Annotated in this window: 122 protein-coding genes, 2 tRNA genes and 3 pseudogenes (1 of these 127 running past the window's edge); 26 read left to right on the forward strand and 101 right to left on the reverse strand. The window is 25.7% G+C overall.

Features of this window, described 5'->3' with window-relative positions:
* Positions 1 to 121 (reverse strand): annotated as a pseudogene (locus BN7997_RS16460) (IS982 family transposase); the annotation flags it as partial.
* 233 nt (positions 122 to 354) lie between these two features.
* Here BN7997_RS16460 and BN7997_RS11130 point away from each other — a divergent pair.
* Complete coding sequence (locus BN7997_RS11130) at positions 355 to 819, forward strand: DUF4358 domain-containing protein (protein WP_071120853.1); 465 nt, start codon at positions 355 to 357, stop codon at positions 817 to 819.
* A 388-nt stretch (positions 820 to 1,207) separates the two neighbouring features.
* Here the strand turns inward: BN7997_RS11130 and BN7997_RS11135 are convergent, their stop codons facing one another.
* From BN7997_RS11135 to BN7997_RS11145, 3 genes are all read right to left on the reverse strand, one after another.
* Positions 1,208 to 2,149, reverse strand: a complete 942-nt coding sequence (locus BN7997_RS11135) for an IS982 family transposase (RefSeq protein ID WP_071121412.1) — start codon at positions 2,147 to 2,149, stop codon at positions 1,208 to 1,210.
* A 437-nt stretch (positions 2,150 to 2,586) separates the two neighbouring features.
* Positions 2,587 to 3,180, reverse strand: coding sequence for a rubrerythrin (rbr, locus tag BN7997_RS11140; protein WP_071120854.1), 594 nt, complete (start codon positions 3,178 to 3,180; stop codon positions 2,587 to 2,589).
* Positions 3,181 to 3,558: 378 nt separating this feature from the next.
* Positions 3,559 to 4,836: a DUF389 domain-containing protein gene (locus BN7997_RS11145; protein WP_083335100.1), complete on the reverse strand. Its 1,278-nt coding sequence runs from the start codon at positions 4,834 to 4,836 to the stop codon at positions 3,559 to 3,561.
* A gap of 827 nt (positions 4,837 to 5,663) precedes the next feature.
* On the opposite strand from BN7997_RS11145, the gene BN7997_RS11155 reads away from it, so the two are divergent.
* Entirely contained in the window at positions 5,664 to 6,605 is a 942-nt protein-coding gene (locus BN7997_RS11155) for an IS982 family transposase (protein ID WP_071119283.1), read from the forward strand.
* A gap of 252 nt (positions 6,606 to 6,857) precedes the next feature.
* On the opposite strand, the gene BN7997_RS11160 is transcribed toward BN7997_RS11155, so the two are convergent.
* The 14 genes from BN7997_RS11160 to BN7997_RS15110 all read right to left on the reverse strand — a co-directional run bounded on the left by BN7997_RS11160 (position 6,858) and on the right by BN7997_RS15110 (position 21,302).
* On the reverse strand, positions 6,858 to 7,304 hold the full coding sequence (locus BN7997_RS11160; RefSeq protein ID WP_071120856.1) for a hypothetical protein: 447 nt from the start codon (positions 7,302 to 7,304) through the stop codon (positions 6,858 to 6,860).
* Positions 7,304 to 8,668, reverse strand: coding sequence for a rhodanese-like domain-containing protein (locus BN7997_RS11165; protein ID WP_071120857.1), 1,365 nt, complete (start codon positions 8,666 to 8,668; stop codon positions 7,304 to 7,306). Before BN7997_RS11165 ends, BN7997_RS11160 begins: the two co-directional genes overlap by 1 nt.
* 286 nt (positions 8,669 to 8,954) lie before the next feature.
* Complete coding sequence (locus BN7997_RS11170; protein WP_071120858.1) at positions 8,955 to 9,635, reverse strand: Type 1 glutamine amidotransferase-like domain-containing protein; 681 nt, start codon at positions 9,633 to 9,635, stop codon at positions 8,955 to 8,957.
* Between the two features lie 71 nt (positions 9,636 to 9,706).
* Positions 9,707 to 10,897, reverse strand: a complete 1,191-nt coding sequence (locus tag BN7997_RS11175; protein WP_071120859.1) for an ATP-grasp domain-containing protein — start codon at positions 10,895 to 10,897, stop codon at positions 9,707 to 9,709.
* Positions 10,898 to 11,033: 136 nt separating this feature from the next.
* On the reverse strand, positions 11,034 to 11,786 hold the full coding sequence (locus BN7997_RS11180; protein WP_071120860.1) for an esterase family protein: 753 nt from the start codon (positions 11,784 to 11,786) through the stop codon (positions 11,034 to 11,036).
* A gap of 376 nt (positions 11,787 to 12,162) precedes the next feature.
* Positions 12,163 to 13,476, reverse strand: a complete 1,314-nt coding sequence (locus tag BN7997_RS11185) for an amidohydrolase (RefSeq protein ID WP_071120861.1) — start codon at positions 13,474 to 13,476, stop codon at positions 12,163 to 12,165.
* A gap of 104 nt (positions 13,477 to 13,580) precedes the next feature.
* A complete protein-coding gene (locus tag BN7997_RS11190; RefSeq protein ID WP_071120862.1) occupies positions 13,581 to 14,627 on the reverse strand; it encodes an ABC transporter substrate-binding protein in 1,047 nt (348 codons plus the stop codon).
* 18 nt (positions 14,628 to 14,645) lie between these two features.
* The gene (locus BN7997_RS11195) at positions 14,646 to 15,677 is read right to left on the reverse strand and encodes an ABC transporter ATP-binding protein (RefSeq protein WP_071120863.1); all 1,032 of its coding nucleotides are present in this window, start codon (positions 15,675 to 15,677) and stop codon (positions 14,646 to 14,648) included.
* Positions 15,678 to 15,706: 29 nt separating this feature from the next.
* Positions 15,707 to 16,489, reverse strand: a complete 783-nt coding sequence (locus BN7997_RS11200; RefSeq protein ID WP_071120864.1) for an ABC transporter permease — start codon at positions 16,487 to 16,489, stop codon at positions 15,707 to 15,709.
* A 1-nt stretch (position 16,490) separates the two neighbouring features.
* Complete coding sequence (locus BN7997_RS11205) at positions 16,491 to 17,321, reverse strand: ABC transporter permease (protein WP_071120865.1); 831 nt, start codon at positions 17,319 to 17,321, stop codon at positions 16,491 to 16,493.
* Positions 17,322 to 17,787: 466 nt separating this feature from the next.
* Complete coding sequence (locus BN7997_RS11210; RefSeq protein WP_071120866.1) at positions 17,788 to 17,967, reverse strand: hypothetical protein; 180 nt, start codon at positions 17,965 to 17,967, stop codon at positions 17,788 to 17,790.
* Positions 17,968 to 18,203: 236 nt separating this feature from the next.
* A protein-coding gene (locus BN7997_RS15295) for an IS3 family transposase (RefSeq protein ID WP_408638337.1) occupies positions 18,204 to 19,534 on the reverse strand; the annotation gives its coding sequence in 2 pieces (ribosomal slippage) (positions 18,204 to 19,147 and positions 19,147 to 19,534; 1,332 coding nt in all).
* Between the two features lie 123 nt (positions 19,535 to 19,657).
* Positions 19,658 to 20,122 carry a hypothetical protein gene (locus tag BN7997_RS11225; protein ID WP_071120867.1) on the reverse strand — a complete coding sequence of 155 codons (465 nt, stop codon included), beginning with the start codon at positions 20,120 to 20,122 and terminating at the stop codon, positions 19,658 to 19,660.
* A 328-nt stretch (positions 20,123 to 20,450) separates the two neighbouring features.
* Positions 20,451 to 21,302: a L,D-transpeptidase family protein gene (locus BN7997_RS15110; protein ID WP_074010977.1), complete on the reverse strand. Its 852-nt coding sequence runs from the start codon at positions 21,300 to 21,302 to the stop codon at positions 20,451 to 20,453.
* 315 nt (positions 21,303 to 21,617) lie between these two features.
* Here BN7997_RS15110 and BN7997_RS11235 point away from each other — a divergent pair, with 315 nt between their 5' ends.
* Both BN7997_RS11235 and BN7997_RS11240 read left to right on the forward strand, forming a co-directional pair.
* Positions 21,618 to 23,369, forward strand: a complete 1,752-nt coding sequence (locus BN7997_RS11235; RefSeq protein ID WP_071120868.1) for a right-handed parallel beta-helix repeat-containing protein — start codon at positions 21,618 to 21,620, stop codon at positions 23,367 to 23,369.
* Positions 23,370 to 23,491: 122 nt separating this feature from the next.
* The gene (locus tag BN7997_RS11240; RefSeq protein WP_071120869.1) at positions 23,492 to 24,313 is read left to right on the forward strand and encodes a YitT family protein; all 822 of its coding nucleotides are present in this window, start codon (positions 23,492 to 23,494) and stop codon (positions 24,311 to 24,313) included.
* A 403-nt stretch (positions 24,314 to 24,716) separates the two neighbouring features.
* On the opposite strand, the gene BN7997_RS11245 is transcribed toward BN7997_RS11240, so the two are convergent.
* The 3 genes from BN7997_RS11245 to BN7997_RS11255 all read right to left on the reverse strand — a co-directional run bounded on the left by BN7997_RS11245 (position 24,717) and on the right by BN7997_RS11255 (position 26,882).
* Complete coding sequence (locus tag BN7997_RS11245) at positions 24,717 to 25,118, reverse strand: lasso peptide biosynthesis B2 protein (protein WP_242873412.1); 402 nt, start codon at positions 25,116 to 25,118, stop codon at positions 24,717 to 24,719.
* 31 nt (positions 25,119 to 25,149) lie between these two features.
* Positions 25,150 to 25,425: a lasso peptide biosynthesis PqqD family chaperone gene (locus BN7997_RS11250; RefSeq protein ID WP_071120871.1), complete on the reverse strand. Its 276-nt coding sequence runs from the start codon at positions 25,423 to 25,425 to the stop codon at positions 25,150 to 25,152.
* Positions 25,426 to 25,703: 278 nt separating this feature from the next.
* A complete protein-coding gene (locus tag BN7997_RS11255) occupies positions 25,704 to 26,882 on the reverse strand; it encodes a cation diffusion facilitator family transporter (RefSeq protein ID WP_071120872.1) in 1,179 nt (392 codons plus the stop codon).
* Positions 26,883 to 27,068: 186 nt separating this feature from the next.
* On the opposite strand from BN7997_RS11255, the gene BN7997_RS11260 reads away from it, so the two are divergent.
* On the forward strand, positions 27,069 to 27,269 hold the full coding sequence (locus BN7997_RS11260) for a hypothetical protein (protein WP_071120873.1): 201 nt from the start codon (positions 27,069 to 27,071) through the stop codon (positions 27,267 to 27,269).
* A gap of 193 nt (positions 27,270 to 27,462) precedes the next feature.
* On the opposite strand, the gene BN7997_RS11265 is transcribed toward BN7997_RS11260, so the two are convergent.
* Entirely contained in the window at positions 27,463 to 28,449 is a 987-nt protein-coding gene (locus BN7997_RS11265) for a GIY-YIG nuclease family protein (RefSeq protein ID WP_071120874.1), read from the reverse strand.
* 489 nt (positions 28,450 to 28,938) lie between these two features.
* Here BN7997_RS11265 and BN7997_RS11270 point away from each other — a divergent pair, with 489 nt between their 5' ends.
* Positions 28,939 to 29,997, forward strand: coding sequence for a hypothetical protein (locus BN7997_RS11270; RefSeq protein ID WP_071120875.1), 1,059 nt, complete (start codon positions 28,939 to 28,941; stop codon positions 29,995 to 29,997).
* Positions 29,998 to 30,252: 255 nt separating this feature from the next.
* Here the strand turns inward: BN7997_RS11270 and BN7997_RS11275 are convergent, their stop codons facing one another.
* The 10 genes from BN7997_RS11275 to BN7997_RS16415 all read right to left on the reverse strand — a co-directional run bounded on the left by BN7997_RS11275 (position 30,253) and on the right by BN7997_RS16415 (position 35,272).
* The gene (locus tag BN7997_RS11275; RefSeq protein WP_071121415.1) at positions 30,253 to 31,194 is read right to left on the reverse strand and encodes an IS982 family transposase; all 942 of its coding nucleotides are present in this window, start codon (positions 31,192 to 31,194) and stop codon (positions 30,253 to 30,255) included.
* Positions 31,195 to 31,395: 201 nt separating this feature from the next.
* Positions 31,396 to 31,632, reverse strand: coding sequence for a hypothetical protein (locus BN7997_RS11280; RefSeq protein ID WP_071120876.1), 237 nt, complete (start codon positions 31,630 to 31,632; stop codon positions 31,396 to 31,398).
* A 24-nt stretch (positions 31,633 to 31,656) separates the two neighbouring features.
* Positions 31,657 to 31,920, reverse strand: coding sequence for a hypothetical protein (locus BN7997_RS11285; protein ID WP_071120877.1), 264 nt, complete (start codon positions 31,918 to 31,920; stop codon positions 31,657 to 31,659).
* Positions 31,907 to 32,233 carry a hypothetical protein gene (locus tag BN7997_RS11290; RefSeq protein ID WP_071120878.1) on the reverse strand — a complete coding sequence of 109 codons (327 nt, stop codon included), beginning with the start codon at positions 32,231 to 32,233 and terminating at the stop codon, positions 31,907 to 31,909. The genes BN7997_RS11285 and BN7997_RS11290 overlap by 14 nt, the downstream gene beginning before the upstream one ends.
* A gap of 45 nt (positions 32,234 to 32,278) precedes the next feature.
* A complete protein-coding gene (locus BN7997_RS11295; protein ID WP_207645587.1) occupies positions 32,279 to 32,485 on the reverse strand; it encodes a hypothetical protein in 207 nt (68 codons plus the stop codon).
* A gap of 118 nt (positions 32,486 to 32,603) precedes the next feature.
* Entirely contained in the window at positions 32,604 to 33,053 is a 450-nt protein-coding gene (locus BN7997_RS11300) for a hypothetical protein (protein ID WP_071120880.1), read from the reverse strand.
* A gap of 127 nt (positions 33,054 to 33,180) precedes the next feature.
* Positions 33,181 to 33,552 (reverse strand): hypothetical protein, encoded by a 372-nt coding sequence (locus BN7997_RS11305; RefSeq protein ID WP_071120881.1) that lies wholly within the window; start codon positions 33,550 to 33,552, stop codon positions 33,181 to 33,183.
* A 73-nt stretch (positions 33,553 to 33,625) separates the two neighbouring features.
* On the reverse strand, positions 33,626 to 34,330 hold the full coding sequence (locus BN7997_RS11310) for a DUF4367 domain-containing protein (RefSeq protein ID WP_071120882.1): 705 nt from the start codon (positions 34,328 to 34,330) through the stop codon (positions 33,626 to 33,628).
* On the reverse strand, positions 34,323 to 34,865 hold the full coding sequence (locus BN7997_RS11315; RefSeq protein WP_071120883.1) for an RNA polymerase sigma factor: 543 nt from the start codon (positions 34,863 to 34,865) through the stop codon (positions 34,323 to 34,325). The genes BN7997_RS11310 and BN7997_RS11315 overlap by 8 nt, the downstream gene beginning before the upstream one ends.
* A 329-nt stretch (positions 34,866 to 35,194) precedes the next feature.
* Positions 35,195 to 35,272: a hypothetical protein gene (locus tag BN7997_RS16415; protein WP_408638352.1), complete on the reverse strand. Its 78-nt coding sequence runs from the start codon at positions 35,270 to 35,272 to the stop codon at positions 35,195 to 35,197.
* A 378-nt stretch (positions 35,273 to 35,650) separates the two neighbouring features.
* Here BN7997_RS16415 and BN7997_RS11320 point away from each other — a divergent pair, with 378 nt between their 5' ends.
* From BN7997_RS11320 to BN7997_RS11330, 3 genes are all read left to right on the forward strand, one after another.
* Positions 35,651 to 36,157, forward strand: coding sequence for a thioredoxin family protein (locus BN7997_RS11320; RefSeq protein WP_071120884.1), 507 nt, complete (start codon positions 35,651 to 35,653; stop codon positions 36,155 to 36,157).
* Positions 36,158 to 36,277: 120 nt separating this feature from the next.
* On the forward strand, positions 36,278 to 37,474 hold the full coding sequence (gene gltS / locus BN7997_RS11325; RefSeq protein ID WP_071120885.1) for a sodium/glutamate symporter: 1,197 nt from the start codon (positions 36,278 to 36,280) through the stop codon (positions 37,472 to 37,474).
* Positions 37,475 to 37,555: 81 nt separating this feature from the next.
* Positions 37,556 to 37,861, forward strand: a complete 306-nt coding sequence (locus BN7997_RS11330) for a DUF1540 domain-containing protein (RefSeq protein ID WP_071120886.1) — start codon at positions 37,556 to 37,558, stop codon at positions 37,859 to 37,861.
* Between the two features lie 404 nt (positions 37,862 to 38,265).
* Here the strand turns inward: BN7997_RS11330 and BN7997_RS11335 are convergent, their stop codons facing one another.
* Positions 38,266 to 39,618, reverse strand: a complete 1,353-nt coding sequence (locus BN7997_RS11335; protein ID WP_071120887.1) for a dicarboxylate/amino acid:cation symporter — start codon at positions 39,616 to 39,618, stop codon at positions 38,266 to 38,268.
* Positions 39,619 to 39,859: 241 nt separating this feature from the next.
* On the reverse strand, positions 39,860 to 40,279 hold the full coding sequence (locus BN7997_RS11340; RefSeq protein WP_071120888.1) for a lecithin retinol acyltransferase family protein: 420 nt from the start codon (positions 40,277 to 40,279) through the stop codon (positions 39,860 to 39,862).
* A 150-nt stretch (positions 40,280 to 40,429) separates the two neighbouring features.
* Here BN7997_RS11340 and BN7997_RS11345 point away from each other — a divergent pair, with 150 nt between their 5' ends.
* The 5 genes and pseudogenes from BN7997_RS11345 (at position 40,430) to BN7997_RS15300 (ending at position 45,049) form a co-directional block, all read left to right on the forward strand.
* Positions 40,430 to 40,711 (forward strand): hypothetical protein, encoded by a 282-nt coding sequence (locus BN7997_RS11345; RefSeq protein ID WP_071120889.1) that lies wholly within the window; start codon positions 40,430 to 40,432, stop codon positions 40,709 to 40,711.
* A 246-nt stretch (positions 40,712 to 40,957) separates the two neighbouring features.
* On the forward strand, positions 40,958 to 41,641 hold the full coding sequence (locus tag BN7997_RS11350; protein WP_071120890.1) for a YjjG family noncanonical pyrimidine nucleotidase: 684 nt from the start codon (positions 40,958 to 40,960) through the stop codon (positions 41,639 to 41,641).
* 211 nt (positions 41,642 to 41,852) lie between these two features.
* Positions 41,853 to 42,650 carry an FYVE zinc finger domain-containing protein gene (locus BN7997_RS11355; RefSeq protein WP_071120891.1) on the forward strand — a complete coding sequence of 266 codons (798 nt, stop codon included), beginning with the start codon at positions 41,853 to 41,855 and terminating at the stop codon, positions 42,648 to 42,650.
* Positions 42,651 to 42,877: 227 nt separating this feature from the next.
* Positions 42,878 to 43,614 (forward strand): annotated as a pseudogene (locus tag BN7997_RS16075) (HTH domain-containing protein); the annotation flags it as partial.
* 104 nt (positions 43,615 to 43,718) lie between these two features.
* A protein-coding gene (locus tag BN7997_RS15300) for an IS3 family transposase (RefSeq protein ID WP_408638337.1) occupies positions 43,719 to 45,049 on the forward strand; the annotation gives its coding sequence in 2 pieces (ribosomal slippage) (positions 43,719 to 44,106 and positions 44,106 to 45,049; 1,332 coding nt in all).
* Positions 45,050 to 45,152: 103 nt separating this feature from the next.
* Here BN7997_RS15300 and BN7997_RS11380 read toward each other — a convergent pair.
* The 10 genes from BN7997_RS11380 to BN7997_RS15830 form a co-directional block, all read right to left on the reverse strand.
* Positions 45,153 to 45,353, reverse strand: a complete 201-nt coding sequence (locus tag BN7997_RS11380) for a hypothetical protein (protein ID WP_242873413.1) — start codon at positions 45,351 to 45,353, stop codon at positions 45,153 to 45,155.
* Between the two features lie 48 nt (positions 45,354 to 45,401).
* Positions 45,402 to 47,225, reverse strand: a complete 1,824-nt coding sequence (locus BN7997_RS11385) for a glycoside hydrolase family 13 protein (protein ID WP_071120894.1) — start codon at positions 47,223 to 47,225, stop codon at positions 45,402 to 45,404.
* A 225-nt stretch (positions 47,226 to 47,450) separates the two neighbouring features.
* Positions 47,451 to 47,993, reverse strand: a complete 543-nt coding sequence (locus BN7997_RS11390; protein WP_071120895.1) for a biotin transporter BioY — start codon at positions 47,991 to 47,993, stop codon at positions 47,451 to 47,453.
* A gap of 433 nt (positions 47,994 to 48,426) precedes the next feature.
* Positions 48,427 to 49,605, reverse strand: a complete 1,179-nt coding sequence (locus tag BN7997_RS11395) for an SAM-dependent methyltransferase (protein WP_071120896.1) — start codon at positions 49,603 to 49,605, stop codon at positions 48,427 to 48,429.
* Between the two features lie 162 nt (positions 49,606 to 49,767).
* Positions 49,768 to 51,093, reverse strand: coding sequence for an IS3 family transposase (locus tag BN7997_RS11400; protein ID WP_071120897.1), 1,326 nt, complete (start codon positions 51,091 to 51,093; stop codon positions 49,768 to 49,770).
* Between the two features lie 241 nt (positions 51,094 to 51,334).
* Positions 51,335 to 52,135: an NAD(+)/NADH kinase gene (locus tag BN7997_RS11405; protein WP_071120898.1), complete on the reverse strand. Its 801-nt coding sequence runs from the start codon at positions 52,133 to 52,135 to the stop codon at positions 51,335 to 51,337.
* 227 nt (positions 52,136 to 52,362) lie between these two features.
* On the reverse strand, positions 52,363 to 53,316 hold the full coding sequence (locus tag BN7997_RS11410; protein ID WP_071120899.1) for a serine/threonine-protein kinase: 954 nt from the start codon (positions 53,314 to 53,316) through the stop codon (positions 52,363 to 52,365).
* Between the two features lie 121 nt (positions 53,317 to 53,437).
* Positions 53,438 to 54,742, reverse strand: coding sequence for a VanW family protein (locus BN7997_RS11415; protein WP_083335102.1), 1,305 nt, complete (start codon positions 54,740 to 54,742; stop codon positions 53,438 to 53,440).
* 97 nt (positions 54,743 to 54,839) lie between these two features.
* Entirely contained in the window at positions 54,840 to 55,478 is a 639-nt protein-coding gene (locus BN7997_RS11420; RefSeq protein WP_071120900.1) for an endonuclease/exonuclease/phosphatase family protein, read from the reverse strand.
* A 56-nt stretch (positions 55,479 to 55,534) separates the two neighbouring features.
* Positions 55,535 to 55,705: a hypothetical protein gene (locus BN7997_RS15830; protein ID WP_195906822.1), complete on the reverse strand. Its 171-nt coding sequence runs from the start codon at positions 55,703 to 55,705 to the stop codon at positions 55,535 to 55,537.
* A 251-nt stretch (positions 55,706 to 55,956) separates the two neighbouring features.
* Here BN7997_RS15830 and BN7997_RS11425 point away from each other — a divergent pair, with 251 nt between their 5' ends.
* Positions 55,957 to 56,490, forward strand: a complete 534-nt coding sequence (locus tag BN7997_RS11425; protein ID WP_071120901.1) for a hypothetical protein — start codon at positions 55,957 to 55,959, stop codon at positions 56,488 to 56,490.
* A 136-nt stretch (positions 56,491 to 56,626) separates the two neighbouring features.
* Here the strand turns inward: BN7997_RS11425 and BN7997_RS15625 are convergent, their stop codons facing one another.
* The 9 genes and pseudogenes from BN7997_RS15625 to trxA all read right to left on the reverse strand — a co-directional run.
* Positions 56,627 to 56,803, reverse strand: a complete 177-nt coding sequence (locus BN7997_RS15625; protein ID WP_154665251.1) for a hypothetical protein — start codon at positions 56,801 to 56,803, stop codon at positions 56,627 to 56,629.
* 399 nt (positions 56,804 to 57,202) lie between these two features.
* Entirely contained in the window at positions 57,203 to 60,328 is a 3,126-nt protein-coding gene (locus BN7997_RS11430; RefSeq protein WP_071120902.1) for an AAA family ATPase, read from the reverse strand.
* Complete coding sequence (locus tag BN7997_RS11435; protein WP_071120903.1) at positions 60,328 to 61,527, reverse strand: exonuclease SbcCD subunit D; 1,200 nt, start codon at positions 61,525 to 61,527, stop codon at positions 60,328 to 60,330. The genes BN7997_RS11430 and BN7997_RS11435 overlap by 1 nt, the downstream gene beginning before the upstream one ends.
* 339 nt (positions 61,528 to 61,866) lie before the next feature.
* The gene (locus BN7997_RS11440; RefSeq protein ID WP_071120904.1) at positions 61,867 to 62,052 is read right to left on the reverse strand and encodes a DUF1858 domain-containing protein; all 186 of its coding nucleotides are present in this window, start codon (positions 62,050 to 62,052) and stop codon (positions 61,867 to 61,869) included.
* Between the two features lies 1 nt (position 62,053).
* The gene (locus BN7997_RS11445) at positions 62,054 to 62,731 is read right to left on the reverse strand and encodes a nitrite/sulfite reductase domain-containing protein (RefSeq protein ID WP_071120905.1); all 678 of its coding nucleotides are present in this window, start codon (positions 62,729 to 62,731) and stop codon (positions 62,054 to 62,056) included.
* Positions 62,732 to 62,736: 5 nt separating this feature from the next.
* Positions 62,737 to 63,381, reverse strand: a complete 645-nt coding sequence (locus BN7997_RS11450; protein WP_071120906.1) for a hypothetical protein — start codon at positions 63,379 to 63,381, stop codon at positions 62,737 to 62,739.
* Positions 63,382 to 63,669: 288 nt separating this feature from the next.
* Positions 63,670 to 64,137 carry a hypothetical protein gene (locus BN7997_RS11455; RefSeq protein ID WP_071120907.1) on the reverse strand — a complete coding sequence of 156 codons (468 nt, stop codon included), beginning with the start codon at positions 64,135 to 64,137 and terminating at the stop codon, positions 63,670 to 63,672.
* Between the two features lie 306 nt (positions 64,138 to 64,443).
* On the reverse strand, positions 64,444 to 64,698 hold the full coding sequence (locus tag BN7997_RS11460) for a hypothetical protein (RefSeq protein ID WP_071120908.1): 255 nt from the start codon (positions 64,696 to 64,698) through the stop codon (positions 64,444 to 64,446).
* 269 nt (positions 64,699 to 64,967) lie between these two features.
* A pseudogene (gene trxA, locus BN7997_RS11465) lies at positions 64,968 to 65,303 on the reverse strand (thioredoxin); the annotation flags it as partial.
* Between the two features lie 211 nt (positions 65,304 to 65,514).
* On the opposite strand from trxA, the gene BN7997_RS11470 reads away from it, so the two are divergent.
* Positions 65,515 to 66,207: a biliverdin-producing heme oxygenase gene (locus tag BN7997_RS11470; RefSeq protein ID WP_071120910.1), complete on the forward strand. Its 693-nt coding sequence runs from the start codon at positions 65,515 to 65,517 to the stop codon at positions 66,205 to 66,207.
* A gap of 89 nt (positions 66,208 to 66,296) precedes the next feature.
* Here BN7997_RS11470 and BN7997_RS11475 read toward each other — a convergent pair.
* The 3 genes from BN7997_RS11475 to BN7997_RS11485 all read right to left on the reverse strand — a co-directional run bounded on the left by BN7997_RS11475 (position 66,297) and on the right by BN7997_RS11485 (position 67,557).
* Positions 66,297 to 66,372 (reverse strand) — tRNA-Phe (locus BN7997_RS11475).
* A 3-nt stretch (positions 66,373 to 66,375) separates the two neighbouring features.
* Positions 66,376 to 66,464, reverse strand: a tRNA-Ser gene (locus BN7997_RS11480).
* A gap of 118 nt (positions 66,465 to 66,582) precedes the next feature.
* Entirely contained in the window at positions 66,583 to 67,557 is a 975-nt protein-coding gene (locus tag BN7997_RS11485; protein WP_071119190.1) for an IS30 family transposase, read from the reverse strand.
* A gap of 225 nt (positions 67,558 to 67,782) precedes the next feature.
* Between BN7997_RS11485 and BN7997_RS11490 the strand changes: the two genes are divergently transcribed.
* The gene (locus BN7997_RS11490) at positions 67,783 to 68,142 is read left to right on the forward strand and encodes an EamA family transporter (RefSeq protein WP_278335272.1); all 360 of its coding nucleotides are present in this window, start codon (positions 67,783 to 67,785) and stop codon (positions 68,140 to 68,142) included.
* A gap of 161 nt (positions 68,143 to 68,303) precedes the next feature.
* Here BN7997_RS11490 and hydF read toward each other — a convergent pair whose 3' ends face one another.
* The 3 genes from hydF to hydE are packed head-to-tail and all read right to left on the reverse strand — an operon-like array spanning position 68,304 to position 71,948.
* Positions 68,304 to 69,491 carry a [FeFe] hydrogenase H-cluster maturation GTPase HydF gene (hydF, locus tag BN7997_RS11495; RefSeq protein WP_071120912.1) on the reverse strand — a complete coding sequence of 396 codons (1,188 nt, stop codon included), beginning with the start codon at positions 69,489 to 69,491 and terminating at the stop codon, positions 68,304 to 68,306.
* Positions 69,492 to 69,500: 9 nt separating this feature from the next.
* Positions 69,501 to 70,877, reverse strand: a complete 1,377-nt coding sequence (gene hydG / locus BN7997_RS11500) for a [FeFe] hydrogenase H-cluster radical SAM maturase HydG (protein ID WP_071120913.1) — start codon at positions 70,875 to 70,877, stop codon at positions 69,501 to 69,503.
* Between the two features lie 15 nt (positions 70,878 to 70,892).
* Positions 70,893 to 71,948, reverse strand: coding sequence for a [FeFe] hydrogenase H-cluster radical SAM maturase HydE (gene hydE, locus BN7997_RS11505; protein WP_071120914.1), 1,056 nt, complete (start codon positions 71,946 to 71,948; stop codon positions 70,893 to 70,895).
* A gap of 465 nt (positions 71,949 to 72,413) precedes the next feature.
* Between hydE and BN7997_RS11510 the strand changes: the two genes are divergently transcribed.
* Positions 72,414 to 73,742: a C39 family peptidase gene (locus BN7997_RS11510; RefSeq protein ID WP_071120915.1), complete on the forward strand. Its 1,329-nt coding sequence runs from the start codon at positions 72,414 to 72,416 to the stop codon at positions 73,740 to 73,742.
* A gap of 25 nt (positions 73,743 to 73,767) precedes the next feature.
* Here BN7997_RS11510 and BN7997_RS11515 read toward each other — a convergent pair whose 3' ends face one another.
* The 5 genes from BN7997_RS11515 to surE all read right to left on the reverse strand — a co-directional run bounded on the left by BN7997_RS11515 (position 73,768) and on the right by surE (position 77,020).
* Positions 73,768 to 74,880, reverse strand: a complete 1,113-nt coding sequence (locus BN7997_RS11515) for a geranylgeranyl reductase family protein (protein ID WP_071120916.1) — start codon at positions 74,878 to 74,880, stop codon at positions 73,768 to 73,770.
* A gap of 162 nt (positions 74,881 to 75,042) precedes the next feature.
* Positions 75,043 to 75,198, reverse strand: coding sequence for a hypothetical protein (locus BN7997_RS15630; RefSeq protein WP_154665252.1), 156 nt, complete (start codon positions 75,196 to 75,198; stop codon positions 75,043 to 75,045).
* Positions 75,191 to 75,511, reverse strand: a complete 321-nt coding sequence (locus BN7997_RS11520) for a heavy metal-binding domain-containing protein (RefSeq protein WP_071120917.1) — start codon at positions 75,509 to 75,511, stop codon at positions 75,191 to 75,193. Before BN7997_RS11520 ends, BN7997_RS15630 begins: the two co-directional genes overlap by 8 nt.
* 210 nt (positions 75,512 to 75,721) lie before the next feature.
* Complete coding sequence (locus BN7997_RS11525; RefSeq protein ID WP_071120918.1) at positions 75,722 to 76,165, reverse strand: hypothetical protein; 444 nt, start codon at positions 76,163 to 76,165, stop codon at positions 75,722 to 75,724.
* A gap of 99 nt (positions 76,166 to 76,264) precedes the next feature.
* On the reverse strand, positions 76,265 to 77,020 hold the full coding sequence (surE, locus tag BN7997_RS11530) for a 5'/3'-nucleotidase SurE (protein WP_071120919.1): 756 nt from the start codon (positions 77,018 to 77,020) through the stop codon (positions 76,265 to 76,267).
* Positions 77,021 to 77,353: 333 nt separating this feature from the next.
* Here surE and BN7997_RS15905 point away from each other — a divergent pair, with 333 nt between their 5' ends.
* The gene (locus BN7997_RS15905; protein ID WP_207645588.1) at positions 77,354 to 77,581 is read left to right on the forward strand and encodes a hypothetical protein; all 228 of its coding nucleotides are present in this window, start codon (positions 77,354 to 77,356) and stop codon (positions 77,579 to 77,581) included.
* A gap of 162 nt (positions 77,582 to 77,743) precedes the next feature.
* On the opposite strand, the gene BN7997_RS11540 is transcribed toward BN7997_RS15905, so the two are convergent.
* Entirely contained in the window at positions 77,744 to 78,001 is a 258-nt protein-coding gene (locus BN7997_RS11540; protein ID WP_071120921.1) for a hypothetical protein, read from the reverse strand.
* A 247-nt stretch (positions 78,002 to 78,248) separates the two neighbouring features.
* Here BN7997_RS11540 and BN7997_RS11545 point away from each other — a divergent pair, with 247 nt between their 5' ends.
* Positions 78,249 to 79,115, forward strand: coding sequence for an aldose 1-epimerase family protein (locus tag BN7997_RS11545; protein WP_071120922.1), 867 nt, complete (start codon positions 78,249 to 78,251; stop codon positions 79,113 to 79,115).
* 18 nt (positions 79,116 to 79,133) lie between these two features.
* On the opposite strand, the gene BN7997_RS11550 is transcribed toward BN7997_RS11545, so the two are convergent.
* The 14 genes from BN7997_RS11550 to BN7997_RS11615 form a co-directional block, all read right to left on the reverse strand.
* On the reverse strand, positions 79,134 to 82,337 hold the full coding sequence (locus tag BN7997_RS11550; protein WP_071120923.1) for a ligand-binding sensor domain-containing protein: 3,204 nt from the start codon (positions 82,335 to 82,337) through the stop codon (positions 79,134 to 79,136).
* A 143-nt stretch (positions 82,338 to 82,480) separates the two neighbouring features.
* Positions 82,481 to 82,714, reverse strand: a complete 234-nt coding sequence (locus tag BN7997_RS11555; RefSeq protein ID WP_071120924.1) for a YgjV family protein — start codon at positions 82,712 to 82,714, stop codon at positions 82,481 to 82,483.
* Between the two features lie 180 nt (positions 82,715 to 82,894).
* Positions 82,895 to 83,437 carry a hypothetical protein gene (locus BN7997_RS11560; protein ID WP_071120925.1) on the reverse strand — a complete coding sequence of 181 codons (543 nt, stop codon included), beginning with the start codon at positions 83,435 to 83,437 and terminating at the stop codon, positions 82,895 to 82,897.
* A gap of 226 nt (positions 83,438 to 83,663) precedes the next feature.
* A complete protein-coding gene (locus BN7997_RS11565) occupies positions 83,664 to 84,506 on the reverse strand; it encodes an NADase-type glycan-binding domain-containing protein (protein ID WP_071120926.1) in 843 nt (280 codons plus the stop codon).
* 115 nt (positions 84,507 to 84,621) lie between these two features.
* The gene (locus tag BN7997_RS11570) at positions 84,622 to 86,739 is read right to left on the reverse strand and encodes a DNA topoisomerase III (RefSeq protein WP_071120927.1); all 2,118 of its coding nucleotides are present in this window, start codon (positions 86,737 to 86,739) and stop codon (positions 84,622 to 84,624) included.
* Positions 86,740 to 87,101: 362 nt separating this feature from the next.
* Complete coding sequence (locus tag BN7997_RS11575) at positions 87,102 to 87,494, reverse strand: hypothetical protein (protein WP_071120928.1); 393 nt, start codon at positions 87,492 to 87,494, stop codon at positions 87,102 to 87,104.
* A gap of 430 nt (positions 87,495 to 87,924) precedes the next feature.
* A complete protein-coding gene (locus BN7997_RS11580; RefSeq protein ID WP_071120929.1) occupies positions 87,925 to 88,761 on the reverse strand; it encodes a sulfurtransferase in 837 nt (278 codons plus the stop codon).
* Between the two features lie 382 nt (positions 88,762 to 89,143).
* A complete protein-coding gene (locus tag BN7997_RS11585; protein ID WP_071120930.1) occupies positions 89,144 to 89,515 on the reverse strand; it encodes a NifB/NifX family molybdenum-iron cluster-binding protein in 372 nt (123 codons plus the stop codon).
* Complete coding sequence (locus BN7997_RS11590; protein ID WP_071120931.1) at positions 89,515 to 89,874, reverse strand: ArsR/SmtB family transcription factor; 360 nt, start codon at positions 89,872 to 89,874, stop codon at positions 89,515 to 89,517. Before BN7997_RS11590 ends, BN7997_RS11585 begins: the two co-directional genes overlap by 1 nt.
* Before the next feature lie 78 nt (positions 89,875 to 89,952).
* The gene (locus BN7997_RS11595; RefSeq protein WP_071120932.1) at positions 89,953 to 90,429 is read right to left on the reverse strand and encodes a flavodoxin family protein; all 477 of its coding nucleotides are present in this window, start codon (positions 90,427 to 90,429) and stop codon (positions 89,953 to 89,955) included.
* A 163-nt stretch (positions 90,430 to 90,592) separates the two neighbouring features.
* Positions 90,593 to 90,784, reverse strand: a complete 192-nt coding sequence (locus tag BN7997_RS11600; RefSeq protein ID WP_071120933.1) for a hypothetical protein — start codon at positions 90,782 to 90,784, stop codon at positions 90,593 to 90,595.
* A 113-nt stretch (positions 90,785 to 90,897) separates the two neighbouring features.
* Positions 90,898 to 91,197 carry a DUF898 family protein gene (locus BN7997_RS11605; RefSeq protein WP_071120934.1) on the reverse strand — a complete coding sequence of 100 codons (300 nt, stop codon included), beginning with the start codon at positions 91,195 to 91,197 and terminating at the stop codon, positions 90,898 to 90,900.
* 184 nt (positions 91,198 to 91,381) lie between these two features.
* Positions 91,382 to 91,984, reverse strand: a complete 603-nt coding sequence (locus tag BN7997_RS11610; protein ID WP_071120935.1) for a DUF975 family protein — start codon at positions 91,982 to 91,984, stop codon at positions 91,382 to 91,384.
* Between the two features lie 371 nt (positions 91,985 to 92,355).
* Complete coding sequence (locus tag BN7997_RS11615; protein ID WP_071120936.1) at positions 92,356 to 92,721, reverse strand: putative periplasmic lipoprotein; 366 nt, start codon at positions 92,719 to 92,721, stop codon at positions 92,356 to 92,358.
* Positions 92,722 to 92,963: 242 nt separating this feature from the next.
* On the opposite strand from BN7997_RS11615, the gene BN7997_RS11620 reads away from it, so the two are divergent.
* Positions 92,964 to 93,626 (forward strand): PepSY domain-containing protein, encoded by a 663-nt coding sequence (locus tag BN7997_RS11620; protein ID WP_071120937.1) that lies wholly within the window; start codon positions 92,964 to 92,966, stop codon positions 93,624 to 93,626.
* Positions 93,627 to 93,697: 71 nt separating this feature from the next.
* Here the strand turns inward: BN7997_RS11620 and BN7997_RS11625 are convergent, their stop codons facing one another.
* The 13 genes from BN7997_RS11625 to BN7997_RS11685 all read right to left on the reverse strand — a co-directional run bounded on the left by BN7997_RS11625 (position 93,698) and on the right by BN7997_RS11685 (position 103,188).
* On the reverse strand, positions 93,698 to 94,708 hold the full coding sequence (locus BN7997_RS11625) for a LacI family DNA-binding transcriptional regulator (protein ID WP_071120938.1): 1,011 nt from the start codon (positions 94,706 to 94,708) through the stop codon (positions 93,698 to 93,700).
* A gap of 202 nt (positions 94,709 to 94,910) precedes the next feature.
* Positions 94,911 to 95,108 (reverse strand): hypothetical protein, encoded by a 198-nt coding sequence (locus tag BN7997_RS11630; protein ID WP_071120939.1) that lies wholly within the window; start codon positions 95,106 to 95,108, stop codon positions 94,911 to 94,913.
* 98 nt (positions 95,109 to 95,206) lie between these two features.
* Complete coding sequence (kduD, locus tag BN7997_RS11635; protein ID WP_071120940.1) at positions 95,207 to 95,980, reverse strand: 2-dehydro-3-deoxy-D-gluconate 5-dehydrogenase KduD; 774 nt, start codon at positions 95,978 to 95,980, stop codon at positions 95,207 to 95,209.
* 19 nt (positions 95,981 to 95,999) lie between these two features.
* Positions 96,000 to 96,422 carry a PTS sugar transporter subunit IIA gene (locus tag BN7997_RS11640; RefSeq protein WP_071120941.1) on the reverse strand — a complete coding sequence of 141 codons (423 nt, stop codon included), beginning with the start codon at positions 96,420 to 96,422 and terminating at the stop codon, positions 96,000 to 96,002.
* Positions 96,423 to 96,515: 93 nt separating this feature from the next.
* On the reverse strand, positions 96,516 to 97,352 hold the full coding sequence (locus BN7997_RS11645; protein WP_071121418.1) for a PTS system mannose/fructose/sorbose family transporter subunit IID: 837 nt from the start codon (positions 97,350 to 97,352) through the stop codon (positions 96,516 to 96,518).
* Positions 97,342 to 98,130, reverse strand: a complete 789-nt coding sequence (locus tag BN7997_RS11650; protein ID WP_071120942.1) for a PTS mannose/fructose/sorbose/N-acetylgalactosamine transporter subunit IIC — start codon at positions 98,128 to 98,130, stop codon at positions 97,342 to 97,344. The genes BN7997_RS11645 and BN7997_RS11650 overlap by 11 nt, the downstream gene beginning before the upstream one ends.
* A 22-nt stretch (positions 98,131 to 98,152) precedes the next feature.
* Positions 98,153 to 98,650 carry a PTS sugar transporter subunit IIB gene (locus BN7997_RS11655; RefSeq protein ID WP_071120943.1) on the reverse strand — a complete coding sequence of 166 codons (498 nt, stop codon included), beginning with the start codon at positions 98,648 to 98,650 and terminating at the stop codon, positions 98,153 to 98,155.
* A 24-nt stretch (positions 98,651 to 98,674) separates the two neighbouring features.
* Positions 98,675 to 99,898 (reverse strand): glycoside hydrolase family 88 protein, encoded by a 1,224-nt coding sequence (locus BN7997_RS11660; protein WP_071120944.1) that lies wholly within the window; start codon positions 99,896 to 99,898, stop codon positions 98,675 to 98,677.
* Positions 99,899 to 99,919: 21 nt separating this feature from the next.
* On the reverse strand, positions 99,920 to 100,750 hold the full coding sequence (gene kduI / locus BN7997_RS11665) for a 5-dehydro-4-deoxy-D-glucuronate isomerase (RefSeq protein WP_071120945.1): 831 nt from the start codon (positions 100,748 to 100,750) through the stop codon (positions 99,920 to 99,922).
* 273 nt (positions 100,751 to 101,023) lie between these two features.
* Positions 101,024 to 101,383, reverse strand: coding sequence for a hypothetical protein (locus BN7997_RS11670; RefSeq protein WP_071120946.1), 360 nt, complete (start codon positions 101,381 to 101,383; stop codon positions 101,024 to 101,026).
* Between the two features lie 50 nt (positions 101,384 to 101,433).
* Complete coding sequence (locus BN7997_RS11675; RefSeq protein WP_071120947.1) at positions 101,434 to 102,297, reverse strand: YitT family protein; 864 nt, start codon at positions 102,295 to 102,297, stop codon at positions 101,434 to 101,436.
* 159 nt (positions 102,298 to 102,456) lie between these two features.
* On the reverse strand, positions 102,457 to 102,705 hold the full coding sequence (locus tag BN7997_RS11680) for a DUF1294 domain-containing protein (RefSeq protein WP_071120948.1): 249 nt from the start codon (positions 102,703 to 102,705) through the stop codon (positions 102,457 to 102,459).
* A 9-nt stretch (positions 102,706 to 102,714) separates the two neighbouring features.
* Positions 102,715 to 103,188 carry a hypothetical protein gene (locus BN7997_RS11685; protein ID WP_071120949.1) on the reverse strand — a complete coding sequence of 158 codons (474 nt, stop codon included), beginning with the start codon at positions 103,186 to 103,188 and terminating at the stop codon, positions 102,715 to 102,717.
* Positions 103,189 to 103,534: 346 nt separating this feature from the next.
* Here BN7997_RS11685 and BN7997_RS11690 point away from each other — a divergent pair, with 346 nt between their 5' ends.
* Positions 103,535 to 104,740: a MalY/PatB family protein gene (locus BN7997_RS11690; protein ID WP_071120950.1), complete on the forward strand. Its 1,206-nt coding sequence runs from the start codon at positions 103,535 to 103,537 to the stop codon at positions 104,738 to 104,740.
* 130 nt (positions 104,741 to 104,870) lie between these two features.
* Here BN7997_RS11690 and BN7997_RS11695 read toward each other — a convergent pair whose 3' ends face one another.
* The 4 genes from BN7997_RS11695 to BN7997_RS11710 all read right to left on the reverse strand — a co-directional run bounded on the left by BN7997_RS11695 (position 104,871) and on the right by BN7997_RS11710 (position 108,170).
* Positions 104,871 to 105,644 carry a DUF3226 domain-containing protein gene (locus BN7997_RS11695; RefSeq protein ID WP_071120951.1) on the reverse strand — a complete coding sequence of 258 codons (774 nt, stop codon included), beginning with the start codon at positions 105,642 to 105,644 and terminating at the stop codon, positions 104,871 to 104,873.
* Complete coding sequence (locus BN7997_RS11700) at positions 105,644 to 106,669, reverse strand: AAA family ATPase (RefSeq protein ID WP_071120952.1); 1,026 nt, start codon at positions 106,667 to 106,669, stop codon at positions 105,644 to 105,646. Before BN7997_RS11700 ends, BN7997_RS11695 begins: the two co-directional genes overlap by 1 nt.
* 69 nt (positions 106,670 to 106,738) lie before the next feature.
* The gene (locus BN7997_RS11705; RefSeq protein ID WP_074010978.1) at positions 106,739 to 107,281 is read right to left on the reverse strand and encodes a VanZ family protein; all 543 of its coding nucleotides are present in this window, start codon (positions 107,279 to 107,281) and stop codon (positions 106,739 to 106,741) included.
* Positions 107,282 to 107,453: 172 nt separating this feature from the next.
* Positions 107,454 to 108,170, reverse strand: a complete 717-nt coding sequence (locus BN7997_RS11710; protein ID WP_071120954.1) for a glucosaminidase domain-containing protein — start codon at positions 108,168 to 108,170, stop codon at positions 107,454 to 107,456.
* Between the two features lie 343 nt (positions 108,171 to 108,513).
* Between BN7997_RS11710 and BN7997_RS11715 the strand changes: the two genes are divergently transcribed.
* A complete protein-coding gene (locus BN7997_RS11715) occupies positions 108,514 to 108,726 on the forward strand; it encodes a hypothetical protein (protein WP_071120955.1) in 213 nt (70 codons plus the stop codon).
* Positions 108,727 to 108,793: 67 nt separating this feature from the next.
* Here BN7997_RS11715 and BN7997_RS11720 read toward each other — a convergent pair whose 3' ends face one another.
* Complete coding sequence (locus tag BN7997_RS11720; protein ID WP_071120956.1) at positions 108,794 to 109,606, reverse strand: Mrp/NBP35 family ATP-binding protein; 813 nt, start codon at positions 109,604 to 109,606, stop codon at positions 108,794 to 108,796.
* A 248-nt stretch (positions 109,607 to 109,854) separates the two neighbouring features.
* Between BN7997_RS11720 and BN7997_RS11725 the strand changes: the two genes are divergently transcribed.
* Positions 109,855 to 110,373 (forward strand): ECF transporter S component, encoded by a 519-nt coding sequence (locus tag BN7997_RS11725; protein ID WP_071120957.1) that lies wholly within the window; start codon positions 109,855 to 109,857, stop codon positions 110,371 to 110,373.
* Positions 110,374 to 110,525: 152 nt separating this feature from the next.
* Here the strand turns inward: BN7997_RS11725 and BN7997_RS11730 are convergent, their stop codons facing one another.
* The 4 genes from BN7997_RS11730 to codB form a co-directional block, all read right to left on the reverse strand.
* Positions 110,526 to 111,500 (reverse strand): IS30 family transposase, encoded by a 975-nt coding sequence (locus BN7997_RS11730; RefSeq protein ID WP_071119190.1) that lies wholly within the window; start codon positions 111,498 to 111,500, stop codon positions 110,526 to 110,528.
* Between the two features lie 140 nt (positions 111,501 to 111,640).
* Positions 111,641 to 112,354, reverse strand: coding sequence for a polymer-forming cytoskeletal protein (locus tag BN7997_RS11735; RefSeq protein ID WP_071120958.1), 714 nt, complete (start codon positions 112,352 to 112,354; stop codon positions 111,641 to 111,643).
* A gap of 139 nt (positions 112,355 to 112,493) precedes the next feature.
* On the reverse strand, positions 112,494 to 112,682 hold the full coding sequence (locus tag BN7997_RS11740; RefSeq protein ID WP_071120959.1) for a hypothetical protein: 189 nt from the start codon (positions 112,680 to 112,682) through the stop codon (positions 112,494 to 112,496).
* Between the two features lie 124 nt (positions 112,683 to 112,806).
* Positions 112,807 to 113,814: a cytosine permease gene (gene codB, locus BN7997_RS11745; protein ID WP_330385879.1), complete on the reverse strand. Its 1,008-nt coding sequence runs from the start codon at positions 113,812 to 113,814 to the stop codon at positions 112,807 to 112,809.
* A 502-nt stretch (positions 113,815 to 114,316) separates the two neighbouring features.
* On the opposite strand from codB, the gene BN7997_RS11750 reads away from it, so the two are divergent.
* Both BN7997_RS11750 and BN7997_RS11755 read left to right on the forward strand, forming a co-directional pair.
* On the forward strand, positions 114,317 to 114,706 hold the full coding sequence (locus BN7997_RS11750) for a GntR family transcriptional regulator (protein ID WP_071120960.1): 390 nt from the start codon (positions 114,317 to 114,319) through the stop codon (positions 114,704 to 114,706).
* On the forward strand, positions 114,699 to 115,343 hold the 5' portion of the coding sequence (locus BN7997_RS11755) for a DUF5808 domain-containing protein (protein ID WP_071120961.1). 450 nt of this gene lie beyond the right edge of the window; the window shows 645 of its 1,095 coding nt (coding positions 1-645); its start codon is at positions 114,699 to 114,701; its stop codon lies beyond the right edge, outside the window. Before BN7997_RS11750 ends, BN7997_RS11755 begins: the two co-directional genes overlap by 8 nt.

Below are 115,343 nucleotides of genomic sequence, written 5' to 3' on the forward strand. Positions count from 1 at the left end.
TATTTCTAATACTTATAGGTATGATATCATTATATATATCATCGACTATTGTAAAAATTATAGTAAATAAATCCGTTAAATTTTCTACTTTCTGGATATAATAATTATTAAGCTCCAACACTGTAGTAACCCTCCTTTAGATTGGTGATAATCTTAGGGTACTATATTTGTTGGAGTTTTATTATTGTAAAATTTAACTAGCACAATGGATTATTTATGAAATATATATCTAAATAACTAGAAATAAGTTTTAATAATAATTAAGATATTGTTTCTTTTTTGAAGTTGATTTTTATTGTAGAAAATAGTAAAATTTATATAATTATTACAAATAAATATATTTTGGAGGATACAATGAAAAAATTAATAGCTTTATTATCATTAGTTTTAACATTAGGACTTGTTGGATGTTCATCTAAGTCTGAAGTTAAAGATATACCAGTTTCTGATATAAAATCAGCAATAAATAATGAAACACTTTTACCTATTCAACCTATATCTGATATAGATGCAAAAGAATTTTATGTATTTGAAAATGTTAAAGATGATATAAAAGAAGGCTTTGTTTTACGAGCTATGATAAATGTAAAATTACAAGATGTATTCGTAGTTAAAACAGATAATGTTGAAAAAGTAAAAAAAGCAATAGAAGAGTATAAAACTAACAATTTAAGACGTTTCTCTGATGGATACGGAGGAGAAGAAAATGCAACTGCTGTTGCTGATTCTATACTTGAAAGTGTTGGTGATTATGTCTATTTTATAGCTACTAATAATGCTAAGGATATAGAATCAAAAATATTAGAAATGATCAAATAGTACTTATTAAAATTATATGAGTATATTAATATTTTTTATATTGATATACTCTTTTTCAATATACTAATATATTACGAAATATATATTTATATATATTTTTCAATAAAATAATTATTTTTGAGCAATATATATCCATATCAAAAATAAGGATATATCGTTAGTGACATTAAATATTTTACTGACACATAGCTTAATCAAAATGAATTTTTTATAAATTTAAAGGTGGTGATATATTGGTATTTAGTAGCATAACATTTTTATTTTACTTTCTACCACTTGTTTTATTTTGTTACTATTTAATCTGTTGTGCTAGTTAAAATTATTTTCCAAATAAAGTAAATTGATTTTTTCAAAAACAATCTCCCATAAAGATTAGTATTTGTAAATATTAACCAAATACTAATCTTTTTATCTTAGCCATAGAATCATCATTTTTCATCAATTTATTTATTAGAAATGAAATATTATGAGCTAAAACTTTTATTGAGGTTCTAGTTATAAATCCTAGCATTGATTTACTTTTAACCTTATTTAAATTTAATTGTTCTGTTAATTGAGAAAAACTAGTTTCTATCCTTCTTCTAACTTTAAATAATAGTTGTCTTACTTCTTTTGGATAGTTATCTCTACTATTTGCCCTTTTTAAGAATAGCAAATCTATATCTCTTTCACCTTTTAATTCAGGCGTTAGCCTTTTGTTAATGTATCCTTTATCTCCGATTATAGAGATAGATCTATATTTATCGCATAAATCCCATACCGCATTTCTATCATCTATGTTTGCTGGAGTTATAACATAATCAGTTAAAAATCCATCTACAGTAGTAAGTGCATGAAATTTAAATCCGAAATAAGTTTCTTTTTTAGAAGCGCATATTCCATAGGAGGCTTCGCCTTTGAAACATTTACTAAAATGAGCTCTTCCAAACTCACATACAGGAATAGGCATACTATCTATAACTCTTATATTGTTAGAGTAAAGTTGCATAAATTCAGATATATATCCTCTTATTTTAGATATTACTAAATGTAAATTTCTTTTAGTTCTATTAAATCTAGTTCTATCTCCTAATCTTGGAAATAGTTCTTTATATTCTCTTTTTAATAAACTAAAAAATGATTTCTCTGAGTCAATAGTTAAAAGTTCTCCAACTATACTAATAGTAATTATCTCACTATCTGAAAGTTTGCTATCCTTAATATTACGTCTATTCATTATACCAATAGGTATAATTTCATTGTATATATCATCTATAATTACAAAAATATTTGTAAACAAATCTGTTAAATTTTCTAACTCCTGGATATAATAATTATTAAGCTCCAACATCATATAGTAAACCTCCTTTAAATTAGTATTGATAATCTTAGGTTGCTATATTTGTTGGAGTTTTATTATTGAAAAAATTAACTAGCACAACGAGTTAATTAAAAATAATACATAACCCACATATATTAGAACTAAAACTTTAACTTCTAAATTACTTAGTAGATAATGATATATGAAACTATTAACCATCTAACACCATTATTTAAAAACAAATTAGATATAAAAATATCCGTTCTACTTCTACACCTAATACATATTGAAACATCGGTATTGAAGTTACCCCTCCTAATTCAAGCTAATAACTAAGTTTACACTCTATTAAATCTTTATATTTAAACTTCATATAAATTTAAAGTCACTTATTTATTAATCACTTCTATATACTCCTTAATTACCTCATAAAAATACCCCGTCGTATTTTACGACAGGGTTTATTTTTAATTTCCAAAAGGAGAGTTAGAATATAATATAAAATAACCTTGAGGATGTTGACATACTGGACAAACTTTCGGAGCTTCTAATCCAGTATGAACATGCCCACAATTTAAACAAATCCATTGTTCTTCTTTATCGCTCTTAAATAAAGTTCCATCTTCTATCTTTTGAGCAAAATTTCCAAATCTATCTCCATGTATTTTTTCTATTTGAGCTATTTTATCAAAACTATTAGCTACAGCTAAAAAGCCTTCTTCTCTAGCAGTATTTGCAAAGCTCTTATAAACTTCTTCCCATTCTTCATATTCATCATGTTGGGCTGCCCTTAATGTTTGTGCTATATTATCAAATATTTCTACTGGATATCCACCATCTATATGTATAGTTCCTCCAGATAATTCCTTAAGATGATTGTAAAATACCTTTGCATGAGCTCTTTCTTGGTCTGCAGTATATAAAAAAGCTTGCTCTATTAAAGCTAACTTTTCACCTTTTGCTTGCGATGCACCAAAAGTATACCTATTTCTAGCTTGACTTTCTCCAGCAAAAGCTTTCATTAAATTTATTCTAGTTTTACTATCTCTTAATTGATTCATACCTACCTCCTAATGTATATACCCTAATACATATTTTTTAAATACATTTATTTTATTTAATTTAAAAAATGAGTCATTACACTAGTCATATATAAATAAAAATGTATTATACTAATTATATTAGTTATAGATGATAATAATGATAGTTTATTTATAAGATATTTTTTGTTTTATTTAACTTCAATTTATTAAAAAATCATTTTATTATCTATTTAGTTAATTATAAATATAATTCCTATTACAACAATACTTATAATATATGTAACTTTACCTGATTAAATACCCTTACTATATGTGTAGAGCAATTTCTAATTCTAACTAAATCCTTATCTATTATTCCTAATAAAAGTTCTAGTGATTTGGTAAATTTAAATTATGCTATATAGAATTCTCTATATAAACTTTTGCATCATCCGAATTTAACCTTACTCTAAACCAATTTTCAATATTATCAATATTTCTATTAATATTTTCACTATCACTATATATTATGATTACTGGTATATTTTTATCTTTATCTGTTTCTCCATCTACATAACCCATATACATATTTTTAATTTCCGGATATATAGATTTTAACTCATTAAATATAGCATTTTCGTTAACATTATTTTGATTCTTTTCAATGTCACTTGTATTATCAGTAGCAAAGGAATTTAAATTATTCTTTATATCATTTATATATTTTTCTAAGTTTGATATATCACTTCCATCTTGCTTTATTATTAATCTTTTACCTTCTAATCCATAGTAAGAAAGATTTTTGTTTAAAGTTTTCAAATCACTATCTGTTATAATATCTCCTACAGTAACTAAGGTTATAGTATTTTTATTTATACTTTTGCTTAATACATATTGTCTAGATAATTCTTTAGATATAAAATCATTTAAGTTTTTTTCATCTATAGTTTCTCTAATCATTAAAATAGCGGATATCATGCTCGGTATCATAACAATAATTGATGATATAAATATAAATTTTCTAACTCTATGTTGTTTTTCATAATCTACACTTTTTTTATGAGGTATGTTTAGTGCTTTCGTAACTATGAATGTTGATATAGCTATAAAGAAACAATTTATAAAAAATAAATATCCTGCACCTAAAAATATATTTGGTTGCTTTGTTGCTAATCCATATCCAACAGTACATAATGGTGGCATAAGAGCTGTTGCTATAGCAACTCCTGGTATTACATTACTTGTTTTAGTACGAGTTAAACCTATCATGCCAGCTATCCCACCAGTAAAAGCAATTATTACATCCCATATAGTAGGGCTTGTTCTTGCTAAAATCTCACTCCCCGCAGTAGTTATCGGTGTTATACTAAAGTATAAAGTAGATGTTAGTACACTTATTAAAATAGAAATTCCTAATATTCTAAATCCGTCCTTTAATAACTTAACATCATAAGTTCCTACCCCGTAACCTATTCCTATAATACTTCCCATAAGGGGTGATATTAGCATAGCCCCTATAATTACTGCTACTGAATTCATATTAAGACCTATAGAAGCAATAATTATTGCACACATTAGTATTATAAAATTAGAACCATGTACATTCATTCCTTCTAAAATATTTTCATATATCTCTTCTCCACTAGCTTGATTTTTGGTAAATTCATATTTAAAGCTATTTATACTAAACTTCACAAATTTATCCTCCTATACTACTATTTTCTTTAATAGCTTTTAACATATTATTAAAATTATGCATATCACTGTAAATGAAGTTTCATCCATTTAAATCTGTATTTTATAATTGACTCAAATATATAAAATTTAAATTTTATATAAATTTATGCTAGTATAATATTATAAAAATATTAATATCTATTAAATCATATCAATATAAAGGTATACCATTTTTTTACTGGGATAAGATATACATATATAAATTTATAGGAGAGTATTTATGGAGATTTTTATCACAATTATAATTTTTATGTTTTTAGCTTTGTTTTTAGCTAAGGCTTTAAAGAGATTTATTGTATTATCTTTGTTTATAACTTTATCAGGTATATTATATATACGTGTTAATTTAACATTTTTAGTTAGTATTATTTTAGCTGTAATTATATTAAAAGGATGTAAAGATACCTTATTTAATCTGAAAATGACTACTATGTGTATATTTAAACCTAGATATAAATTTAAAGAAAGGTTTCTCGGTAAGATGGTTAATGTTTTATTTGAACTTAATTTTACTATATTTGTTTGTATTTCTTATTTAACCTTAATTAATTATGTACCTTATCTTTTTGAAATTGATAATAAATTTATTGCTATAGCTTTTATAACTATATATCTTATACAATTTATAAAGAAAGTTATTTTTTCGAAGGGCTATTATTCAAATATATTTTTAACTTAGATTATATTAAATAACTCGTTGTGCTAGTTAATTTTTACAATAATAAAACTCCAACAAATATAGCACCCTAAGATTAGTAGCATTAATCTAAAGGAGGGTTACTATAATGTTGGAGCTTAATAATTATTATATCCAAGAAATTGAAAATTTAACTGATTTATTTACTATAATTTATACAATAGTTGATGATGTGTACAACGATATTATTCCTATAAGCATTAGAAATAGACGTAATATTAAGGAGTGTAAGCTTTCAGATAGTGAAATAATCACTATAAGTATAGTTGGAGAACTTCTGACTATTGACTCAGAAAAAGCATTCTTTAGTTTATTGAGCAGAGAATATATAAAACTATTTCCTAAATTAGGAGATAGAACTAGATTTAATAGAACTAAACGAAATCTACATGCTGTAATTAAAGAAATACGAGAATATATTTCAGAATATATTCAAGCGTATTCTAATAATATAAGAATTATAGACAGCATGCCTATTCCTGTATGTGAGTTTGGTAGAGCTCATTTTAGCAAGTGCTTTAAAGGCGAAGCCTCTTATGGTAGATGTCCATCAAAGAAACAAACATATTTTGGATTTAAGTTTCATGCACTTACTACAGTAGACGGTTTCTTAACTGACTATGTTATAACTCCAGCCAACATAGATGATAGAAATACAGTGTGGGATTTATGTGATAAATATAATTCTATTTCTATTATAGGTGATAAAGGATATGTCAATAAAAGGCTAACGCCTGAGTTAAAAGGTGAAAGAGATATAAATTTATTATTCTTAAAAAGAGGTAATAGCAAAGATAACTATCCAAAAGAAATAAGACAACTAATATTTAAAATCAGAAGAAGGATAGAAACCAGCTTTTCTCAATTAACAGAGCAATTAAATTTAAATAAAGTTAAAAGTAAATCAATGCTAGGATTTATAACTAGAACTTCGATAAAAGTTTTAGCTCATAATATTTCATTTTTAATAAATAAACTTATGGGAAATTATGATTCTATAGCTAAAATAAAAAGGTTAGTATTTGGTTAAAATTTACAAATACCAACCTATAATAAGGTATTATTTTTTGCGAAAAGCAATTTACTTTATTTGGAAAAATTTTAACTAGCACAACAGATTAAATAATATAAATCATATCGTCGTGTTTTACGACTTTTGTTGATCATTTTTAATTATATCAAGACATAGCACTTATTCACCATAATTTATATTTTCTCGATTTTTTAACAATATAAATTTAAATATAAAAATACCCCGTCATATTTTTTGACGGGGTTATTTTTATTGCTTAAACTTTTTATCTATAAGCCAAGTTACGAATAATACTAAAACCTGTATCATAAGTACTAATGCAAAAGCCATAATAAAATAATGATACGCTAGCATATTTATAAAATAACTGCTGCTCATAACTATATACAATATTAAACTAATTAATAAAGTCAATATAGATTGAATTTTAAAAAATCTATTTCTTTTACTTCTTAATGCCATAATAGCTAAAACTAAAAATATAGCTATGAAAATAATCAAAATAGTCTTTTGAGTATTTATATTGCTTTGTGAAAAAATACCATTTTCAAACTGATATCTTCTATAATAAACATGATGCATAACACCAGCTTTTTTATTAGTTAAATACTCAACTACAAAAGTTCCTATAACTATTCCAACTTGAATTATAAGAGTTAATATATATAATATCTTAACCCATAATTTATTTTTCATTATTTAGGTTCCCCTGTTTCTGTAGGATTAGAAGTATCATTACTCCATCCAATCCATCCATCACTGTATAATGAAGTATTATCAAATCCCATAACATTAGCATAAGTTAAAACTTCTGCAGCTCTCCATCCACTACCACACATAAACATTAAATGCTTATTAGTATCAATTCCTGCATCTTTCCATAAAGCTTTTATTTCATCTGCATTTCTCATAGTGTTGTCTATATTTCTATAGTCCTCTAAAGTTGTAGCACTAGTTCCTGCATAACCATATACAGCTCCTGGGATACGTCCTTTTTTATCGTGGTAGCTATATCCACTAATTTTACCTATATACTCATCCCAACTACGGTTATCTACTAATACATTATTTGAATCTTTTAACATTTCTTTTAATTCAGCTTGTGTATCTATTAAATCAGGATTTGCTGGTATTGTTGCTCCAAAATCATTTCCAGCTACTGGCTTATTACTCTTTGTTTCAAGTTCATATCCAGCGCTTGTCCAAGCGTTATTTCCACCATTTAATACCCTTACATCATTTATACCTATGTAACGAAGTACTACTGCAACTCTGTATGAAGCCATTACATCAGGACCTGTTACTATTACAGTATCATCCTTTGTAAATCCATAATCATTAGCAAACTTAGCTAACTCTTCATCACTTGCTAACATCCATTGTGGAGGTGGTTCTACTGTATCTGTATTTATATGAACACTAGTTGGAACATGTCCCTTAGAATATGCCTCTGATTCTTCTCCCCAACTTGCTTCAACTATTTTTATATTTTTTGAGTTTTCAAATGTTTCTGGTTTCTTACCATCTAAAATATCATTAACTATAGTTGCTGGTACTATCATTTCATAATTTTCATAGCTTTCCATTGGTAAACTTTCATCCTTAGCCCAATCAGCTACATTATATGTATATAAGTTTTTATAACCTTTTTCACTTAAATAGTTTGCAACTTCTTTTGCATCTTTTCCATTTGCGTCATATAACACTATGTTTTTATCTTTTTCTATACCTTTAGTTTCTAATGCCTTATCTAAAGTTTTTTCTTTGTCCTTAGAATCAACAGTTAGCCAGTTAGCTGAAAAATCTACTGCACCTTTTATATGCCCTCCTCTTTCAACTTCATCTAACTTCCATCCATTAAAAGCATCATTTATACGAGTATCTACTACAACCCAAGAATCATCTGATAACTTATCTTGTAATTCTTTTGTAGCTATAGTTTTTACTTCTATATCTGCTACTTTTTGATTTTCCTTTTCATTACTGCATCCTGCAAATAGAGCCATAGTTAAAACTAATGCAGACAGTAATGAAGCTTTTTTACTTAACTTCTTTATCATTTAACTCTCCTTTATGTTTATATATAATTGCATTTTGACTTTATAATTATATTTTAAATTTCAATATATGTATAATAGATTTTTTCTATAATATATTTTTTATTTATAGCTATTATCTATTTTAGTGTATTAGTTTTCTTATTATAACTTTAATATTATTATATGTATTTCTTATATTTATTATAATATTCTCATTATATATAATTAATTATATTAAGAATTAGATGTTTAAACTTAAGTAAAGTATTATAAAAATACCCTGTCGTATTTACCGACAGGGTATTTTTTAGTAGTAATGCTCTGGTACATCCCATTTTTGAGCATTACCTAATATATAAGCTTTTCCATCAATAACTAAAACTGCACCCTCATTAGTTATTGAGTAAACAGGCTTTTTCTTTTCTCTAATAAACCTTAATATACTTATATTTTGTAATTCTGTATTTTCAAAATGAACTTCTATATCAAAATCCTTAATTATATTTAATCCTATATAATATGAGTATCTCTCATAATCAGAGTCTTTAGTAATATGGTACTCTCTTATTTGAACCATTGCACCAGCACTAGTCCCAATCATAATTCCATTAAAATTTTCAAGTTCATGAACTAAATCATACTTTTGAAATTTTGCCATCATTTTATCTGGATAACCACCTGTAAAAAATAAAATATCACTATTTCTAATTTTTAATTTCATTAAATCTATACTATCTACAAATTGATTTATCCATTTAATATTATTTTCATTAATACCATAAGATAGAAATGGTGAAACTATATCTTTATAATGAGTTCCATATTCACTACTAAAAGCTCTATTCCAATCCTTTTCATCCTTTAGCCAATTATCATCATACGAAAATGGAATGATTAATACATTATGATTATCTTTTATTATATTTTTTAATATGCTATAGCACCAATTTTCATCAAAGTTGTTTAAACTAAGCAATAAGTTAACCATTGTATGCCTCCTGATTATAGTAAATCTCTAATATTATATACTATAACCTATAATTAAGTTCTCTATAATTGTTATATTTTTTCTGTAACAAGATTCATAATATTAAATAAATCATTTTCATCCTTACTTCTAGCTAACAATACTCTATCACCCATAGCTTCTGATAATACCTTTGGCACATTTACATCTACTAAAATTTTATCATTGTATTTATTCTTTACATAATCAATAGAGTTTTTATATTTTACTCCATCTCTTCTGCTTACATATCCTACAGAATATTTTCTATCTATATCAACGAAAGACTTATCATGAATTAGCATATCTGCCCAAATAGAATATACATCTACATCATAAGTATAATTTATAATATCAGGCATATATGCCCCTGGTGCTCTCATATTTACCTCAAGACCAACTAAATCTCCTTTTTTACCTAGACCTTCTTTATCTTCATCTAATCTAAAAAATTCAAAGTGAAAAAATCTACTTCTAGTATCAAAAGCTTTAACAGCTTTCTTTCCGATAGTTTCTATATCTCTATTTTTAATAGGTTGACAGTAAAATCTAGCTTCTTGCTTTTCATTTACACAATCCATTATAGAGCTTAGCATAACATGACTTGATGCTATTAAAACATTCTTATTTGAATCGGCTATACCATCAAATGTTTCAACATGACCTTTTATAAACTCTTCTATTATGTATACTACACTTTCATCTCTTTCATTAAAAAATCTACGAATATCATCTTCGTTATTTAACTTATATGTAGAGTTTGCTCCAACACCATTATCTGGCTTAGCTATTATAGGATATCCAACTTTGTTAGCAAAATCGATACATGATTCTAATGTTTTTACATAATCATATCTAGCAACAGGTATATTAGCTTTTTTATATACAGCCTTCATTTTTGATTTATATTTCATTGGAGACATATTCTCTATCTTAGTTCCTGTATTTACATTAAATTTGCTACGAAGAGTAGCCTCCATTTCTAGCCAATATTCATTTTGAGACTCTATCCAATCAATTTTTCCATATTTATTTTCATAGAACTTACATGCATTCTCAACTTCTTCAAAATTTTCAAGATTAGATACTTTATAATACTCAGTTACTGCATTCTTAGCCTCATTACTAATTAAGTTATAATCTTCATCGCCTATTCCTAATACATTAACTCCTCTTTCCTTTAGCCTTGAGCAAAAGTTGTGAAAATATAATGGAAAGTGTGGTGAAATAAATACAACATTCATTAAATTATCCCCCTTAAATTTATAATATTTTATTTAAAATTTATATTAGTAAAATAATACTTTAGAGTCTATTTTAATATCCTATTGTTGCTATCATAACTTAAAATAATATTTTATTAAATTTTATATATTATATCTATAATATTTTTTCTAGAAAATATGGTAACTGCACTCTCCACCAATCCCAATCATGGTTTACATCAGTTCCCCAGAAATCAACCCAAGCACCTATATTTTTATGCTCTAATATTTTTTTTAATTTATTTGTGCTATAAATCATTTCATCTTCCCATGCACCTTGACCACAACATATTACAATCTTATTTTTTCTATACTTGTCAACAAATTCATGATCATATGGCATACCCTCTATGTATTTAATAGGTGCATTTTTATAAACTAAATCATCACAATAGTCATAAAAAACAAAATCACTATCATAATAGCCACTAAGACCAATACATCCATCAAATATATCTGGTCTTCTAAACATAAAATTAACCGCATGAGTTGCTCCCATAGAGCACCCTGTAGTTAAAATTCCATTAGCATAGTATCCGTTACTATTTTTATTAATCTCAAATATTCTTGGAACCAACTCATCTACAATATAGTAATACCATTGTTCATGCATATATATTCTATGTCTTTTATCACCAAAAATATCAGACCAGCTTTCTTTATCTATACTGTCACAACAAAACAATTGAACTTTACCAGAGTTTATTAAATGTTCTATACTGTATACCATATTAAAGTTTTCAAAATCATAAAATCTACCATTTTGTGCTGGAAAAACTAAAATAGGTTTACCCCCATGTCCATATACTTTAAATTCCATATCTCTATTTAAGCAATGGCTGTATTCTTTAAAATACTCTATTTTCATCCAGTCCCCCCTAAACTATTTTTTAAATATAGGAAATTATAGCACAATACACTTATAAAAATTCTTATTTTTAAAATAAAATATTAATTTTATTTAAAAATTTTTTTATATGATAGATTGTAAATATAAGTGCAACTAGATATCTTTTCAATAGCGTATATATGTATATTCATAGTTTTACACAAATATACTTATGATATAATTTCATTGTACATAAAAAAGACATAAAAAAAGAATTATAACTTATATTTTTATAAGTATAATTCTCTTTTTTATTAAAACATGTTGTTGACTTATTGCTTAACTGATATCGTTTTTTTAGGATATTAAAAGTCCTAAGAAATATTTACCCACATATTATCTTTTTTAATCAATTTTATAGATTTTTAGCTAATTTATTTACTTTATCCTTTAATCCTAATAAATCCTTTCTTATTTTTGAAAAATCTCCACTTACTAATTCCTTATTTCTTACAACGATTTTACCATCTACTATTACTGTATGTACATTTGAAGGATTTGAAGAATAAACTATAGTAGCATAATAATCGTATATAGGTTGCATATTTACAGATTTTGTTTCAATTAAAACTAAATCTGCCTTTTTATCAACTTCTATAGATCCAACAATCTTATCTAATCCTAAAACTCTAGCACCACCCATTGTTGCCATCTCAACTATTTCATCTGATGGAAGAAGTGTCCTATCATTATTAAATAACTTATGTATCTTCCCAACTTGAGACATTTGACTTATTATATCTAATGTATTTGAACTCATTGGTCCATCTGTTCCAAGCCCTATATCTATACCATTTTCTTTCATCTTTAATATTGGACAAACTCCCTTTGCTCCTTTAGAGTTTGCAGATATATTATGAGATACTTTTGCATTTTTCTTTCTTAATATATTTATATCTTCATCATCAACTAAAATTGTATGAGCAGATATAAAATTATGATCTAAAATACCTAATTTATCTAAATATCCAACTGGAGTTAAATTATATTTCTCTTTACACATAGAAACTTCATAATCCATTTCAGCTACATGCATAGTAAAAGGAATATTGTATTTTTTAGATAAGTTATATGCTGATTTTAATGATTCATCACTATTAGTATAAATTGCATGTGGTGCTATTCCTGGAGTTATTAAATCGTCATCTTTCCATTTTTTGATAAAGTCTTTAGCATAATAAATTCCTCCATAAGGCTTTTCTGAGTCAGGAGATGGAAAATCAACTACAGTTTCACATACAATACCTCTCATATTCAGTTCTTTAGCTGCTTTTGCAACTTCATCTTCAAAGTAGTACATATCACAAAATGTAGTTACTCCTCCTAATAACATTTCAGATACTGCATATTTTGCTCCTATATAAGTTAATTCTTTATCCACTAACTTTTGTTCTAAAGGAAATAAGTATCTTTTTAATCTATCCTTATAATCATCTGCTAAGCTTCTAAATGGAATCATTGATGCATGGGTATGACAATTTATCATACCTGGCATTAATATAGCATCTTCACCATCTATTAAATTTACATCTTCATCAAATTCTTTTTCACATCCAACATAAACTATCTTATCATCTTTATATATAACCATACCATTTTCTATGATATCTTTATTTTGATTCATAGTAAGTATATTTACATTTTTTATCACTGTAGATTTACTATTCATATTTTCCTCCATTATTTAAAAAGGCTATTCAAAATTACTTTTGATATAGCCCTAATCTCTAACCTTTAAATTCTTTATTATTAATTTTATTTAATATTTATCCCTTAGTTCATTACTCTATTCCACTTGTTTATCCAATCATTCATTAAAGGATTTACAACTTTATAATCTATAGTTTTAGCATTTTTAACAATATCTCCGTAAGCTAAGTTTTTCGCATCCTCTTCATTTAATTTTACATCTGTGTTTATTGGAGCATCATTTAATGCTTTTGCAGCTCTTTCTTGTACTTCATCACTTAATACATAGTTTATGAATTCATAAGCTAAATCTTTATTTTTAGAGTTTGCATTTATATTTATAGTATTGAAGTTTAAGTAAGTTCCTGATTCAGGTATAACATTTATAACTTCTGGCTTAGCCTTTTGTATAGTTTCAAATGCAAAATCTGATGCTATAGCGGCTACTATTTCTCCACTTGAGAACATGTTAGCTAAATCGGATGACTTGCTATAAGTTTTTACAACATTTGGCTTTAATTTTTCTAATTCTTTAAATGCAGCTTCTCCGTTATCTTCAGTTATATCAACACCAGCTTTAGTTGCCGCTATATCAACTACTGCTGCCCCATTTGTAGTAGTTATATCTGGTATTGCTATTTTACCTTTTAATTCTGGCTTCCATAAATCTTCCCAAGAGTTTATTTCTATATTGCTAGTTGGGTCAACTACTATACCTATACTGTTTAAAGTGTAAGCTGGTCCATATCCATTTTCTACTGTATACTTAGCTTTTTCATTTATTTTTTGTGCATTTGGTATTTTAGAGTAATCTAATTTTTCAAATATACCTGCTTCTATTCCTTGCTCTGAGAATGATTCAGCTAAATAAGTTATATCTATATTTGAGTTTGGATTATTCTTCATTTTAGTTAATCTATCAGAGTTGTTTCCAACTTCTAAGACTACTTCTACTCCATGTTCTTCAGCAAAAGGTTCAAATATTTCTTTTTTTAATACATCTTCATTTAGTCCCCAAGTTGAAATTATAAGCTTGTCTGACCCTGCTGAGTTATCTTTTGCTTTACATCCTACTAAAAGTGATGCTGATAAAACTCCTGTTAATACTAATGATAAAATTTTCTTGTTCATCTGTCATTTACCTCCACTTTATAATATAACAATTTTATTTGATGGTAATTGAAGTTTTACTTTATTACCTTTTTCATAAACTACGCTATTTTCGCTATTTACTATTAAATTTCCTATAGATGTTTTTACATCATATTGATATGCCTTTCCTAAGAAAGTTCTTATCTCAACTGTTCCATCTATTGTATTTTCACTATCTTCATTTACTATTTTTATATCATCAGGCCTTATAGTAGCTTTAACTATATCCTTATCCTTAGCTCTATCAACCTTAAATTCTATATTATTTTCACTAGAATAAGTATTTTTAGAAGTTTTCTTTAAATCTATAAAGTTTTCAAATCCAACGAATCTTGCAACGAATTCAGTTGCTGGGTTTGAGTATATATTTTCTGGCGTATCAAATTGTTCTATAACACCTTTATTTAGTACTGCTACCTTATCAGATATTGAGAAACACTCCTCTTGATCATGAGTAACAAATAAAGTTGTTATACCTAATTTTTGTTGAAGTTTTCTTATTTCAACTCTCATTTTAAGTCTTAACTTTGCATCTAAGTTACTAAGTGGTTCATCAAGTAATAATAAGCTTGGCTCTATAACTAATGCTCTAGCTATAGCAACTCTTTGTCTCTGTCCACCTGATAATTCCTTAGGATATCTCTTTGCTAAATGAGACATATCAACAACTTCTAACATCTCACTTACCTTTTTCTTTATTTCTTCTTTAGCAACCTTTTTCATCTTAAGACCAAATGCCACGTTTTCTTCAACTGTTAAGTGTGGGAATAGAGCATAACTTTGGAAAACTAAACCGAAATTTCTATTATGTACTGGTATTTTCGTATAATCCTTGTCTCCTAAGTAAAAATGACCTGCTGTTGGCTCTATAAATCCTGCAACAACTCTTAATGTAGTAGTTTTACCACATCCACTTGGACCTAAAAGTGAAACAAGTTCTCCCTTTTTTATATTTAAGTTTAAATTCTCAAGTATATTAGTTTTTTTATCATATGATACGTTTATATTTTGTAATTTTATTAAATCCATTTTATATTCCTCCAAGGTTTTGCTTAAACTTATGCCGAAAAATTGCTAAGTCCTAATGTCTTTTCTAAAATGTACATTATACCTATAGTTAAAATCATTAATATTACAGATAAAGCTGATACTGTTGGATCATAATTATACTCAACATAGTTCATCATTGTTATAGGTAATGTACTTACACCTGGTCCTGTTAAAAACATTGAAACTGGTACGTTATTAAATGAGTTTATAAATGCTAGCATAAATGCTGCCATAACTCCCGATGTTATATTTGGAAGTACAACTTTGAAAAATGTTTGCGATTTTTTACATCCTAAACTCATTGCAGCTTCTTCTATTGCATAGTCAAATACTTCTAAACTAGATCCTACAACCCTTATAATATAAGGAATAATTACTAAAGTATGTCCTATAAGTAAACTTGAAGTTACTGTAAGGTTTAACTTTACTAATAAGAATTGGAATAACGAGAATCCAACTACTATTGCAGGTATCATAAGCGGTGAGAAGAAAAAGTTCTTAAGTAAACTTTTTCCCTTAAAATCAAATCTACTTAATCCATAAGCTGCTGGCATACCTATAATTAAGGCTATTACAGTAGCTATAGTAGATATTCCTAAACTTGTAATCATACTATTCATAAAAGATTCTGAAGTAAATACATTCATAAACCACTGTAAGCTAAATCCTTTTGGTGGGAATGCTATATAGTTTTCAGTTCCTATACTAGTCATTGCTATTATAACTAGTGGTGCAAATAAGAATATATATACTAAAACAACAAACGCTGTTAGAAATTTACTTTTCTTCATTTTAAGAAACACCTCTCTTGTCTAGTCTTGATGCTAAGAAGTTTATTGTTTTTACAACTATTAATGTAACTACTATCATTATAGTTGCAACTACTGCTGCACCTTGCCAATCACCTAATGTCATAGTCTTTTGATATATAAGTGTTGCTAGTACAGTATTTTTATTTCCACCTAATAATTGTGGGGTTGTATATGCAGTTAATGCACCTGTAAATACTAATACTGTTCCAACTATTAACCCAGGTAAACTTAGTGGGAATATAACCTTGAAAAATGCAACTATTTTATTAGCACCTAAGCTTTCTGCTGCTTCTAATAGATCATTTTCAACATTTTCCATTACTCCAACAAGTGAGATAATCATAAGCGGTAAGAATATATACACAGTACCAACTATTATGGCACCTTCAGTGTATAAAAGTGATAATGGCTCTGTGATTAAATTTAACTTCATAAGTAAAGTGTTTATGACACCATTTTTTCCTAATATACTCATCCATGCAAATGAACGAACAACTGAGTTAGTTAAGATAGGAAATACCGTTAAAGCTATAAATAATCCTCTTAATTTTTTAGATGTTCTCGATATGTAATAAGATACTGGCACTCCGATTAACATACATATTATTGATGATATTAATGATACCTTTATAGTTCTACATAATATACTCATCATATATTCGTCTTTAAAAAAATCCGTGTATGCACTAAACATTCCATTAGATGCATCAGTGAATGTAGGTAATATCGTTTCTAATAATGGAATTATCATAAAGTATGATATAAGTACGATACATGGTAAAAATAATATGTACTGATATTTCTTATTCATTATGTCGTTCCCCTTTCTAGTCATAATATACGAATATTTTTTTATATTCATTAGTTTTACATACGTATTTTATCAGTATTTACAGAACATTGTCAATATTATTTTAAATATCATTCTACATTTTCTGTATTTTTTATAAATAAAACCATATAATCGTTCATTTTTTAAAATTGGATTTTATTTTCTATTTAATTTCTAATTATATCTCTTTATATAAAATAAAGCCGTTGATTAAATAATCAACGGCTCTCATTTATGTAACAATTTATATTTTGATATTTATCATATATATCTTTTTTACATTTATAAATATTTTATCTATAATTTCATCTACTTCACCCAAAGCATTTAGTACTTTATCATTGGTAGCATAGCCTTATACTTCTTTTATAGCTAATAATAATTTTTATTAAATACTGTGCTTGAATCGTTTTTTAAACCTTTATTTTAAATAAGTAAAAAATTATTATTTACATTGTTCTATAAAATCTTCTTCTGATGATGCTGTTATTAAATCATCTCCAACATAAGCTGTAAATTCAGATCCACATTCACCTATACAAGTATCCTCTATTTCTCTGCCTAATAAAGCAGCTTTTAAATCTTCTACGCTCATTCCTGAACACATTGAACATACTTTTATCATAATTAATCCTCCTACTAGTTGTCTAAATCTTTTGTTATTTATTATATACACCATTTTTTTAATATTTAAACAATAATAATATACTTTTAATTCAACATATTTTATTTAATCCTATATTTTTATTTTAAAATATCTTAGTATCTGTAGTATTTTCTTAAATATACTTAACCAAAAAATAAAGGGCTATAAAATGTAAAGTGTACCCTTTGTCAAGGACAATTTAAAAAAAGGTATTTCTAAGAAACAAGATGATTTCTGTACTGAACAGGAGTCATCTTGCTTAAATTCCATTGATATCTATAATTATTATAGTAATCCATATAATCATCTATTTCTTTTATCACTTCTTCTAATGTACTACATTTGCTAAGAATAACTTCATCTTTAAAATGCCCAAAGAATGATTCTTGTGGAGCATTGTCCCAGCAATTGCCTCTCCTTGACATAGATTGTTTTAAACCTAATTGCTGTACTTGCTTTTGAAATTTAGGACTCGTGTAATGAACACCTTGATCTGAGTGTAAAATAGCTTCGCTATGGAGTTTTAAATTCACATTTGACTTAAGTTTTTCTAGTGTATTTAAAACAATATCTAACCGTAGGTTATCTGAGACATAATGAGCTAATATTTCATTTGTAGAGGAGTCTTTTATTGTAGACAAGTATGCTTTTTTTCCATTTTTATAACTTAAATATGTAATATCTGTTAATAGCACTTTATATGGTATATCTTGCTTAAATTCTCTGTTTATGAAATTAGAAACAATAGTATGCTCTTTACTTGCTTTCATCATACGTCTGTAAGGATTCGCTTTTCTATACGGGCAAACTATTCCATATTTTTTCATGATTCTCCTAATACGCTTTAAATTATATATTATATTAAATCTATCTTTTAAAACCATTTTTATTTGTCTTGCACCTTTTTTACGTCCTTTAAAGTTAAAAGCTTTTAATACATTTTCTTTTGATAAAATATCTTTATCTTCTCTTGATTTTCTTAAATCCTTGCTTTCTGATGAGAAGTATTTATAATACCCAGAACGTGATACACCTGCAACTTTACATAAATAACTTATCATATTTTTAAGTTTATATTTTTTTATTGTAGACTTAATAATCTCATATTTTTCACAAGAAAATAAACTTACTTCTTCTTTAACACTCTCCTTTCTATCATATCTAACTTTTTTAGTAATTCATTTTCAGCTTGAAGTAACTTCATTTTAGCTTCTAGTTTTTTGTATTTTTCTTCTATTGAAAGATCTTTCTCAATAGGTCTTCCAGTATTGTATTTGCGAGTATCTGTAAGTTTTATAGCTCCGCCATTTTTAAAGGCCGTACGCCATCTGCTAGCAGAAGATTTAATCCTTTGCATGCCTATAATATCGATATTGAAGCCACACTCTTCAAATATTATTCTAGGAAGTTTACCATTGATACTTTCATTTATAAATATTTTTTTAAATTCATCGGTATAGGTAATACCTTTCGAACTTACTTTCTTAATGTATTTGTTTTGTTTTAATATTATTATTTCCTGTTCTGTAAATAATTTTTTACTCATTAAAATTTTCTCCGATCTAATTATTATTTATTTAATTATATACAAAAATACCCTATAGAGTAGACCTTTTTATTAGTTGTCTACTCTATAGGGTACATTTTAATGCCCTATTATTTTAAATATTTAAATTAATTTTTCTATAAATGAAATTATTAAAAGTATAAATACAAATATAATTAATATCCACATAATTAATAAAGATGAAGGGATTAATAATCTTTGCTTTTCACCATTTTCAATGTTTTCATACTTATCTTTAACATTAAAGTAAAAATATTTACCATGCATTCCTAAAAATACAGGAGTAAGTAAACAAAGTATAAGACCTATTGGTGGTGACCATACTAGTGCTCCAACTAATATTATTGCTGTTAATAATACAATAAGTACCTTTTTATAAACCATCCAATTTATTCCTAAAACAATCAACGACCATAAATATTTTCCACTATTCTTAAATGTCATTCTATCTTTAGAACTTCTCATTTCATCAATTTTTTTTATATACTTTTCACTATTCTTTTGTGCATATTCATATATATTATGTCTAGCTTTATTGGTATTATCTTCGTGATTGTTCCTGTTCATGTCTTCCCTCCCTAATCACTTTTAATATATAATATAATTTTTTTGTGTAAATAGTGCTTGTATTTAATATTTTTTACTTACATTAAATCGTACATTACTAAGTATTTTTCTATGCTATAGGTAGTTACATTATTTTAAATTATAAATTTTAATTCTATAACCCTTTTATAATACTTAATTTCCAATATTTAAGTTTTTATATATTTAAGTATCTAGTAAAAAATAAAATCCTCACCTAAAAGTATATAGACTTTAAGTGAGGATTTATATTCTTATAATATATTAAATTCAATCTCATATATTTATTATAATCTTTATGTTGTTATCTTTAATGTATTATTACAGTTGTAGTATCTAATATATTTTCATATATCCATTTTGCATTATTTTTTTCTAATCTTATACATCCATGACTAAGTTCTTCTCCTAGCCTTGCATCTTTTATATATTTTCCAGTTGCATCATATAGTATAGAGTGATAGTAATAACCATCCTTTATTCTCGTTGCATATTTTACTAAATACTCATCAGTTCCAAATGATGGCTTTCTACCATTTATATAAAATCTCCCTTTTATAGTTGGTGTTGCAGGTTTTCCTACTGTAGATTGCCACTTATAAATTAGAGTCCATACTCCATTGTCCTTTTTAAAAATATAAGTATATTTATTTTTTAAATCAGTAACTATTAAATTATTAGTTGGGCTTTCTATATTATTTTCATTGATAAATCTAATCATATCTGTATAGAAATACGTATAATCTAAATCATTTGGTCTGTTACCATCATCAGATAAATAATAATTAAATACATATCCTATCATGTCGTTATATGCTACTTTACTCCAATCTCCATCTACCTGTAAAACTTCAATTCTTGCCTTTTGCGGTATTATAGTTAAACTTTTAGAGTCTGTAGATTTTTCTTCTCTTAAATTTAGATTTGTCCATGGATACTTACTTGTTGATAAATAGTATTTATATGCATACCCTTCTAGAGAGTTATACTTTACCTTTATCCATTCTTCATCCTCAAACTCAACTTCTACTTTTGTTCCTTTTGGTATTGTAGCTATTATATTTCCACCTGTAGATTTTTCTAATCTTAAATTTAAATTTACTAGAGTGTACTTATATATTATTTCTCTATATTTTTTTATACTAAATTTACTTAACTTCACATATACCTACCTTCTTTTTGTTTATTTTACAGTATTTTATGAAATTCTACGTATATCTGTGATTATAATTATCCTATGTACATACTAATTATAATTTAAATTTATTAATACTTATTAATATATTTAAACATATCACACACTCTATAAATCAACATAATATATATATGAGTCTTCTATTTTAAACTTCAGAATTCTATTTAATATATACTAATCTTTGTATCATCTAAATAATTATCACAATCTTTAGTTAAGCCCTTTATCGATTTATTGATAAAGAATTTAACTTATACAAAATATATCTAAGGAGGTAACTTCATGAATGGAACAGATGATATACTAGCTCTTTTTTTCAATAATAGTAATCTTCCTTTTGACTTTAAAGATATTAATAAAAAAAATTTAGATGATACCATATACTTAACCGAAAATGGATTTAGCGAGCCCATAGGAATATATGACTGCCAAACTAGAACTGCTAAGCTTACTAAGCCAATTATTAATAAAAGCTTGGTTATAGATATAGATAATGTTACTTTAAACGGAAACAATTATTCTATCGGAAATGGCTCTTTAGATATTGCAGTACTTATCTCTAAAAATTCAAAGAATATAAGTATCGAATATTTAAAATTAAATTCATATAATATAGATGTTTTTATTGAGCCATCATGTGAAGATATAAAATTTAATTATTGTATATTTAAAGGTATGAATTTAGGTATTTGTGCATTTTTATCAAAAAATTTATCTATAGAATATAACAAATATTTAAATAGTACCGGAATAATGTTATATGGTTGTAAAGATACACTTATAAAATCTAATCATCTCTCATCTAATGAAAAAGGAATCTATCTATTTGAAGATAACAATAATTGTAATATAATAGATAATCTATTTTTAGACTGTATCGAGGGAATTTCTATAGAATCTAAAAATAGTTTTAATATAATAAGTAACAATAAATTTAAAAATGAAAATAATATTTTACAACAATATTGTATATCTATGTTAACTTGTAACCATTATAATAAGATAACTAAAAATCTTATTATATTTTCACATAAATCTATAAGTTATGAGGTAGGCTCTATCACTTCAAAGTTCATTGGAATATACATTGAAGGCGATAAAAATACATTTAATACTATATCTAAAAATAAAATAGTATTTAAAAATAACAAATATAATTTTAATAATACCTTTCCTAATATACTTATAACTGGTATTAGTTGTTACGGAAATAATAGTGATTTAGAAATAAGTGACAATGAAATAGAAATTACTCAAAATGAATTTGCTATGACAAAAGGAAGTTCCCAATCAGTATATTTATTTAATATTTATATATCAAATCATAGTAACTGTGCTATAAAAAATAATATTTGCAATATAAATGAAAACAGTGCTAACCTAAGCTTAACAGATAGTTTATTTGAACTTAGCAATTTAGTACTTGATACAAATAATAAATCTATAAAAATATTTTGCAACGAATTTGAAATCTATAAAAATAGTTATATAAATAATGACTCTATATTTAAAGCTTTTAACTTAATCCTAGTTGATAGTAATTCTGATTCAGATATAAAAGATAATATATTCAAAGTAAAATCCAATAATCATGGATTTATAGCTAGTATAAATTTATGGACTGAAAACTATGGAAATAAAATTTCATATAATAAATTTATTGATATAGAAGGTGTTTCAATTATATTAGATAGTGAAAATATAGGAAATATTATAATATACAATACTATAAACTGTAATGACTTTGCAGTTGTATTAAATGATGGAAATAATTCTAATATTATAAAAGCAAACAGTTTGTCTACTATTGCATCTTCAAATATATTGTTAGTTCTTAATAATATGAATAATTTAATAACTGAAAATTATATAGAAAATGAATTTTTAGGAATATTCTTAGTAATTAATAATAACAATTTTAATTCTATTAGCTTTAATGAATTTTGTAAAACTTCTCAAGATATTTCAATCCCTAAAAACTCCTATAACTATGTATTTGATAATACAAAATATTTTATAGAAGATAATGAATAATAGAGTTTCATAAATAGTATTACCATGTATTATCTAAACTAAATTAGTAAATACTCTAATATAAAGTCTTATGATAAGGAAGTGATACTATTAAAAATAATTCTATTTCATATATATTTGACATGATAATATTATGCCTTGGATGTTTTATAATGGCCGTTGGTCTTAATATGTTTTTAGAGCCCTATACAATTGCTTCAGGTGGGTTAACTGGTCTTGCTATAGTCTTTAAAAGTTTATTTAATACTCCACTTTGGCTTATAAATTTAGCTTTTAATATACCCTTATTTATAATTGGTATTAAAATTTTAGGAAAAAGAGACGCTATAAAGACTCTGATAGGTATTTTACTACTCACTTTTTTCTTAAAAGTAACAGAAGACTTAACAACTTACAACACAACAAGTGATGTTTTATTATCTGCTATAGCAGGTGGTATAGTAGTTGGTATTAGCCTTGGTATGTTATTTAGAGTAGATGCATCAACTGGTGGGTCTGAACTTGCTTGTCTTATTTTAAATAAAATATTTCCATTTATAAGTATCTCTACATTTTTATTTATAATAGATGGCATTGTTATTATTCTTGCAGGTATTGTATCTAAAAATATAGAAACTGCCTTATACGCTACTATTTCACTTTATATAACTATAAAAATCTCTGATACTATTGTTGAAGGATTTGATTTTTCAAAATCTTTCATAATAGTTACCGATAAGTTTGATGAATTATCTAAAGCTATTATGAAGGATTTAGAAAGAGGAGTTACATTTTTAGAAGGACGTGGTGGATATACTAACATAAAAAAAGATGTTTTATTGGTTGTAGTTTCTAGACGTGAAGAAGTTCATTTAAAAAAATTAGTTAATGAGATTGACCCTATGGCATTTATTATAATTAATGATGCTCATGAGGTTTTAGGTGAAGGATTTAGTAAAAAATAAATAAATAATTGTATGAAGTCTATTCTAATCCTTTTACAACTAATTCTAAAATAAGAGACTGTAAGTATGTTCTTGTAAATATAAACTTACCTACAGTCTTTTTTGAATGTAAAATTAATAATTTTTGTATAATATTTATACTAAACTTTTATAGATAATGAAATGAAAGATTAAACAGAAATAAAAAATATTATTTACACAAATCTATACACATTCTCTAACTTTATAAAAAATTCGCTTCGCTCATGTCGCCAACGACTTCGTCCGTTGCTTGAGCCACTGCGTGGGCGAAGCATTTCAAAATCTTTTTTACGCTCAAAACCAGTTTATTGATATTACTTACATTCAGAAGTTATCCGCATTTTTTTAAATATTATAATATCCTTAAGCGTAAAAAATACCTTTACTCATTAGAAAATTTAGCAACTGTAGCATATCCAGCCCCGTTTCCACCTGTTATATACATCTTTCCACATCTAATCCAGGCATGTGCCTTCATTTCATTATTTAATTTATTTACTCCAAGATAAATAGTAGTTGATATATTTCGTTTTTTTAACATCTTTTGAACAGTCAAAGCTTGAACCAAGCATAAACTCTCCCATGGAGTGTATTTACTTATAGTTGTTACTATCCATCTTACTTTGTTACAAATCCTATATTCACTTAAATCAACATCTTCTTTTGATTCCTTATTATATGTACCCATTTCTTCTTTTAACTTATTAAAAGGCTTTTTAAGTATTTTAAATCTCATTATACCTGTTAAAAAAAAAGCTTCTAAAAATAGAAGCTTATCTTCCATACTAATCTTAAATAAAAATGTTTTTGTTTTTCTAATTAGACGATAAAAGGCCTGCATTGTCTAATCCTTCTATAAACTCCATTACACTTTTTTCACAAGTTTCTCTGTCTACATCATATTCTGATAATAATGTATTTACTACTTCAGATATTTTAACAGGTGATTGTATTTCTTCCCATATTCTACTTCCCACACTATTTAATGCAAAGTATTGTCCCTTTTCTAAGTCCATCATTACCTTATCTCCATCTATATCTGTTGTATCTATATCTTCTCTATAAGATACTATTGAATCTAAATTTAGCATATCCTATGCCTCCTTAGTATACATTTATTTTATGCTTAAATAATACTTTCTTTTTCACATTTATTAAATTACTCTAAAGTAGTATTTTGCTAATTTGTATAGGTTAGTAACTTATTTAGTATGTATATGTTCTTTGTATCAAATTAGCGAAGAGGATAATATATAAGTTGTAACGACATTTAAGCATGGAGTGAAACTTATATATTATCCTGGAGCGAGCCATCTGTTAAAACTTACAAAAAAAGTATGAGTTTTACCTCATACCGTTAATCAAAATTTTAATGATAGTCCCTATCTATTGTTATTATACAATTGTATTCTGGATGTACATCCTTTATTGCATTAATTATATCTTCCTTTAATTCATCTTCAGTCATAATTTTAACCATCTTGTCATTATCAACTACAACATCAAATATTATACTTTGATGTTCTCCATGACCAACAATCCTAAAATCGTGCATTGATTTTATAACTGGATTGTACTTTATTATTTTTTCTACTTCACTTCTTGTATATGCTACTTCCTCAGTTTCAACACATATAGGATCCATATGTATTACTAAGTGAGTTTTAAACTTTTCTGATATTTCTCTTTCAGCTGTATCTATTATATCGTGTATTGTCATTATATCTATATCTGCTGGTATTTCTGCATGAACAGATGCTATCGACTTTCCAACTCCATAGTTATGAATTATTAAATCATGTACTCCTTGTATATGCTCATATGAAAGTATAGCTTGGTTTATTCCTTGTACTAGTTCAGGGTCCGGTGCTTCCCCAAGTAATGGGCTTATAGTTTCTTTTACTAATGAATATCCTGCATAAAGTATTGCTACTGATACTATTATACCTGCATATCCGTCTATTGGAATACTTGTAAATTTAGCTGCTAAAAATGATATTAAAACAGTACTTGATGTAAATACATCTCCCATTGCATCAACTGATGCCGCCTTTAATGCAGATGAGTTTATTTTACTTCCCATAAACTTATTAAATCTACTTAGCCATACTTTAACAAGTATTGATATGAAAAGTAATATAAATGGTATTATTTCAAATGTTATAGGTACAGGATTTAATATTCTATCTATTGATGATTTTACAAATTGAATCCCTACAAGCATTACCATAAATGCAACTATAAGTGCCGATATATATTCAAGTCTACCGTGTCCAAAAGGATGTTCCTTATCAGGTGGTATACTTGCTAATTTAAATCCAACTATTGTTATAACTGACGATGCCATATCTGATAAGTTATTAAATGCATCTGCCATTATAGCTATACTTGATGTTAATAAACCTACTGATAATTTTACTCCAAATAATATAAAGTTTGCTATTATTCCAACCATTCCAGCCAGATACCCATATTTATTTCTTACATCTTCATTTTCAATATTTTCATTATCTTTTATAAATGTTTTTACTAATAAATTTGAAAACATATTCTCTCCTCCCTACTTTATTATCTATTATTTCTTTATATGTAGTTATTTATATATGGATATTTTTTCTTCACTAATACTATCATATAATTACTTTTTTTGGAATATTCCTAGTATTTTTAATGTCAAAGTTATGCATAAATTCATATATTATAATAAGACATATCATGCTAAGGAGCTGATATTATGTATGAATTAGCTATTTCCCTTTTAAACCAATATGTAGAAGTATACACTTATTTAACTAAAGATAAGTTATATGGAGAAATTATATCTGCTACTCCTTATGAAATAATATTACTTCGAAGACATATAGATAAAGCATCTAATAAAAACTACACTTTATATATACCCTTAAATTCTATAATTTATATAAAAAAATTATAAAATCATTTTGTCCAATATCTTATCTAAAATTTTTTTAACATTTAATAATAAATAACTAAAAGCCACAGTAATTTTACTGTAGCTTTTTTATGACAAGTTAGTATTCTATTTATAAAAATCCTCATATAATTACTAATATAAAAAACTTTATAAATCAGATTAAGTAAGCTTTAATACTAACTAGTTTTTTATCCTATATATATTTATAGTTTATATCTTTATTACTTTTGATATAAGAATATAATATGTTAGCAAAATCTATATAGTATTTATCTACTACTTCCTCAGCAATATTTTCCTCATTTCTTAATATTTGTTCTTTTATTGTATATATTAGATTATCAAGTTCAAAATCCTCTACCTTTATTAATTCTGATTTTAATAATTTTGCACCTTTTATAACGTATATTTTTATATTTTCATCATCTAAGTTTATCCATGCAAGTATTGGTTTATTTTCATTTGCATTATTAATTATATCTTGTTTGTGAGATAAGCTTTTTAATAAAACTATATCATTATTTATATCTTTTGCTTTTTCAAAGTTGAGTTTACTTATCTCATCTTGCATTTTTTTATTTAATATATTTATTAAGTTTTTATTTGAATTATTCAAATCTTTTATTATTGTGTCTATTATAATATTATAATCTTCTTTTGATACAATTTCTCTACATGGTCCTATGCATTTATTTAAATCGTACTTTATGCATTTATTCATTATTTTACAAGTTCTAGTTTTATATTCTCTAGATATTATACTTACTATTTCATCTAACTTTTTATCCATAGTATATGGTCCAAAGTATAAACTATCATCTTCTATTTCTTTTGATACTTCTATATATGGATACTTTATATTTTTATTTATTTTTATATATGAATAGTTTTCATGATTTTTCAAAAGTTGATTATACATTGGTCTAATTTTTTTAATCATTTCACATTCAAGAATTAGTGCGTCTAACTCGGTATCTGTTAGTATTACATCTAAATCCTCAATATTTTTTACCATTCTCTTTACTTTTCTTGAGTGATTTTTAGAGTTTACAAAATAACTTTTTACTCTTTCTTTAAGCTTTTTTGATTTACCTACATATATAACATCTCCGTATTTATCTTTCATCATATAAATTCCAGGAGTTTTAGGTAAGTTATCTATTTTTTCTTTTAAGTTCATAGTTTCATTCCTTTAGTCCTTTTTCTTTTGATATTAATATATTATCTTCTTATTTTAATTAACTTCGCTTTAATAATACTTAAGATTATTTTACATAATTTAATTTATACTTTTATTTTTCTTTTGATTGTTTTGTTATATAAGCGTCTACTTTAAATTTATTATACCATCTATTATCTATAATAAAAAATTCGCTTCTCTCATTTCGCCAACGATATATTCTTGCTTTTACTACGGATACATCCGTTGCTCAAAATTGATTTAGGTAAAATATTTTAATAATTCTTATCTCTTTAATATATTTAATTCTATTTTTTATGACAGCTTTTGATTCCCCAAATTTTCAACTATAAATATATAAGTTTTACATATTTATTTTTTTGCTATTTTTTTATTAATATCACCATATTTTATAAGGATTTCTTGTTGAATGATTTTAAAAGGTATTTTAATTTATAGGTTAAATTTTATTATGTAAGGAGTGATATTGTGAATATAAAAAGATTTATTATTTTAAATATATTATCAATATTCATACTTACAGGATGCAAAAACACTAAAGATATAAATTACAATTCAGACATTAAAGTTAATGGTCCTTCATTAAAAATTTCATTAATTCAAACTGCTTATGAAATATATACTACAAACATAGAAAACTTAAGTAATAATTCTACTTATGAAGATTTATATAATAATACTTCAAGGGATGCAAAAAAACATTATAAATGGCTAACAAAAACTTATAATTCTATGGATGATGATATGAAGTTTAAACTAAAAAATATATTTGACTCTAATTCATCTTGGAGCTATACAAACTCTGTTATTAATTTAGATGATAATGCTAGTGTATCTGATATAGTGGATACTTTAATTTCTAGTAAAAATTTAAGTTTATCTTCTGATTTGCAAAATGATATAGATGTTTTTTTTAATTATTTTTATAATGATTATTTCAAATCTTATTTTAATAAAGAAAAACCATCTTTAAATAAAAAGGCTTCTAAGTTAAATGAATTATTGTCTTCAAATGATGTAGATGTAAAAAAATTCATTGAAAATGTATGTGGAGTAACTTTAAGTAACGATTACGTTTGTACTTTTTACTACAGTTTAAACCCTATATCTTCTCAAAGTTTTGAGTTTGATAATAATATAGTATCTACTATTCAACCTAATACATCAGTTAAAGACCTTCTTAGAGTTCCTTTTCATAAATATTCACATTCTTTATTTGATTCTTTTACTGATACTCCTGAGTTTTTAGATATTTGTAATGAATTAGAATCTGATGATGAATTAGTTTCTGTATATAATGAATATGGTCGTGATGCTTATCATTTTAATGAGTGGTGTGAGGAAAATTTAATTGAAGGATTTTCTAAATATTTAGATTACAGGTATTCTCAGTATGAATATGATTTTAGTAATTTTGTTTATGATTTAGATTTTTATAATTATTTAAGAAAGATTAATTTTAATCCTGATAAAGTCAATTTAAAAGATGTTTGTATAGACTTTTATACTCTTTGTCTAGAGTCTTAATTAAAATTATCTTTATTAAAATGTTATAAATAAGTAATAAAAATACTCCCTTTATGGTAGACAGTTTTATTATTTTAACTATATACCCAAAGGGAGCTTATCATTATCTTATTATCTAGCTATTTTTGTTGCTTTAATTATTAATACATTAAATTTACTAACTTAATCTGTTGTGCTAGTTAAAATTATTTTCCAAATAAAGTAAATTGCTTTTTTCAAAAAACAATATCCAATAAAGATTAGTATTTGTAAATATTAACCAAATACTAATCTTTTTATCTTAGCCATAGAATCATCATTTTTCATCAATTTATTTATTAGAAATGAAATATTATGAGCTAAAACTTTTATTGAGGTTCTAGTTATAAATCCTAGCATCGATTTACTTTTAACCTTATTTAAATTTAATTGTTCTGTTAATTGAGAAAAACTAGTTTCTATCCTTCTTCTAACTTTAAATAATAGTTGTCTTACTTCTTTTGGATAGTTATCTCTACTATTTGCCCTTTTTAAGAATAGCAAATCTATATCTCTTTCACCTTTTAATTCAGGCGTTAGCCTTTTGTTAATGTATCCTTTATCTCCGATTATAGAGATAGATCTATATTTATCGCATAAATCCCATACCGCATTTCTATCATCTATGTTTGCTGGAGTTATAACATAATCAGTTAAAAATCCATCTACAGTAGTAAGTGCATGAAATTTAAATCCGAAATAAGTTTCTTTTTTAGAAGCGCATATTCCATAGGAGGCTTCGCCTTTGAAACATTTACTAAAATGAGCTCTTCCAAACTCACATACAGGAATAGGCATACTATCTATAACTCTTATATTGTTAGAGTAAAGTTGCATAAATTCAGATATATATCCTCTTATTTTAGATATTACTAAATGTAAATTTCTTTTAGTTCTATTAAATCTAGTTCTATCTCCTAATCTTGGAAATAGTTCTTTATATTCTCTTTTTAATAAACTAAAAAATGATTTCTCTGAGTCAATAGTTAAAAGTTCTCCAACTATACTAATAGTAATTATCTCACTATCTGAAAGTTTGCTATCCTTAATATTACGTCTATTCCTTATACCAATAGGTATAATTTCATTGTATATATCATCTATAATTACAAAAATATTTGTAAATAAATCTGTTAAATTTTCTAACTCCTGGATATAATAATTATTAAGCTCCAACATCATATAGTAAACCTCTTTTAAATTAGTATTGATAATCTTAGGTTGCTATATTTGTTGGAGTTTTATTATTGAAAAAATTAACTAGCACAACGAGTTAATTTAAAATATAGTATGTTTATTCTTTATACTACATTATATCTCAAACATTCCATTTTATAATTTCCCCTAAATTACATTATCCATAAATAACCTATTATTATTTTAATTTTTATTATCGAGTTTCTCTATAAGATAGTTAATTTTTTGAATAATTATACTTGTACAAAATACAATTATTCCACTTAACAATACTAAACCCATATATGAAAACATATGATATGATAGTGTATAACTATCACCACCGTATGTTATAAACATACCAAAAGGTTCAAGTATATATGATGTAGTTATATAAAAGATTACAGCTGTACTAACTCCATATATTAAAGATTTTTTCATTCTTTACTCCTTTCTTATTATCTTTTAAATCATAGTTATTGCAAATATACAAAAGATAATTGCAACTATCCATATAATACATGATTCTTTTATTATTTGACATATACTTTTATTTAATTTATTATATTTTAATAAATTAATTTGTTTTAATATCGCAGTTAAAAATACCGTAATTGTTATAATAAAATCTATTGTACTTGTTAATAATTCTGTGTCTAGCACATTAATTGTAGAAATTATTAATGTAATAACACATGAAATAAATATTAGTTTTTTAGCTTTTTCCATTTATAATTATATTGTAATAACTTCCACAATTACGAACATTTATAAGATAAGCAAGAACATCAGGTGCTACTGATGCTGCTGTTACTGCCGAAATGCCAACTTTAAAAGGATAAAATTTATCTTCTGTTCCATATAACTCTTTTATATATGTTTCAACATTTTTAAAATACTCTATATTCTCTTGAATTTCTATATGACTATTTACATAGGTATTTTCCATAGCCGAAACATTATTCATAATAGGTGTGACAACCATTACTCCAACTAACACTAATGCAATACTTTTCCTTACTCTTTTTTTTTTTAAACTCAATTTAATCTCCCTCTCTTGATAACTGGCTAATTTATTTTATTATTCTTAGTTATTTTCATTCTTGTATAAAACAATATCTTTCAATAAACTGATTGTAAAAAATAATAATACACAAATTCCACATAAAGAAATCCCTAGTAATAAATCCTGTACAATACCACTTACAAGTATAGATATTGAATTTAAATTCTCTCCGTTGTTTATTCTCAAAAATAGTTGATTAACAGATTTTGTTACGTTACTATTATTCATAAAAATAAGTGAAAAACCAGCAATAGTACCTAGAATATTTCTTTTAATATTACTCATAATCTTAACCTCTCTATATACTATAATACTTAATTTTAAATCAACTTCATGAGTGTTAAATTTATCTATTATTTATATAGCTATCTAATAACTCTTTTTGAGTATTTAAGTCTTTAATCTCAAATTTAGAAGTAAAACCAGGTTTGTATCCACCAATTGATGTCCCATCTATTAGGGAGTTCACTAGCTCAATTTCATTTAATTTGTTGTATTTTATAAATACTAATTTATCATTATTATCAGTTGATATTACTAACTCTTCATCATCAACACTATATATATAACTATTTAAATCATTCTCATTTCCTTCTTCATAAGAAGAAAAAGATAAACCTACAATGTTTTCTATAATCTCTTTAGTAATTTTTTGATTTGTGTAATCATTGTTAATTTCTATGTATTTAGTTAATAAATCACTATACTTTGAATCACTGCTACAGCCTACAGAAGAAAATATTACTATTAAAACTAATATAGCAACATTTATTATTTTTTTAATTCTTTTATTCATTTGTTTTCCCCCTATTTAGTAAAATTTATATGAACTAATAATATTAGTTTCAATCTATACCCCTGCTAATAATTCACAGTATTACTATATATAGCAATACTCTCAGAATCTATCCCCTTGTAAGCTTTCACTGTTGAAAATATTCTATAACTATTCCCTTTTGAAACTGATATCGTTTTATTGAGCCTACAAGAAGTCGTGCTACTTGTTTCTGTCCATGCCTGTACAGTTTCCCATGATCCATTAACTTTTTTTGTAGCCTTGATGTTATTAATGTTTTACTAACTCCTGGATTAGCAGTCATACTAGCAGTTAAAGTTGCTACACCACCACTTATACTTAGGTTGCTACTTGCCTTATCTATATGAGTATACCTTGCTTCATTTTGTATTTCTAAATTTGTCTCATATTCATTTGCAAATATTGGAGTAGATAATAAAACATTAAATGCTAATACTGATACCCCTAAACTACTGATTATCTTTCCTTTTATACACATAAAAACCTCCCAAAAATTTCTTTACATTAAGTAAACGAAATTTTTAGGAGGTTTTGTTTCATTATTTATCAAATTAATTTATATTTTTTGCAATTTTTATTAATTCAGACTTAATATCTAAATATTTATCTTTATTTATATAGTCTAATTTTAAATCATATAATATATTTTCATCTTGCCATACTAACCGACTTTTATTTTCTTTTTCAATATAATCTGCATAAAAATTGTTTATTTGAACTTTATTTATTTTTGCATTCTCTATATCCATATATAAATTACTATTTTCAATTAATAAGTAATTAAATGTTATATAATCTTCTCCATCTGAATAGATTAGCGATATATCATTATCATACTCAGCTCTATCAATCTCTTCAAAACCATTTGGGAGATAATTAATGCTTTTCTTCTCTAAAAAATTTACTTTTTTATTGTCATTTTCATCTATTTTAAATTTATATATCGTAAATTTTTCATAAACTTCTTTAACCATATCAAATAATTTTACTCTTAAAGCCTCAACACTCATTGTTATTGTAAATAAACTAATTAAAAATGCTATAAATACTACAGCTATTTTTTTTGTATATAAGCATATTTTATTAAGAAACAAACCCCTTTTTTCTTTCTTAATTATTTTTTTTATTTTCTTTTCAAATTCTTTAGGATATTCATAATCTATATCTTCTTCATCTGGGATTTGTTCTAATATAAAATTTTCAGCATTAGCACAATGCTGAAAAAGCAAATCATCAGTAATTTCATATTTATCCATGTACTTTCTCCATTTCATCTAATATGATTTTCAATTTTTCCTTCCCTCTTTTTATTCTAGTCCTTACTGTAGAAGGACTTATATCTAATATATCTGCAATTTTATCATCATGAACTCCATGAGAGTATTTTAAAAAAAATACTTGCTTATATCGCTCTGGTAACTTTAATATAGCTACTTCTACTTTATTAGGTAAAATATCAGTATCATATACTTCTTGTTCAAAACTTAATATTTCATTTTCTAGCTTTTGAACTTTATTTTTTTCCATTTGTAGCTTTCTGTATATGTCTATCGAAGAGTTCTTTACTATAGTAACGATAAATCCTTTCGTTTTGTTGCATTTTACATCTTCTATTTTATCAATATGTTTAATTATTTTTAAAAAGCTATTTTGAACAGCATCATGTGAGTAATGTTCATCTTTTAATATGCTATTTGCAACATAATACATTATTTTTTTATAATTATTAAAGATAGCCTCAAACTTGATCTTATCTTCTTCTGTCTCAATTAAACTTAAGTATAAAAACATTAATTTACACCTCCTATAAATAAAAAAGAAGACTCTCCTATTTATAAAAAACCAATAAGGAGTTGATATATAAAAGTCAGGAATAAGTAGTCAAATTTGTATCATCCCTGGCTTTTTCTCATTTAATTTTCGATTTCTTTAATTAAATTCTAACATAAATTTATGTTTTAATATATAAAATTTAATTTTGAATACCATTTTGAGATTTTTATTGACTTTCTCAACAATTTCAAAAAATTTTGGAAGAAATAGATTTAATGCAATTAGTGGCTAATTTAGTATTTCTTGATATAGTGACTCTAGGCTTTTTATTAAATGATGAATATGCATTAAGTGCATATTTTATTATAAGTTCCACCTATCCAACAAGTTGAAAATCCAAGTGACGCAACCTCTAAAGCTATCATTTTTCCAAAATACCCTAATTTTACTTTATAGTTTTCTATATTTTTATCTTCTACTAATACACAAATTTATCATCTCTATTATAGATGTTATTTTACTACTTTCTATATCTTTATTATTATATGTTCTTCTTGATACTCTTTTATCCATTCTTTCTTAGATCTCATACTTCCTTACTTCTAATTTTTAATATAAATTTAATTATATTATATTTGTATCAGGTATATTAAAATATTTATACATATACGGTTAACATTTTTTACTTATTATACTCATTACTAATTATATAATTTTGTTTGTATTATAAAGTAAAATTTACATACTCTATATTATTATTTATGGTAGTATATATATATAAATAATAATTTTGGAGGTTTGTTATGGTTGAAATGAGTCTTAAAGAACTATTTGAAATTGGTCAAAGCTTTGAAAGTTCTGTCGGAGAAGGAACTAAAGGGGAAAGAGCTAGAATTTTCAAAAATAATTCTAGATTAAATTTAACTGATGAAATGATATCATTTATAGAAAGTATAGACTATGAAGTGAATTTCTTAGTTTCAGGTGAAATATGGTGTCCTGACTTTCAATTAAATGCTACAGTTTTAAAAAGGTTTTTAGATCTTAACCCTAACTTTAATATGTCAGTTATAACTATGGCTCGCGGTAAAAAGTTTATGGCTCCTGCTTTAGGTATTGATAAAGAATCTTTTAAAGGTCCTAGTATCGCTGTTTTAGATAAGGATTTCAATGTTTTAGGATTATTTGAAGAAAGACCACAAGTTGTTCGTGATATGCCTAGTTTTGATGATATAAAACTTGAATACTATAAGGGTAAATACCTTTTAGATACTGTTAATGATTTCATAAAAATATTAAAAAAATTATAAATTTAAAATTCGCTTCACCAGCACACTAATCAAGGGAAGCGAATTTTATATGCATTATTTTATAGCTTATCTAATATATTTTTATATGTACAAGTTAAAATATGTAAGGTAGGTGGTATTTTGCATTCTTTAAATTTTGATATTACCTCGACTTTGATTTTATCTATAATTTTATTTATTGTAGGTAATTTTATAAAAAATAAAGTCAATATATTCAATAGATTTTGTATTCCTTCACCAGTTATTGGTGGATTATTATTTTGTCTATTAACTCTTCTTTTAAAGTTTTTTAACATCTGTGATATTTCTATGGATACTTCTTTAATGGATTATTTAATATGTTTTTTCTTTACCACAGTTGGAATTTCAATGAGTATGTCTTTAGTTAAAAAAGGTGGAAAAGCACTTATAAAATATTGGATTTTGTGCGGAGTTTTATCATATTGCCAAAATATAATTGCTCTTATCTTATCTAAAGTTATAGGTATAAATCCATTACTTGGACTTATGTGTGGTACGATTTCAATGGAAGGTGGACATGGTTCTTCTGCTGCCTATGGTGCTACTATAGAAAATTTAGGTATACAAAATGCTATAAGCGTTGGTATAGCAGCATCAACCCTTGGTCTTATATTAGCAGGACTTATTGGCTCTCCTCTTGCTAAGTTTTTAATTGACAAGTATAAATTAAAACCCGACTTAAACTATAAAAAAGTATCTATATCAAAAAATATTGATATTAGAATAAACCTTGATATTTTTTCATTTTTAGAACAATTATTAGCTATTCTTCTTTGTATATCTTTAGGAAAATTAATAGCCAATATATTTTTCAACTTAACAGGGATAATAATTCCAGCTATAACTGGTTGTATGTTAATATCTGTATTATTTAGAAATATAAATGATAAAGTTAATATTATAAATCTAGATTTTAAAATTATTGATTTTTTAAGTGATTTATCCCTTGGAATATTTTTAACTATGGCACTTATGAGCATTGATTTATTTAAGTTATCAAGTTTATTTGGCCCAATACTTATTATTGTTATATGCCAAGCTATTTTTATAATTATATACTCTATTTTTATTTGTTTTAAAGTTCTTGGTAAAAACTTCGATTCTGCAGTTATGATAAGTGGTCTTATTGGTCATGGATTAGGTGCTACACCTACAGCTTTAGCTAATATGACCTCTATAGGTGATAAATATGGCTATTCTCAAAAAGCTTTTTTAGTAGTTCCATTGGTTGCTGCCTTTTTACTTGATGTATTTACAATGCCTTGTATAATCTTATTTATAAATATATTAGGCTAATATATTTATTTTTAGATGTAAATGATTAAAATAATTTATCTTTGACATAATAATAATAGAATTTTATTTAGGAGGTATTTTATGGGAAGTAATTTACATTGCTCAGCTACAAACTGCGCATTCAATAAAACTGGAGGTTGTTATGCTTCGCAAATAAAAGTTGAAGGATATGATGCAGCTATAACACCTGAAACTTATTGTGATACATTTAGAGATAAAGATAACTTTAACATGACTAACTACCATGGTGATACAGGTTTAACTAGTACTCAAAATATATCTTGTAGTGCTAATAAATGTACATATAATATATATGGTGCTTGTAATGCAAGCCATGTAGATATAAATTTTGAAAATAGTAGCTGTGAAACATTCGTTGCTAAATAGTATTTTTTAATAATAAATGTGTTGTTATTTTTAAAATGGGCTCTTTATCAAAGACACTATAAAAAAGAGCATCAAGAATTTACTAAAAGCTGATTTCTGTATTATACAGTAGTCAGCTTTTTTAAATTCCACTGAAAATAGTCATTATTATAATCCATGTAATGATCTATCAATATTTTAAGTTCTTCTATTATTCTACAGTTTTACATATTTATTTTTAGAAATTTTAATATTTTTAGTTATATAAATACCTTTTTAATCATCTTATAATAATTCCTTAGTTAATATTGTACAAAAAAGATCCCATAAATAAACACGCTTTTTATCATGTCCACTATATAGGATCTATTTTATACTTTGAGCTATTTTTATATTTTTATCTTATCGCATTAAGATATTATTTATTATCCATTATAAATTTTTTCATTTAAGTTATTTTCTGACTTAGACACATAAACAGCCGTTGCAGCATCTCCAACTACATTTAATGAAGTAACAAGCATTTCTATTGGTCTGTTTATTGCAAGTATTAATGAATAAGCAAGTACTGCTGCATCATTTTGATATCCCATACCTGTTAAAACAGTAAATAATATTATCGCTCCAGCACCAGGAGCAGCAGGTGTACCAATTGATGCTATTAAAGCTAATAATGATATTATTAATATATTTCCTACAGTAACTTCATATCCTGAACTAGATGCTATAAATATTGCTGCAATAACTTGCATTATAGCGGTTCCGTTCATATTAATAGTCATACCAAGTGGTAATGTAAAAGATGCTATTTCTTCACTTACACCTAAGTCCTCAATAATAGTTTTAGTATTTAAAGGCAATGTTGCAGCAGATGAAGAAGTAGAGAAACCAAATAAAGCTACTTTTGAAATTTTCTTTACAAATATCATTGGATTTAATCCTGTAGTAAAGTAAATAAATAAAGCATATCCAATAGTTAAGAATAATATTAAAGCTATTGTAGTAGTACCAACATATGCAAGAGCTGGTTTTAAATGCTCAACACCATAAATTGCAAAAGTTCTTGTTATTAAAATAAAGATAGCTATTGGTCCAAATTTAGTTATAACAAATGTTAAAAAAGTAGTTATTATTTTATTTATATCTTGTAATAGTTTCTTTAATACTAAAATTTCATTTCCTAAAGAATTAATACAAATTCCCGTAACACTAGCTAAGAAAACTATAGATAAAACACGTCCATTTTCACCAAATACTGAAGTTATGTTATTTGGTATAGCTTGTACAAATACTAAAAGCGGATTGCTAGCAACACTTCCTTCACTTGAAGATATATTATTTATACTTACATTAAATAAACCAAGTTTATTAGCAATCATTCCAAATATACCAGCTAGTATTAGTGCAAATACAGATGTTCCTAAAAATCCTAATATTGTTTTATAAGATATACGACCTAATTTTTTTGTATCACTTATATTACACATAGCAAGAGTTATTGATGTAAATACCATAGGTACTATTACTAATTGCAGTGAGTTTATAAATAGTTGACCAACTATATAAAAGATTCCAATTGCATTATTTGCCTCTGGTTTAGTTATATCTTGGAATAATAAATTATTTATCATAGTCCAAGTATCACTATTTCCACTTGAGATTAATTTTTCCCTTAAGAAAATAAATGATGTTCCAGCTATTAGGCCTATTATTAAGGCAGTCGCCATTTTGATAGCTAATTTATTAGCATTATTTGTTGAAGTGTGAGTTTTGTTCATAGTATCCTCCTAAAATTTTTTTAGGACACCAAAAAAACCTTAATACCAATAGATATTAAGGTAAAAAATACTACATTACGTACATTTCCTTATTAGTCTCACGGGACTATCTTAAAGGTATCCTATATTTTTTAATATACAATGTAAAAAGATATGTGTCAATAAAAAAATACATTAAAGTATATATTTTGACATATAGTATAAAATTTTATAATACAATTTGATTATTTATAAAAGTCTACTATATAAGATCCATTTTATTTTGTATTACACCTTTATTATTTAAACAAGAATTAATAGTTATAGCTAATAAAAGCGTTAAATACACTTGTTTTGATCTCGGCTCACCAGCTTTACACCACATAGCAAAATGTTCACAATTATGTGAAACTAAATTAAATTTCTCTTCTCCTATACACTCTCTTGCTCTTTTAACAACTTCTTCATTATTAAATTTTGCTTCTCTATTATCTATATAATAACATGTTTTTCCACCTAAGAATCTATCCATAGTAGTTTCTCTTATACACATTTTTCTTAAAAACATATCATCTAATTTGCCATCATAATGAACTACACAATTTTCATTTATATATATTCCATAATGTCTATACAGATTATGCTTAGTATATATTATGTCTCCATATTCTGCCTTTGCCATAAACTATCCCCCTTGTAAAATAGCTATACTATAGATTATGTTATTTAAAAACTCTTTGTTAATAGTTATTTTGATATTATATTTCGTAACTTTTTGTTTATTAGTGTCATATAATTTATTAATCTATACTTTTTAAAGGAGGTGTTTCCTTTGAGTAATAGATATCCTAAGAAATTAAAAAACTGTAATAAGTGTAAAATGAATAACTATAATAATACTGCTAATTTAAAAATTTGTACCTCATCTCCTAGAAAAAATTGTAATAATAAAAATTTAAAAAACAATAAAAAGGTCAATTGTAAATCTAATTCTAATATTAGTCATCCTAATAAGTGTTCTAATAATTGTAACTGTCATTTAAATAACTGCAATTGTAATAACAAATCTTGCTGTGGGCTTTGGCCTTTATTATTTTTAGTATTTTTCTTATAAAATTCGTTTCACTCATAAGGCCAACGATTTATCCTTGCTCCCGCATCGTATATATCCGTTGCTTAAAATTCGTTTCACAATAGTGCAAATGATTTATCTTTTGAATAGCATTTTATTAAAATCCTTTATACCACTTTATTAATAAAAAAATAGCTACCTTAATGTATAATCCTTATACTTTAAAGTAGCTATTTTTATGTTATAATCAAATTTAATATTATATAATTTGTTCAAAAGGAGATTTATATGAAATATAAAGTTATTTTATTTGATGCAGATGATACTTTATTTGATTTTAAAAAAACAGAAAAATATGCCTTAGAAAGTTTAATGTCTAGTTTAGATACAGATTATGATAAGGATTATTGTATAAATATTTACAAGGAAATAAACACTAAAATATGGAAAGAATTTGAGGAAGGAAAAATCACCTCAGATGATTTAAAGATTGAAAGATTTCAAAGGCTTATAGATAAACTTAATTTATCTGATGATGCTACAAGGCTTAGTGAATTGTACGTCAAATTTTTAAGCCAAGGATCATTTCTATATGAAGATACAAAAGATCTTTTAGACTATTTATCTAAAAACTATAAATTAGGTATAATTACAAATGGACTTGCTGATGTTCAACACAAAAGAATTAGAGAATCTGATGTAGGCCATTATTTTGATGATGTTATTATATCTGATGAAATTAAAATTGCAAAACCTAATCCTGAGATTTTTGAGTATGCACTTAAATCTTTAAATCATGATGATAAATCTTCTGTTTTAATGGTTGGAGATAGTTTATCTTCAGATATTAAAGGTGGCTTAAATGCTTCAATAGACACTTGTTGGTGTAACCTATCTAACAAAATTAACAACACTGATATAGTCCCTAAATATGAAATTAATAATTTATTAGATTTAGAAAATATACTATAAAATTACGGATATAAATATGTTTGTTTAAAATTCAACTTATTTATATCCTTTTATTTTCCTATTATTTCTTATATTCTTTTATTATCAAAATATGCTTTACCACTCTTTAATCAATCATTTCTTTTTATAAAGTATTTTGTAACTTTTTAGATATTAAAGTCATATTATTTATTAAAATATATATTTTATCAAAACAAAGGGGGATTATATTTTGTTTAAATATAATGGATATAGATGGAAAAAACTTAGCATTTGTAAACATTGCGGCAATCAAGTTTGTTATTGCAATCATTCTAATGCTTCTAATAATAGAAAACGATTAAACCATAGTTATTCCAATTATAAAGAATTTAAAGTTTGCGATAAATGTAATCATTATCCTTGCTATTGCTCTAAATCTAAAAGTACACAAAATACTATGCCAAAGAGTACTATTGCAAATTATGACATAATTAATAATCCTATAAATATTCCTAATAATACTACTATCGATAATAATACTAAACCAAATTATAAAAGCATTTGTATTTATGATAAACCATCTAATACTACTTATAACCAAATTGTAAGCAATACTACTTTAGATGAAACCACTTTAACTGTTAATAATTCAAACACTACTAACTTAAACTCTGAAGATTTAAACTCTAAGAGTGAAAAATTAAAAAATAAAAAATCTAGTAAAAAAGCTAATAAAAATAATCCTAGAACTAAAGGATCTAAGAAAAAATCTAAGAAAAATGGTGATATAGAAGATTCTAATGAAGAAGTTAAACCTACTACTAAAATTAAAGAGTCTAAAAAAGAATCTAAAAAAACAAAATCATCTACTAAGAAATCTAATAAACACAAGCCTGATATTAATGAATTAGATGATGAGTCTACAGACACTAATACTAAAGTTAAAAATTCTACTAAATCATCTAAAAAATCTAGACCTAAAAATTCTAGTAAAAATAATAATGATTCTACTACTAATCAATCAGTTGATTCTTACTATGAGGAATAATAAACCATGTATCGACATGGTAGACTTCTTATTGTTTACTCTTTTAGTATAAATTTAATAAACTATAGTAACTATTGATTTTAATTTATCAAATTATAATATAAATAAAAGAGCCATAAAATAATTAAAATGTACCCTATAGAGTAGACAACTAATAAAAAGGTCTACTCTATAGGGTATTTTTGTATATAATTAAATAAATAATAATTAGATCGGAGAAAATTTTAATGAGTAAAAAATTATTTACAGAACAGGAAATAATAATATTAAAACAAAACAAATACATTAAGAAAGTAAGTTCGAAAGGTATTACCTATACCGATGAATTTAAAAAAATATTTATAAATGAAAGTATCAATGGTAAACTTCCTAGAATAATATTTGAAGAGTGTGGCTTCAATATCGATATTATAGGCATGCAAAGAGTTAAATCTTCTGCTAGCAGATGGCGTACGGCCTTTAAAAATGGCGGAGCTATAAAACTTACAGATACTCGCAAATACAATACTGGAAGGCCTATAGAGAAAGATCTTTCAATAGAAGAAAAATACAAAAAACTAGAAGCTAAAATGAAGTTACTTCAAGCTGAAAATGAATTACTAAAAAAGTTAGACATGATAGAAAGGAGATTGTTAAAGAAGAAGTAAGTTTATTTTCTTGTGAAAAATATGAGATTATTAAGTCTACAATAAAAAAATATAAACTTAAAAATATGATAAGTTATTTATGTAAAGTTGCAGGTGTATCACGTTCTGGGTATTATAAATACTTCTCATCAGAAAGCAAGGATTTAAGAAAATCAAGAGAAGATAAAGATATTTTATCAAAAGAAAATGTATTAAAAGCTTTTAACTTTAAAGGACGTAAAAAAGGTGCAAGACAAATAAAAATGGTTTTAAAAGATAGATTTAATATAATATATAATTTAAAGCGTATTAGGAGAATAATGAAAAAATATGGAATANATAAAATGTACCCTATAGAGTAGACAACTAATAAAAAGGTCTACTCTATAGGGTATTTTTGTATATAATTAAATAAATAATAATTAGATCGGAGAAAATTTTAATGAGTAAAAAATTATTTACAGAACAGGAAATAATAATATTAAAACAAAACAAATACATTAAGAAAGTAAGTTCGAAAGGTATTACCTATACCGATGAATTTAAAAAAATATTTATAAATGAAAGTATCAATGGTAAACTTCCTAGAATAATATTTGAAGAGTGTGGCTTCAATATCGATATTATAGGCATGCAAAGGATTAAATCTTCTGCTAGCAGATGGCGTACGGCCTTTAAAAATGGCGGAGCTATAAAACTTACAGATACTCGCAAATACAATACTGGAAGACCTATTGAGAAAGATCTTTCAATAGAAGAAAAATACAAAAAACTAGAAGCTAAAATGAAGTTACTTCAAGCTGAAAATGAATTACTAAAAAAGTTAGATATGATAGAAAGGAGAGTGTTAAAGAAGAAGTAAGTTTATTTTCTTGTGAAAAATATGAGATTATTAAGTCTACAATAAAAAAATATAAACTTAAAAATATGATAAGTTATTTATGTAAAGTTGCAGGTGTATCACGTTCTGGGTATTATAAATACTTCTCATCAGAAAGCAAGGATTTAAGAAAATCAAGAGAAGATAAAGATATTTTATCAAAAGAAAATGTATTAAAAGCTTTTAACTTTAAAGGACGTAAAAAAGGTGCAAGACAAATAAAAATGGTTTTAAAAGATAGATTTAATATAATATATAATTTAAAGCGTATTAGGAGAATAATGAAAAAATATGGAATAGTTTGCCCGTATAGAAAAGCGAATCCTTACAGACGTATGATGAAAGCAAGTAAAGAGCATACTATTGTTTCTAATTTCATAAACAGAGAATTTAAGCAAGATATACCATATAAAGTGCTATTAACAGATATTACATATTTAAGTTATAAAAATGGAAAAAAAGCATACTTGTCTACAATAAAAGACTCCTCTACAAATGAAATATTAGCTCATTATGTCTCAGATAACCTACGGTTAGATATTGTTTTAAATACACTAGAAAAACTTAAGTCAAATGTGAATTTAAAACTCCATAGCGAAGCTATTTTACACTCAGATCAAGGTGTTCATTACACGAGTCCTAAATTTCAAAAGCAAGTACAGCAATTAGGTTTAAAACAATCTATGTCAAGGAGAGGCAATTGCTGGGACAATGCTCCACAAGAATCATTCTTTGGGCATTTTAAAGATGAAGTTATTCTTAGCAAATGTAGTACATTAGAAGAAGTGATAAAAGAAATAGATGATTATATGGATTACTATAATAATTATAGATATCAATGGAATTTAAGCAAGATGACTCCTGTTCAGTACAGAAATCATCTTGTTTCTTAGAAATACCTTTTTTTAAATTGTCCTTGACAAAGGGTACACTTTAAATATTTTATGACTCTTTTATTTATATTATATATCTTTATATACTTTTTAAATATTAGTTTTATCTATGCTTTAAATATACCTTATATATTTTTATTTCATCATCTTCTCTTACAAATACTTCATACTCATTATAATGAGCATTATATGGCTTTATAAATTTACAGTCTATTACATAGTCATTATCTTCTAACTCTAATAACTCTATATCCTTTAGAAACTTTCTATCTAATAATTCCTTTAACCTTTTAATATATATCACCTATCTCTTACTTAAATATGTTAATCATAATCTATATTAAACTTTAATTTAATTCTTTATTATTAAATATTTATATGGATTTAGTGTAAGCTTTGATTCTAGGTTTACGTAAACTTCATTAAATAGATCATATACTTTCTTATCTTTTAAGTAATCAGGAAGATCTATAGTTTTTTCAAAGTCATTATTATTAATTATTATACTTATATTTTCTTTTTTAACTATTATAAAATTATCTTTTGCTAGTACCCATTCATTATTTACTAACTTAAATTCACTATATCTTTTTCTTAAACTTATAATCTTTTTCATAAATGTAAGTATTTCTTTATCTTGCTTATCTTCATCCCACACCATACATTCACGTTGACCTTCACAGTCTTTAGTTTGTACTCCAGTCATACCAACTTCATCTCCGTAGTATATACACGGTGCACCTGATTGAGTAAACATAAATAAATATGCTAACTTAAATTTATCCTTATTATTATTGCAATATGAAAGTACCCTAGTTGTATCATGACTTCCAAGTAAATTAAATCCAGATTCAATAGTTTGCATTTGATAATTTGATACTATATCGTTTAATCTATATTTAAACTCAATTTCATCTATTTCATTTGTACAGAAAAACTTTATTAAAGCATCTGCAAATGGATAATTCATTACAGCATCAAATTGATCTCCCATTAGCCAAGGCAAGCTATTGTGCCATATTTCACCTAATATATATACATCAGACTTTATCTTTTTTACTTCTTTTCTAAATTGCCTCCAAAAACTATGGTCAACTTCGTTTGATACATCTAATCTCCATGCATCTATATCAAACTCTTTTATAAAGTATCTTCCTACCTCTAATAAATACTCTATAACCTCTTCATTTTCTGTATTTAATTTTGGCATTTCAGCAACACATGAAAATGTCTCATAAGGAATGTTTTTTGAGTCTATTTTATTAAGTGGTGTGTCTACTTTATTAATGTCTTTTATATAAAACCAGTCTTTATACTTTGATTTTTCTTTATTTTTTATAACATCCTGCCATTGTTTAGAGTAATATCCTATATGATTAAATACTGCATCGAGCATTATTTTCATACCTCTTTTGTGAGCCTCTTTTACTAATTTTTTTAGTGTTTTTTTATCTCCCAAATGAGGATCTATTTTCATATAGTCTATTGTATCATATCTATGATTGGTATGACCCATGGTTATTGGACAAAAATATAATCCAGTTACTCCTAAGTCTTTTAAATAATCTAAGTGGTCTATAACTCCTTGTAAATCTCCTCCCATGAAGTTATCATTAGTTGGAGGTGTTCCCCAAGTTTTTGTATCTTTAGGATTTATGCTTTCATCTCCATTTGCAAATCTATCAGGAAATATCTGATACCAAACAGTATCTTTAACCCAACTTGGTATTTTAAGTACATCTATTTTATTTAAATATGAATAAGCAAAAAATGATGATATGTCATTTAATTTCTTTTGATCATCTTCATTCCCTAAATTTATTATATATTTTTCAGTATACAAAAGCTTTTCATCTATACCATCTATTATAAAACAGTATCTTGAACGCTTTGTTGGTGGATTGTATTTTGCTATAAAGTAATCAAAATACTCTGTTTCTAATTCCTTCTCCATTTTTATATCACAACTTGAAATCCACACTTTTCCACCAGACCCTAAGTTTCCTCCTCCACCTTCTAATTCATCCCAAATATACTGATCTCCTATTCTTAAAAATGCACTTTTAACTTCTCCCTTTTTAGCTCTAAGTCTTATATGAAGTGTATTTTCATCATATCCATAACAATAGTTACTTCTTGGTATATGAAGTAATGCTTCTCTTGTTATTTTGCTCATAAAAAATCTCCCCTATCTATCCATTATAAAATAAATTATATACTTATTTTAGTGCATATGGTATTAATTTAATATTAAAAAAACTTTTTTATGTTTTATGCTTATATAAATATTTATGTACTCATAATATTTATATTTTAAATGATTTCAATGACAATATTATATTATTTATCATTTCTAAATTATATAATTTACTTATACATAAAAATAAAGCTAGACATATGCCTAGCTTGTTTCTATACTATATCCGAAATTAACTCTTCTTAATATACTTTTCCCAACTAAAGTAGCAAGACTTAATTTTATAATATCTACAATTATAAATGGTGCTACACATATTGTAAGACCTTTTATAAAATCTGAATTAGTCACTATACAAAATTGAAGCGTACCTATTATATAACTTATTAATAAAGAACATATCATCCCAAACATAATTCCAATTGTAGATTTAAACTTTTCAGAAAAATAACCTACTATAAATGCTATTATTGGAAATGATAATATAAATCCACCTGTAGGACCTAATATTATACCTATCCCACCACTAAACTGTGCAAATACAGGTAATCCTATTGTACCTAATAATACATATATAATTTGAGATATAAATCCTAATCGCTTACCTAAAACTAAACCACATAAAGCCACTGCAAATACTTGCATAGTAAGTGGCACTGCTGGAAGTGGTATAGATATTTGAGTTAATATTGCTGTTAAGCTCGCAAATATTGAACATATTACTAATTCCTTAGTTTTTAATTTCATATGTACCCCCCTTTTTGTAAACCTATCTTTTATTTATGGTTTACAATTCAATTATATTCTTTATTTTTACAAAGTCAATTAAATTTAAGTTTAGATACATAATATTAATGTATTTTTATTGTTTTTATATTATTTTTTAATCATTTAAATATTGTTTCATTGTGTAATATCGATAAAATTCTAAGTAATCATGTATAATTATTTCTTCTAGTTTTTTCTAAATAAAGTTTTATAAGTGTATTTTCATTTATTATAGCTATCATACACCTACGTTCAAAAATAATATTATTGTATTATTTTGTTCAGCTATTTTTTATAATACAAAAGTGCTTCTTATTAAATAAATCAAGAAGCACCTTTTAATATATATGTATTTTATAAACAGTTAATTTAATAATATATACCTTAACTAATAATTTTAATAAATATCTATTTATCTATATAAGTAATCCCTTGTTAAAGGGTTTGAGTTATTAACTCCATTAGTAAATACTATTTGATGAAGATCTATGACACCAGTGTTAAAGCAAGCTGCACAAGAATATAAATACATAGTCCACATTCTAACAAATCTTTCATCAAACATTTCTCTAACTGTATCTATATTATTTTCAAAGTTTTCAGCCCATTTAAGTAGAGTTTTCATATAATGTGTTCTTAAGCTTTCTATATCAGTAGTGTAGAATTTATAGTCTGCCGATAAGGATACTATTTCTCTTAAACTTGGTATAACTCCTCCAGGGAATATGTATTTTCTCATCCAAGCATCTCCTTCTGATTCAACTAACCCACTTATATAATGAAGTACAAATATACCTTCTTTTTTAAGTACTTTCGATACATTTCTCATAAATAAATCATAATTAGGTCTGCCTACATGCTCAAGCATACCAACACTTACAACTCTATCAAAAGATAACCCTGACTTTTCAAGTTCTCTATAATCCATAAGCTTTACATCTAAGTAATCTTGTAGATTTTCCTCTTCAATTCTACTTTTAAACTTTTTATATTGTTCTTCACTTAAAGTAATTCCTAATCCTTTTACTTTATAATTTTTAGCAGCTTCTATAAGAAGTGATCCCCAGCCACAACCTATATCTAATAAGCTTTGACCTTCTTTTAGATTTAATTTTTTAAGTAAGTGATGAATTTTATTCATTTGTGCATCATATAAAGAGTCATTTTCATTTTTGAAATATCCACATGAATAACTCATAGTATCATCTAGCCACAAGCTATAAAAATCATTTCCTAAATCATAATGATATGATACTTCTTCTTTTTGCTTTTTTTGAGATGTTAAATTAGAAAATATTTTTGGCAATCCCTTAAAGTCTGTAGGAAATTTACTTTTATACTTTAATACTGTATTTAGCATAGTTAAAAAATCGCCTTCAACTTGTAGATTCCCATCCATATATGCTTCTCCAAATGCTAATGTTGCACTTGATAGTAATTCCTTTTTAGGTATTGGTTTATTTAAAGTAACCTTAAATAAAGGCTCATCTTGTCCAACTTTAATTTCTTCTTCATCCCATAACTTAACTGAAAATGATTCTTCTTCAAAGTTGTTTAAAAAAGATTTTATAAATATTTTATCAACACTCATATTAACTACTCCTTGTACCAATCTCTTACACTAAAATATAATTTATAAACTATATCTATTTTTTCCAAATAATTACTATCTATTCCTAAATTTACATAAAAAAAAGTAGTGAGGATTACTCTAAAATGGACCCTTTGTCAAGTACACTAGAAAAAAGGGTTCTTAAGAAGTTACTAAAAGCTGATTCCTGTATTGCACAGGAGTCAGCTTTTTTAAATTCCACTGGCAACGTTCATTATTGTAATAATCCATGTAATCATCTATCAATATTTTAAGTTCTTCTATTGTTTCACAGCTTTTATAATCAATTTCATCCTTCATATGTCCGAAGAATGATTCTTGCGGAGCATTATCCCAACAATTGCCTCTACGAGACATAGATTGACCCAAGTTATATTTTTTAAGCAATTTTTGAAAGATTGGACTTGTATAATGAGAGCCTTGGTCAGAATGAATAAATGCATCTTTATGTAATTTAAATGACTTTAGTTTAACTAATTTATTTATAGTTTCAGTTACAATATCTATAGCTAAGTTATTAGAAAGATTATAGGCTAATATTTCATTTGTTGATGAATCTTTTATTGTAGATAAATATGCCATCTTATTATTGCCGTACGGCATATATGTAATATCAGTTAACATTACCTTACCAGGTATGTTTTGCTTAAATTCTCTATTTAGTCTATTAAGAGCTACTCTATGCTCCTTTGTAGCCTTAGCAATACGCTTATATGGATTAGCTTTACGTATAGGACAAGTAATATTATATTTTCTCATAATTCTTTGGATTTTCTTTCTATTCATTATAATATTGAATTTATTTTCTAATACCATTTTTATAGACCTAGATCCTTTCTTATATCCACGATAGTTAAATGCTTTTAAGATAATTTCTTTAGATATAAGATCTTTATTTTCCTTTATACTTCTAGTCTTAAAATTATTTAAAAAATTATAGTAACCTGAAGTAGAGACATTAGCAATTTTACATAAATGTCTCGTCATGTTTTTAAGATTGAAACTTTGAATTAAATTTTGTATTAGTCTAAATATTTTAGATGCAGGTATTTTCTTATTTATCACCTGCCTTTCTTGCAGCTCTAACTTTTTTATCAATTCAAGCTCCGCTTTAAGATACTCTATTTCAGCATCTTTCTTAGCGATAATCTCTTCAATAGTTAATTCTCTATTAAGTGTTCTTCCTGAATTTAAAGTCCTAGTATCTTCTAAACCTAAAATACCTTTATCGTTATATGCTTTTCTCCATCTTAGACTAGCAGAATCTATACGTTTAATTCCAATTATATTAACATCAAATCCTGCATCTTCAAAAATAGCTCTTGAAGTTTTCCCATTCTCATATTCAGCAATAAACTGCAATTTAAACTCATTAGTATAAGTTATACCTTTAGCAGTTACATTTTTTACATATTTATTTTTAGATAATTCTAATATTTCTTGTTCTGTAAATATTTTTTTACTCATCTTATAATCACCTCTTAGTTAATATTGTACAAAAAAAGATCCCATATAGACAGACACGCTTTTTCTCGTGTCCACCATATAGGATCCATTTTATTACTCCTCACTACTTTTTTATTGACTAATATATTATAATCTAACTATGTTATAAACAACTATAAGCAAATAACACTTTTAATAAATATTTTTATCTAAATATAGTCAATTATATATTCTTTGAAAAACAATTAAATAAAATTTTAATCTATAAAAATTTCTCAGATGCTCTTTTCCAAAATTCAAAGTCAGAACGTCTAAGAAGTTTTAATTTTAGGTCAGATCTTACAATATGAATATCTGTAATATCATTAAACCTATATTCATTTCCATCTACAACCACTAATATAGAATTTTCAAATCTATACTCTGGCACTATACTTATTGTAGATTTTGCAGATAAAACTATACTTGAAGTAAAAGATCTATATGCAATAGTATTCATTGGTGCAAGTGGTGTAAGCTGTAATGTATCTAAACTTGGATCTATAATACTTCCACCTGCTGAGTAATTATATGCAGTAGATCCAATAGGTGTTGATATAAGCATACCATCTCCACTAAAGTTTTGGATTTTATTTTCATTAACCCTTAAATCTAAATGTAGCGTTCTTGAACAAACACTTTTAATTACTATTTCATTAACTGCATAAATATCTTTACTTCTTTCTTTAGTACATATACTCCCTTTTAAAGGATGTACTTCTTGTATAGTAAAGTTATTATTTTTATATAACTCTATAAATTCATCGATTTCATCTGGGTCAAACTCGGCAAAAAAACCTAAATGTCCTGTATTTATTACTACCATAGGTACATTTGGAAATTTAAAATCTTGAATAGTTTTTAAAAAAGATCCATCTCCCCCTATAGATATTATAAGTTCTGTATTTTCTTCTAATTTTGAACTTACTAAAAAATTATTCTCCTTAAGCTTTTTAGTTAGTAATTCTTTGGTATCTAATGACTTCTCTAAGTCGTTTGAGTTTATAGTTATAACTCTTTTCATATTTAATCTTTCCTAACTTTAATAATTGTCATATTTTTATTATATTTTACATTTTATTTAAATTATATTCAATCTTTAAAATTTGCTTAACTTATGTCGCCAACGTTATATCCTCGTTAACACGTCGGATACATCCGTTGCTTAAAATTCACTATGTTCATAAATCTAAACTTTAAAATAAAAAATAGATACATTTAAACAGTTTTATATGTATCTATTTGTATTCATTATATTATTAATGTTGTTAGTGCTGAAAGTATAATAATTATAATTGCTGATATTAATAATAATTTATTTCTATTTTTTGTAACTTTAGTTTTCTTTTCATATTTATAATTTTGTTCATCTTCTATTAATAATGATTCTTTTATCTCTGCTTTTTCATACATTATAGAACTTAAATCTAATATAACTTCTCTAAATTCACTATACTTCTCTGTTCTGTTTAAAAGCTTTTTTATTATCTCTATTAATTCTTCATTTCCATTTATACCTTTTAAAGCATTAAAATTTATACCTTTGTCTATAAATTTTAACATTTGTTCTTCATCATAACTTTCGCCAAATGGTAATTTTTTAAATATACATTCAAATAAAATTAATCCCAATGCAAAAAAGTCACTTTCTGTATCTGTATAGTTAATGCATAGCTGATGTGGGGATAAATATTTTATATTATTCCCTGACCTTATGTTTACACCATGGTTAGCTTTAGTAACTCCAAAATTTAATATTTTTACATTATACCATTTATCTACTAAAATATTACTTGGATTCAAGTCTCCATGGTACATCCCATGCTCTTTAGCCGCTTCTAGTCCCTTTAGTATTTGAGTTGCTATTGATATTATTGCTTCTAAGTGAAGGTAATTCCCCTCTATTATATTATTTAAACTAATACCCTTTTCATATTCATATATCATATAATACCATATTCCATCTTCTCTATAATCAACACCTACATCAATCATATTTAGTATATAAGGTGAGTTTATCTCTCTTATTATGGTAGATTCATCAATTAGATTTGCTAGAAAGTCTTCACATATATGATTATTATGATTTATTACTTTTAATAAAATAGTTTTATTTTCATATAAATCTCTTGCTTTATAGAGTTTATTAAACTCTATATTATCTTCTATATTTATTATAGAGTACCTATTTCCTATAAAGTTCAAATTCCTCCCTCACTTTTTTACATTTTTTTATTTCAATATAATTATAATATCATTTTTAATATGTTTTTCCAACAAAAACAACAAAAAAATATAGCTAATACGAATATCAGCTATATTTTTATTAATTATTTTTGTTTTTATATACACTATTAGATATATATTGAGTCCTGATTACATTTCCATTTGAATCTCTATATTCTATATATGTTTTTGCAGCGTCTAATCCTCCTGTTGTATACGGCTCTACTTTTATGCTTATATTTTTCTTATCCGATGCATTTCCATATATTTTAGAAGTTATTACACCATTACTTACTGTATTTTTTATATATACTGGATGAGAGTATGGGTTTTTAAATCTAAAATCACTACCACCATCACTAACCATTGCATCTCTTCCTATAGACACATAACTTGACTTTAATGAGTGATTTCTTCTTGATGTTACATCAAGGCCAGAATATAATACTGAATTAAATAAAGTACTAGATACTTGGCACACTCCTCCACCTACATCTTGCTCTAATTTTCCATTTATTATAACAGGAGCATCTTTGTATCCATTTGATTTTGTTCTTTTACCCGTTAGATTATTATACGAAAATTCTTCTCCGGGCATTAGTAATACATCACTTGTTGCTTTTGCAGATAGTACTATATTTGTAACTCTATTTGAATCATTTGTTGAAAATTTTGTACTAAACTCTGCTAGTAATGTATTTACACTTTTAGCAGCTTCTGTACTTATCTTTGGCTGTTTTATATTTACTTTTAAATCTATAGCTTTATAATCTTTATTTTTTATAGCATCATAAATAGATTCTTTAGTTGCTGCTATATCTAATTCTTTACCTATAGTTGCACTAGATGCACTAATATTTCCAGAATCAGATATATATACCTTTGCATTTTCCATAGCCACATTTATTGATTCTGATATGCTCTGTATTTTCTCACTTAACTTATTTTCATTGTATAAAGATTTTATCTCTAGATTTTTAATATTTTTATTAAGGTCGAAAAATCTTTTTATATTTTTAAAATATGAGTCCGTTTTAGTATAATTATAAGCTTCATCTACAACTTCACTAGTATTATACTTTAAGTCAATTTCATCTGGTGATATTATATTTGTTTCTCCATCATAATTAAGTTGTATATCACTTGGAGTTATATTTTCATTTATATAGTTAATTGCTTCTTCTTTCGTCAGATTAGATACATCTATACCTTCTATAAATATGTTTTTAGCTATTGCATTTGTATATATATACTTTTTATTAAAGTAATTAATTGAAATTCCTAATACACAAATAATAGCTACTAATCCTATAATCTTATACTTTTTAGCCTTTGATTTTTCACTTTTACCAAAACTTCCATCTAGTGTACTGCTTTGACTTGCTCCTATGTTATTTTTGCCCATTTCTCCACCTCATTTTAAATATCATATAAATTATATTTTAAGCATTAATGTTATACAACATTTAACCGAAATGTGTAACTTTATTGTTACATATTGTCTAATTTAATTTTATATCTACTATAATCGGATAATGGTCTGATAAATTTATTTTATCTAATTTGTATTTATATATTCCTAATGATTTGTCTACTAATATATAATCAATTCTTGCATTACTCTTTTCAAAGGTTGCTATACTTTGATTATTTGTATATACAGCACTATCATTAAATATACTTATAAATATATTTTTCTCATTAAAATCTCCACATATTACTTTTGATTTTTGCAATCTATTTGTATAATCTATTATTTGGCTTAATTGTTCTTTTCTTTCATCCTTATCAAGACCCAAATGAGTATTTATTACATCTATACAGCAACATTCAGAAAATACGTTCGTATGTAGAAAACCTCTTTGTTCTCCTTTACTTTTTAAAAATATATGTTCGTTGTATAAAATTTCATTTTTTGAAAGTGTAGCTATTCCATACATTAAGGTAGGCTTATTTATATTTGCTGCAAATATTCCATCTACTTTTAGGCTTTGTTTTAAAAGTGCAAATTGATTGTAAAGTACCTCTTGAAGACATATTATATCCGCATCTAATTCTTTTAGATATCTTATAATTTTATTTAATGTAAATACATTATTATCATCCATGCCCTTATGAATGTTGTAACTTACTATTTTCAACTAAATCACACCCTAAATTTTAAAACCTAGCCATAGGCTAGGTCTTATATATATTATTAATGTTTTATTTCTTTTCTTATTTTAGTGAATCTACCTTTGTTTGCAACAAATACAAATCCCATTTTATTATATATTTCATTTAACTGCTCTAATGTTACTTCTCCATTTTCTAAGTTTGTTAAAGTTATTTCATTTATATTATTTAAGCTATTTGTTTTTGTTATCATTGGTTATCACTCCTCTTAAATTTTATACTTTATTATATTATCCATAAATTCAAAATATTACTAATTTATAATAAAAATTTAATTAAATTTTCCCTTTTTATTTTAAACGTTCGTTTGCTATATCAATCATATACCAAACAAACGTTTGAGTCAATAGAATTTTTAACTTTTTTGCAATTTTTATTCTTGCACTGAATATATTTTAATATAACATCCTTAATCCTATTAATTTATAAAAGGGGGAATAATTTTTGAAAGAAAACAATAGTAAGACAATTGCATTTAAACAAAGAGAAGAACATCACATTTCAAAATATAAGTTTAAAGCCAATGAATATGGAAAAATAGATTTTAAAGTTATTCCTTACCCAAAATATAAAAAAGTATTAAGGAATGGACGTAAATTTATAAAATTCAAAAATATATTTATAATTTTATTGATTATATTGATATCTTCTGCTTATTTTTTCCTAACTAATAAACGTCTATCTCACTTAATAGATAAAAAAGAGTCTAATTCTATATCTGTATCAGATGATAGGACAATATCTAATATTGATTTTAATACCTATTCTAAAATTATAGAATCTCATATAAATACATTGATTCCATTAAATTACGAACATAGTATCAAAACTGAAACAATGCATAAAAACGGTTCATACTTATATGCTCAATGTGTTATATCATCAAGTAAAAGTGATAATTTATATTTTGATATAATTTTAAAAGATGATGAATCTTATTCTCTTATTGTTAATGATATTGAATATATAAAAAGATAGGATATCTCATATGAGATATCCTATCTTTTTATATATTTACCTTTATAAGTAAATTGCATATTCTGTAAATAGTTAAGCTGTTTTAACTATTTAATTAAAAATTAGCTTCTTTTTTGTTTACTTTGCTACAAAAATATTAAAATATACTTTCTATTTTTCCTGTATGCATATCTACATAATACCATCCTGCAGTGGCAGTATGCCAAGTTTTTTCATCATCTTGTATAATTTCATAAGCATGAACTACATAATTATTTCCCTCTATATGATCAACTTCTATAATACTTGGCATATATCCATAGTTTTTGAACATATCTTTTACAAGTGAGATTGCCTTACTTTCTGATATAGTATCAGATTGTTGATCTTGTTTAGTTTTATCTCCTTTTATAGTACTTTTTTCTTTTACTTCTAAATTAAATATCTCTTCTGATTTTTCATATTCTTTGTTGAAAATTGATAGATTACATTCTTCTAAATTTTTACTAAAATTTGAATTTATGATTCCTGTAAGAAAAAATGTACTTATTAATATTATCGAAATTCTTTTAATATCCTCTCAGCTCCTTTGATGTTGTATACATAGTAATTTAATACTATATTAGATATTTATTGTGTATTAAGATAAATAAATTAGTATAACTAAAAAATATCCTAAAGATTAGCTTTATATAGCTAATCTATAGGATATTATTTACATAACTATTATTTTTTATAATATATTAAATTCTACCTTACTTCCTTTTGATGTAGATGTAACTTCAAGTTTTGCATCAATTCTTTCTTTAAGTTCTTCAACATGAGAGATTATACCAACTAACCTTCCACCTCTTTGTAGTTCAAGTAAACTATCAATTGCATTATCTAAAGACTGAGGATCTAATGTACCAAAACCTTCATCTACAAACATAGTATCAAGTGATACCCCTCCTGCATTTGATTGTACTATATCAGAAAGACCTAAAGCTAATGATAGTGATGCTTTAAAACTTTCTCCACCAGATAATGAGCTTACATCCCTTGAACTATCTGTATAATTATCATATATTTCAAGCTCTAGACCTTTTTGACCTGCTCCTTTACTCTTAGATGTTTTTCTTATTAATGAGAATCTATCTCCTGTCATTTTTTCTAATCTTATATTGGCAGCTTCTATTATATCTTCAAAGTAAGATGCTAATATATATCTTTCAAAGGATATATATGGAGCTTTTTTACCATTAGCTAAATCTGCCAACTCACCTACCACTTTATATTCTTCTTCTATTTCTTTAAATTCTATATTAAGATTTTCAACATTTTTAAGTATTGTTTTGTTTCCAACTATTATTGCATGTAATTCTCTTAATTTACTTTCTAGTTCTTTTTTATTATTTTGTATAGATCTTATTTCTTCATCTATTGTAGTTATATCCATAAATACTATATCTTTAGTTTTATTTATTATATCTTCCTGCTTAGCCTTTGTTAATTTAAGCTCTGAGTTATAATTTTCTACTTCTTTTTCTAAAACTTCTACCATTGATATCTTTAACTTAGCATTTTCATAATCTTCTATATTATCAAAGCCTTGCTCTTTTATAGCTTCATTAAAGTTAGTTTGATTATTAGCTATTTCTAACTTTAATTCTTCAATTGATTTATTTATTTCTTTAGATATAGAATTTTCTCCTTCTAGTTTTTTAGCTAGATTTTCATTTTCAAGTCTTAGTTTTGCTAATTTCTCTTTACTTGTATTAAGTTCCTTAGTCTTAACTTCTATTAACTTATTTAAAGTTTTTACATTAGTTATATTTTCTGGTATTTCTTTTTTATACTCATCTATTTTAGTAGTAGTTTGTGTAAGTTCTTTTATATATTCTTTTTCATCCTCTTCTAGCTTAATTAAATTTTGTTCATTTTCACTAATTACAGTTACTATACTAGATAAATCTTTTTCTACTTTTTCTTTTAAGTTTATACGTTTATTAATTTCGTCTAATTCAATATTAAGCTTATTTTTAGCTGAGTTAATATCTACACCTATATTTTTAAGAACAGCAAATGTATCTGCTGAATATGTTAACTCGACATTTAAAGTACCTCTTATTTCACTTAAATAGGTATTTATCTGTTCTTCGTAGCTAATCCTCTTTGTATTTAACTCTGTGAGTTCTGTAATCTTTTCTTGATTTTGTTTCTCCAACATATCTAAATTATCTTTAGCTATTTTTAGCTCTTCTTTAGACGGTATTTCTATATCATTTTTTATACTAGCTTTATTTGGATGGTTAGTTGAACCACATACTGGACAAGGTTTATTTTCTTGTAATTGGCTTGCAAGTATGCCAGCTTGTTCTTTCTTATATAAATCATCTTTTGTTTCATAATCAGTTTTATTACTCTTATATTTTGCTTCAAAAGCAACATATTCTTTATATTTAGATTGATGAACAAGACATGTATTTTTATGATTCTTTATAGTATTTAATATTGTACGTATATCATCTAATATTTTATCTTTACCATCTTTTTGTTTTTCTATCTCTAATTTTTTAGTTTCTAAACTAGTTATATCTTTTAACTCTAGTTCTTTTTCTTCTTTAGATTTTTTTAATGTTTCAGTTTCTTTTTTATTGTTACTTATTTGAAGTTTACTATTTTCTAAATTTTGTTTTAACTCTACTAAGTTTTTATTAAGGTTCTCAAGTTCTAAAATCTTTTCTTCTAGCTTAATAAGATTATTTATTTCTACACTTAGTTTTTCTCTTTCATTTTCTTTATTTTCTTCTATTTTTAAAAGATTACTTGACTCTTCTTGTTGTAGTTTTAAAGTTTCTATATTTTTTAAACTTAAATTATAATCTTCTTCTCTTTTAGTTAATTTTTTAGTAGTTTCTATAAGCTTATCTTCTATGTATTTTACTTCTTTTGCATTTTTTCCATCTATTATAGCTTTTGCTTTGTTTTTATATTCATCTTCCTTTGATAGAAGTTCTTCTAAAGCTTTTGTAATAATCTCTTTTTCTTTAAGTAAGTTATTATTAGTTTCTATAATAGCCTTTTCTTGATTTTTAACTTGTAGATTATTGTCTACTTCTTTTCCTTCTTCATTAAGAGTTTTATAAATATTATTATCTCTTTCTAATAAATCTTTTAACTTTTCTATAACTAAAGGGAAATCCACATATTCGTCTATTACTATATCATGCTCACCTTTTATATTTTTTAAATTAATTTCCATTTCATGTTTACTTTTAGTTCTATTTTTACTAAGGTTTGCTGCTTTATCTTTAAGCTCTGCTTGTATTTTTTCAAAGTCGTAAGTATTAAATATTTTTCTAAATATTCCTTCTCTCTCTACAGAGTCAGCTAATAATAATTTTTTAAATTCACCTTGTGCAAGCATTACAATTTGTTTAAATTGCTCTCTAGTTATACCTAATATTTCTATTATTTTATCAGTAACATTCTTTACCTTAGTTATTACCTTTCCATCTGGTAGGATTAAAGTAGCATCAGCAGATTTTTCTGTATAACCTTCACCTCTAGCTTTTTTCTTTTTTTGCTTGGGGACTCTGTTTACTGTATATTTTTCTCCTCTAAGTTCAAATTCTAATTCTACATAAGTTTCTGTGTTATCATCAGCAAAGTGACTTCTTAAAGAATCAGTTTCTCTACTTTCTCCACTTGCTTCTCCATATAAAGCATAGCTTATAGCATCAAATATAGTTGTTTTTCCCGCTCCAGTTTTTCCCGATATAACAAATATATTTCTACCTTTTAGTTCTTCAAAATCTATAACTTGCTTAGATGCATAAGGCCCAAATGCACTTATAGTTAATTTTATTGGTCTCATTACCTCACCTCCTCTTTAAGTACGTCTTTTATAGTATCTATTAACACATTTTCTTTTTTGTCGGTATAGTCACCGTTTCCATAAGCTTCATAGAAATCTTTAAATAAATCTATTTTACTTTTCTTTCTAAATTCACCTTTTGCTACAGCACCATCCTCTGATACATTTCTTTTTCTTTCTCTAGTTATAAGCATTGTATTTGGATAAACTGCTTTTAATTTTTCCATAGGATTCATAAGTTCCCCATCATCAGTAAGTATCGCTTGTATATAATCTTCTTTTCCTTCTTCTACGTCTCTACCTTCACATATTAAATCTTCTATATTCCCTTTTATAATTCTTAAATCTCTAAGTGGATTTAATTCCCTTAATTCAATATTTATATCTTTATCTTTTAAATCTAGTACTACAATACTCTTTTTTTGTTTAACTTCTGAGAATGAGTATTTAAGTAAAGATCCTGAATATCTCATAGTTTCTCTTCCAATTTTTTGTCTACCATGTAAATGACCTAATGCCACATAATCAAAATCTTTAAATATATTCCCATATATAAGATCTGTCCCACCTATAGATAATGGTCTTTCTGATTCTGAAGTTTCAAGTTCTGCTGCTTCGTATTTATGGTCACTTACATCTATTACTTCTTCTCTTTTCATAGTTACATATCCATGACCTATAAGTATATTTACCTCATTTTCATTTAAATCTTCTTTTATTTTATCTATAACAGCTATCATTGCATCATTGTGACTTCTTATTTCTTTGTTATCAAGAAGTTTTTTAGTAAGTGCTGGGTCTTTGTAAGGTACTAAATAGAAGTTTATATTTTTATTATTCTCACATAAAACTACTTTTCTATATAGCTCTTCATCACTACCTGCTATGTATAATCCTTGCTTTTCTAGTATTTTACTACCAAAACTTAATCGTTCTCCGCTGTCATGATTACCTGATATCACTAATACAGATACATTTCTATCTATTACTAAAGAGCTTAAAGTTTCATTTAGTAATTCTACTGCTTCTACTGGTGGTATAGATCTATCGTATACGTCACCTGCTATCATAAGTACATCTGCATTTTCTTCATCTATAAGTTCTATTAATTTATTTAAAATGTATTTTTGATCATCTATCATTGAATATTCATTTACTATTTTTCCTATATGCCAATCACTAGTATGAATAATTTTCATAAATCATCCTCCTTATATAATAAATAGCTCAAATTATAATTTTTTATTTACTCTTCTTATTATACTATAAATTTTAATATCTTAAATATTTTAAGATATTTATAATAAATAGATTTAGTTTTATAATTCTTATAACATAACTTAATTATGTTAACTTTGATTTTTATTAAATAATATTATAACAATTATAAAAAATTCGCTTCGCTTGAGCAACGTGTTGGCAAAACACTTCATTTCGCCAACGGTTAATAAAATATATAATTTTAAGTTAAATTAAAATAACGATGTATCTTTATTTATAACAAAGATACATCGTTAACATTATAAGTATAACAAATTTTATTTTTCATTTAACTTAGCTAATACTTCTTCTAAATCTAATCCATGTATTGAGCAAGCTTGTTCTATAGTTTCCATTTGAGATGATGGGCAACCTACACATCCCATACCAAAACTCATTAGTATTCCTACTGCATTTGGATTTTCTTTTATTACATCACCTATTATAGTATCTTTAGTTATCATATTATAAATTCTCCTTTAAATTTGATTTTTCAAGTACATCTTTTCTAAATGTATTTATGCCTATTCGATCTATAAAATCTCCTAGTTTTTCACCCATTTGACCATGTTCATTGTAATATTCTAATATATTTTTTACAAGTTCATAAGCTTCTTTTTCTGAAAGCCCTTTAGTTATTATATCCGACATTCTCGGGTAAAATCCAGCACTTCCTCCTGCCGTTACAAAAAGCTTTCCATCTATATCTACTAAAACACCTATATCTTTTGAATATACACTTGAACATGCATTTCTACATCCTGCTACACCTATTTTTGTTCTATTTGGAAGAGGCATTCCATGGAAGTTTTTGCTTATTTTCATACCTATACCAATAGTTGGATACTTAGAACGTTTACAAAAGTTTGCTGGACATATTTCAACATTTTTTACTGAATATTGATTTTTAACAGCAGGCTCCATACCTAAGTCTTCCCATATATCCTTTAAATCTTCTTCTTTAAGATTAGTTATAAGTATCCTTTGTCCTGATGTTATTTTTAATACTCCATTATATTTTTTAGCTACTTCACCTATTTTTATAAGAGTTTCAGGTAGTATAAATCCTCCTGGTATATGAGGAGTTATTCCATAAGTTCTTTTACCATTTTTAATCTTTTGTAGATTTCCATAGTGGCTCATATAAACTATGCCTTTCTTATTTTATTTATAGTTTTATCATCTAATTTTTCTTTTTCATATAAATACTTTGTATTTAAACTTTCCATAAATGTTTTTACCCATAAATCTCTAAGTTCGTATAAGTATTCTAAGTTCCCCTGTCCATTTTCATAATTTTTTCTATGAATACATCCATTTTGCTCATAAATTATATAATCTTCATTTTTTTCAGTTACAGAGTTTGCTCTATCACAAGGCATACCTGATAATATATAATTATTTAATGATATATAAGCATTTTCAGGTGAATCTGATTTATTATTTTCATTTTGTGCACACTTTATTGCCTGAGAAATATATGCACTTTCTGTTAAATCTCTACTTTCTTCTTTGTACATATCATAGTATTTAGTTATTATATATGCACTTCTACTTTCTACTTCTTTTATTCTATCTTGTAACCATCCATGTATATTGTTTACATCGATTAAATCCTCTAGTGGCTTTTCTTCTATATATTGACCATATATATCATTTGCTTCTTTTTGTATTTTTATAGCACTTTCTTTAAATTTATCAATGTGTAAGTTTACTATATCTTTTTCTAAATCCTGTGCTAATTTTATTTTATTAAATAACCAAGTGTGTATTGGTGCTAAAAATGCGCTCATTTATTTTTCTCCTTTGTTAAAATTTATAAACTTATTATACCTTTTTTATTAATTAAAAGCCGTAACATTTGTTACGTAATAAAAAAGAATCTAAGATTTTAGATTCTTTTTTATATACCGCAGAGTTTTAACTTGCTTAATCTATATATTCTATATTTTCTAATTATTTTTTACTATGTTTAGTTTTTTATTCATTCTACGCATACTTTAAATATGTTACTTTATAGTGTGATTAAAGGATTTTAGTAACTAATTACCAAGTTATAATATATTATTCATATATTTTAGTTATTCATCTTCTGATTCATCATAGTCATATATTTCATAATCTGTATACTCTTGATTTTCTAACCAGTCAAGACAATCTCTACACTCTATACATTTTATACAGTTTTCACAGTTTCCACATCTTTCACATTGTGAACATGTCTCACATATTGCACATATTTCACATTCTACACAAAATTTACAGTTTATACAGTCCTCACATTGAATACACTCTTCACAACCTGTACATCCTTCACACTTCATATTATCTTTACATTCTATAGAGCTTTCACATTTTATGCAAGTATCACAATCTGTACAATTTTCACAATCTGTACACTCTTTGCAACCTATACAATCCATACAATTTATACAATTTTCACAGTTTGTACAATTTATACAGTTTATGCAGTTTATGCAATCTTCACAATCAATACATTTATCACAATTTATACAGTTATTCTCATCTGGATTATACTCATTTATCATTTTTACAAACATCTCCTTTTATTGTAATGAGCATCTACTATGGCTTTATAACTTAGCCTCTAATAAATTAAGCTAACGAAATTAGTAATAACATTTATCTAAAATAATCTATATAATACTTTTTATTGATAATATTTTACTTTAAAACATATGTACTCAATATATATGACTTTAAAGTCTAATTTGTTACTTTACTACATATAAAAAATCTATTTTGATTAAAGAACTTTTAATTTTAATGTTTATTTTACCTAATTTTATAACAAAAAAGAGTATACAGTTCTTATGTATACTCCTTTTATTTGACTATTTACCTTTTTTAACTGTATCTTTTACAGCTTTTCCTACTTTTTTCCCTGTATTTATAGTTTCTTTTCCTATGTTAGCACCTGTTTTTATAGCTTCTTTTCCTACATTTAAAGTTCCTTGTACTGTTTCTTTAGCAACGTTACCTACTCCATTTACAACTTCTTTTCCTACTTTTTCTATAGGATCCGTTACTTTTTTTACTGCTTTTTCAACTTTGTTAACTTTCTCATTTTTTTTATTTTTTCCTCTCATAATGACACCGCCTTAAGTTGCAATAAGGAACTACCTCATTATATAAGTATATTTTGAGATATCCTTTATGTATTTTATGATACTATTTGACTAATTGTTACTATAAACAATTTTCTTACTAAAAATAATGAACAATGGATTAAATTATAATGTATTTAGCTACTATACTTACTGTTTTATTAATAGTAATACTTAAAATAGCTGCAGTTTAATATAAAATAGAAAAACTCTACAAAGCTAGCATTAACTTTGTAGAGTTTTTCTATTTTTTAAATATATTCTTTTATTTTAGATGCTAGATTTTCTTTAGGCATAAATCCTACTAATCTTTCTATAGGTTCACCATTTCTAAATATTATTACTGTAGGTACTGTGCTTACACTAAATTGTCTTGCTATATCAAGACTTGCATCTATATCTATTTTATAAAAATCAGCTTTTCCCTCAAATTCATTTGCTACTTCTTGAAATACTGGTGCTAACATTTTACATGGTCCACACCAAGTTGCAAAAAAGTCAACTACTGCTATTCCTTCTATATGTTCTACAAGGTTATTAAATTCTTCACTACTTATAACTTGTGCCATATTATAAATCTCCTTAAACTTATTTTTATTTTATTATTTACCCTTTTAATATTTATTATTTCCAGTATTATATATCTATGCATATTTATTTTATGTAAATTATTTCCCATTCATTGATAAACTTTAAATTAATTTTAATATAAGTAATATGTTTAAAATTTATATAGTATTAATTTTTATTTATGTGTAAAACATAATTGTATCTAACTTTATTTATGAGGTGATTAGTATGGAATTTATGACAAATATAAGAAAAGCTAGCTCTGCTTTACATAGTGCATCTGAACATACAGGGTATATAAAAAGAATACTTGATAAAAAAGCTACTAAAGAAGGATATGCAGAATATATATACAATCTAGCAGCAATGTATAAAGCTATTGAAGATGGCCTTGATAAAAACAGTAACAATCAAATTGTAAAAGACTTCGTTACAAAAGAATTATATAGATCTAGTTTAATTGAAAAGGATATTAAATATTTATTAGGTGAAAATATTAATTCTTTAAATTTACTATCTTCAACAGTTTCTTCTATAGCTAGAATAAAGGAAATATCTAGCTCTAAACCTGAATTAGTTGTAGCCTATGCTTATACTAGATTCCTAGCTGACTTATTCGGTGGTAGACTTTTTTATGAGTTACTTAGCAATGAATATAAAATAGATAATGAAGGTTTAAACTACTATGATTTTAAAGATTTAGGAGATATAAAAGCCTATACTATGAATTATGCTTCTAAGTTAGGTTCTATAAACTTAGATGACAGTTTAAAACAAGAATTTATAAATGAAGTAAACAATGCTTATATATATAATTTAGCAATATCTAATGAACTAGAAATAAAACTACACCCTATTAAAAGAAATGATAAAAATAATCATGACAATGGGCATGGTCACCCTCATGGACATAATCATTAAAAATTACTTATATAAATTTTAAATATCTATATCTTTTAAAATAAATTTTATTAAATATAAAAAGCACTTACATAAGTAAGTGCCTTAACTGGTGCCCAGAGGCGGAATCGAACCACCGACACGGGGATTTTCAGTCCCCTGCTCTACCGACTGAGCTATCTGGGCTTATGGCGGAGAGGGTGGGATTCGAACCCACGGTGCCGTTAAGCATCACTGGTTTTCAAGACCAGCTCCTTAAACCACTCGGACACCTCTCCGTAATCTTTTTTACAAATAATACTATATCATATATTTTTTTCTTTTTCAACATATTTTTGTTTATTTTTTAATTAACCTGAATTGTCAATTTAAATCAGACAAATTACTTATGAATCACTAAGCAAATGTAAGTAAGCTTTCAAATCCAGTTGCTTCTTTTATAACCTCATTTGGTGTTTTATAGTCTAGTGATTTTCTAGGTATAGAATTCCATTTATACGCAATCATATTTAATTCTTCTTGAGAATATGCAGATAAATCTGTAGACTTAGGTAAATCTTTTCTAACTATTCCATTTGAATTCTCATTTAGCCCTCTTTGACCTGGTGATCCAGGGTCTCCAAAGTAGATTTCAATATTAACTGAACTATCTTTTTCTATGTCTGACCATTTTGAAAACTCTTTACCTCTATCAAATGTAATAGTAGATATACACGACTTATGTAAAGATGATAGCCATTTGCAAATTGCTTCTTTAACATCCTCACTCTTTCTACTTGCTTTAAGTAATACAATATATTTTGAATACTTTTCTACTAAAGTAACTATAGCTGATTTTCTAGCTTTTCCTACAATAGTATCTCCCTCAAAATGGCCATATTCTATACTAGTTTTAGCATTAGGATACTTTTCATCTCTTTCATGAATTGTTTTACATGTATTAATTTTACCTCTTGTTTCGTTATGACCCTTCGGGTTATTTTTACCCTTACGTCTCAACTTATTTATATCTATTACACCTTGTTTTGCTAATTTGTATAATGTTTTTGTTGATATTTTTTCATCTTTTCCATCTATTTTATCTCTTCCTGCGATAGCATCTAAAGACCAATCATTTTCTAGCTTATTATTGATATCATCTAATTTTTCTTTGCTTAATACAATGGGCTTTCTTCCACATCTAGATTTATTTATTAGGTATTGATTATATATTTCTTGAACAGTAAGTCCTTGCATAAATAGCTTGTAATATCTGTAAACTTTATCTTTTCCAATTTTCATTCTTTGAGCGCAAGCTCTTGCTTTCACGCCTAAATAGTAATTTGCTTCTAGATTTGTTAGCTGATTTATGTTAATATGATTAAAAGACATTTTTGGTACTCCTTTTGTTGATTTTAGTAGGTTAACTAAGTATATCATAAGTGTCTTTTTTTGTTTATATATTTGTCTGATTTAATTATACAATTCAGGTAATAATAAAATTCATATTATTTTATACTTTATATATTATTGTTTATTTTTTTAATTTTAATATTTGAGTTGGAATTTATACCTATTATTGCTTAAATATTTTTTACATTTTTCCTAATAATAAATATTACAGATATATTATTTGGAGCTATACTTATACTGCCTATAGCTAAACCAGTTGATATGATAAACTGCTTAGCAAATTCTAAGGCTTTAATATTTGCACTTAGCTTAGGTGTTGTTACTGCAGCACTTGCTTATATATTCTATTTAAAAGGAATAGACACAGGTATTGATTTATCATTAGTTGGTGTTTTAGCTAGTGTAGAACTTGTAATATCATCTGTATTAGGTTGGACTATACTTTCAGAAGATTTTTCTTTTATTAAGTTATTTGGAGTATGTTTAATGATGGTATCAGCTTATATAGCAACTAAATCATCAAGTGATGAATCTGTACAAGATGAGTATGAAACTGCTTGCTAAAATTCACTTCGATTGAGCAATGTGTTGGCGAACTATTTCATTTCGCCAACGATATATACTCGTTCTCACTTCAGATATATCCGTTGCTCAAAAACTGTGAATTTCTAGTAAGTAAAAAGAGTATCTTAAATATTTAAGATACTCTTTTGTTATTTAATTTATTACTTAAATATTTCTACACTTCTATCTAAGATACCTGTAAAATATGCTATAACTAAACCATAATTAGTTATAGGAACATTCTTTTCTTTACATAGATTAATTTTATTTATTACACTTTTTCTATTTACCATACATGCACCACAATGTATTACCATATCATACTTTTCTACATCTTCATCGAAGTCATAACCTACTTTATACTCTAAATTTAACTCTCCACCAGCAATTTTAGTTAACATCCTAGGTATCTTTACTCTACCTATATCTTCATGAGATACATTATGAGTACAGCTTTCACATATTAATATTTTATTACCAGGCTTTAAATTCTTTAATTTATTTGCTCCTTCTAAAAAGTGGCTAAGCTCTCCTTTTTGTCTTGCAAATAATATAGAAAAGCTAGTTAAATTTATTTCTTTAGGAACTATCTTATCTACTTCTTTAAAAGCTTGTGAATCAGTTATAACTAAATCTATATTTTTAATTTCTTTTAATGCTTCTTCAAGTTCTGTATCTCTTACAACATAAGTTTTTATACCATGGTCTAAACAATCTCTTATTACCTGCACTTGCGGAAGTATAATTCTTCCCTTTGGAGCTTCAGAATCTATTGGTACAACTAAAACTACATTTGATCCATAAGGAAGTAAATCTCCTACTATAGGTTTGTCTTCTTCATCTTGTTCTAAAGACTTTATAAGTTCATCTTTTAATTTATCTATATTTTCATTATTTTTAGCTGATATAAAAAGTGGCTTATCAAAAATGTTATTTATATTACTTCTTTCATCATCACTTAATCTATCTAATTTATTTACAACAACCATGTGCTTTATGTTGTATTTATTAGCTTCTCTTTTCCACTTTTTATAAGTATCTACATCTAAATTTTTTCCATCTACTACATATATAGCAAAGTCTAATCTTTTTAAATACTCAAAGCTTTTTTTAACCCTTATTTCACCTAATTGGCTTTTATCTTCAAGTCCTGCTGTATCTATTAAAAGTACTGGCCCAAATGGAATAAGCTCCATTGCTTTTTGAACTGGGTCTGTTGTTGTTCCTTCAACATTTGATACTAATGATATATCCTGTCCTAGTATTTTATTCATTAATGAAGATTTTCCACTATTAGTGTTTCCATATATTCCAATATGTTTTCTATTTGCATTTGGAGTTGTGTTCATTTTTGCCTCCTAAAGATAAAAATCTCTTTGCCCTTTTTTCATTTTTTCCATACTTTCTTTTGTTAATGACTTTATATCTTCTCTTTCTATATTTTCAACTTCTTTATCTATTATTTCTAAAGACTTTTTATATAGTTCTTCATCACCGTAATCTAGAGTAAACTCAAGTAAAGTCATTAAAGCATTTGGTTCACAGACATATTTTATGTTACCTGATTTTGCTAGGCTCATAAATCTATCTCCTGTTCTTCCTTTTCTATAACAAGCTGTACAATAACTTGGTATATATCCATCACTTAATAATTCTTTTAATATTTCTATTGGACTTCTTTCATCATTTGTTTTAAATTGTTTAACTTCTTTACCTTCTTCTCTTTCTTTATATCCACCAACGCCTGTTGAAGAACCAGCAGATATTTGAGATACACCATATTTTAATAACTCTTTTCTCATCTCTGGTGTTTCTCTTGTTGAAAGTATAAGACCAGTAAAAGGAACTGCTATTCTAAGTATAGCAACAATCTTTTTAAACATTTTATCATCTAATAAATGTGGGTAGTTTTCTAAACTCACACCATTTGCAGGTTGAAGTCTTGGAACTGATATTGTATGAAATCCTACTCCAAACTTTTCTTCTAAATGAGCATTATGCATCATAAGGCCTAATACTTCAAATCTAGGATCTGCTAATCCAAATAAAACTCCTGCTCCAACATCATCAATACCAGCTTCCATAGCTCTATCAAAAGCAGTTAAATGATAATTATAATCTCCCTTTAATGACTTTGGATGCATTTTATCATATGTTGGTTTATGATATGTTTCTTGGAATAATATATAAGTTCCTATACCTTTTTCTTTAAGTAACTTATAATTTTCTACTGTTGTAGCTGCAATATTTACATTTACTCTTCTTATTTCACCGTTATTATTTTGTGTTTTATATATTGTATCTAAACATTCTAGTACATAATCTATAGGTGCATTAACTGGATCTTCTCCAAGTTCAAGTGCTAATCTCTTATGACCCATTTGTTCTAATATTTTTACCTCTTGAGCTACTTCATCCATTGTAAGTCTTCTTCTATTAAATTTGTTATCTCTTTTGTAGCCACAATAAACACAATTATTTACACAATAATCACTTACATAAAGAGGTGCAAATACAACAACTCTCTTTCCATATATATCTTTTTTTATTTCACCTGCTAAAGAATAGATTTCTTTTAGATCCTTTTCATCTTCTGCTTGAAGAAGTATTGCTATATCTTTATAATCTAATCCTTCTCTATTTTTAGCTCTATTTAATACTTCTTTTATTTGTTCGTTACTTGGATTTTTAGTTTCTTCAAGAATTTTGTATATATATTCATGATTTATAAACATTGCTATTTCCCCCTTTTATAATTTTTCTACAAAGTCTGGATTATCTCCTCTTGTTATCTCTATCTCAAAGCCTACTTTTTTTAACTTTTCTTCTATCATCTTTTTATACTGAGCATCTTCATCTAATATATATGCTTTGTTATCATATAGAGAATACTTTTTTCTAACACTCATTGGTGATAGATTAGGCATTATAACATTTCCTCCAGCCTTTAATCCCTCTTCTCTTCCATTTTCAGATATACTTGATAAAGCTGTTGTGGCAGGAAGTAAAACCTTTGGAAGTAATAATCTAACTATAGCTAAACATATAATAGTCTTTTCTAAACTTCCATGTTCATAATCTTTAAGAGGTGTATCTTTATGTGGTATAAATGGTCCTATTCCACACATAGCTGGTTCAAATTCTTTTACAAATAATAAATCATTAACTAAGTCTTCATTAGTTTGATTAGGTATTCCAACCATAAACCCAGCACCCGCTTGATATCCTATATCCTTTAAGTTCTTTAAGCACTTTCTTCTAATCTCAAAAGGTTCACCAGGATGTATATCTTCGTATAACTTTTTAGATGCACTTTCATGTCTTAAAAGATATCTATCAGCACCTGCATCATACATTTTTTTATAAGATTCATAACTTCTCTCTCCAAGAGATAATGTTATTGCATTATTTGGAAACTCTTTTTTTATAGATTTAATAATATCTACCATTACTTCATCATTAAAGTATGCATCTTCTCCACCTTGTAAAACAATTGTCTTATATCCTAATTTATCTCCTGCTCTTACACACTCTAATACTTCTTCCTTGCTTAACCTATACCTTTGTGCATTTTTATTTGTTCTTCTTAATCCACAATATAGACAATCTTTTTTACAAAAACTTGTCAATTCTACTAGCCCTCTTATATATACTTTATTTTTAAAATATTTTAGCCTAGTTTTATGAGCTTTTTCTATAAGTAGCTCTTTAGATTTAGAATCTATATTATCTAATAAATATAATAACTCTTCTCTTGATGCATTATTTTCATTATATAATTTATTTATAATACTTATAGTATCCATATCATCACCTCTATTTCACTAATATTTAATTTAATACCCCAATCTGTAAATTAAAATTCATAACTCTATATAATTATTTTTTTAACCATGTAGAATAAAAAAATATTATCTATTTTTCATAACATTTTTGTAAATTTACACATATTCGTTATAATTTATTATACTAATTAACTTTTTATGAATAAAAATATTCTAATAGAAATTTTATCCATTCATTATATTTACTCCTGTATAAATAACTACTTTAAAACTTTCTATAATAACTACTTAAATTCCTATTTGTAAAATATAATTTTGTATAAGTATTATAAAATTCAAGGACTTTCCTATAATTTATAGAAATTTATACAAATATAAAAATTCAGTTATTTATTAACAACTAAACTTATATAGTTCATCTATTTTAAATTTAACTAAGCATAGTTTTTATAGATTATCATTTTTTATTGTAAAGGAGGTTTTTCTATGAATGAAAATCTGTTTTTTATAAATACATATGAAGATTTTTTATTAGGTAATTTAGAAAATTTATCAATAGATAAAAATATAGGTACAGGTGCTATAGTTTTATCAAGTAACAATAATAAATACATAGAATATGGTATATATACTTCTCAAGTAATAAACCTAAAAACATTTAAAAGACTTTTAGTTTCATGGAATTGTGAAACACCTAAAGGTACATGGATTGAAGTTCAAGCACGAGCATTTATTTCTTATTATGATGATAATAAAAATTCTACATATGAATGGTCAGATTGGCTTTCTTTTGGTAAATGGGGGACTCATATAAAAAGAAGCTCTAAAAGTCCTGACTCACATCTTGCTAAAATTAGTACTGACGAATTTATAATTAAAGGTAACTATACAGATACTGCCTCTAAAATACAAATACGTGCACTATTGCATACCGAAAATACTAATGTAACACCATCAATAAGGCAATTTGTAATTTCATACAAAGATAACACCCCTCGTCTAAAGAGTATAGAAATTCCTTCAGATAAAATAATAGATGTTCCTTCATATTCTCAATATATAAGAGATAAAAATATAGGAAGTGTTATTTGTAGTCCAACAAGTATAACTATGTTGCTTAATAGAAGAAATGAAAACTTAATAGTTGAAGAAACTGCATGGTCTTGTTTTGATTATGACTATGAGGCTTTTGGTAACTGGTTATTTAATGTTGCATTTGCATCTAGTCTTGGATATGAATCTTTTGTTGAGTACGGTAATTTAAAAAGCTTAAAAAGAGAAATATATAGCGAATATCCAGTAGCTGTAAGTGTGAAATATACTAATGATATAAATAATTTAGAGTATCCTTACATAGAAAATGCTCCAATAACCACAGCTGGTCATATTTTAGTTGTTCGCGGATTTGAGAAAAAAGATGGTATTGATTATGTAGTTGTAAATGATCCTGCTGGTAAAAGCAACGAATCAGTAACTAGAAGATATAAGCTTAGCGAATTTGAAAGTGCTTGGCATAGAGGAAGCAATATTATGTATATAATACACGATAAAGAAGTTGAAATAAATAATAATCGAATAGAGGCTAGTTTAGAATTAAAAAATAATAAAGAAAATTTATATTCAGTTTTAGTTAATGATACTTATCTAGATTTAAGCTCTGATTTTGTAAAAACAATTCTTATAACCTATGATAATGGTTTAACTTTTGAATATTTAGTTCCATATAATAATCATTATCTAGCTTTAGAAAATAAAAACAAATGTATTATATATATCATTGGAAGTGATGGCTTTACCTATGTTTGTAACTGTTAATAAAAAACTGTAGATAGTTAATTATCTACAGTCTTTTATTGTTTAAAGTTTTTAGTATGTCATAATTAGAATTGTATACACAATCATTGAACATAAAGCTTCCTATTTTTTTATTTTTCATAGAATTAAATATTGGATTTTTGTAGTTATATATTACTTTTTTTAGTTTACTTCCTTTTTTTATACTATTAGTAATATTATAAACTTCATAAGTATATTCATCTATAATATTTATATCTTCATTTTTTATAGCTTTAACAATTGTTTCTGAAGCTTTTAGACCAGATAAAACGGCAAAGTATATTCCTTCTCCTGTTATTGGGTCTACAAATCCAGCAGCATCACCTACTAGCAGTAAATTTTTGTCTTGATTTATAGGTTTATTTAGATATTGTCCAAATGGTATAAATGCACCTTTAAACTCACTTCTATCACAATTAATACCTACACTACTTAAAAATTTTTCAAATTCACATTTATAGTCTATCTTTTTATCATACTCACCTATGAATCCAACACTTAGATGGTTCTTTTTAGGAAATATCCAACCGTAACCATAAGGAAGTACACCATAGTACATGGACATTTTATCACTATTATAGTTTGTATTTATTTTATCTACATCTACTTGCAAACAAAACCCATTAGGCTTTATATCTTTATCAACTAAAGAACGCGTAATACCTACTGCCCCATCTGCTCCTATTATATATTTAAATTTTATATTTTGATTATCGTATAAAGTTATAATATTATTTTCTGTATCAATATTTTTTATTTTAGTATTTTCTAATAACTTTCCACCCTTCTTTTCGTAAGCCCTTACTAAATACTCATCAAATTCAAATCTATCTACCAAATATGTATTACCTTTACATTCTATATCTGTTATGTACTTATCTTTTAAATATATACTTACACTCTTACTAACTATAGTATTTTCACCCTTAAACTCTTGACCTAAATTTAAGCTTTTTAATAATTCAAAGGTCTTTTGGGTTACTCCACCTGCACAAAGTTTATTTCTTGGAAACACTTGCTTATCAATTATACAACAAGATAATTTGTTATTTATAATATTGTGTCCTGCTGCAATTCCGGATGGACCTGCACCTATAATTACAACATCATAATTCATACTTATTAATCTCCTTTAATATCAATTAAATTTAATACAATTATGATTTCCATATTATAAAAATTTAAAACATAATTATACGTATAAAAAATTTTATATCATAGTTTCCTTAATACGTAAAAATAGTATAAGAAATTTAAATCTCTTATACTATTTTTTATTTCAATATTTATCATACTTATCGAAATCTTCATTTTTCTTTTCTTTCATTCTTTCTATAATTTTCACTATAAGTAATATTACACTAGAAACTACAACTATAGCAGGAATACCTAGACCTAATATAGCACTTATAATAAAAAATCCATTATTACTCATCTTCTAATATAACTCCTGTACCATAAGCTAACATTTCAGCAGCACCTTGCATAACTGCAGCCGAAGTTAATCTAAATCCTATAATAGCATTAGCTCCTTGACTCTTTGCATCATCAACCATTCTACCTATAGCTATCTTTCTAGCTTCTGTAAGCATTTCATCATATCCAGTTAATTCCCCACCAACTAGTTGCTTAAACCCTGCTCCTATATCTTTTCCTATATGCTTTGCTCTTATAGTGCTCCCCTTTACTAATCCTACTACTTCTTTAATCTTTTTGCCTGGTACACTTTCAGTAGTTAATATTAACATATCTATCCTCCTAATTTAATATTTCATATTTACTATGACTTATTTTAATTATATTAAAATTTATATGTGAATATTTAACATTTTAAATATCCATAACTTTAAATTATATAAATTTTAATATAGACTCTTGATATGTGTACTCTATTGAAGTTACTATTATAAGTTCATTTTTATCATTTTCTAATTATTATGCGTTATTCTCGTCTATAACTATTTATCTAATTCTTTAATAACTCTTTTTATGCTTTTTTTAGGCTCTTCTATGTATCTTTTTATATTAATGGCTGCATTAATTACATTTTCTGACTTTTTATCATTTATATTTATAAAGTAATAATATAAATCTGACTTTTTAGTTATTTCTTGTACTTCAGTTATATGCTTAATTACATTTTGTTTAGTACTTCCAATACATATTATTATTAATTTCTTATTTGTAAAATCTATATTGTAATTTCTTAAACTTTTATATAATTTAAAGTTATTTTCATCTTCCATAGCAATAGTTACTGCTATATTTGAATAATTATCAATATTTTTAAGTTCATCACTTACTTGATGTAATTTTGAATCTACTATTACTTCACTTATTTTATTTAAGACATTATTTATTTTTGTATTAGCATTGTCATATATTATAAGAGTATTATTCATATTATCACCCCTAGTTTTAAATAGTATTTTTATAAGTATATGCTTTCATCTTTTATAATAATTAAAAAGTTTAGGAATAACCCTAAACTTTTTATAACTCTATAGTAATTCATTTTTTAATATTTCTATTTTTTTATTGTTTGTCATATCTATATTTACTGGAGTTATTGTTATGTACCCTTCTTCAATTGCAATTATATCACTGTCATTTTCTTGTTCAAGTTCTTTTACTTTTCCACCTATCCAAAAATATCTTTTCCCATGAGGGCTGACTCTTTCTTCTAATACATTTTCATATTTTCTTTCTCCAAGTCTTGTTATTTTAGTTCCCTTAACCTCTCCATTTGGTATATTTACATTTAATATGCAATCATTTAATATATTTAACTTATCTTTAATATCATTTACTATTTTTGATGCATGTTTAGAAACTTGGCTATAAACTTCTTTTGATACATTAAACTCATTTAATGAAAATGCTATTGATGGTTTATTTTGGACAAAGCCTTCTATTGCAGCAGATACAGTTCCAGAGTATATTACATCAGTTCCTAAATTTGGTCCATTGTTTATACCACTTAAAACCATATCTATATTTACCTCTTTGAATAAAGCCTCAACTCCTATTTTTACACAATCTGCTGGTGTTCCTGATATTGAATATGCAGATATATTATCATCTATGTATTCTTTATTTACCATTATAGGATTATGTATCGTTATTGCATGTCCTGTTGCACTTCTTTGAGTATCTGGTGCAACTACATATATATTATGAGTTTTTGCGAGTTCTTTTGCAAGTTCTATAATTCCATCAGCTCTTATTCCATCGTCATTAGTAATTAGTATATTCATATTCATTCTCCTTTTTATTATATATATTCTTATAATTATAATATTTTAAACAAGATTTCATTCATCTATATTACAAAGATATATTTAATATCAATATACCTTTACTTTATTATATTTTTTATATCAATATCTTATAATTTACTAACTTTAAGATAAATATAAATATATTATTAAATTCGGAGGTATTTTATAGTGAATTTTAATCATTTAAAGTATATAAGTTACTTTTTAGATAATAAAAAAGACTTTACTATTAGATTTACTAAGAATAATAATTTAATTATCCCTAGCTTTGGTTTTATAGTTAGTATTCCCCCTATAATAAAGATTAATATGAATTTAAAGTCAGTTATAGACTATGTTGAAAAAAATAATACTATAATAATATTTAATGAAATATATATATTGTATTTAGGTGGATGGTTTAAGGATAATAAATTTTATTTAGATATATCAATCGTTGAAAATAACAAAGAAAAGGCTATAAATATAGGTAAATATTGTAATCAAAAAGCCATATATGATATCGAAAACAAAATTACTATTTATTTACACGAGTAGTAATTAATACCTTAAGCCTTAATTTCTCTAAATATAGAACAATAAGTAGTCAACAAGTTGATAATAAATGTTGCACAACAAATATAAAAGAATATAAGTAGTAAATATACATTAAACTAAAAAGTCATATTATAAACTTAAAGCTTATAATATGACTTTTTATTATGCGTCAAAATCTACATGATATTTTTTTTCAGGAGTATTTATATCTATATAAGATAAATTAAAATTCTCATCCATAACATCTATCTTAAATTCAAAAAATACGTCATCTTCCTTTTTAGACATAAATATATAACTTCCATTTTCTTTTTCTTCTATTTCATCACATATCTCATCATATATCTCTTCACCACTTGCATATCCTAAGTATCCTGAAGCTTTTATTTTTTCTTCTATTAATCTATATATTTCTTCCATAGTAATACCTTCTTTCTATATTAACTAAATTTAATCCTACCAATAATTTATTATTTTTTCAATAGGTTTAATTTAAATTAAAAATATTATTTGGAATTTACATATTTTTATTATTATATTCTCTCAATATGTCTAAAATAATTAATTTATATATTAATAAGTTTGTTAAATTTTTCTATTATATAAATTAATTATCTTTTATATTATACAAACTATATGTATAATCTTACATAGGGGGGGGATTACTATGAATAAATTAGAAAATGATTTTTTAATAATAGAAACTAGTAAATCTGGTGCAGAATTAACTAGAATATTCTCAAAGGCTCTAAATAAGGAAATTTTATGGAATGGCGATTCTAAGTATTGGGGTAGACATTCTCCAATCCTATTTCCTATTGTAGGACGACTTAAAGATAACGAAACAATTATAGATAACAAAGTTTATAATATGACTCAACATGGTTTTGCTAGAGATATGAATTTTAATTTAGTTGATACTGCAGATAATTCTATATCTTATAAATTAACTTCAAATGAAGATACTAAAAAATATTATCCTTATTCGTTTGAACTTATTATTACATATAAATTAATAAATAATAATGTTAATATTTATTGGGAAGTTAAAAATACTGATTCTAATGACATATATTTTTCTATAGGCGCTCATCCTGCATTTAATATTCAATCTAATGTAGAAGATTATTACTTAAAGTTTAATTCTAGAAACAATATAGAAAATATTTCTTTAAAAGGACCTTTTAATGATAAATATACTAAAGTAGATACATTAGATAGATTAGATTTATCTAATGATGTATTTAAAAATGATGCTATCATATATACAAATATAGATGAAATAAGTTTAAAATCTAAAAAAGAGGATTACTTTATAAATGTATCATTTAAGGATTTTCCATTAGTTGGTATATGGTCGCCATACTATAAAGATACAAATACTATAGCACCTTTTATATGTATAGAACCTTGGTACGGTTTATGCGATAATATAAATTCTGATAAAATATTTAAGAATAAAGCATTTATTAATAAATTAAAATCACAAGATACTTTTAACGCATCTTACTCTATAAGTATAGAACAAAAATAGCTATCTCTATAAAGATAGCTATTTTTGTTCTAATATTATAATAAATTTACATCCTTTTCCTAGTTCACTTTCAACGGATATTTGTCCACCATGCATATCTATAATTTGCTTAGTTATGGTCAGACCTAATCCACTACCACCTTCAGATTCTGCACCTTGGTCAATAACTTGATTAAATCTATTAAATATTGAGTCATGGTATTTTTTATCTATACCAATTCCTGTATCCTTTACTATTATCTTTACTTTTTCATCTAAATCTTCTATAGTTACTTCAATGGTTCCACCCTCTGGTGTAAATTTAGCTGCATTACTGACTAAATTAACTATACACCTTTCAATTTCATGCTCATCACATTTAATTATCTTTTCTTCCATTTCAGGGTCTATAATAAGCTCTATACCCTTTCTTTCTATATAATCTTTTAACGATAATGTAGCTTCCTCAACTATATATACTATATCATGTTCTCTTATATTTAATTGATATGATCCTGATTCTATTTTAGCTGTATCTATTATATTATTTATTAGATTTAATAGTCTATTTGTATTTCTTCTAACTACTTGCATACATCCATTTAATTTACTCTTTCCTATTCCATCTTTAGATTTATTAAGTTCAGTTACAAGTTGCTCTGTAGAAGAAATCACATTTAGAGGGGTTCTAAGCTCATGAGATAAATTTACAAAGTAATTATTTTTTCTTTTTTCTAGCTCAATTACTTTTTTCAATAATTTATCATTCTTCTCCATCTCCTTAGTTAATTGTAAAGTTTTATTTTTTACAAGATTATCAAGTCTTTTTACACTATTAATTGTTCTATATATAACTATTGTTATAATTATTAAATATATTAATATTGCTGCTTTACTTTTCCAAATTGGAGGCTTTATAATAAACTTTACAGCACTTTCATCACTTACTTTTCCACTATAACTTCTTGCTTTTATTTTTAACGTATAAGTTCCTGGTGCTAAATCACTATAATTTATATTATTACTTCTAGATATATCCCAACTATCACTTACACCTTCTAACTTATACATATACTGTATATTTTTAGTATTTTTATAATTTGATATAAAAACACTTATATTTATAGTATTTTCATTATATTTAAACTCTTGATTATTTATATCTTTATATACCTTACCATTAACTTTAAATTCATCAAATATAACCGTAGGTACATATCTTGACCTATTAATATCATTTGGTCTAAATATATTTAATCCATTAATCCCTCCAAAGAAAAGTTCACCACTGTTATTTTTATAATATGCTCTTCCATTGAACTCATTACCTTGAAATCCATCAATAATATTAAAAGTTTCAAATGTCATTGTGTTAGTATCTAATTTAGATATTCCCAAATTTGTACTAGCCCATAAATTATTATTATCATCTACTAATAATCCATAAACCGTATTATTAGATAGTCCATCTTTTTCTGAATATCGTTCAAATGTATTGTTTGATTCATTTAATTTATTTAACCCATAACTAGTTCCTATATAAAGATTTCCATTTTTATCTTCTACAATAGATCTTATATTATTGCTACTTATAGATGTCTTATCTTCTTTTTTATTTCTATAATTTTCTATGGTTCTTTTATTTGGATCTATTTTAACTAATCCCCCATCTATAAAGCATCCTACCCAATAATTTCCCTTCCTATCTTCATATATTACTTTTATATATTGATCCTCAATATTATGATTTGTTAATATATCAGTTATATCTATAATTTCATTAGTATTAGTATTTAGTACACTAATACCATTTGCTGTTCCTATCCATACGTTCTTTTTACTATCTGCAAATAATGCTGTTATGTTATTATTACAAATCCCATCTTCAGTGTTATATATATTTATAGTTTTTAAATCTTTATCGACTTCATTTAATCCATTTTTTGTAGCTATAAATATTTTATTATCAATTCCAACTATATCATTTATATTATCATCGCTTATAGGATAGTCTTTTGATGTTTTATTTAAATGTTTTACATTATAATTTTTTCTATTTATAACATTAACACCTTTTGAATTAGTACCAACCCATAATAGACCATCTTTATCTTCATAAATCCCATGTATAGAGTTATCGCTGATACTATTTTCATCAAATGGGTCTTTCTTATAATGTTCTATATTTGTATTTGGGTCAAACATACTTATTCCTGCATATGTTCCAACCCAAATTAATCCACTTTCATCTTCTTGTATACTAAATACTTCATCATTAACTAAACTAGTTTTATCATATATTTTATTTTTATATGTTGCGAAATTTTCTGTTTGCTCATTATATTTAGCAAGCCCATTATCTGTTCCTACCCATAAGTTTCCAGAACTATCTCTTAAAATATCCTTTACATAATTTCCTGGAAGTGATTTTTCATCCCTATAATCATTTTTATATTGCTTGACTTCATTAGTATTTATATCTATTCTATTTAATCCTTCTTTTAATGCTCCGGCCCATATATATCCTTTTGGATCATATCTTACTACATAAATATCATTTTCACTTATATCAAATTTACCATGCCCTGTTTTAAAGCTAATTATATTCTTGTTATTTTTTATATCAATTTTATCTATTCCATTATTTGTAGCAACCCAAATATTTTGATTTTCATCTTCAGCTAAAGAGCGTATAAACTGACTACTTAAGTCACTATCTTTATTGAAAATTCTATAGAATTCATCTTTCTTTTCATTATATATATTTAAACCATCTGATGTTCCAACTAAAACATCTCCAGATTTAGTTATCAATATGTCTCCAATATTATAATGTGATAAGCTTTTTTCTTCATCATTCATATTATAGTTAGTTATTAAATCAGTTTTTGTATCTATCTTGCTTAATCCATTAGCTGTACCTACCCATATATTTCCTAAATTATCCTGATTTATATCTACAATATAATTATTTGTAATACTATTTTCCAATTCTTCATCATGCTTGTATATTTTAAATTCATACCCATTGTATCTACATAGTCCATCATTAGTTCCTAACCATATATATCCTTGGTCATCTTGAATTATAGTTTCAACAGTTCCTTGTGAAAGGCCATCTTCACTAGTTATATTCTTGAAATTTATATTGTTATATGCTGATACATAAACTATATTTGTAGTTATTAGCAAAATAATCAATAATAACATATATATTATATATTTCTTATTCATTGTCTTCATATCTATCCCCTTACTAAAGTCGATTCTTGTATGCTCATGTCAAATTATAACATATATATTTATCACTTTCCATATTATGGTAAATAATATCTTTTGCAAATTTAAATACTAAAAAGCCCTGATAAAATATCAGAGCTTAATATTTATTGCCTTTTACTTTTTAATAGCATATATAAATTGTATATATTTATCATTATAATTAGTGCATTAGATATAACAACAGGGTAAGCTTTCACATTTAGACCATATATAACAAATAGTAAACATCCAATAGAGTTTATTATTCTTAACTTTACTATAGATGTCATTGTAAGTGATATTACTATAAATAAAGATGCCGAATATCCTACCCATTCAATAGGTGCAACATTGAACATGATTTATATCTCCTTTTATATCTTTTTACTTATTATTTGATATTTTTAGTTAATTTATAATATATATTATAAATAACCGTACATAAGCATATGAAAATTATATTACAAATTTTATATCTATTTTATATTGTATAAAAATAGGAGATAAGCTTATTTTCACACAAACTTATCTCCTATTTATTATTCACTAAATTTTTCTATTAATTCTTTTAATATATTTTCTATATCTCCACTATCATCAACTTCTCTTATCCTTGGATTAGATAATCCACCACTATGTTCAAAGTCTACAACAGAGATTACAATTTCTTCATCTTCCTCTTCAAAGTCAAATAATAATCCAATTATATTATCAACATTTAAGCTCAATTCTCCTATATCTTTTATAGTGCTATTATCCTCATATATATCATCTAAATAATGATTAAGTATATATTTTTTTCCATCTATAAACTCTACTTTTTCTGCCCCCTCATATGTCTTGCCTATAGCAAAATGAAGTACATACTCTCCATTTAGTAAAGGCTTTTTATAATCACTCGCATCTTCTAATTCTTCATAGTCTTCATCAAAAATAACTACATCCATATAATCTCTATCTATTAAACAAATTCTTGATACATAATTAGGGTATTCTGATAATAATTCTTCAACATTATCATTATAATAATTTATAAAATTTTCTAATTTAAATTCATCTGGATTAATTCTTATAGGCTCCATAATATATTTCCTCTCTTCATTAGCATTTTACAAAATAACTTATTTTTTGACAAACGATAAAATATACTATATCATAAACCAAGTCTTATTAACAGTATAAAAAACAAAGGATGCTTAGTATAAAATTATAATTACAATAATTTAAAAGATTATCTAATTTAAACTTAGTTTACTTGCAGATATAAAAATAGCCTAAGATAAAATTTACCTTAGGCTATTTTTATATCTATAATTCTTGTCCATATACAGATATTTCTGATATGCATGTATCTTTATATACTCTACCATTAGTATATACTTCTTGGATAATGACTTTAACTGAATTTGTATTTATTCCACCAATATCTATAGTTTGGTACTCCATATTATTATCTTCTAGCTCATATACTTGTTGGCTCTTATCTGAAAACTCTATAATAACTTTTTTAACTCTATTATTTTTCATATATGTTTTTTGATTTTTACTAAATCCATTTATTATATCTATTTTATCAACTCTAAATGTATTATTACTTGAAAACTGTATAAATTGTCCTATTCCATCATCACTTACACCTTCTATCCAAGCAGTGGATGGATTATCACCAATAACATTTTCAACTTTATAATTCATAGACTTTTGAATTAAATGAGATGATGCATATACATTATCCCAAGTTATAAGATTTGATGTAACTTTATTATCAACTTGTATTGTATCATTTTCTGTTTTTTCTTTTATTTTTGCTCCCAAGGCCACTACACCTTTTATAATACCGCCTTCAGTATCTTCTTTATTAAACAATTCTTTTAATAATTTAATCGACTCTTCATATTTTTCATTTTCATAATACTCAGTAGCTAAAAGCAATTTATCTAACTGACCATTAAGATTTGAATATCCATCTATTTTGCTTCCTCCATTTTGTGATACATATACTAATAATCCCTTGGCTTGTTCAAACTCTTCTTTTGCTATTAAATCCTTACTAGATTTAACAGCATTTTCAAGCATTGCTATCTTATCATTACTACTGCATCCAGTTAGTAAAATTGTACTTGTAAGTATTATTGTTGCTAATCTTTTCACAGGTGCCTCCTAATATTTGTTCTAACTATATATAATACCATTTTTACCATTTTAAGTTATTAATTTTTAGAAGTAAAATATATAAATATTTTAAGTCGATTTTATAAAATTTATATTATTTTTTTAACTTAGCTAAAGCTTGTGCAAATGGATTATTAAAATTCTCTACATCTTTATTTTGACTTTTTAAGTATTTATTTATGTCTTTTTTAGATGCTTTATTTTTATCTTCTTGTTTTCTCTTATTATATGCTGATAATTTTTCTCTATGTCCACAAGAACATATAAATGTTTTTGCTTCTCCTTCACCACGAAGCTCTAGTTTTTTATGACAAACAGGACATCTTGAGTTAGTTATTTGAGATACTGTTTTTCTAGTGTTACATTCTCTATCTTCACAAACTAACATCTTTCCTCTTTTTCCCTTAACTTCAAGCATATACTTACCACATTCAGGACATCTATTTTTAGTTAGATTATCATGTTTAAACTTACTATCACTATTTTTAATTTCTTTAACTATATCTTTTGAATAATCTTTCATTTCTTTTATAAATATATTTTTATTTAACTTTCCTTTAGATATATCTTGTAATTTCTTTTCCCAACTTGATGTAAGCTCTGGAGTTCTTAACTCTGTTGGCACAAGGTCTAATAGTTGCTTTCCTTTAGAAGTTATTAATATATCTTTCCCTTTTTGATCTATTAAAAATGAATTAAATAATTTTTCTATTATATCTGCCCTAGTTGCAACTGTTCCTAAATTATTTTTTTCCATAGCTGTTAAAAGAGTAGCTTCATTTAAATAAGTTGGAGGATTAGTTTTACCAACCTTTACTTTAATATCATCTATTTTTAATATAGAATTTTTACTTATATTAGGCATACTTTCATAATTTTCTTCATCATCTAAGTCTTTGTAAGTTTCCTTCCATCCTAAGCTATTTATTTTATTACCTTTAGCTACAAATATTTCACCTTCTACATTACCTTTGACTTTTGTTTCTGTATATTCAAAAGGTGGACATAATACACTTAAAAATCTTTTAACAACAAGATCAAAGATCTTTCTTTCCTTCTCACTTAAGTTACTTATAAATACTCTTTCTTCTGTAGGTATTATTGCATGATGGTCACTTACTTTTGAATCATCAACAAATGATTTATTTACTTTTATATTTGATTTAAGTAATTTATTACAAACTTTTGAATACTCACTTACATTCACTGCTTTTATTCTATCCTTTAATGTATCAACTATATCACTTGTTAAATATCTTGAATCTGTTCTTGGATATGTAAGTACTTTATGATGCTCATATAGTTTTTGCATTATTGATAATGTTTCCTTTGCTGAAAATCCATATATTTTATTTGCATCTCTTTGTAACTCAGTTAAGTCATATAATCCAGGTGAATATTTCTTCTTATCTACTTTATTAACTTCTACAATTTCTAAATCTTTATTCTTTATTTTATTATATATATTATCTATCTTATCTTTACTAAATGTTGATGTTAGATTTTTCTTATCTTGCCAAGTAAACTTTACTATTTCATTTGATATTTTAGTTTTCACTTCTAAAGTATAGTATTCTCTTGGTGTAAAATTTCTTATTTCTTCTTCTCTTTTATGTATCATTGCAAGTGTTGGAGTTTGTACTCTTCCGCAAGAAAGTTGTGCATTAAACTTTGTTGTAAGAGCACGAGTTGCATTTATTCCAACAATCCAATCAGCTTCAGCTCTTGCTATTGCTGAGTTATATAAATTTTCATATTTTGATGCTTCTTTTAAATTTTTAAATCCATCTTTTATAGCCTTATCTGTACTTGATGATATCCAAAGGCGTTTTAATGGCTTATTTGTATTACACTTTTGTAATATCCATCTTGCAACTAATTCACCTTCACGCCCTGCATCTGTTGCTATTACTATTTTTCCTACATCATCTCTATTTATTTGAGATTTTACTATATTAAATTGCTTACTAGTTTTTTTTATTACTACAGTTTTTAGATGCTTTGGTAGTATTGGTAACTCATCTATATTCCATGCCTTATACTTTTGATCATAACTTTCTGGATCTGCCAATGTAACTAAGTGCCCTAATGCCCATGTTACTATATACTTACTTCCTTCTATATATCCATTTTTATCATTTTTACATTCTAATACTCTAGCTATATCTCTACCTACTGAAGGTTTCTCTGCTAATACTAATGTTTTTTTCATAAGTTTTCCTTCCTTAATCGCCATTTTGTTTTATAGTATATAGTATACCACTTGTATATAGTATATTTTAACTTTTTAATTTTTATAAACTATAAAATATATCTACATATAAAAAAGACTAACTTCTTCGAAAGTAGTTAGTCTTTTAACCCGTACATTATATTTTTATAAAGTTGTAGTTTTATATGCATACACCCGAACAATTAAAATAAATGTATTTTAGGTAGGCATATCTAAAAGAGTTTTAGATATGCCTAATAATATTATATGAATTAGCAGTTTATATATTCTATATTAGTTTTTTTATAAATATAATTTTTTTCATTACAAGTATTATTATTTAAATAAGATAACATAATACTTTATTCTAAAAATACCCATATTATATTTACTATAAAATAAGATATAAAAATAGTTCCAATACCTGAAACAAACTCATTAACTCCTACATTAGCAATTTTGTTAGCCACAAAAGGCATACTTATAAATATAATACATGTAAAAATAAACTTTAATATTAAACTATACATATTTTTAAAACTCGAATACTCTTCATCATTTGTATAAAAATCTTTTTCCTGATTCTCACTTTTTATACATCTAGATTCATCTTGTATATTCCTATTTTTCAAATTTATCATATTTTTCTTATTTATATATTTAACTCTTCCATTTTGGTAAACTATCTCCATACTCTTTATTTCTTCTGAGTATTGTTTTAGTCTTTCATCAAAATTATTATTCACTTTTTCCATATCATATCCTCCACAATTCATATTCATTTTTGGATATGTTCATATCTTCTTATTAATAGAATATACAAATGTGCCATATATTGTACCAATTTATTATAATAAAAATAATGTATACTTATTAAATTTAATAATTTATTATTGTAATATCTATAAATACATCAGTCATTTGATAAATTGCTTGAACAAATAATTTCAAAATATCATTTTTTAATACTAAAACTATTAATAAAACTTTTGTCTAGATGTTATTAATATAATTTACTTATATATAAAAAATTCGCTTCGCTCATGTCGCCAACGACTTCGTCCGTTACTCAAAATCTTTTTTACGCTCAAAACCAGTTGATTGATATTACTTACATTCAGAAGTTATCCACATTTTTTAAAATATTATAATATCCTTAAGCGTAAAAAAGTAGAAGATTAACTCCTACTTTGTCTCTACTATATTTTCATCATAGCTTATCCAATCACTAAAGCTACCAGCATAAAGTTTATGTCTAATTCCAGCCTCACTAAGTGCTAAGCTATTTGGGCATGCAGTAATACCTGATCCACAATAAACTATTACTTCATCATAGTCCATAAGCTCTGCAAACTGTTTTTTTAGTTCATTTTGTGATTTTAAGTATAATTTATCATCATCTTTTTCAAGTATGTCCATCCAAAAATAATTAACAGCACCAGGTATATGTCCAGCCTTTTTGTCAACTGGTTCAAATTCTCCTATATATCTTTTATATTCCCTTGAGTCTATGATAACTACATTTTCATTCTCAAGTCTTTCTCTAACATATTCCATATCTACTTTCATATGTTCTTGAATACTTATATCTAACTTTCCTTTATTAGATTTAGCATTTTCAGTTGATATTTCTCCACCTAATTCTTTAAAAGCTTCTAATCCTCCATCTAATACGTATGCTTTTTCATGTCCTAGATATTTTAATATCCACCATAATCTAGAAGCTCCTGCTAAATCTCCTTCATCATAAGATATAACTATAGAATCATTGCTTATACCTATATTTTCAAATGTATTTTTTAGCTCTTTTACACTTGGAATAGGATGTCTTCCTCCATGATTTTTTACTATACTAGATAATTCTGTTTCTATATCTACTCTTTTAGCTCCCTTTATATGACCCTTTTCATATGATTTTTTGCCGTATTCTTTATCCATTAAGTTAAATCTACAATCAACTATTACTATATTTTTATCGTTTATATTATCTTTTAACCATTTTGCACTTACTAGATTATTCATATTGATTACTCCTATGTATTAAATTTAAATTAAACGTTTATATACACTTTCTTACTAAACTTTTTTAATCTCTATATTTTAACAATTTATGTTTTTATTTTATCATATTTTATATTATTTTTTATCTTTATTTTAATCATATCATATATAAAACTATTCACTTTTTCTTTTAAATACGATAATATTAAGAATACTTAATCATTCTCAAATCCTGGTAATCTAAGGAAGTATTTTCTATTATTTCTTTGCATAAAAATGCCCCCTTAAAGTAGATACAAGTCTTTTTTACTTGTTCCTACTTTAAGGGGTTCAGTTCAATATAGATTAATCCTTTTTTACATTACAAAATTATATTTAAAGCTAAGTTTTACTTTGACTAATTTTAATGATGTTCGCATCCATCATGTGAGCAAGTATGATTTCTCGAAAACTCTTGAAGTTTATTTTCTTTATACAACTGTAAGTTATCTTTTATAGTTTCACCTTGTGCTTTATAAACCTTTATTCCCATTGAATTTAATTTTGCTATAGCACCCTGACCTATACCTCCAACTATAACTGCATCAACTACATTTCCTGCTAATGCTTTTATAGGTTGGCACATACCATGTTCATGACCTAAATCACCATTATTTATAGTGCTTAAATCACCACTTTCTAAATCGCATACTACAAACATTGGAGCTGATCCAAAATGACCAAATGGTCTACTTTCTAATCCATTATTAACTTCTACTGGTACACATATTTTCATTATAATAACCCCTTTCTTTTACAGCACATTTGTGCTGATTTACAATTGTCACTACAACCTATTGTGCTTACAGTAATATCATTTAGTATATTTTCAGTATCACTTATCGAGTTTATAAATGATACACATTTATTAAAAATGCCCTCATTTATATGATATAACATATAATATCCTTCTTTATATCCAGTAATTATATTAGCTTCTTTTAAAACTTTTATATGCTGTGATACTGCTGAATCTGATATACCTAAGTACTTTGATATACCTTTTTGGCATACACTTCGTTTTGAAACTAAAAGTAATATATTAAGTCTAGTTTCATCACTTAATGCTTTGAATACTTTAACTAGCTTTTCCATAAAACCCTCTTTTGATTAAGTAATTACTTAATTAAATTGTAGTGATCTTAATTAAATAATTCAAGTTCTATTTTATTTTTATAAATTTTTTATCCAATTTATAGTTTTATTTATATTTTCTTCTTTATTATTTTTTAATGGTTCTATATATTCTATCTCACCTATAATTTTATTTCCTTTTAACTGCTTTTTTAAATTGTCAAAGCACTTATTTGATCTACCACCTGCATGACATACAAATAATCCAATTTCCTTATTTTTTATTTTATATTCATTAAAAAATGTATTAAATGGAGCTGCATATGTTCCTACCCATATAGGTGTGCCTATAAATATTTTATCGTATATACTTATATCTATATATTTATTTAAAAGCTTTGGCTTCTCTTTTAAAATTACACTTTTTCCACCCCATAAATATTTCTTAAATCCTTTATTAGGATATTGTTTTTTAGTTCTTAATTCTAAAACATCTGAATTTAATTCATTTTTTATAGTATCCGCAATTAGTTTTGTGTTCCCTTCTAATGAATAATATATAACTAAACTCTTCATATTCTCCTCCTTTCTTTCTCAACTATAAATATATTAATATACTTATATTTGAATTATATTGCTATATACTTAATATTATACAAATTAGAAAAGGAGGATATTTATCCTCCCATTTTTTAACTTATATAACAAACTATATACTCTTTATTCATTTTTTATAAATTTATATAGAACTTATAACTATATCACTTTTAGTTATATCTAAATACTTCTTATTACTTATATATATACTTTTTGCAAATCTATATAAAGATAATTTATATTCTTCAACTAAATCAACAAACTCTTCTTTACTGATGTCATTTTTATTTATATTTATTATTTTTATACTTATATTGGCGCCAATACTTAACACCTCATCACCTCCTACATGTATAAGACTGATAAGCTTTTACAAAAGTTCCCAGAATGTATTTTATATTAATATAAAATAAAAATCACCCTGATTTACTTATCAAGGTGATTTTATTATTCAAATATAGTATTTTCAGTTTTCCATTGTAACATTTTTATATATAGCCAGAATCCATATATTCCAAAAGTTATTATAGTTAATATCCACCATTTTATATAGTTCATAAATAAACTTGATCCAGTTCCAATAAACTTAAGTCTTCTGCCTTCTATTACTGTATTATTTATTTGCCACTTATATTTTATACACATAGCCCATGGCGTTGCTATACCAAATGTTAGTACACTTATTACCCAAGCTAATATATTAACGCCTATTAATCCTAACAGGCTACCTTCAAATCTTGAATTCATTATGTCATCCTCCTCGTTGATATATTTTCATATTATATATTAAGAAACTTTTTATGTCTATTTTTAATTATTGATATCTTATCTAAAATAATATTTCCTTCTAGCAACAAATATCAAAGTAAAATATAAATAGCTATAAAAATAATTAATTATTATATTAACTATTTTTATAGCTATATTGACTTTAATTTTTAATTTCTAGATAGAAATTAGTTAAAGTTGCACTGTAATAAGGTAGTACATATAATCCCGCAATACCAAAAGTTATTCCCATTAATATTACCCATCCTAGAAAACTTAACTCTAATACAAAAAGATCCATTTTATGACCTTTCATAATTCTAGAACTTTCTTTTAAGCAATCTATTATAGACATTTCTGGATTTTCAGCCATTATATAATATACTTGAGAATACATAAAAGATAGTATTATCCCTGGAATTATAAGCAATATAGTTCCTATAGAAACTATAATCCCAACTAATAATGTAACTCCAATAGCCCTTAGTATATTATTAAATCCATACCATAAATCTGAAAATTTAGGATTTGATCTATTTGCTAAGTTTGTAAAAAATTTACATTGACCTATAGTTAATGGACCAGTTATAACTAATGTTATAATTGGAATTATAATAGCTATAGCAAGTGATTCATCATTAATCTCAACTAAAAGATTTGGTATACAAGATATTAATGTACATACTATAATGATACCTATAGCTAATCCCCAATTATTTTTTAATTGATTCTTAGCATTTTGCTTTAGCTCACTTCGTAAAATCATAATATCCCCCTCCTATAATATAATACTATGCTTATTTAAATTACTTGTTACTATTACTATAATTATGTCAATCAGATTAAAATATTTCTTATTCACACTTATATAGTTTTATATAAATCAAATATATAAAAAAAATAAGGCTCTCCATCAAATATAAAACTAAAATAGTATATTATTTTTATTTAAGTATTCTATTATTTAAAATCTCATTCATAGTAAAATCCATATAAAAAATTAAACATAAAATAATGCTTTCTTTTAACTATTGATATACTCATTAGATTTTTAAGTTAATATATAAAAAACAAAATATAAGAAGTATATCTTTAATATTTATAAAACTTAAGAATATACTTTTTATATTTTACTCTCTAATTTTTTTCTATTATTTTTAGTAACGTTAACTGACTTCCCTCATCTTCTATAATATATTCTATAGTAATATTTGTTTTTTCACTCTCTAATTCACTAAAATCTTCATTTATTAATTTTAAAGTACTAACTGCATAATAATTACCATCTTCTCCTAATAATTCAAATGAGTGGTTATCTATAAATCCACAAAATATTCCGCTTATCTTTCCTTCAACAGGTATATTCCAATTAGAATCTATTTCTAAACTTTCTATATTATTAACTAAATTATATTTTTGCTCATTATCGATTTGAAGTTCTTTAGTTGAGCTACATCCTACTAAAAGCATCGCACTTAATACTATAGTAATTAATTTTTTCATATTTTCCTCCTTAGTAATTTATAGATTATATATTAATATTGTCAAATTATATATAATCTATAAATTATATTATCTAATAGAAAAATTTATTCTCATTAATAATAAATTTACTCATACTATACATATAAGGATTAAAATCACGTAAAACTATGTTATTTTTTGTATTTTTTAATAAAAAATTGCGGATGAATTTTCAGAATTATTTTATAATAAATTTACTATTTAAAAATTGGAGGCAAAATATGAAAAGAAAATTATTAACTATGTCAGCTTTAGCACTAGTTTGTGGTGTAAGTGTAGCTTGTAGTAGTAATACTTCTGCTAATGTTAATACTAATAGTGCTAATACTAATATTTCTCAAGAAAATACTTCTTCTCAAAATAATATAAACAACAATAATACAAATGCTAAAATAACTAGTGATAAAGCTAAAGAAATAGCTTTAAATCATGCTAATCTATCAGAAAATCAAGTTACATTTATAAAGTCAAATATTGATTACGATGATGGAATGAAAGCTTACGATGTTGAGTTCTATCATAACAATCAAGAGTATGATTATAAAATTGATGCAAATAGTGGTGCCATTGTAGAATATGATCTTGATATTGAAAACTATGTTATACCACAAACAAATACTAATTCAAATACAAATATACCAAATAATAATTTAAATAATTCTAATACTCAAATAATATCTGATGCAAAAGCTAAAGAAATAGCTTTAAATCATGCTAATTTATCAAAAAATCAAGTATCATATATAAATGCTCATTTAGATTATGATGATGGTATACAAGTTTATGATGTATCTTTATATGTAAATGATGTAGAATATAGCTATGAAATCAATGCACAAAATGGTAATATAGTATCATATGAAATGGATTCTATATATGACTAAAAAATAAAGCTACCCTTAAAGGTAGCTTTCACTTTTTATCAAAGCATTTTCTGATGTAATAAGTATGTTAACTATAAGTTTGTTGATTCTTTCCAAGCTATATTACAGTCAAATACTGCTGAATCTAAAACACTGTCTCTATTTTCTATCATATCTATAAGTAGCTTTGTAGCATGTTTGCCTTCTTGATAAGTAGGTTGATCAATCGTAGTCACTGATGGAGATGCATAAATTGTCCAGTTCCAATTGTCAAATCCTATTATTCCAACTTGATTTGGTATATCCCAACCTATATATTTTGAAGCTCTAAATACTTTTTGTAGGATTTTATCATGTGCTGCAAATATTGCTACCTTTTTACTTATATTTATATACTTCATTAATTCTTTACTTAGTTCTATATAAGATGTTTGGCTTTCTACCTTAATTATATTACTATTAGCACCAATTGATTGAATTGCATCTATAAAACCATTTTTTCTCTCTATTCTAGTGATAGAAGTATCTAAATCTTCGGATATAAATATAAATTCTTCATATCCTCTATTATAAAGTTGAGTTATAGCTTTAAAAGTAATATCATAATTATTAGTTTTCACATATTTACCTTTAAATTTAGGGCTAACACGATCTACACAGACTATTTTTTTACCCGCTTTTTCAATAGCTGCAACAAGTTTATCAAATTGCATTGTAGGTTGTACAATAAATCCATCTACACCCATATCTAACATTCTTTCAATGTATTTTTTTTCATTTATATATTCAAAATTACTATTTCCAAATATAATTTGATAATCTTCCTTTCTTGCTATATCATCTATTCCCTTTACTATATTGTTACTAAATGGATTAGTTATATCGGCAACAATAACCCCTATTAAGCGTGACTTTTTTGACTTTAAACTCTGAGCCATTATATTAGGAGTATAATTTGTTTCTTCAATTACTTTCTCTATTCTCTTCCTTGTATCATAAGACATTTTATCAAATTTTTCATTTAAATAAAAAGATACTGTTGTTTTTGATGTATTTGCTTTTAACGCTATATCCTTTATAGTTAATTTTTTCCGTTCATTCACATATATACCTCCTTTTAACTAATTTCTAATCTTATTATATTATACCATATTTTGTATATTAGGTTAGATAAAGGATAAGTATGTGATTTAATCAGTATTTTATTACTTCTTTTTTTATACCTTCATTATTCTTACTTATAAGGACTACCTTACCATAAATATGATATCCATCTACACTCAGTAATTTCTTCCCTTTAAATATTTAATTATGACATATTGTGAGTATATAAGTATTTTCTTTATTTATTATTTTTATGGCTTCAGCTTCATGGTCTTTTAATGCTCTACCATTACAATTTCTAACAGGTATTTTTTCAGTACCTATATCACTTTCTTTTTTTGAACTATTAATAACTGTAAGAATTGATGTAAATCCATCTCCTTTTAATGTAGTAATCAATTTATATTCATATTGACTCTCTAGTTAAATTTTTTACTTACATAAAAGAGTTGCTTAACGTATAAGCAACTCTTTTTATCTATCGATTATGTTATCCATTATCTTACTAACCATCCACCATCAACAGCTAATATATGTCCATTTACATAATCAGATGCTTTACTTGCTAAGAATACAACAGTTCCCATTAAATCTTCTACTCTACCCCATCTTTCACATGGTATTCTTGAAAGTATTTCTTTGTTTCTATTTTCATCAGCTCTAATTGGTGCTGTATTTGCAGTCTCTATGTATCCAGGTGCTATGGCATTTATTTGAACATTATATGCTGCTAATTCATTTGCAAAAGCTTTTGTTAATCCTGCAACTCCATGCTTACTTGCAGTGTATGGTGGTACAAACTTTCCACCTTGGAAAGATAGCATTGAAGCTATATTTATTATTTTACCGCTTTTTTGATTAACCATTATTTTTGCTACTTCTTGTGATAAATGGTAAACTGCATTTAAGTTTATATCTATTACAGCATTCCAATCTTCTTCTTTATATTCTAATAATGGAGCTCTTCTTATTGTACCTGCATTATTAACTAATATATCTATTCTTGAATATTCTTTTAAACATGTTGATATTACTTCTTCTCTACATTCTTTCTTAGTTAAATCACCTTTAACAAAAACTATTTTTCTTCCTAACCCTTCAACTATTTCTTTTACTTCGCTTATATTGTCATCAAATGTTGTTACTAATAAATCCGCTCCACAACTTGCTAGAGCTTCTGCATAAGCCATACCTAATCCGGTATTTCCTCCTGTAACTATTGCTACTTTTCCACTTAAATTAAAAAAATCTAACGAAAATTTATTTCCCATTTTTTATCCCCCAAATTTTTTATATTTCCTGCGATACTAAATCTTTTCTGCATACTATTGATGTCATATTTTGAATATTATTTACAGCCGTATTTATTATATTTTTAAGTTCATCTTCTACATTTAATACTAATGTATTCATAACAACTTCAAGAATACATCCAACTGAAACTCCGCCTATTACAAATTGATTTTCTGAAGCTTCATTTAACAGTATTTCTCTTGATGCAATTTGAAATGGTGCTCCACCTGTCATATCTGCAAAAATTATTAAATCCTTATTATTTGCTACATATTCTTGAACCATCACTGTATAATCATTATGAGTTAATTCTTCATTTAAATTTATTGCATCTATATTATTACTTACTCCTGTTAATAACTTTATTGCTGACTTTATTCCTGTTGCATATTCACCATGTCCTACTATTAATATTTTCATATTCTCATCCCCTTATCATACTAAGTATAAAGACAATGATTTAGAGTTTCTCAAATCATTGTCTTTATCTATTTTTATTTCAAAATTATTAAACTATACAAGTATTCCTAATACTGACCCTAGTATACCTAATACTAATGTTAATCCTATTAACTTATACGTAGTCCACTTTTTCTTTTTTATTAAATAGAAAACAAATATTGTGAAAAGTGCTGGTAATAAAGATGGCGCTATTTTATCAAGCATTTCTTGTACAGACACTATTTTTTCTCCACCGTCAGGCATAGATGCTACATATTGAAGTCCTACATTTAATTTTACAAAAGATACTGCTAATCCTGATATAACTGTAACACCTATCATACTAGCTATAGATGAAATTTGTGCCATTTTTTCACTTAAAGTATCTATTATACTTGTTCCTAACTTATATCCATATAAACCTGTAAGTAGTTTTATAGCTAATAATATTAAATTCATTCCTAAGAAAAATAACAGTGGTCCAGCTACTAATCCATCTTGAGCTAAACTTGAACCTATTGTTGCTAAAAGTGGTGCTAAACAAAATTGTGCTAATGAATCACCTATACCTGCTAAAGGCCCCATTAATGCTAATTTAATTGATCTAGCATCTTCTGGTTTACTTCCATTATCTAACATTACTAATTGCATACTAGTTATAAATGGTAAGAAGTGAGGGTTTGAATTGAAAAACTCAACGTTTGAGCTTAAAGCTTCTTGAAATCCTTCTTCATCATCCTTATATATTTTCTTTAATGCAGGATATAATACATTTGCATATCCTAAGCCTTGATAGTTTCCATAGTTAAATCCATTTTGAAGAAAATATGCTCTCAATGATGTTTTTAAATAATCTTTTTTAGTTAAAGCTGTTTTAGAATTTCTTGTAGATATTGTATTAGATACCATCTTCAAATATTACCTCCCCATCATTATCATTGGAATCATTATTATTCCCCTTTATGTAATACACTAATAAAGCTACTGCTGTTCCTACAAATGCAACTCCCATTACTGGTAATTGTAAATATCCTATACATATATATCCAATTAAAACAAATGGTAATAATTCTATTTTTGCCATAACAGATAATATCATTGCAAATCCTATTGCTGGTAACATTACACCTGCAACTTTAAATCCATTTATTAACCACTCTGGTATATATGATATAGCTGTTTGTAATCCACTAGTACTCATGGCACCAACAAATCCTATTAAAAATCCTACTAATGCAAATACCCAAACTGTAGCATTAGCACCTATTTTAAATTTAGTATAGTTTCTTTCTTTTATACCATTAATTGCATACTGACTCATACCTGCTGTAGCTGTATATGTAGCTGTTATTAAAAATTGGAATGCAACTGCAAATGGGAATGATAAAGCTAATGCTGAAGCTGGATCTACTCCCTGACCCTTCATTGTAATTGCCATTAATGTACCTATAATACCAGGTCCCATTGGGTTTGGAGGAACTGTACCCCCTGCACCAACACCAAATCCCATAAATGCTAATTCACCTATAGCTCCCATAGCTAAGGCAGTTGGTATATCACCAAGTATAATACCTACCCCTAAAGATAATACTAAACAACGTGCTGAATATATCCCTAATAACATACCAGCTAAACAGAATCCAGTCCATATTCCGATAAGAATACCTTGAGTTAAAGTAATTTCCATTTATCTCCCCCCTTTTTTTATTTTAATTATATATATATTTAGTTATATCAACTTCAAGTGCACCATCATTTCCTGAAGGAGTAGTTTTAGTATTAAATTTCATATTATGCTTTTCAAGCAACTCTCTTAAAGCAGCTTTATCATTATCACCTAAGAATATAGAACGTGTAACGGCTTGTTTCCCTGGTGCATTGTGTATATTCCCTATGTTTATTTCATTTACTGGAACCCCACCATCAATAAGCTTTAAAGCATCTTCTGGAGTTTTTACTACTAAAAATATTTTTTGTTTAGGTGATGCCTTATGAATTAATTCGCAAGTTTTTTCTATTGAGAAAAATCTCATAGCTATTGTTTTTGGAACAACAGTCTTCATTAATGTTTGTTGTATTGTATCATTACTAGCTTCATCATTAGCTACTATTACCGTATTAACACCTAAAGCATTTAACCACATTTGTCCTTGACCATGTATTAATCTCTCATCAATTCTCATCATCTCAATATTTACATTACTCATTTTTACACTCCCCCTTTATATAATTTACCAATATAATTCCCAATCTTTATAGAATCTCATTAATGCTTCTAAGTAGAAGTAATCTCCCCATATATTACCTTCATCTACACCTTTACCTGAATGCCAAGAATAAACACCATGATATAAAATCGGTTTACCTTCTTCAATTTCTTCACTTGTATAATTCTCAATTAAAGATCTAAGTATATTATGCATTGCATATTTATAAACTTCTTTATCTGAATCTACCTCTGGTAAATACTTATTCATCTCATGCATTCCACAGACTGCTATAGCTGCAGCAGATGAATCTTTTGAATGACCATCACCATCCTTAAATATTAAATCCCAATAACATACATTATCTTCAGGTAATCTATTTAAGAAGTAGTTAGTCATCCCCTTATAAAGGTTAAAACAGCTTTCATTCTTAGTATACTTGTAGTTTAGAGGTATTCCATATACTCCCCATGCTTGACCTCTAGCCCATGATGAATCATCATTATATCCTTGTCTAGTTACACCTTTTAAAGGCTCTCCTGTTTCATTATTCATATAGAAAGTGTGATATGCTGATGCATCATCTCTTATTACATTATTACAAGATGTTACAAAGTGAGTATTAGCTATATCCCTATATTTATTATCTCCTGTAGTTTCACTCGCCCAATATAAAAGTGGTATATTAAGTAAACAGTCAATTATAAATCTATAGTGATCTTTATGGCCTAACTCTCCCCAAGCTTGAATGAATCCTCCAACTTCTTGATATCTAGAGATTAATTTATCTGCAGCTTTTATTGCTGCTATTTTAGCATCTAATGAATTTATTATCTTATATCCACTTACACAAGATAATGAATAAAGAAATCCTAAGTCATGATGATCTAATTCAATATTATTTTCTACTCTATTCTTAAATGATGCTACATTCTTTTCAGCTAACACCTTATATTTATCATCATTTGTATATTCATAAGCTAACCATAATAGTCCCGTCCAGAATCCATCTGTCCACTCTATATTTTCGATTATTTCATACTTATTTTGTTTAGTTGCTGATGATGGAAATTTATTTTTAAAATATTCCATATTAGCATCTATTTGACATATAGCACCTTCTATAGCTTTTTTAACTTCAGCTTTTGTCAAAAGTTCACTATTTAGAAATTCTAAAGATTTATTTATATTTTCTACTTCTATTGTCTTTATGTCTTTTAATTTTGCTAAACTTGCTTCAGCTATCATATTATCCCCCTCCTTAGTTATTTATCTTAATGTATCCATAGATATATGATCCAGATCAGTAAATGTTTGGTTTTCTCCACACATTCCCCATATAAATGTATAATTGCTTGTTCCTACTCCAGAATGTATTGACCAACTTGGAGAGATTATAGCCTGTTCATTCTTTACTATTAAGTGTCTTGTTTCTGTAGGTTCTCCCATTAAATGTATTACTCTTGTATCTTCTTCCATATCGAAGTAGAAATAAACTTCCATTCTTCTTTCATGAGTATGGCATGGCATTGTATTCCATGCACTTCCTGGTTCTAATATTGTAAGTCCCATTAATAACTGGCAACTTTCGCAAACATTTGGATGTACATATTGATATATTGTTCTTTTATTTAAAGTTGAATTGTCTCCCATTTTTACTGGATTTGCTTTTTCTATTTCTATTTTAACTGTCTTATATTCTTTATGTGCTGGTACTGAGTTTATATAAAATTTTGCAGGATTTTTTGGATTTGATGATTTGAATATGATGTCTTTATTCCCTTTTCCTATGTATAGACCATCTTTATTGTTTAGTGCGGATTCTTCACCATCTATCGAAACTATACCTTCGCCACCAACGTTTATAACTCCCATTTCTCTTCTTTCTAAGAAGTAATCAACCCCCATAGATTTACCTGCTTCTAATTTTAAACTTTCATTAACAGGTTTTATTCCTCCAAATATTATTCTATCTACATGGCTGTAAGTAAGTTCTACTTTATCATCACTAAAAATTTCTTCTACCATGTAATGCTCTCTTAATTGATTTGTGTCATACTTTTTTGAATCATTGGGATGATTTGCATATCGATTATTCATAAAATTCCTCCTATTTATAATATATCCATATGTATAAAACGTTTTATTAAACCGTTTTACTTATTACTTAATTACATTGTAAAACGTTATCCCAACAGTGTCAATAAGTTTTTTATATTTTTAATTTTGTATTTATAAGATGAATTATCATATTAAGTACAACACTTAAAAGTTTATAAAAAATAGCTCATATAGCAAATGAATTTTTAAAAATACCCTATATGGCAGACCTTTTTATTAGTTGTCTACTTTATAGGGTACATTTTAATTTGGTTAGTCTTTCTTATTTTTATATTTTTTATAAGATTTATAAATTGAATAATCTAATATCTCTCCTAATATTAAAATAATTAATATCTGTGGATATTTAAATATAGAATATATTGATATTCCAATAGTTCCTAAGATTAGAGCTATAATAACTCCTAATGTATTTCTTGCTTTTTTTCCATCTTCTAATTCTAAATCATCTAAACTTTTTTCAAGTTCTTCTTTTGCTCCAAATGAATATAACCTTTCACATACAAAAACTAAGAAGAATAATACTTTATTATTATAAGTTATTAAGTAAGCTATTATTGAAAGCATAGAAAATACTAACGCTGAGATTATATTCTTTTTATTGTGATTCATTAAAAAATGTCCTTTCTATTATCATAAAAGAAGGTATACATCCTTCTTATTTAAGCTGCTATTGATTTAAATCCTTCACCTAATACTTCGTGAACATCACTTACTATTATAAATGCACTAGGATCAACTTTTTTTATAAGTTTCTTTAAGCTAACCTCTTGCTTTTTATTATTTACAACAACTAATAAAATACTCTTATCATTATTAGTGTATCCACCTTTACCATCAAGGATAGTAACTCCTCTTTTTATATCATTAACTATAGCTTCTTTTAGTTCATCTCTATCTTCTGTTATAATCATAAATGCCTTTGAATAATCAAATCCAGATATAATAGCATCTATTACCTTAACTATTATATAAAGTGCTATAGCAGAATATAATCCTGTTTCTATATTTCCATTAGCTATACCAGCTGATAAAACAACCATACCATCTATAATAGTTAAACATTTAGATACTGGTAAACTTGGTATTACTCTATTTACCATTAGTGCTATAAGGTCTGTTCCTCCTGTCGAACCATCTACACTAAATACAATACCTAAACCTATTCCTAGTAATATTGCACCTGATATCGCTGATAATAATACATCTTGTGTAACTGATATTGTTGCTAATGGTGCTGTAATTTCTAATATTCCTGATAATATTACCATACCTATGAATGTTTTTATAGCATCCTTTTTACCTAGTATTTTTATAGAAGATACTAAAAGAGGAATACCTATAAGAAGCATTATCGTTGATACAGATAAGCCTGTGAACTTACTTATTACAAGTGATAATCCACTTAATCCACCTGGTGCTATAGTATATGGCTTAAAGAACATATTAAGTCCGACACCCATAAACATACAACCTATTATTAGTCCTAAAAATTCTATTATAATATTATTTGTTGATTTTTTCATATTGTATAATCCCTCCAATTAAAAGTTATTATACCAACTTTTCATTTTTTTCGCTATGTTTTTACTTATTTATTTAATATATAATTTCTTTAGACTATTCAAAATAAATAAATCAATATTAATGTCTAATCCATTTATATATATTTATTTTAATTCTTCCTATGTATAGTAAATTAATATCATTATTTGAATAAATATGATAAAAGGCAAACCTGTAGTAAATTGTCTATGCTTAGTCTTATGTCTAAATTGATACATCCCTATAATACTTCCTATAGATCCACCTATAATTGCTATAAAAAAAAGATTTTTTTCAGAAATTCTATACATATTATTTTTAGCAAAGTATTTATCCAAATACATTGATAGTAATCCCACTATATTTATAAATATTAAATAATAAATCATGTCCGTTACCTATTTAGCCATAAGTACTATTATCTCTAATAATTGTGTACCTATCTCTCTTCCTTGGTTTTTTATTAATTCTAAATACAATTTTAATTTATCCCATTTTTCATCTAAATTTAAATCATCATTATTTATATTTTCTATAAGATTAATAACTTCTACTAATTTCTGTTTTTCTAAAATATCTTTATCTTCTATGTACTCTTTTAAATCTGTAAATTTATCATATATATTTTTTTGTTTTTCCTTTAAAATTAGTTCATCTTTATAGTCCTTTAAATAATTTTGTATATTTTCTATATCTTTTTTGCTGTAGTTCCAAACTACATCCCTACTTATGTTAGATATAGAATCTATAGTATTTTTATACTTATCGTGAAGCTCTTCTATTGCTATTACAATATCTAAATAATTATTTTCTTTAAGTACAATTTCACATCTTTTTATATCTAGATCCAATTCATTTAATTTATTTATCAAAGTCTCATCTCCTTATTATAAAATTGGTTATTTTAAATATTTTATTATTTAATTATTATACACAAGTTTTATATATTATCCAATTTTATATAATTAAATATCTTCTATCAAGTAAAGCTATTTTAAGCATAAATATTCTACTTTACATAATATGTTCTCTTTATTTATTAAAAATAATTAATTTATATTCAGTTATCCTAATGGCACTTTTTGCAATATTAATAGCATTTTTTCATATTTTATACTCATATATTGCGTGCTACTATATAGATATAAGCAGTAAAACAAACAACTAATTTTTTAGATAATATATAAAATATTAATTTAAACTTTGGAGGTTATTAAAATGAAATATAATTTTGATGAAATAATAGATCGTTCAAATAATTATGCAGTTAAATATGATGAAACTAAAGAAAAATTCGGTAGAGATGATTTAATACCATTATGGATAGCTGATATGGACTTTAAAGCTGCAGACCCTATAATAAATGCCCTTCAAGAAAGAGCAATGCAAGGTATATATGGATATACTTCTAGACCTATTGAATATTTTGAAGCTATAAAAAAATGGCAGCTTGAAAAAAATAACTGGGAAGTAGATACATCTCTTATGTCTCATGCTTTAGGAGTCTTACCAATGCTTGCAAACCTAATGCATACATTTTTAGAAAAAGGAGATAAGGTTATAATACAACCACCAGTATTTCATGAATTTAAAAATGTTATAGAAGCTTGGGGTGGTGAAGTTGTTACAAATCAACTTATAGAGGATAATGGTAGATACTATATAGATTTTGATGATTTAAGAAATAAAGCAAAGCAAGGTGCTAAATTTATGATAGTTTGTAATCCTCATAATCCAGTAGGAAGGGTTTGGTCAAAAGAAGAATTAGAAACTATAGCAAATATTTGCATAGAAAATAACATAACTATTATATCTGATGAAATTTACTCTGATATAATGTTATGGGGAAATAAACATACTCCAATAGCATCTATAAGTGAAGAAATAAGAAAACATACTATAACTTGTACTTCTTCAACTAAAACATTTAACTTAGCTGGACTTCAAGTTGCCACAGTAATATTCCCTAATCTAAATATGAAAAATCAATATGATGCTATATTAAAGAAAATAGAAACATATAGAAATAATGCATTTAGTATAGTCGCTAATACAATTGCTTTTACTGAAGGAAAAGAATGGTTTTTAGAAGCTACTACTTATATAGAAGAAAATATAAAATATGCTGTAGATTATATAAATAGTAATATTCCTCAAATAAAAGTAAGTATACCTGATAGTACATACTTATTATGGCTAGATTGTAGAAATTTAAATCTTGATGGAGATGACTTAGTTGACTTCTTTGTTAATAAAGCACGACTTGCACTTAATGATGGTCGTCTATTTGGAAATGGTGGAGATGGTTATATGAGAATAAATATAGCTTGTCCTAGAAGAATTTTAGAAAAAGCTCTATACCAATTAGAGAATGCAGTTGACAGCTATAATTTTGATAAATATGAATTAATTTCGGGTTGTTAAAACGCTCTACGTCAAAATAACTAATAATATACTATTATCTATTTCTTAAATTTTACTTTAATTTAAATACTTATCTATTTTTTAATTTAAAAAGGGCTATGCATTAGCCCTTTTGTTGATTTTTAACTTTTTAATTAAGCTCTAATATATCTATTATAAAGTCATAAAATTTTTTTATAACAGGGCTATACATTATACTTTCTTCACTTATCCAATCATCATATCGTATTGATATTTGATTGGCGCTTCCTGGTTGAAATATATTTGCTATGCATCCTATCTTAACTTTATTCTCACTAGATCTGCTCCAGCTTTCTTTATATTTATCATCAACCCTTTCTAAATATTCATTTACATTATCTAATAAATCACTATAAACAATCTTAGCACCTTCAAGTAAAAAGTTTTCTAACGTTCCTTGTGAGTAGTTATCGGGAAAAAAATAATAATACATATTTATAATTTCTCCTCGAATCCTACATGAACCACTTAGAAAATCTTTTTTCTTAATAACCATATCTTTGTTATACTTCCTAAATTTTTCATCAAAAGCTTCTTTTGCAGATTTTTGATCAGCATCAAATATTGCACATACTCCATTTATTTGCTTTAATTCTGACTTGGTCATATTACTAAGGTATAAATCTATATCCCTGATAATATTACCTACTCCATTAGCTGATACCATCGCTATGCATAAATTATTTTTTATAAAATATGAAGGCATAGGTATAAATCTATCTAACCTGTTATCTACAAATGGATAAGTTCTTGGTACTCTACTTCTCCATATTTCTGGAATATCATTTATGTTACTAACTTCTTTAAAGTCATTTATTAATAATATTCTAGCTACACAATTTATATCATGAACGCCTTCTACAAAAAATAAAAAACTTCTCATTATCTCACATCCTGACCTAGCAAGTTTCTAATATCTTTTAACCTATCACCAGAAAACTTTGTATAGTACGTTTTATTATTATATACTTCTATCCTAAAACAAGATAATAAGTCTATTTGATTTCCAAGTGAAAGTATAATTCCATCTATAGCTTCTAAACTATGAGTCGTACATATTAATTGAACCTTATACTCCTTACAAATCTTTATAATACTGTTAAACACTTTATTTATATGGTTTTTGTGTATTGCACTTTCTATTTCATCAACTAGCAGTATCCCACCTTTTGCACTTATCATTGCTGTTGCAAGTGTGAATATCTTTTTAATACTATCTCCAAAACTAAATAAAGGTGTAGTACCATATACATTATGATTTATATATATATAACTTCTACCTGTATTAAATTTTTTTACTAGTTTAAAATCTACTACGTCTGGATCAAATATATTAAGTAAATTTATTATATTTTCTTTATCTCTATCATTTACATTTTCTAAGGTACTTTCTATTAAGTCACTTCTATAATAATCATATGGAGTAACATATACTATTTTTATAATGTCATAGTCATTAAGGTATTTGATATCTTTATTTTCCTCTATAGATATATTTTTATCTATGACTGTTTCATCTTCTACCTTCACATTAATATTACCTAGAAATGTATTATCAGTGTCATTATTTATGTCAATATCTCTTACTATATTTCCATTTATGTTAACCTCTCTAGTTAATCCTTTTATAGTTGATTCAATTTTTATACTTTTGTTTATATCTTGATCTCTTGGGAATATGTCTAAGAATAGTTCAAAACTTGAAGGGTACGCAGAACTTCTTTTTGATACATTATTTAATATACTTTTTATGCTATCTTCATTTCCGAGTATTGACATAGCTTCAAGTAATGAGGTTTTTCCGCTATTATTCGCTCCTACTATTATATTTATATGAGATAGGTCCTTTAATTCTAAGTCTTCTATACTTTTAAAATGATGTATTTTTAGATAAGTTAAATAGCTCATATTATCACTTCTTTCTAATTTATATAATAATTATACAAATTAGAAAGAAATAATATAACATCTTTATAATTAATTATTAAATTCTTCTGACGACAAATCTTCTCTATTTAATAAGTTTTTAAATAGAGATACTATAATTTTTATTGCTAATATTATTATGAAAATTAAAGTTATACCAGTTAAAGCACCTAATGAATCTATAAATACATCCTTTATACTTCCTGATCTTCCTGGTACAGATAGTTGCCTGTATTCATCATAACAAGCATACATTATAGAAAGTAAAAGCGCTATTGATGATGATAGTATAAGCTTTTTAGAAAATAAATATATAAATAATAATAAAGATATTCCAATTAATGCATATATACTGAAATGTGCCATCTTTCTAACAATATAACTTTTACTTCCAAATCCTTTTAGTTTTTCATATATCTTGGTCTGAATTTTTATAAGCTTTTCATCTTGTAATGTAACTTTATCTCTTATTTTATCTATAAATCTTACGACTAACTGTGATTGACTTCCTGATACTTGTGCATCCTGACTAGAAAAATAATACATTCCACCTATGCTACACACAACTAACATAAACACTAGAAATTTCTTCATTTTATCAATCCTTTTACTCAATTTTCTACTTTATAGCTAATTAAATCTTGATATTTATAAAACTTTTCTATAATCATTAAGTTTATTATTATCTAATTATACCATATTTATTTTAAAATTAGCTAATAATAGGGGTATGACATTATATCGTTAATGTTATACCTTTTTCTTTTTATGATTTATCAACTCTAAACAAATTATCATAAGTCTTTAAGAAATTACTTGCCAAGTAATCAACCTTTTCTTCCCATCTTTTATCTTCTTCCTCATCTGGACAGTACATTATCTGGATAGCATCAACAGATAAACCATTGTAATACATAGAATCTTCTTTTAAATAATTCTTACTTAAGTGCCTTGCAGTATGAAGCACAGATTCATCATGGCTATTAAATAGTCTTCCTTCTGAACTATCACTATAAACTTCATAACCAGTTAAGTTATTATCCTCTATTGCCCTTCTAGATGTTGCAAATCCACTTTCAAGTGCTACAATTCCTGCCATAAAAAATGCATTTACACCATACTTTTTCTCTGCCTCAACAAAAGCACTTGCAAGATGAGCCATAGTTTTTGATCCAGTAGTATTCATAAGTACTTCCTTCATTTCGTCTTCAGTTATTCCACTAATTACTGTAACATTTTCTCTTAAATAAGTTACACCTTCTACTCTATTTATTTCAATCATTTCTTCATTTTTAATTCTAGTTTGTAATTTTTCATATTCTATTTTAAGATTTTCAGCTTCTTCATTATTTGCGATTTCATTATCTATATTATTTAGTGATAAGTTTTCTCCTGAAACTGTAGAGTATTTCGATAGTATATTAAAACTAAATGCTATAAATAATAAGCATATACAAATCACAAGGTACTTTTTTAAATTCACATTATCACTCTCCTTATATATAAATTCAATAACTTACTTTTATTCCCCTTTTAGCAAGTTTTGATAGGAAAGTGTATAACATGATATATTTTCCTTTATTTTAAGTTTTTATCTATATATTCGTTATTATTTTATAAGTATTTTCATATTTAATGTCAGCTATCTAATAAATTTATATATAGTAAATATATTTTTTTAATATATTTACTATATCCTACAAAGCTTTATCAATATTGCTAATTTAGTTTATACTTAAAAGTATAATACTTTGCAAATATTTCACAAATAAATTTAGTTTGTGATAAATATATTGGGTAAATAATATTATAGGATGGTGATTAAAATGAATGATAAAATAAAAATAACCTTTAAAAATGATTTTATAAGAATTGTAGAAAGGAGTAACATCAGAAACTTTAATTCTCTAGTCGACTGGCTAGAAAAATTTAATAAAGGTGAAGATGTTCCTTTTCTTACCATGTCAGGAAGAGATTTAGGCAGTGCTATAGCTATAAATAAAAATAATGTAAAAAGCATAGAATTTATAAATAAATAAGCTGATAGTTTAACTATCAGCTTATACTTATGTATGAATATATATTAACTTATATTTTTACCTTTACCTATTTTATATTATCTACAATACCTGTTAGTATCCCGTCTAAACTATCACTAATTTCTGATACTCCATTATGAGTTATATTAACTATTTCTTTTGTCATAGGAAGTTCTCCTAAAAGTTTTAAATCCATTTCACTTAGGAATTTTTCAGTTTCTTCCCCTTCAAATAGTTTTATTTTTTTATCACAATCTGGGCATTGTATATAGCTCATATTCTCTACAACACCTAATACTTTTATATTTAACATTTTTGCCATATTAACAGCCTTTGCAACTATCATAGATATCATATCTTGAGGTACAGATACCATAACTACTCCACTTATAGGAATTGATTGCATTACTGTAAGTGCTACATCTCCAGTTCCAGGAGGCATATCTATTAATAGATAATCTAACTCTCCCCATATTACATCGCTGTAAAATTGCTTTACAGCATTACCTACCATTGGTCCTTTCCAAACTATTGGTTGATTTTCATTATCTACCATATAGTTTATAGACATTGTCTTTATACCCTCTTTACTTTCTATAGGGAATATATCTTTTCCATTTGACATAGCTCTTTGATTTTGAAGATTCATAAGTCTTGGAATACTTGGACCTGTTATATCTGAATCAAGTATTCCTACTTTATATCCCATTTTATTTAATTTTTTAGCTATTAATGCAGTTACAGTTGATTTACCAACTCCACCTTTTCCGCTCATAACAGCAATTATTTTTTTTATATTATTATTTGGGTTATTCTTTATATTACAAGTTGCTTGGCTTTTGCAACTATTTTTTGATGGACATGAGTTACAATTTGACATTTATTATTCCTCCAATTTATGTTAACTTCTAGTATTTTATTTTCTAATATATTATTTACCCATAAATTTATATTTTATTGATATTATTGAAAAATCATTAATTTTTTATACAATACTAAGAAATACTATATAATGTATTGTCTTTTTTTATAATTTTAAAAATTGTATGGGTACAATTTTCATTGTATCTAATTATGGTAGTTGGTATAATTTAGATAACACATGATTATAAATTGGAGGATATATGAATGAATAACAAAACAAAATTAATTGTCCTAAATGGACTTATGATAGCTCTTGTTTGTATCGCCACTATGGTAATACAAATACCAATACCTATGACAGAAGGATATGTAAATATAGGGGATAGTATTATTTTTGTAGCATCAATTTTATTTGGACCTATACCGGGTATGATTGCAGGAGGATTAGGATCTGCTTTAGCTGATATTCTAACTGGATATTCACATTGGGCTTTATTCACACTACTAATAAAGGGATTTGAAGGATATGTAGTTGGTATTATTGTTAGAAAGAATACAAATTTAGTAAAAAATATATTAGCTACATTACTTGGTGTCCTGATTATGGTCAGCGGATACTTATTAGCAGGTACATTTTTACAAGGTAGTTTTATAATTTCATTAGGTTCAGTTCCATCTAATACTATTCAAGGTATAGTTAGTATGGTAATTGGTATACCAATAGCTTCATATCTTCTGACTGTAAAATACGTAAAATCATTTAAACAAATATCTAGTAATTAAAACAAAGTCTAATATATATTTCTTGTAATTAAAAAGTGTGCTAAAATAATCAAACACTTAAACTTAAGTTCTAATTATTTTAACACACTTTATTTACTAGTTTATTGTATCCTGAATTGTCAATTTAAATCAGACAAATTACTTATGAATCACTAAGCAAATGTAAGTAAGCTTTCAAATCCAGTTGCTTCTTTTATAACCTCATTTGGTGTTTTATAGTCTAGTGATTTTCTAGGTATAGAATTCCATTTATACGCAATCATATTTAATTCTTCTTGAGAATATGCAGATAAATCTGTAGACTTAGGTAAATCTTTTCTAACTATTCCATTTGAATTCTCATTTAGCCCTCTTTGACCTGGTGATCCAGGGTCTCCAAAGTAGATTTCAATATTAACTGAACTATCTTTTTCTATGTCTGACCATTTTGAAAACTCTTTACCTCTATCAAATGTAATAGTAGATATACACGACTTATGTAAAGATGATAGCCATTTGCAAATTGCTTCTTTAACATCCTCACTCTTTCTACTTGCTTTAAGTAATACAATATATTTTGAATACTTTTCTACTAAAGTAACTATAGCTGATTTTCTAGCTTTTCCTACAATAGTATCTCCCTCAAAATGGCCATATTCTATACTAGTTTTAGCATTAGGATACTTTTCATCTCTTTCATGAATTGTTTTACATGTATTAATTTTACCTCTTGTTTCGTTATGACCCTTCGGGTTATTTTTACCCTTACGTCTCAACTTATTTATATCTATTACACCTTGTTTTGCTAATTTGTATAATGTTTTTGTTGATATTTTTTCATCTTTTCCATCTATTTTATCTCTTCCTGCGATAGCATCTAAAGACCAATCATTTTCTAGCTTATTATTGATATCATCTAATTTTTCTTTGCTTAATACAATGGGCTTTCTTCCACATCTAGATTTATTTATTAGGTATTGATTATATATTTCTTGAACAGTAAGTCCTTGCATAAATAGCTTGTAATATCTGTAAACTTTATCTTTTCCAATTTTCATTCTTTGAGCGCAAGCTCTTGCTTTCACGCCTAAATAGTAATTTGCTTCTAGATTTGTTAGCTGATTTATGTTAATATGATTAAAAGACATTTTTGGTACTCCTTTTGTTGATTTTAGTAGGTTAACTAAGTATATCATAAGTGTCTTTTTTTGTTTATATATTTGTCTGATTTAATTATACAATTCAGGTATAAATTCCTATTTTCTTCTAAAATAACCACTGTGTCCTCCTAGCTTACCTTTACGCTTTTTTCAACTTTACAATCATCAGATATATTAAGATTTTTGGTATATTCTATATATTCTACATATGAGTTTTCTAGTTTTATATCATCACCTTTCATTGATTTACAACTAAACCTTCCATGTTTTACTTTATATAAATTTGGAATATATTTACGTCTATATTTAAGTATTTCTATTTTTGATGATTTTATTTCATTACAATATGACTTGCTATATGGATAAATATTTACACTTTGAGCTTTTAATATTCCATCACACTGTATAGAACCTTTTATAGTTATACTTTCACTCTCTATACTACCTTTCACTTTAACTAATCCATTTATATTTATTTCTTTAGCATATATATTAGATTCTATATCTATGTCTCCATCTATATCAACAATATCACACTTTATATCAGAACTAAACTTGCAATCTCCAACCAATACAAGTTTCTCTATATCAGCATTTCCATCTACTAATAAATCTCCACTTATCTTAACCTGTCCTACTTTAATATCTCCATTTATATGTGTATTTCCACGTACATTTAATTGTCCAAAATCTAAATTACCTCTAAACTCAGCATCTCCATTTATTTTTACTTCTCTTGCATATACATTTCCAATAGATGATACATCTCCCATAATTTTTACTACATCATATTCTCCTTCACTAATAAATCCATCTCCTGATATCTTTATACTTTTTTTCATATTTTCCTCCTTTCTTAATCTTTATAATTATAATCTGATTATTAAATAGCTAATTTATTATTAAGATTATATTCGTAATATAATAAATATTTACTTAAAAAAGGTATAGGATATATAATTTTCCCTATACCTTTTCTTACTATTCTTTTAACATATCTATTGCACCTAATGCAATATGAGCAACACCTGCTCCTACTAATAAAGCTCCTGTCATATTTGCGTAATCGCGAGATCTAAATCTTCTTTGTTTAGATTGATTAGCATCTACTGATAATCCTGCCATAGTTACTGCTACTCCTAATGTAACAGGTATTAATCCTTTTTTCATGATCTAGTTCCTCCTCAATGTAAATTTAATATTATTTTTTACATTAAAGAGTTTATTATAGTATGTAATATCTTACTATTTTAAATTATTTTGTTTATTATAAGAAATTTAGAATTTATATTAATTACATATTAGACAATATATATTTAAACTCCTCTATTTTTAGTTCTATTTTATATATATAATATAAAATACCTACTATACCATTTATTATAACCATTCTACTTTTTGGTTGCTTTGTTATATTTGAAAATCCAAGCCCTGATCCATAAAGCGCATTATCATTAGTAGTCCAAATATTAAGCCCAAGTATTATTATTGCTGGTATTATAAGACCTTGCATAAACATTACTTCTGCTATATCTGATTGACCTGTAGCCATTGCTCCTATAGCTCCAAATGCTAACATTAATGAATTTCCTATTAAAAAAGCTATTACAGTAGTACTTACAGCTGTCTTTTTATCTTTAGAAAATCTTGTAAAGTCTGCTGTTAATGTTCCACCACTTATAAATGTACCTACTACTGATGCAAGTGCTGCACTCATAGTCATAGTTCCTGTCGGTTTTATTGATAGTAATCCTGTAATTCCACCAACATCACCTATAGCTTTCCCTGCTGATATACTACCTAGTATTGCTATTGAAGGAACTGCTATCATACTTAGTATTGTTAGTGATTTCATTCCAAAGAAAGCCGTAGCTGTCATTAATAAACCTGATACCAAAACTAATATACCTACGTTAATTCCTGTAACCTTTGATACTGGTATAGCAAACATTGCAACCCCTACACCAAACCAACCTACTTGTGTTGCTGATACTAAAAATGATACAAGGTATGAACCTTTTTCACCAAATGAATATCTTGCAAGTAAGTGCGTTGAAAGCCCTGTATCACCTGCCATATAAGCTAAAAGTCCTGTATATACACAAAGTATTATATTACCTATAATTACTGCAGTTATAAACTTCTCCATACTAAGACTTGTACCTAAGTTTCCTCCTGCTAACATACTCGCTGAGAAGAATGTAAATCCTAACATTACAACTAGCATTGATATAAATCCTTTTTTATCACTATTTGGTATTGCTTCTAGTGAATAATCGTGGTCTTGATGTTTTTTACTCATAAATATTCTCCTTTTTATAAGTACCTAAACAAAAAACCTCTTGCTAAGCAAGAGGTTTTCTTATAATTTTAATAAATATTTCCAATATATTTTTATACTATAATTATATATATGTATACTTATTAAAATACTATAATTTTCATATCCGAAAACCTTGCCAGCTTCTCTGAACTGGATTAAAGGTCCTATTTATTTTATTAAAGCTATATTAGCATACCCGTCGAATATTGTAAATAAGTTTTATAAATTAAATTTATTTTTTATTATATACTATATATTTTAAGCTATATTCATTAAATATCTCTTTTAAAGTCTCTTAACAACTTACTATATAACCTGCTTAGTATTTATAGTCTTACTAGTTTGCTTTAGCTTACAAATCAGTAAATTTTTCAAAAAATTTCCCTTTCTAATATTTCTTTATAATTCATACTTGTAATATTTCTAATCATTGTTATATAATATATATAACAATGATTAGAAATATTATGGAGGTTTAAAAATGATTTTAAATTTAGATTTTAATAGTGATGTTCCTATTTATACTCAAATTAGAGAACAAATAATTAAATCTATTGCCAGTGGTGATTTAAAAATAAATGAATCTTTACCATCAGTAAGAAATATGGCTGAAGAAATAGGAGTAAATCTCCATACAGTTAATAAATCTTATAACTTACTTAAAGATGAAGGGTACATAAATATAGATAGAAGAAAAGGTGCAATTGTAAATAAACTACCACTAGATAAAACTGATTTTAATGTTGACAAAATTGAATCTATGTTAGATCTTCTAGTAGCTCAAAGTTACCTTTTAGGAATGTCTCGTGAAGAATTTTTAGATTATAGCAATAAATTATTTGATAAATACGAGGTGAAAGATTATGAATAGTACTTTAGCTTTAATTATTAATGTTCCAACTTTATTTTTACTATATATATTAACTTATCTTACTCAAGCTTTAAGCGGTAAAAGACAATTTTATGGAATTAGCTTAAACTCTGATTACTTTAACAAAGATGAATTTAAAAATTTAGATAAAAAATATAAACTATTTACAACTATTGGTTTTATAATATCTTTAATACTTGAGTTAGCATCTATTTATATATTTAAGGCATATGTAACTTCTTCAATTTTGCCAATGTTAGCTTTTTGTTTGTATAGCTTTTTTGTATATATAAATATTCATAATAAAGTTAAATCATTAAAATCTGAGTTATCACTTAATATATATGATTTAGATTTAGAAAAAACTAAAGTTATATTAGATACAGAGTTTATTCAAGAGAAAAATAAAATAGTAAAAAAGTATTCGTTATTATTTACAATTCCTATAATAGTAGCTACTTTAGTTGGAATATATGTATTATCTAATTATAAATCTATACCAGATACTATCCCTACTCACTGGGGACCTAGTGGAAATGCAGATGCATTTGCTGATAAATCCTTTATAAAAATACTTGCTATTGTAGGTATGATGATTGGCCTTGGAGTTGTTATTTATATATCATCTATATCTTCA

The organism is Romboutsia timonensis (assembly GCF_900106845.1).
Classification (GTDB): domain Bacteria; phylum Bacillota; class Clostridia; order Peptostreptococcales; family Peptostreptococcaceae; genus Romboutsia; species Romboutsia timonensis.

Coding starts and splice junctions, on each gene's coding strand:
- BN7997_RS11545 (WP_071120922.1), top strand. CDS start 78,249: ATGAATAAATTAGAAAATGATTTTTTAATAATAGAAACTAGTAAATCT.
- BN7997_RS11610 (WP_071120935.1), bottom strand. CDS start 91,984: ATGATTTTACGAAGTGAGCTAAAGCAAAATGCTAAGAATCAATTAAAA.
- BN7997_RS11350 (WP_071120890.1), top strand. CDS start 40,958: ATGAAATATAAAGTTATTTTATTTGATGCAGATGATACTTTATTTGAT.
- BN7997_RS11435 (WP_071120903.1), bottom strand. CDS start 61,527: ATGAAAATTATTCATACTAGTGATTGGCATATAGGAAAAATAGTAAAT.
- BN7997_RS11700 (WP_071120952.1), bottom strand. CDS start 106,669: ATGAGCTATTTAACTTATCTAAAAATACATCATTTTAAAAGTATAGAA.
- rbr (WP_071120854.1), bottom strand. CDS start 3,180: ATGAATCAATTAAGAGATAGTAAAACTAGAATAAATTTAATGAAAGCT.
- hydG (WP_071120913.1), bottom strand. CDS start 70,877: ATGTTTATAAATCATGAATATATATACAAAATTCTTGAAGAAACTAAA.
- BN7997_RS11265 (WP_071120874.1), bottom strand. CDS start 28,449: ATGAACTTAAAAGAAAAAATAGATAACTTACCTAAAACTCCTGGAATT.
- BN7997_RS11660 (WP_071120944.1), bottom strand. CDS start 99,898: ATGATAGCTGAAGCAAGTTTAGCAAAATTAAAAGACATAAAGACAATA.
- BN7997_RS11560 (WP_071120925.1), bottom strand. CDS start 83,437: ATGGAGCCTATAAGAATTAATCCAGATGAATTTAAATTAGAAAATTTT.
- BN7997_RS11210 (WP_071120866.1), bottom strand. CDS start 17,967: ATGATAAAAGTATGTTCAATGTGTTCAGGAATGAGCGTAGAAGATTTA.
- BN7997_RS11165 (WP_071120857.1), bottom strand. CDS start 8,668: ATGATAAAGAAGTTAAGTAAAAAAGCTTCATTACTGTCTGCATTAGTT.
- BN7997_RS15630 (WP_154665252.1), bottom strand. CDS start 75,198: ATGAGTAATAATGGATTTTTTATTATAAGTGCTATATTAGGTCTAGGT.
- BN7997_RS11225 (WP_071120867.1), bottom strand. CDS start 20,122: ATGAACAGGAACAATCACGAAGATAATACCAATAAAGCTAGACATAAT.
- hydE (WP_071120914.1), bottom strand. CDS start 71,948: ATGGATACTATAAGTATTATAAATAAATTATATAATGAAAATAATGCA.
- BN7997_RS11525 (WP_071120918.1), bottom strand. CDS start 76,165: ATGAATAATACTCTTATAATATATGACAATGCTAATACAAAAATAAAT.
- BN7997_RS11275 (WP_071121415.1), bottom strand. CDS start 31,194: ATGTTGGAGCTTAATAATTATTATATCCAGGAGTTAGAAAATTTAACA.
- BN7997_RS11520 (WP_071120917.1), bottom strand. CDS start 75,511: ATGTTAATATTAACTACTGAAAGTGTACCAGGCAAAAAGATTAAAGAA.
- BN7997_RS11655 (WP_071120943.1), bottom strand. CDS start 98,650: ATGAGTAATGTAAATATTGAGATGATGAGAATTGATGAGAGATTAATA.
- BN7997_RS11240 (WP_071120869.1), top strand. CDS start 23,492: ATGATAATATTATGCCTTGGATGTTTTATAATGGCCGTTGGTCTTAAT.
- BN7997_RS11460 (WP_071120908.1), bottom strand. CDS start 64,698: ATGAGAGGAAAAAATAAAAAAAATGAGAAAGTTAACAAAGTTGAAAAA.
- BN7997_RS11575 (WP_071120928.1), bottom strand. CDS start 87,494: ATGGAAAAAGTGAATAATAATTTTGATGAAAGACTAAAACAATACTCA.
- codB (WP_330385879.1), bottom strand. CDS start 113,814: ATGAGTAAAAAACATCAAGACCACGATTATTCACTAGAAGCAATACCA.
- BN7997_RS11260 (WP_071120873.1), top strand. CDS start 27,069: ATGTATGAATTAGCTATTTCCCTTTTAAACCAATATGTAGAAGTATAC.
- BN7997_RS11725 (WP_071120957.1), top strand. CDS start 109,855: ATGAATAACAAAACAAAATTAATTGTCCTAAATGGACTTATGATAGCT.
- BN7997_RS11310 (WP_071120882.1), bottom strand. CDS start 34,330: ATGGATAAATATGAAATTACTGATGATTTGCTTTTTCAGCATTGTGCT.
- BN7997_RS11740 (WP_071120959.1), bottom strand. CDS start 112,682: ATGAAAAAAGGATTAATACCTGTTACATTAGGAGTAGCAGTAACTATG.
- kduI (WP_071120945.1), bottom strand. CDS start 100,750: ATGAATAATCGATATGCAAATCATCCCAATGATTCAAAAAAGTATGAC.
- BN7997_RS11620 (WP_071120937.1), top strand. CDS start 92,964: ATGAAAAGAAAATTATTAACTATGTCAGCTTTAGCACTAGTTTGTGGT.
- BN7997_RS11615 (WP_071120936.1), bottom strand. CDS start 92,721: ATGAAAAAATTAATTACTATAGTATTAAGTGCGATGCTTTTAGTAGGA.
- BN7997_RS11585 (WP_071120930.1), bottom strand. CDS start 89,515: ATGAAAATATGTGTACCAGTAGAAGTTAATAATGGATTAGAAAGTAGA.
- BN7997_RS11715 (WP_071120955.1), top strand. CDS start 108,514: ATGAATGATAAAATAAAAATAACCTTTAAAAATGATTTTATAAGAATT.
- BN7997_RS11130 (WP_071120853.1), top strand. CDS start 355: ATGAAAAAATTAATAGCTTTATTATCATTAGTTTTAACATTAGGACTT.
- BN7997_RS11205 (WP_071120865.1), bottom strand. CDS start 17,321: ATGAATAAGAAATATCAGTACATATTATTTTTACCATGTATCGTACTT.
- BN7997_RS11175 (WP_071120859.1), bottom strand. CDS start 10,897: ATGAATGTTGTATTTATTTCACCACACTTTCCATTATATTTTCACAAC.
- BN7997_RS11400 (WP_071120897.1), bottom strand. CDS start 51,093: ATGAGTAAAAAAATATTTACAGAACAAGAAATATTAGAATTATCTAAA.
- BN7997_RS11155 (WP_071119283.1), top strand. CDS start 5,664: ATGTTGGAGCTTAATAATTATTATATCCAAGAAATTGAAAATTTAACT.
- BN7997_RS11650 (WP_071120942.1), bottom strand. CDS start 98,130: ATGGAAATTACTTTAACTCAAGGTATTCTTATCGGAATATGGACTGGA.
- BN7997_RS11645 (WP_071121418.1), bottom strand. CDS start 97,352: ATGGTATCTAATACAATATCTACAAGAAATTCTAAAACAGCTTTAACT.
- BN7997_RS11445 (WP_071120905.1), bottom strand. CDS start 62,731: ATGAGCCACTATGGAAATCTACAAAAGATTAAAAATGGTAAAAGAACT.
- BN7997_RS11705 (WP_074010978.1), bottom strand. CDS start 107,281: ATGAAGAAATTTCTAGTGTTTATGTTAGTTGTGTGTAGCATAGGTGGA.
- BN7997_RS11680 (WP_071120948.1), bottom strand. CDS start 102,705: ATGATTTATTATTTAATATTTATAAATATAGTGGGATTACTATCAATG.
- BN7997_RS15830 (WP_195906822.1), bottom strand. CDS start 55,705: ATGATAACAAAAACAAATAGCTTAAATAATATAAATGAAATAACTTTA.
- BN7997_RS11515 (WP_071120916.1), bottom strand. CDS start 74,880: ATGAATTATGATGTTGTAATTATAGGTGCAGGTCCATCCGGAATTGCA.
- BN7997_RS11340 (WP_071120888.1), bottom strand. CDS start 40,279: ATGGCAAAGGCAGAATATGGAGACATAATATATACTAAGCATAATCTG.
- BN7997_RS11695 (WP_071120951.1), bottom strand. CDS start 105,644: ATGAGAAGTTTTTTATTTTTTGTAGAAGGCGTTCATGATATAAATTGT.
- BN7997_RS11590 (WP_071120931.1), bottom strand. CDS start 89,874: ATGGAAAAGCTAGTTAAAGTATTCAAAGCATTAAGTGATGAAACTAGA.
- surE (WP_071120919.1), bottom strand. CDS start 77,020: ATGAATATACTAATTACTAATGACGATGGAATAAGAGCTGATGGAATT.
- BN7997_RS11180 (WP_071120860.1), bottom strand. CDS start 11,786: ATGAAAATAGAGTATTTTAAAGAATACAGCCATTGCTTAAATAGAGAT.
- hydF (WP_071120912.1), bottom strand. CDS start 69,491: ATGAACACAACTCCAAATGCAAATAGAAAACATATTGGAATATATGGA.
- BN7997_RS11330 (WP_071120886.1), top strand. CDS start 37,556: ATGGGAAGTAATTTACATTGCTCAGCTACAAACTGCGCATTCAATAAA.
- BN7997_RS11395 (WP_071120896.1), bottom strand. CDS start 49,605: ATGAGTGTTGATAAAATATTTATAAAATCTTTTTTAAACAACTTTGAA.
- BN7997_RS11675 (WP_071120947.1), bottom strand. CDS start 102,297: ATGAAAAAATCAACAAATAATATTATAATAGAATTTTTAGGACTAATA.
- BN7997_RS11305 (WP_071120881.1), bottom strand. CDS start 33,552: ATGTGTATAAAAGGAAAGATAATCAGTAGTTTAGGGGTATCAGTATTA.
- BN7997_RS11335 (WP_071120887.1), bottom strand. CDS start 39,618: ATGAACAAAACTCACACTTCAACAAATAATGCTAATAAATTAGCTATC.
- BN7997_RS11315 (WP_071120883.1), bottom strand. CDS start 34,865: ATGTTTTTATACTTAAGTTTAATTGAGACAGAAGAAGATAAGATCAAG.
- BN7997_RS11285 (WP_071120877.1), bottom strand. CDS start 31,920: ATGGAAAAAGCTAAAAAACTAATATTTATTTCATGTGTTATTACATTA.
- BN7997_RS11450 (WP_071120906.1), bottom strand. CDS start 63,381: ATGAGCGCATTTTTAGCACCAATACACACTTGGTTATTTAATAAAATA.
- BN7997_RS11640 (WP_071120941.1), bottom strand. CDS start 96,422: ATGAAAATATTAATAGTAGGACATGGTGAATATGCAACAGGAATAAAG.
- BN7997_RS11595 (WP_071120932.1), bottom strand. CDS start 90,429: ATGAAGAGTTTAGTTATATATTATTCATTAGAAGGGAACACAAAACTA.
- BN7997_RS11540 (WP_071120921.1), bottom strand. CDS start 78,001: ATGGAAGAAATATATAGATTAATAGAAGAAAAAATAAAAGCTTCAGGA.
- BN7997_RS11455 (WP_071120907.1), bottom strand. CDS start 64,137: ATGATAAATGAGTATAATCCAGATGAGAATAACTGTATAAATTGTGAT.
- BN7997_RS11730 (WP_071119190.1), bottom strand. CDS start 111,500: ATGTCTTTTAATCATATTAACATAAATCAGCTAACAAATCTAGAAGCA.
- BN7997_RS11200 (WP_071120864.1), bottom strand. CDS start 16,489: ATGAAGAAAAGTAAATTTCTAACAGCGTTTGTTGTTTTAGTATATATA.
- BN7997_RS11160 (WP_071120856.1), bottom strand. CDS start 7,304: ATGAAAAATAAATTATGGGTTAAGATATTATATATATTAACTCTTATA.
- BN7997_RS11720 (WP_071120956.1), bottom strand. CDS start 109,606: ATGTCAAATTGTAACTCATGTCCATCAAAAAATAGTTGCAAAAGCCAA.
- BN7997_RS11430 (WP_071120902.1), bottom strand. CDS start 60,328: ATGAGACCAATAAAATTAACTATAAGTGCATTTGGGCCTTATGCATCT.
- BN7997_RS11195 (WP_071120863.1), bottom strand. CDS start 15,677: ATGGATTTAATAAAATTACAAAATATAAACGTATCATATGATAAAAAA.
- BN7997_RS11550 (WP_071120923.1), bottom strand. CDS start 82,337: ATGAAGACAATGAATAAGAAATATATAATATATATGTTATTATTGATT.
- BN7997_RS11605 (WP_071120934.1), bottom strand. CDS start 91,197: ATGAATTCAAGATTTGAAGGTAGCCTGTTAGGATTAATAGGCGTTAAT.
- BN7997_RS11580 (WP_071120929.1), bottom strand. CDS start 88,761: ATGAATAATCTAGTAAGTGCAAAATGGTTAAAAGATAATATAAACGAT.
- BN7997_RS11735 (WP_071120958.1), bottom strand. CDS start 112,354: ATGAAAAAAAGTATAAAGATATCAGGAGATGGATTTATTAGTGAAGGA.
- BN7997_RS11510 (WP_071120915.1), top strand. CDS start 72,414: ATGAATGAAAATCTGTTTTTTATAAATACATATGAAGATTTTTTATTA.
- BN7997_RS11415 (WP_083335102.1), bottom strand. CDS start 54,742: ATGGGCAAAAATAACATAGGAGCAAGTCAAAGCAGTACACTAGATGGA.
- BN7997_RS15905 (WP_207645588.1), top strand. CDS start 77,354: ATGAATTTAAAGTCAGTTATAGACTATGTTGAAAAAAATAATACTATA.
- BN7997_RS11470 (WP_071120910.1), top strand. CDS start 65,515: ATGGAATTTATGACAAATATAAGAAAAGCTAGCTCTGCTTTACATAGT.
- BN7997_RS11280 (WP_071120876.1), bottom strand. CDS start 31,632: ATGAAAAAATCTTTAATATATGGAGTTAGTACAGCTGTAATCTTTTAT.
- BN7997_RS11135 (WP_071121412.1), bottom strand. CDS start 2,149: ATGTTGGAGCTTAATAATTATTATATCCAGGAGTTAGAAAATTTAACA.
- kduD (WP_071120940.1), bottom strand. CDS start 95,980: ATGGGAAATAAATTTTCGTTAGATTTTTTTAATTTAAGTGGAAAAGTA.
- BN7997_RS11485 (WP_071119190.1), bottom strand. CDS start 67,557: ATGTCTTTTAATCATATTAACATAAATCAGCTAACAAATCTAGAAGCA.
- BN7997_RS11185 (WP_071120861.1), bottom strand. CDS start 13,476: ATGAATAGTAAATCTACAGTGATAAAAAATGTAAATATACTTACTATG.
- BN7997_RS11750 (WP_071120960.1), top strand. CDS start 114,317: ATGATTTTAAATTTAGATTTTAATAGTGATGTTCCTATTTATACTCAA.
- BN7997_RS15625 (WP_154665251.1), bottom strand. CDS start 56,803: ATGTTCAAAAACTATGGATATATGCCAAGTATTATAGAAGTTGATCAT.
- BN7997_RS11670 (WP_071120946.1), bottom strand. CDS start 101,383: ATGAATCACAATAAAAAGAATATAATCTCAGCGTTAGTATTTTCTATG.
- BN7997_RS11690 (WP_071120950.1), top strand. CDS start 103,535: ATGAAATATAATTTTGATGAAATAATAGATCGTTCAAATAATTATGCA.
- BN7997_RS11255 (WP_071120872.1), bottom strand. CDS start 26,882: ATGTTTTCAAATTTATTAGTAAAAACATTTATAAAAGATAATGAAAAT.
- BN7997_RS11295 (WP_207645587.1), bottom strand. CDS start 32,485: ATGAATAATAGTAACGTAACAAAATCTGTTAATCAACTATTTTTGAGA.
- BN7997_RS11235 (WP_071120868.1), top strand. CDS start 21,618: ATGAATGGAACAGATGATATACTAGCTCTTTTTTTCAATAATAGTAAT.
- BN7997_RS11555 (WP_071120924.1), bottom strand. CDS start 82,714: ATGTTCAATGTTGCACCTATTGAATGGGTAGGATATTCGGCATCTTTA.
- BN7997_RS11405 (WP_071120898.1), bottom strand. CDS start 52,135: ATGAAAAGAGTTATAACTATAAACTCAAACGACTTAGAGAAGTCATTA.
- BN7997_RS11170 (WP_071120858.1), bottom strand. CDS start 9,635: ATGGTTAACTTATTGCTTAGTTTAAACAACTTTGATGAAAATTGGTGC.
- BN7997_RS11300 (WP_071120880.1), bottom strand. CDS start 33,053: ATGAATAAAAGAATTAAAAAAATAATAAATGTTGCTATATTAGTTTTA.
- BN7997_RS11385 (WP_071120894.1), bottom strand. CDS start 47,225: ATGAGCAAAATAACAAGAGAAGCATTACTTCATATACCAAGAAGTAAC.
- BN7997_RS11320 (WP_071120884.1), top strand. CDS start 35,651: ATGGTTGAAATGAGTCTTAAAGAACTATTTGAAATTGGTCAAAGCTTT.
- BN7997_RS11245 (WP_242873412.1), bottom strand. CDS start 25,118: ATGGAAGATAAGCTTCTATTTTTAGAAGCTTTTTTTTTAACAGGTATA.
- BN7997_RS11250 (WP_071120871.1), bottom strand. CDS start 25,425: ATGCTAAATTTAGATTCAATAGTATCTTATAGAGAAGATATAGATACA.
- BN7997_RS11390 (WP_071120895.1), bottom strand. CDS start 47,993: ATGAAATTAAAAACTAAGGAATTAGTAATATGTTCAATATTTGCGAGC.
- BN7997_RS11440 (WP_071120904.1), bottom strand. CDS start 62,052: ATGATAACTAAAGATACTATAATAGGTGATGTAATAAAAGAAAATCCA.
- BN7997_RS11570 (WP_071120927.1), bottom strand. CDS start 86,739: ATGAAAAAAACATTAGTATTAGCAGAGAAACCTTCAGTAGGTAGAGAT.
- BN7997_RS16415 (WP_408638352.1), bottom strand. CDS start 35,272: ATGATAGCTTTAGAGGTTGCGTCACTTGGATTTTCAACTTGTTGGATA.
- BN7997_RS11190 (WP_071120862.1), bottom strand. CDS start 14,627: ATGAACAAGAAAATTTTATCATTAGTATTAACAGGAGTTTTATCAGCA.